Source organism: Kitasatospora sp. NPDC056446 (assembly GCF_042796115.1).
Classification (GTDB): domain Bacteria; phylum Actinomycetota; class Actinomycetes; order Streptomycetales; family Streptomycetaceae; genus Kitasatospora.
Genome location: NZ_JBHTRF010000007.1, coordinates 112,020 through 200,631 on the forward strand (window position 1 = coordinate 112,020; position 88,612 = coordinate 200,631).

The window sequence follows — 88,612 nt, forward strand, 5'->3', positions numbered from 1 at the left end:
GCCCCCCGCTACACCCGCCTCACCGCCTCCGACCAGGCCGTCACCTACCGGTACGAGAGCACCCGGCCCGCCGGCGGCTGGACCAACGCCGCCCTGCCCAAGCTGTGGCAGGTCCCGCTCGCCGGCGGCGCCCCGCAGCGCCTGTCCTGCAACCGCGGCGGCCAGTACGACGCCGCCGCCGACCAGGGCACCCGGGTCCTGTGGCTCGACGCCACCACCGGCCCCACCCGTCTGTCAACTGTGCCGCTGGTGACGGGTGTTCCGGGCCACCGCCTCAGGCGTCCTCGGCGTCGAGCAGGGCCAGGACCTCGCGCACGGCCACCCGTCCGGCCATCCGGAACGAGTACTCGCGCGATTCCATGTCGTGCACGTGGGTGTGGCGCACCACCACCGCCAGCGCCACCGCCCGCCCCGGCGCCAGCTCGGCCAGTTCCTCGCGCATCCCCTCGGCCAGCGCCGCGTGGTAGTCCGCCAGCTTCCGCGGGGTCGGGCTGCCGGTCACCGTGGCGTCCGGGGCCACCTCCAGGCGCAGGCCCTCATCCCCGGGCTCGAAGTCCGCGACGACGAACGCGACATCGCCCGGACCGGTCGTCTGGCGGACGTAGCGGGCCCGCACCCCGCGCACCGGGCGGGGCGGGAAGGGTGCCGCCGGTCCCCCGGCCACCGGGTGCCCCGCCATCAGGAGTACTCGATCTCCACCGAGGTGACCGCCACGTCCTGCACAGGGCGGTCGTCCTCGGTGGGGGTGGTGGCGATCGCGTCGACCACGGCCTTGGACGCCGCGTCGGCGACCTGGCCGAAGATGGTGTGCCGGCGGTTGAGGTGGGCCGGGGTGCCGACCGTGATGAAGAACTGCGAACCGTTCGTGCCCGGGCCGGAGTTGGCCATGGCCAGCAGGTACGGCTTGGTGAAGAACAGCTCCGGGTGGAACTCGTCCGCGAAGGCGTAGCCCGGGCCGCCGGTGCCGGTGCCGGTCGGGTCGCCGCCCTGGATCATGAAGCCCGCGATCACCCGGTGGAACAGCGTGCCGTCGTAGTACGGGCCGCTGCCCGGCTCGCCGGTACGCGGGTCGGTGTACTCCCGGGTGCCCTCGGCGAGTTCCGTGAAGTTGCGGACCGTCTTCGGCGCGTGGAACGGGAACAGTTCCAGGCGGATCGGGCCCGCCGTGGTGTGCAGGGTGGCGAAGCGGGCAGTGGCCACGGACGGCTCCTCGGGTGCGGCTGGTGCGGTGGTATTGGTGCGGTGGTGTTGGTGCGCTGATCAGGAAGATCGGCTACGGCATCCTGGCACAGCCCGGGGGTTCGCGGACGGACCGGGTGGAAGGATCCCCTACGGGAATGCTCGGGATGGAACGTCCGCGAGGACACGGCGGAGAGGCAGGGAGTGGCCATGGTGGTCGGCGCGGTGCTGATCGGCGTACTGGTAGTGGTCCTGGTCGGATGCGGGTGCGTGGTGTGGTCCGACCGGGGCGGGCCGCCCTGGGCGCGCACGGTCGGGAACCTCACGGTCCGCGCCGGGGACGCGCTGCGCGGCTACTACCGGCGCAACCGGCGCGGCGGCTGACACCGGGGCACGGCGGACGACACCGGGGCGCGGCGGGCGGCGAACGGCCCCGGGCGGTGGCGCCCCCGGCTGCCCGCCGTCGGCTGCCGTCGGCTGCCCGTCGCCCCTGACGGAGGGCCGGATAGGGTGTCGCGGATGAGCTTCCATCTCGTCGTCGGACACGGGCCCGCCGGGGCCGCCACCGCCCGTCTGCTCGCCGGGCAGGGGCACGAGGTCCGGGTCGCCACCCGCTCCGGAGGCACCGGCCACCGGCCCGTCGAGGGCGTCCGGCACCTCGCCCTCGACGCGAGCGACCCCGCCGCCCTGGCCCGGGCCGCCCGCGGCGCCGTCGCGATCCACGGCTGCGCCGCGCCGCCGCTGCACCGGTGGGCCGCGCTCTGGCCCGCCCTGGCGGCCTCGCTGTGCGCGGCGGCCGAGGAGAGCGGCGCGGTGCTGGTCATGCTCGGCAACCTGTACGGCTACGGGCCGCTGCCGGACCCTCGGCGTCCGCTCACCGAGGACCTGCCGCTCGCCGCGACCGGCCCCAAGGGGCGGGTCCGGGCGGCGGCCTGGGAGCAGGCGCGGGCGCTGCACGAGGCCGGGCGGATCCGGGCCGTGGAGGTGCGCGCCTCGGACTTCTTCGGCCCAGGCGTCACCGAGGGCGGCCATCTGGCCGCGCGGGTGCTGCCGAAGCTGCTCAAGGGCCGCCCGGTCGCCGCCCTCGGCGACCCGGACGCCCCGCACAGCTGGACCTACCTGCCGGACGTGGCACGGGCGTTGGCCGAGGTCGCGGGCGAGGAGCGGGCCTGGGGCCGGGCCTGGCACGTGCCCACCGCCCCCGCCGCTTCGGTGCGGACGATGGTCGGGCTGCTGGCCGCCGAGGCCGGCACCGCCCCGGTCGCGGTGCGCCGGCTGTCCCCCGTCCTGCTGGGCGCGGCCGGGCTGTTCTCCCCGCTGCTGCGCGAACTGCGGGAGACGCGCTACCAGTTCGACCGGCCGTTCACCGTGGACGCCTCCGCGTACGAGGCGCGCTTCGCGGTGCGGGCGACCCCGCTGGAGGAGCAGGTCACGGCGACGGTCGCGTGGTGGCGCGAGCGGCTGCCGTCCTGACGGGGTCGGTGCGCGAGCGGCTGCCGTCCGGTCGGCCCGCCGCCCGGCCGGTCGTCCGTCCCGCCGGTCGGCCGGCCGGCCGGTATCCCCGCGGGGTCCTAGAAAACTCGGATAGCGGGGGCCGCCGGTGTGCTGACAGGCTGAAGGCGGTCGGCCGTGGACCGACCGGCAGTCAACCCGTGGCGCCCGGCGCGTGGGCGCACCGACGCGCCGACCGTGCGCCGCGGGTGATCGGGGGCGGGGGCGGGTGCCGGGCAGTGGCGCCCGCCCCCGGCTTTTCGGCCACGACTTGTCCGCGTCCAGCCATATGTTCGTTCGTCCACCGACCCCGGGCCCCGGCTTCCCTAGCATTCCGTCCGTGGTCAAACGACGCGATATCGAGCGCGAAGTCCTCGGATCGATCGGTGAGTTGACGGCCTCCCGGCTGCCGACGGCCGAACTGTTCCGCGAGCTGCACACCCTGCTGGCGGGCCCGCTCGGCTTCGACGGCGGCTGCTGGCACGGCACGGACCCGGTCACCGGGTTCCCCACGTCCACCGTCGCCGACGGGCTCGACCCCGCGCACTTCGAACTGGCCGTCCGCCTGGAGCTCCAGGGCGAGGACGCGACCACCTTCGACGCCATCCGCACCTCGGGCCACCGGGTGCAGACCGTCGACCGCGCCACCGACGGCCACCCCGAACGCAGCATCCGCTTCCGCGAGTTGCTCCACCCCTGCGGCTACGGCGACGAACTTCGGATCAACTTCGACCTCGGCGGCGGCCGTTGGGGCAGCGCCGCGTTCATGCGCGAGGACGCCCGGGGCCGCTACGACCCGTCCGCCCTGCGCCTGGCCGAACGCGTCGCCTCCCCCATCGGCGCCGCCCTGCGCGCGGCCCGACTCGCCTCCCTGCGCACGGCCCGCCCCGCCCGGCCCGTCCACGCCCCGGCGGTCGCCATCCTCGACACCCGGGGCCGGCTGCGCTCCGCCGACGCCGCCGCCCACGACCTGATCGCACGGATGGCCGAACCCATCACCCGCACCGGCGGCGTGCCCAGCGGCTTCCTCACCGTCACCCGCCAGGCCGCCCGCGCCGGCGCCCCCGCCGAAGTCCGGATCTGCACCCCGGACGGCCAGTGGCTCACCCTGCACGCCACCCCGCTGGACGGCCCCGGCGACACCGTCGCCGTCGTCGCCTCCCCGGCCTCCCCCGTTCAGCGCCTGCCGCTGGCGATCCTCGCCCACGGCCTGTCCCCGCGCGAACAACAGGTCGCCCTGCACGCGGTACGCGGCGCCAGCACCAAGGACATCGCCGCCCGGCTGCACCTGACCGTGCCCACCGTCCAGCAGCACGTCACCGCGATCCTCGGCAAGACCGGCGTCGGCACCCGCCGCGAACTGGTCGCCCTCCTGATGTCCGACCACCTCCCCACCCTGGCCCTCCCCCCGGCATGACAGGGGTGCCCCGCACGGCCACAACCCGTGCGGGGCACCCCGTTTTGGTTCAGCCGGCCGGGAACTCCCCGCCCTTGACCCCGGCCAGGAACGAAGACCAGGCCTCGGCCCCGAACAGCAGGGCCGGCCCGCCCGGGTCCTTCGAGTCCCGGACAGCCATCCCGCGCAATACCGACGGCCGAACCTCCACGCACTCGTTCGCCTGGGCGCTGTAGCTGCTCTTTCGCCACGGAACGTTGCCGATGTTCGATGCGAGCATGCCCCACCCTCCGATGACCGGTAGCGGCACAGCTACCGCCGCGCCCGAACATTCCTGCCGAGACCTGTTCTACCCGCCCGCGAGCTCGCCAGCCTTCACGCCACCGACGAAGGCCGCCCAAGCCTCAGCGGTGAACCGGAGGGCGGGCCCGTCCGGGTCCTTCGAGTCCCGCACCGGCACAACACCGGTCACACCGCTGGCCATCTCCACACATTCGCTCTGCGCGCCAGAGAACGAGGACTTCCGCCACTCGAGCCCTTCGGTGCCATACGGCGAGAACTCGCTCACAATCCCTGGACCTTCTCACTCGCGATGCGCTCGATGAGCGCGATCGATTCACTGTGGGGAAGCGACTCCGCCAGCGCACGGCGGAACAGATTGGTGTACTTGAAGACTTCGTCCGGCTCCTCAAGGTACAGAGTGCTGAGAAGGCTGTCGACGTACACCACATCCGTCTCAGAGGTCTCCGGAAAGCCGAGGATCGTGACCGGCCCGAAGAGCGCCGCGTGAACCTCCGATGCCTCAGGAAGAATCTGGACATTGATGCTGGGACGCTCGGCAGAGGCCACCAGGGAGCGAAGTTGCTCACGCATGACCGCCGAGCCACCGACCTGATGCCTCAGCGCAGACTCGGAGATCACGGCCCAAACCCGCAACGGCAGGTCCCTCGTGAGGACTGAGCGACGCTCCTGGCGAACCTTCGTCAGGGTCTCGATCTGGTCGGGCGTCGCATCCTCTATCTGCGCCCTCACAACCGCTCTGGTGTAGTCCTCGGTCTGCAGGATCCCTGGCACCAGGAGAGTTTGGATGCTGTACATGTCCGACGCATCGGACTCCAGCGCAATGTAGTCGGCATAGTGCGGCGACAGGGTGTCCGAGTAGCGGTCCCACCACCCACGAAGACGACCCTCGCGTGACAGGACCTCCAAACGGCCTCTGACCTCCGGGTCCGTCACTCCGTACAAGTCGAGCAACAGCCTGAGGTCCACCAGCCGAATCCCGGACTGAGCGGCCTCGATGCGGCTGATCTTGCTCTCAGCGCATGCCAGATGCCGCGCCGACTGGGCCATCGTCTGGTTCGCCCCGGTCCGCAGCTCCTTGAGCGTCCGAGCCAAACGGCGCTGACGCACTGTCGGATTCCTGTTCGTAGGCACAGCCGCGATCTCCCCTCTCCTGTGATCTGCCAGTCTGCCCCCACCCCACCTTCGGCAACAATCTTGCCCGGCTTCCAAAGTGAAGACTTGCAACATAGAAGCTTCCAGGAGCATGCTACTCACCGTAGTTCGCCACTCCACTTAAAGTGATCATGGCGGGCTCGCCACCGGGCATTCCCATGCCTGCTTCAGCCGTCTTCACCCCGCACACCCCGGAGGTGGCTCCGCCATGCCTGAAACCGACTCCCCCTCCCCCTCGCCCTCCCCCGCCCCCAGCGCGAAGGCCTGGCAGCTGCCCCGGCGCCGGACCTCGCCCGGTGTCGCCCGGCGGCGGCTCCGGGACTTCCTCGCCCCCTTCCCCGTCGGCGAACTCCTCCTCCCGACGGGCCAGTTGCTTGTCAGCGAGCTGGTCACCAACGCCGTCCGGCACACCCGCGTCCCGCGCGACCGGCTGATCGGCGTCCACTTCCGCCTCACCCCGGACGGCACGCTCCGCATCGAGGTGCACGACGCCGACAGCGAGAAGCCCGTGCTGCGCGACACCCCCGCTCCCGTCTCCGCCGACAGCGGCCGGGGGCTGCTCCTGGTCGACGCGCTGGCCCGGAGCTGGGGCTGCTCCCCGCGCGCCGGCGGGATCGGCAAGTTCGTCTGGTGCCACATCACCCCCGAGGAGGACGCCGCGTGACCGCCACCCCCGTCCTGGCCGAGATCACCGGCGTCATGGCGCCCACCCTCTTCCCCGGCCTCGACGTGGCGCTGCCCGTCCTGTGGGAGCACGTCCGCGACCTCCCGATCCGCGAGGCCCACCGGGACTTCATCCGGATCTGCATCGGCCCCGGCGGCGGCCAGGGCGTCGCCCGCTGCCTCGCCCGGGGCGGCAGTTGGAGCACCACCCTCTACGTCGGCGGCATGACCGACTGGACCGCCCACCCGATCACCATCACCACCCACCAACACTGAACTCCCCGCCCCCGCCCGGCGCGAAGGCCAGGCGGAGACGGGGAGTCCGGGGTGCGGGGTGCGGGGTGCAGGGTGCGGGCCCGCTGCTACTCGGCCCGCCAGTGGACGAAGCGGGGCGGCTGCTCGCCCCAGGTGACGACGGCGCCGACCGGACTCGGACTGATCCCGCCCGAGAGCAGCCCGTGCAGGAACTCGGCCATCCCCATGTCGTAGACCAGGGGCGCGCCGCCGTTGCGGCCGAGGACGAGGACCGGCCAGGCGTCGGGGTCGTCGCCGACCGTCAGCCAGCCGAGGGTGTCGGCGGTGCAGGAGCCGCCCCAGGCGACGATCTGCTCGGCGGAGCGCACCGCCTCGGTCGGCTCGCCGTCCTCCTCGAACAGCCAACGCGCCTCCTCCGTCATGCCGCGCATGCCGGGCTGCGGCGCGCCCGCCGGCATCAGCTCGTCGGGGGCGAACACGGTGAGGGAACGGTCGATCTCCCCCTGCCCGTACCGCGCGACGAACTCGGCGTAGTCGCGCGGGAACCTAAAGCCCCACGCCGACCCGGCGGCCGCCCAGTCGCCGGACTCACCGCCCCCTTCGGACGGGGGCATGAGGTCCAGCAACCTGTCGATGTCGAATTCGCGTGCCATTGCTCTCTCTCGCTGGAGCCTGGAGTTGTGCCAGGTATCGGTTTCGGAGCCACAGAGCGAGTTCGGAACGGCCTCGGCCTTCGCATGCCTGCGACTGATCGCCCTTCCCATAGCCGACCGCCTCCCCACCCTCGCTCTACTCCCGGCGCAGCGGAGGCAGGGCGAGCCCTCTCATTCGGTCGAGAAGTCGCTCCACGACCGGACGCCCGAAGCGACGTCGAAGACCTCGGACAGCGTCGAGAAGAATGCGGCATCACCGTTCCCGACCCAGAAGTACCGCTTCTCCGGCGACTCGTCGTCCCACACCATGAAGATCCCCACCGTGCCGTCGCCGTTCACCGAGAGCGGTGCCAACACGGTGTCCTCCGTGAGCCCCTCGTCGATGTGGACGTCGATGCTGGTGACGATGTCTAGGAAGTGGAGCGCCCGCGAGAGGGTGTCCCCGGACGGCCAGTCCCGCCACCCCAGGAGGGGCATTCCGGAACTGAAGTTGTCCATTCCGTCGGAGAACTCCAGGAATTCTCGGTAGCCCGGCTCGATCGGTTGCCGCATCCACTCCTCAAGCTCCGGGATCCGGCTCGCGTCGACCGGTGACCGCAGCCCTGGAGGCGACGCCAGGCGGGACTCAGGGTCCAACCGGTGGTCATTGGCCCTCGCCGCCACAAGCCTTTCGATCCACTCATGCACCTCGTACCAACCTCATCGTTCCCGTACCGCGTTATGGACCGGCCTGTGCCCTGCCCTGGAGCACCTGCGCCTGACACAGCGGGGACAGTAGTCACTGGACATGACCGCAGCAGCTTCGCCAGCCCCTGTCCCGTGCACGCATCCAGCGCCTCTGCGCTCCAGCCCTATCTCGGATCGGGAACCCAGTCCCTTCCGTCTGCGGATGCAAGCAGTTCGGACATCGGATCCGACACCTCTCGGAGAAGGAATTCGGCCATCCCTGTGTCCGTTCGCGCCCAGGCGCGAGCAGCTGTCCGGCCCCGGTACCAGACGACCACGGGCCACCGGTCAGGATTTGGATTCCCTGTCAGCCAGAAGCATCGGTCCCCGTTGTGGTTCGCGCCCCACTCCAGCAGTCCACCAGGATCCGGGAACATCGGATAGGGAAAATTACCCGGATACTTCGACCGCATCTCGTTGAACGCCGGACCGGTATCCAGCTTCGTTCGCGCGACCACGCGAACGAAGCCACCAGGAGCCCACCCGGTCGCACCGGGAGCCAGCGGCGAATGGATCCACAACTCACCACCGACGGCACCGCGACCGAATACTCCGATCAACCCCCTGTAGTCGGCCGGAAATACGACTCCGCTCTCCTGTGCCGAATCCCACCAGGGAATTCTGTGGCCGGCGTCGACATTCGGAACATCAAGGAGACCCGCAAGGGTCGCCACCGCACTTTCCATTTCCGGCCTTCAATCGCTCACGAGCGTTCGGAATCCACACCCGGCCGACTACCTCCCATCCTCGCCCTGACTCGGCGCAGCGGGGGTGGCCCCTTGTCCGGCGGATGGGTGTCAGCCGCCCGGACAAGGTGCCGCTTCAGCTCCTGGGCCCGCCGGTGAGCGGGTCGAGCCTGTCGCGCGACCTCTGCCGCTCCAGCCGCCAGTGGACGAACCGGGGAGACTCGCAGCCCCAGGCATCGGTGATGCCGATGGGACACGGGTCGATCCCCGCCGTGAGCATCCCGTGGAGGAACTCGGCCATCCCCATGTCGTAGACCAGGGGCGCGCCGCCGTTGCAGCCGAGGACCAGGACCGGCCAGGCGTCGGGGTCGTCGCCGACCGTCAGCCAGCACAGGGTGTCGGCGGTGGAGGAGCCTCCCCAGGCGACGATCTGCTCGGCGGAGCGCACCGACTCGGTCGGCTCGCCGTCCTCCTCGAACAGCCGGCGCGCCTCCTCCGTCATATCGCGCATGCCGGGCTGCGGCGCGTCCGCCGGCATCAGCTCGTCGGGGGCGAGCACCGAGACGCAGTCCTCGATCCCTCCTTGCCCGTACCGGGTGATGAACTCGGTGTAGTCGCGCGGGAACCGGAAGCCCCACGCCGACCCGGCGGCCGCCCAGTCGCCGGACTCACCGCCCCCTTCGGACGGGGGCATGAGGTCCAGCAGCCTGTCGATCCGTTCAGTCAAGGGTGGACTGCCAGAGTTCCGGGTTGAGCGTTTGGTCGATCAGTTCCTCCGCGTCGGGGAAGTCCCCGTCCAGGACCGCTGCGAGGAATTCGGCCATGCCGCCGTCGAACCGGCTCATCTCGTCTCCGCCGTAGTGCCAGACCACGACCGGCCACCGGTCGGGGTCCGGTCCGGCCATGTGCCAGCAGAAGTAGTCCGCCGAGGTGTTGTTGCCCCAGCCGAGCAGGCCTCCCGGGGTCGGGAACGGCTCGTAGGGGCGCCCGACCTCGGGGTACCACGTGTACCACTGTTCGAGCATCTCGCCCAGGTCCTGGTTGAAGCTGTGCATGTCGTCGAAGCGCTGCCCACTCGGCTCGCCGGGGTCGAACGAAGGAGTCACCACGACGAGGTCGCCGAAGAACCGAACAGGACCGTACCGATCGACGAGTTCGCGGTAGTCGGACGGAAGCCCGACACCGAACCGCTCGACTGCTCCGCTCCACGGAACGTCAAGGGGAGGACGGCCGGGGTCGCCCATGATCTCCCCAAGACGGCTGATCGAACCTGACATCTCCGAGACCTTCCTAGTCACCGAGCTGAACCATATTGCCGTTGGGCCCCTGCTTTTCGTTCGGCACATACCTGATGTCCCAAGTGCCCCGGCGCCCGTCCGCATACTGGCCGATGGCGATCATGTAGAACCCCTTCGGGATCTTGCTCGACGGTGAGCTGTAGTAGGGACTGACCGTGTAGTTGACGATCTGCTTGTCCAGCAGGGCTGCGTCGACAACGTCCACCTCGAATCCCCGCATCGCGCCCTTGGTCGTATTCACGCCGACCTGGAAGCAGGGAGCGAGGTTTCGAGCCACGCCCCGGCCCCCGACCTCCCGCGCGATGAGGTGGCATCGGGCAAGCGGAGTTCTCTTACCGAGACTCCATCCCTCGTTCTTCACGGTCGTCTCGGCTTCTGTCCATCCGGTGATGTCTCCTTGTGCACCCGTTCCCCTCTTCCGGTTCGGCTTGCCCACGAGGCACGCTTCAGCCATGGTCGGGCGCTTCACGCCGGGGCTTCCGGTGACGTCTTCCATGGCGCCGTACATGATCCATCCGGTTCCGCCGCCGGGCCTGACGTCGTCGGTGTCGGAGCCCGCCGGGCGGTGGTTCAGGCAGCTGTCCGGATTGTTGTTCCTGGTGACCGACGGGTTGTTGGGGATGATGGCTGGCTGGGGGCCGGAGGCGGCAGCGACGACGGTCGGGGTGACGTTCTGCTGGACCGTCAGCATCGCCGAGAGGCTGGCGGAGCTGTAGGACGCGGCAATGACGTTGAGGGACTGGTGGGGGTCCGGCGGGGTCCAGTCGAGCTGGGGCGCGGGGCGCTCGACGGCGGGCTTGGTCTTGTCGAACAGGGGCTTGGGCGGTGCCGGGCGGAAGACCGCGGGGCGCACGGGTGACACGGGCCGGCGGCAGGTGTTGCAACCGCCGCCCGACGAGGAGTGGCCTCCCCGTCCGCTGGGCCTCGGGTCCTCGGCGGCGGGCCGGCCGGTCGGGCTCTCGGTGGAGTAGGGGGAGGAGTCGTTGGGGGTGGGCCGCGATCGGTGCCGGACCTCCGACTGGATCTGGTAGTACTCGCTGCGGTCGTAGGTGCCGTCCGCCGAAGCGCTGTAGTACCCGACGTAGCCCACCGGGTTGGTGTAGGCGTCGGTGTAGCGGTTCATGGTCGGGGCGTTGCCGGTGTAGGAGTTGACCTGGTTGGCGTACGACTGGGAGATCTTGGGCTTGCCCGGGGCCGGGGCCGTCTCCGTCCGGGACTGTGAGCCCTGGCCGGCCTGGATGCGGGCCGTGCCGCGTTCGAGGTCGACGCCGCTCCTGTTGGGCCCTGCGGGACGCTCGATGACCGTGGTGGATCGGCCGCCTCCTGCGCTGCCGGGGCCGACGCCTCCGCCGCCACCGCCGCCACCCGCCTGTGCGACCTTTTCGTGCCCCGTGGGGTCGATGCCGTTCAGGGGGCTGCCGTTGGCGTAGGCGTAGCGGTTGGCCTGGGCGGAGGAGCTGGGGTTGAGCTGCCAGCTGTCGCGGCTGGTGAAGCCTCCGGTGCCGGGGCGGTACCAGCGGGCGGCCATGTTGACGTCGCCGGTGGCGGGGTCGGTCCAGCCGCTCTGGTAGCCGAGGCTGGTCCCGGTGCCGCTGGTGGCGGTGGGCTTGCCGAAGGGGTCGTAGGTGGTGGTGCCGGTGACGGTGGTGCCGTTGTTGTCGAGGGTGGCGGTGACGTCGGTGTGCTGGTCGGTGCGCAGGCGCACGCTGCTGGTGGTGTTGGTGGCGCCGAGGAGGTTGCCGGCGCCGTCGCGGGCGTAGGCCCAGGTGCCGTCGTTGGTGAGGTCGTCGGAGCCGCCGTCGTAGGTGAAGCGGGCGGCGTTGCGGCTGGTGACGCGGTCGAGGCCGTCGTAGGTGTAGGTGGTGGTGCCTTCGGTGATCAGGCGGCCGAAGGCGTCGAAGGCGAGGGTGTCCTGCGTGGTGCCGGTGGTGACGGCGGCCGTGGTGCCGCGCGCGGTGTAGCGGTAGGTGCTGGTGCCGTCGGACACGAGGCGGTTGCGCTCGTCGTAGGTGGCGGTGGCGGTGCCGTTGCCGGTGCGGTTCCCGGCGGCGTCCCAGGTGTAGGGGGTGGTGGTGCCGTCGACGGTCCAGGAGGTGAGGCGGTCGGCCTGGTCGTAGCCGTAGCGGTTGTCCTTGACGGGGTCGGTGGCGGCGCCGCTGACGGTCTTGCGGGTGAGGCGGTTGTCGAGGTCGTACTCGTAGGCGGTGCCGGAGATCACGGCGGCGGCCGGGTTCCCGGAGAGCACCTGGTCACTACTGACGCGGCCGAGGCCGTCGTAGCCCAGGCGCCGCTCGGAGACGGACTTGTCCTTGCTGGTGTCGACGGGGTCGGCCTGGATGTACCACTGCCTGCTGGGGCGGCCGTCGCCGTCGTAGCCGTACCAGTTCTTCATGTTGAGCTTGGGGTTGTTGATCCAGTCGAGCTGGCCGTCGGCCTTGTAGCCGAACACGGTCAGGCCGGTGTCCTTGTCCCGGCGCCGGGTGACGCGCCCGTCGGCGTCGTACTCCCAGGTCTGGGCGGCGGCCGTGAGGTCGGCGCCGGCCGCGACGGGCAGGCCGCGGTCGTTGTACGCGTACTGCTGGCCGTTCAGGGCCGAGGAGTTGTGCCGGATCAGGTGGCCGGCCTTGTCGTAGGCCAGTTCGCGGTCGGTGGTGCCGGCTTCGGCGCCGGTGCCGCTCTCGCGGACGAGGCGGCCGAGCGGGTCGTAGCTGCTGGTGCGTACGACGCCGCCGGGTTCGGTGCTGCGGACGGCCTGGGCGGCCGTGTCGTAGGCGGTGGTCCAGGTGCGGTCGGCGGCGTCGGGGTGGGCGGTGGTGGCGGGCTCGACGGTGGATTCGGGCAGGCCCCAGGTGTTGAAGGTGTAGACGGTGGTGTTGCCCTTGCCGTCGGTCAGGCGGGTGCGGTTGCCGGTGGCGTCGTAGCCGAAGGTGGTGGTGATGCTCTGTCCGGCGGCGACCGGTTCGGTGAGCTTGACCGGGCGGCCGAGCACGTCGTAGGCGGTGCTGGTGACGGCGCCGGTGGCCGGGCTGGTGCTGGTGAGGACCTGCCCTTCCAGGTCGTAGGTGGCGGTGGTGGTGCGCAGGACGGTGCCGGCCGGGTCGAGGTTGTCGGTGGCGGCGGTGTTGCCGAGGGCGTCGTAGCGGGTGCGCGTGGATTCGCCGAGGGGGGCGGTGGCGCGCACGGTGCGGCCGAGGCCGTCGTACTCGGCCTTGCTGACGCGTCCGACGGGGTCGGTGCTGGTGACGATCTGGCCGGCGGTGTTGAAGGTGGCCTTGCTGGTGTTGCCGGCCGGGGTGGTGAGGGCGGTGAGGTTGCCGGCGTCGTCCCAGGTGGACTTGCTGGTGAGGTTCTGGAGGGTGGGCTGGCGTTCGACGACGGTCGCGGTGAGGGTGCGGCCGAGCTGGTCGTAGGTGGCTTCGCTGCGGGCGCCGAGCGGGTCGGTGCCGGAGAGCTGGAGGCCGTTGGGGGTCCAGGTGGCGGCCCAGGTGGGCGGGCTGTCGTCCACGGGGGGCTGGAGGCCGCCCGGGGAGTTGGGGTCGACGCGCTGGTTCTGGTGGCTCATGCGGTCGTAGCCGAAGGTGGTGCGGCGTCCGGCCGGGTCGGTGGTGGCGGTGACCCGGGAGAGCTTGTCGTACTCGATGCGGCTGACGGGGTTGAGCGCGGTGGTGGCGCCGGGCGGGGTGTAGGAGGGCAGGCGGGCCTCGGTGATGCGGCCGAGCGCGTCGACGGTGGTCCTGGCGACCTGGCCGAGCGGGTCCTTGGTGGAGACGGCATCGCCGAAGGCGTTGTAGCCGGTGGTGGTGGTCGGGCGGACGGTGGTGGCGGGCGCTCCCGCGCTCTCGGCGGCGACGGGCGGCGCGGTGGTGGAGGTCTGGCGGCCGAGGACGTCGTACTGGAAGGTCACGGTGTAGGCGGCCGGGTCGGCGCCGGGGGCGTTGCCGTTGGGCGAGGTGGTGGCGGTGACCAGGCCGCGCTGGTCGTAGCCGAAGGTGCTGACGGCGACCTGGCCGCCGGCGGAGGAGGCGAGCTGGCTGCGGGTCAGGCGGCCGGCGGTGTCGTAGGTGAGGGTCTGGACGCTGTTCTCGGTGTCGCTGATCTTGAGGGTGCTGGTGGTGACGCGGTCGTCGGCGTCGTAGCCGACGGTGCTGACGCGGTTGAGGCCGGCCGGGTCGAGGACGGTCTGGGTGACGCGTCCGGAGGGGTCGACGGTGCGCGTGGTGGTGGTGCGTCCGCCGCCGGTGGTCTGCTTGGTCAGGTGTCCGGCGCCGTCGTACTCGTCGGCTTCCAGGACGATCGGGTGGGTGGTGCCGTCGGCCTGGGTGACGTCCTGGGCGGTGGCGGTGGCGGGCAGGCCGTCGTCGAAGTAGGTGTAGCCGGTGACGGCGCCCATCGCGTCGGTGCGGGAGGCCAGGCGGCCGGCCGGGTCGTAGGCGCGGGATTCGACGGTCAGGTCGCGCACGCCCTTGCCGTCGCCGTTCCAGCCCTTGACGACGGTGGTCGCGGGCTGGCTGCGCGGGGTGTAGGTGAAGGTGGTGACCTGGCCGAGCGCGTCGGTGACGGAGGTGCGGCGGCTGAGCGCGTCGTACTCGTAGCGGGTGACGCCGCCCATCGCGTCGGTGTCGCTCTGCACCCGCCCGGCGGTGTCGTAGGTGGTGGAGGCGGTGCGGGTGCCGTCGGCTCCGGCGGTGTCGGCGGTGGTGGATCCGGTGGGGCGGCCGTCCGGGTCGAAGGTGACGGTGGTCCTGGTCTGGTGGGTGTCGCCGGTGACGGCGTCGGTGACCTTCGGGCCGGTCTGGGCGCTCTGGCGGCCGAGTTCGTCGTATTCGTAGGTGGTGGTGACGCCGGCGGGCTGGGCGTCGGAGGTCTCGGTGGTCCAGGTCTTGCGGCCGGCCGCGTTGTAGCCGTGGGTGAGGGTGAGTCCGCTGGGCGCGGTGGTGCGGGCCAGGTCGCCGCTGGAGTAGTAGGCGTAGGTGGTGACGGCGCCGCCGGCGGTGGTCTCGCTGGCGAGCAGGCCGGCGGGGGTGGTGCCGCCGCTGTAGGCGGGTTCGGTGCCGGTGGTGTAGCTGGTGCGGGTGGTGCGGCCGTCGGGGCGGGTGGTGGATTCGGGCAGGCCGAGGGCGTTGTAGGCGACGGTGGTGCGGTAGGTGGTGTCGCCGGGCCCGGCGGAGCGGGCGTCGCGGGTCTCGGCGGGCTTGTCGTTGCGCGGGTCGCGCGGGTTGTCCTTGTTGAGGAAGTAGCTGGTGTAGGAGGTCCAGCAGGAGTTGGTGTCGCGGCAGGTGGTCAGGGAGACGGTGTTGCCGCGGGCGTCCTGGCCGCTGACGGTGGAGTGGCCGTTGGGGTCGGTGACGGTGTGGACGAAGCCGCCGGTGTCGTAGGTGTAGCTGGTGGTGTTGCCGGCTTCGTCGGTGCGGGAGATGAGGCGGTTGCCGCGGGTGGCGTCGTGGATGTCGGTGCTGGTGTTGCCGGCCGGGTCGGTGAGGGTGACGCGGGCGGCGAGTTCGGTGGCCGAGGACGCGGACCGCGCCTGGTAGTGGGCGGCGACGCGTTCGGCGCTCAACGGGTGCTGGTAGATCGCGACTTCGTCGATCTGGCCGGTCAGCCAGGACCAGCCGCCGTTGCCGGCGGGCCAGTTGCCGACGTAGCCGCCGCCGAGGGTGAGCCGGTCCATGTCGAGGTGGTTGACGCCGCCGGCGCCGGTGCCGACCAGGACGCCGTCCAGGTAGAGGGACTGGCTGCCCTGGGAGGCGCTGAGCACCACGTGGTGCCAGGAGCCGTCGGTGACGGCGTTGGCGGTGGTGATCGGACTTCCGTTGATGCCGTAGAACAGGCCGCGCAGCTTGCCGTCCGAGCCGACGTACAGGTCGGGCACGGTGTTGCCGCTGGTGTTGTTGGCCTGGTTGAGGAGGATGCCGGCGCCGCCGGTGCGGAACCAGAGCTCGGCGGCGAGCTCGGTCTGTCCGCGCACGATCTGGGCGGGCAGTTCGATGGCGGAGGTGTTGGTGCCGTTGAACTCGGCGGCGCGGTTGTCGCCGGGGCCGAACACGCCGGTGGTGCCGGGCTTGACGGCGGAGCCGTAGGTGCCGTTGCCCTTGATCGCGGCGACCTCGCTGGCGGCGGTGGTGCCGCCGGTCTCGTCCAGGCGCCAGTAGCCGCCGGGCGAGTCGGCGACGACGGAGCCGCGGTAGCCGGTGCCCTGGCCGCCGACCTGGGCGCTGCGGGCGCGGTAGTGGGCGACGACGTCGGCGGCGCCGAGCGGGTGCTGGTAGACGGCGACTTCGTCGATGGTGCCGGTGAAGTGGCTGATGTCGTTGCCGGGGGCGCCGGGCCAGAAGCGGGCGATGCCGGCGCCGATGTAGGTGTGGGCGTTCTGCTGGTGGTCGACGCTGCCGTTCTGGACGCCGACGACCTGGCCGTCGAGGTAGACGGTCTGGACGGTGCCCTGGACGGAGAACACGGCATGGTGCCAGGTGCCGTCGGTGACGGCGTTCGCGGAGGCGACGGTGGTGTCGGCGGTGCCGTAGAAGCGGCTTCGCAGTTTGCCGTCGGAGCCGACGTACATCACCGGGGTCCAGGTGCCGCCGACGCCCGCCGGGTCGTCGATGGCGCGGCTCTGGTCGCCGAGCAGGACGCCGGGGGTGGTGGTGTTGAACCAGAGTTCGACGGCGAGTTCGGTCTTGGCGTGCAGGACGTCCTGCGGGATCTCGATCTGGGACTTGGCGGAGCCGTCGAAGCGGGCGGCGGTGTCGTCGGTGGGGGCGAAGACGCCGGGGGCCTTCTTGGCGACGCCGTCGCCGTAGGTGCCGGCCAGGCCGTTGCCGACCTCGCTGGCGGCGGTGGCGCCGTCGCGCTCGCCCAGGCGCCAGTAGGCGGCGGGGCCGGAGGCCTTGACGGCGTTGCTGTAGAGGAAGGAGCCGCCGCTGTAGGTGGGTTCGGAGACCTTCCAGTCGCCGCCGGCGGCGTCGGTGACCTTGGTGACGCGTTCGGTGGTGGCGTCGTAGGCGACCTGGGCACTGGTGCGGCCGGAGGGCAGCGTGGTCTTGGTGAGCTGGGCGCTGCCGGTGCGCAGGGCGTAGTGGTCGGCGACGGTCTGCTCGGTGAGCGGGTAGTCGTAGACCGCGGCTTCGTCGATCTGTCCGGTGAACCAGGACCAGCCGCCGTTGCTGGCGGGCCAGTTACCCGCCCAGTTGCCGGTGTAGCCGCCGCCGAGGTAGGCGCGGTCCATGTTGAGGTGGTCGATGCCGCCGGGGGTGGTGCCGACCAGGGCGCCGTCGAGGAACATGGCGGTGTTGTCGCCGGCGCCGGCGAGCACGACGTGGTGCCAGGCGTTGTCGTTGACGTCCTTGGTGGAGGTCACCGGGGCATTGGGGCTGTTGAACTTGCCGCGCAGCTTGTTGTCGGTGCCGACGTACAGGGCCGGGACGACGTTGTACGGGGCCTCGCCCATGGCGCGGTTCTGCATGCTCAGGATGACGCCGGCCGAGGCGGTGCGGAACCACAGTTCGACGCTGCGGTTCACGGACGAGCTGATCGAGCGGTTGGGCAGTTCGATGTAGGAGGTGGAGCGGCCGTTGAGGGTGACGGCCTGGCTGCCGCTGCCGGCGAGGGCGCCGTCGGCGCCCCAGGTGACGTCCCGGGCTTCGGCCGGGGAGCGGTCGCTGACCTGGGCGTCGTTGGTGAGGGAGCTGCCGTCGGCCTGGCCGAGGCGCCAGTAGCCGGAGGGGCCGGCGTCGCGCACGGCGGTGCGGTAGCGCGAGCCGGTGCCGTAGTCGTAGGCGGTGCAGCCGGTGGGGGCGGCGAGGGCGACGCCGGGCGGGCAGACCTTGGTGAGGCGGTCGCCGTCGTACTGGTAGGACCAGCCGCCGGTGGAGCCGGTGGCGGCCACGGCGGTGACGTGCTTCCCGGTCCAGCCGAGGTTCAGGGAGCGGCCGGAGGCGGTGTCCTTGACCTGGACGAGGGTGCCGGAGGCGTAGACCAGGTCCTGGGTGTGGCCGGCGGTGTCGGTGACGCGGGTGAGGCGGCCGTCGGCGCCGAAGGTGTGGACCTTGCCGGCGCGGTCGGTGAGGGTCCAGCCGCCGCCGTCGGTCTTGCGCAGCTCGGCGGCCATGCCGCCGCCGGGCACGTAGGCGTTCTTGCCCGGGTCCCAGCCGAAGCGGGCGCGTGAGCCGTTGGCGGCGGTGAGCAGCACGTTGCCGGGCAGGGCGAGCCAGTTGCTGGTCTCGACCTGGATGCGCATGTCCCAGGGGGTGGACCAGCCGGCGCCGAAGGCTCCGTCGGTGCGCGGGTCGAGGGAGTTGTAGCTGCGGGTGACGGAGAGTTCGGGGCCGACGACGGGCAGGGCGGCGTCGGTGGCGGCGGTGGTGTAGTTGCCGGCCGAGGTGTTGACGCTGCGTCCCGCGTCGCCCGAGGCGGTGAACTGGTTGGGCTGGGGCAGGACGGTGCGGATGTAGGACGCCTGGGTCTTCGGGCTGGAGTCCGCGCCGTCGCCGACCTCCGCGTACCAGGCGTACTGCTCGTTCCAGGTCAGCCATCCCGCGGGTACGACGAAGTTCGACGGCTGGTGCCAGGAGGACTGGTGGCAGTCCACGCGCGCGTCCCCGCCGACGACCCGGCAGACCTCGAACCGGTAGTCCACGTTCGGGACCGGCGCGCGGTCGGGGTCGACGCCTTCGGCGGTGAGGGTCGGCTGGAGCTGGTAGACGACCGTGCCCGACGGCGGGGCGAGGCGGGTCATGTGCGGGGGGACGTTGACGGAGGAGATCTGGATGTTGATCGGCTCTACGTAGGCGTCGACCCAGAAGTTGCTGACCTGGAACTGGTCCATGGTGAAGCGGACGGTGTACGCGCCCTGCGGGAGGGTGCGGATGTGCGCGTCGACCACGGCGCTGCCGCCCGGGGGGACGTCGCCCGGCATCGCCGTCCAGGCGATGTTGGTGCCGTAGTTGGTGATGTTGTTGCCCCACTGGTCGTACAGCAGGTAGGACATCTTGTAGTTGTTGGTGGGGGTCCAGGTGTCCATGCCGCGGTTCCACACGCGCAGGCGGACGATGCCCTCCTGGGTGGCGGTCACCGGCTGCTGGAGGCCCCAGAGTTCGTAGTCGGCGCCGTAGCGGGACCAGGTGACGTCCAGGTACGGCTGGCCGCCGCCGTTGTTGGCGCTGCCGAACTGCTTCCAGGAGTAGTTGTCCCAGACGTCGGTCTTGATGGCCAGGCCGTAGTTCGCGGTCCAGTGGTGGGTCCAGGAGTTGACCAGGTTGCGGCCGTCGGCGCCGAGGTCGATGGTCTCCCAGGCCTCCGGGCAGGCCCAGGCGCTGTTGGCGTTGGGGCGCCAGCCGTGCGCGAAGGACGGCGCGGCGAGGGCGGGGCCGGTGGAGGGGGCGTTGGAGCCGCGCACGCCGCCGGGCGACCACCAGGAGGTGACCTGGTGGATGCTGACGGTGCGCGGGGTGCAGCTGTAGGACCAGGCGTTGTACAGGCCCAGGCGGGCGCTGAGGATGGTGGCGTTGCTGAGGGAGTCCTCGATGCCGGTGAACTTGATGAACGACGAGGCCTGGTGCTTGCCGCCGTCGTTGGTGCCGGTCTTGAGGACGGTGTCGCCGGAGAAGTCCTGGTTGTAGTTGGTGTAGGCGTAGGTGCTCTCCACGGCCTTCACGGAGGAGATCTGCGGGTCGACCTTGACCGGGTAGACGCGCTCGGGGGCGTGCAGCCAGGCCTCGTCGAGCTTCACCTTGAGGGCCTGGCCGCCGGCGGGCAGCGGGACCAGCTCGTAGGTGACGCCGCCGGTGATGACGCCTTCCTCGGTGTTGGGCGAGAAGTTGGAGTCCTGCATCCAGCCGGCGGGCATGCGGCCGCGCAGGGTGCCGGCGGCGTCGGTGAAGTGCACGGAGCCGTCGGCGTCGAGGGAGGCGGTGACGCCCTCCAGGCGCAGCGGGAAGACCCATTCGGTGGGCGCGGTGGCGTCCTTGAGGACGAGGTTCTCCTTGAAGGAGGAGTTCCCGGCGAGGATCGTCAGGTCGGCCTTGGGGCGGGCCTCGGGGTAGGTGACGGTGCTGCCCTGGGCGGTGCCCTGGACGGGGGCGGCGTCCTGGAGGGTGTAGCCGGCGGACATGCCGTCGGCGAGCTGGAGCTTGACGAGCGGGTCGGCGTCGGCGGTGAGGCCGAGCTTGACCTGCTGTTCGGAGGAGGTGGTGGTCCAGCCGTTCCGGACGGGGGCGGCGCGCCCGGCGGTGGCGGTGCCGTCCGGGACCAGGGTGGTGTCGATGGCGGCCCAGGAGCCGTCGGCTCGCCGGAAGTTGACGGGCTCGGGGTAGCTGCGGGTGGTGAAGGTCCCGTCGGCGTTCTGGAAGGTCCGTTGCTGCGCGGTGCGCTTCTCGGGGAGTTCCTTGCTGGCGGCCGGGTCGAAGCTCTTGGCCGGGTCGACCTTTCCGGCGGGCTTGTCGGCGGGCTTGTCCCCGAGCTTGGCGTCGGTGGCGGGCAGCTGGGTGCTCTGCGGGGGGATGACGTCCTGGGCGGGCGCGGCGGGCTTGTCCTCGGGCAGTTCGCCGGGGGCGGGGGCCGCGCCGGGGCGGCCGGAGCCGTCGTTCGCGCTGGTGGCGGCGGTGGTGGCGTCGTGGCCGCGGCCGTCGGCGCTGCCCTGCTGCTGCTTGGGGCGCGGGCCGGGGTCGGGGGGCGCGGCGTCGGCCGCTTGGCGCAGGACGGACTCGGCGAAGGCCGACCCTTCGACTGTGCCGAGGACGACCATGGTCATGGCCAGCAGGATTGCCAGGGAACGGCGCAGCACGAGGGAACCCACCAGACGGTCAAATGAAGACAAATGAAACGGCAGCAGATATATCTGATGGTCAGTAGGCAGATAAAGAGACATTTGCTTTCTTGTGACCAAGATCACCGAACTATGGGCCGAAAAACACGCCCCGCAGGGAACCGCTCACCACAGGTGACGAAAGCACCCCCGATCCCGCCCCGCTACGCTCGGCCGTACCGGATCTCCAGCGGGAAGGCGGGGCGTACGCATGCTCGGGTACGACGCGGACGGGTTCGTGCGGGACGGGAAGGCCCATCGGCTGGTGGCCGGCGCGGTGCACTACTTCCGCGTCCACCCCGGCCTGTGGGAGGACCGGCTGCGCCGGGTGCGCGCCCTGGGGGTGAACACGGTGGACACCTACGTGCCGTGGAACTTCCACGAACTGCCCGGCGGCCGGGTCGACTTCACCGGCCCCCGGGACCTGGGCCGGTTCGTGCGCCTGGCCGGGGACCTGGGGCTGGACGTGGTCCTGCGCCCCGGCCCGTACATCTGCGCGGAGTGGGACTTCGGCGGCCTGCCCGCCCGGCTGCTGGCGGTGGACGGGCTGCGGCTGCGCTGCGCGGACCCGGCGTACCTGGCCGAGGTCGACGGCTGGTTCGACGCGGTGGTACCCGAGCTGCTGCCGCTGCTGGCGAGCCGGGGCGGCCCGGTGGTGGCGGTGCAGGTGGAGAACGAGTACGGCAGCTACGGCGACGACACCGCGTACCTGGAGCACCTGCGCGACGGGCTGGTGCGGCGCGGCGTGGACTGCCTGCTGTTCACCACCGACGGCGCCCACGACACCATGCAGCAGGGCGGCGGGCTGCCCGGGCTGCTGGCCACCGCGACCTTCGGCTCGCGCGCCCCCGAGCGCCTGGCGGTGCTGCGCCGCCACCAGGGCGAGGGGCCGCTGACCGCCATGGAGTTCTGGATCGGCTGGTTCGACCAGTGGGGGCTGCCCCACCACGTGCGCGACGCGAAGGAGACCGCCGCCTCGCTGGACGAGCTGCTCGCCACCGGCGCCTCCGTCAGCCTCTACATGGCGCACGGCGGCACCAACTTCGGCCTGTGGGCGGGCGCCAACCACTTCGGCGCGCACCCGCTGGACTCCGGCTACGAGCCGACCGTCACCAGCTACGACTACGACGCGCCGATCGGCGAGGCCGGCGAGCTGACCGCGAAGTTCCACGCCCTGCGCGAGGTCATCGGCCGCTACCTGCCGCTGCCGGACGGCGAGTTGCCCGCCGACCCGCCCCGGGTGGCGCCGCAGCGGTTGGAGCTCGCGGACGGGCGGGCCGCGCTGCTGGAGAACCTGGACGCGCTGTCGCAGCCGGTCGACCGGGCCGCGCCGCTGCCCATGGAGCAGCTCGGGCAGGACCGAGGCCTGATCCACTACCGCACCCGGGTGCCCGGCCCGCGCCCCGAACTGCCGCTGCGCATCGACGGGTTGGCCGACCGGGCGCAGGTGTTCGCGGACGGCCGCCCGCTCGGCGTACTGGAGCGCAACTCCCCCGGCGCGACCCTGGCGCTGGCCGCCGGGGAGGACGGCGTCACGCTGGACATCCTGGTCGAGGCGCTGGGCCGGGTGAACTACGGCCCGCAGATGGACGACCGCAAGGGCATCACCCGCGGTGTCTCGCACGGCGGCCAGCGGCTGTTCGGCTGGCGGATCCGGCCGCTGCCGCTCACCGACCTGTCCGCGCTGCGCTTCACCCTGGGCACCATGGGCACCGCGGCCCTGGACGGGGAGCCGGTGTTCCACCGCTTCACCGCCGAACTGCCCTCCCCCGCCGACGCGTTCGTCGCCCTGCCCGGCTGGGGCCGCGGACTGCTGTGGCTCAACGGCTTCCTGCTCGGCCGCTACTGCGCCGCCGGGCCCCAGCGCACCCTCTACGCCCCCGGTCCGCTGTGGCGGGCGGGCGGCAACGAGCTGGTCGTGCTGGAGCTCGAACGGCACGGCGGGGCGGTGGAGTTGCGCGACGCCCCGGACCTCGGGCCGACCACGGCGGCGCCGAGTTCCGAGTACTGACGCCGGGGGCCGCCGTACGGACGCCGGGCCCCGTGTACGGACGCTGCCCGGGCCGTACGGCGGGTCACCGCGCCCCGGTCAGTCCCACCAGAACGACCACTGGTGCATGCCCACCAGCCCTTCCGCGTACGCGGTGAGGCTGCCGGCGCCCTGGAAGACCAGGTCGGGGCAGAAAGCGGTGTGCTCGGCGGCCAGCGGGAGCGCCTCGGCGAGCGTGGCGGGCGGCACCGGGACGCTCAACTCCAGGGTGTCGAAGCCGGCTTCGACCACCTGCGCGCCGAAGCGGCGCTCCCAGTCGGCGAGCACGGCGGCGACCTTGGCGATGTCGTTCTCGTGGTTCACCGGGCCGCCCCACCCGCACGCGGCCAGGGCCTCGGCGCCGCTGCCGGCCCGGACCAGGCCGATCCGGACGTGCTTGACGGACTGCAGGACGTCGGCCAGGCCCCGCGCCTCGACGCCGGCCGCGCCCTCGGGGACGGTGGCGGCGGGTGCCCGGCCGGGCCAGGTGCGGCCGTAGGGGGCGAGGGTCTCGTCCTCGTCCTCCCCGTCCGCCTCCCCGTCCCCGTCGTCCCCGTCGTTCCCGTCCTCGTCGTTCCCGTCCTCGTCGTTCCCGTCCCCGTCCTCGTCCTCGTCCGCGCCGTTCATCGCCCACCAGGTGCGCAGCAGGGCGGCCGGGTCGTACAGGTCGACGGTGGAGGCCTCGTTGGGGTACAGCTCGCCGGACAGCCAGGGCCGGTAGTCCTCGTCCGCGTCGCTGTGCAGCGGGCTGAGCAGCAGCGGCCACAGTCCGCTCTGCGGGTGGGCGCGGTGCAGCCGCGCCCAGAGGCCGGCGGGGGTGGGGCCGTCGCTGACCCACAGCAGTGGCTGCTGCCCGTCGTCGTCCCCGCCGGCCAGGCGGCCGGGCGGGAGGGGGAAGGGCAGGTCGGCGAGGGCGGTGGCGAGGTCCGGGGGCTGCGTCATGGGGCCCACCGTAGGAGCCGGCACTGACACAGCCGGCCCTGGCAGCCGGCATGACAGGGGCCCCGACGAGGGATCCGGCCGGGCGCCGGTCAGGCCCAGGGCAGCTGCGAGCGCGTGCGCCAGTACGCCTGCGCCGGCTCGGCCATGGCGTCGAGGGCGGCGAGGTCCTGCGGGTCAGGGTGGACCCGGGCCGCCGTCAGGTTGGAGGCGAGCTGGTCGAGGGTGGCGGCGCCGGACAGGACGATGTCGGCCCAGGGCTGGGCGGCCGCGGCGGCCAGGGCGAGGGCGTCGGGGCCGGTGCCGGTGCGGGCGGCGAGGGCGCGCAGGGCGGCGGTGTCCGGGCCGGTGGCGTTGCGGCCGGCCAGGCGGCCGTTGGCCATGCCTTCCTTGACCACGACGAGCCAACCGGCGGCGTGGGCCTCGGCGAGGGCGGGGGCGGCGGAGGTCTCCAGCAGGTTCCAGGTGGCCTGGACGGCGGTGAACAGGGGCCGGCCGTCCACGGTGACGGCGAGGGCTTCGCGGATGGTGTCGCCCTGGGCGGGGCCGCTGGTGGACAGGCCCACCCGGACGCCCTCGGCGGCGAGGGCGGCGAGGCGTTCGTGCAGGGCGGGGTCGGTGAGGGCGGGGCTGCCGGGGACGACGGAGTGCACGAGGTAGACGTCCAGGTGCTCGCCGAGCAGGGCGCGGGTCTCGCGGATCTGCCGGTCGAACACCGCCGTCGAGTGCTCCTTGACCTCGTGCGCGCCGACCCCGGTGGTCTGCCAGTCCGCCGTGTAGGTGTAGCCCCACTTGCTGCCGACCGTCACCTCGGCGGCGGCCTCGGGGTGTTCGGTGAGCCACTGGGCGAGGAACTCCTCGGCGCGCCCGTAGGAGCGGGCGGTGTCGAGGTAGCGCACCCCGGCGGCGTAGGCGGCGTCCAGCAGGTCGTGGGTGCGTCGGCGCAGGGCGTCGACGGTGCGTTCGGCGGGCAGGTCCGTGTCGCGCCCGAGGGTGATGTAGCCGGGCCGGCCGACGGCGGCGGTGCCCAGTCCCAGCCGCGCGGGCTGCGGGCGGGCGGGCGCTGCGGTGGGGTCGGCGGGGTCGGTCGGCATGGTGCGGTCTCCTCGGGCGCGACGGTTCTCACCTGGGACTTTAACCGGGCGCCGTCAGTTCGCGGCGAGGGTGGCCCGGATCCAGGGGGCGTAGGCGGGCACGTCGCTGTACAGGCCGGGGCCGGCGGCGCACGGCACGCCGGGGGCGCCGGGGCCGGAGGTGGCGCCGACGAGTTCCCAGCGTCCGCCGCGTCCGCGCTGGACCTGCGGGCCGCCGGAGTCGCCGAAGCAGGCCATGGCCTGCGGGATCCGGCTGAGTGTGCACAGCCGGGTGGGGCCGGCCCAGCCGGGGGCGCAGTCGGCCTCGGCGCCGATCCGGGTGGGCAGTTCCTGGAGGCGGTCGGGGAAGACCATCTGCCGCAGGTCGGGGGTGTCGACGACGGTGCCGAAGCCGAGCAACCGGGTGGGGGTGCCGGCCGGGCCGCGGCGGTCGGCGATGCGGACGGGCTGCTGGGCGACCGGGCGGTCCAGCCGGATCAGGGCGAGGTCGTCGTGGTTGGGCCGGGTGCCGTCGCCGAAGCCGAAGTCGGGGTGGACCACGACCCGGTCGATGGCGCGGACGGTGCCGCCGGTGGTGCGGTGGGCGCTGCCGACGCGCACGGTGCCCTTGAGCTGGACGCCGCCCGTGACGCAGTGGGCGGCGGTCAGCACCCACTGCGGGTCGATCAGCGAGGCGCCGCAGGTGCCGTCGGCGAGTTGTTCGGCGCTCAGCGGGACGGTGGCCATGAAGGGGTAGCGCTCGGTGGCGTCGTGGCCGTTCACGATGGCCGAGGCGCTGCCGGTCATGACGGTGGCGCCGAGGGCGCCGGCCAGGGCGGTGACGGCGGCGGTGCGGGCGACGCGGCCGCGGGCCGGCCGTCCCGCGGTCGTACGGCCGGTGGTCTCGCCGGTGGTCGTGCTGCCGGTCGTGCGGGTGGCCTTGCTGCCGGACTCGCGGGTGGCCTTGCGGAACTTCACTGGTGACGGCCTTTCGGGTCGTTCGGTGCGGATACGACCAGTCAATCCGGGGGCGGCCCGCCGGGACATCCGGCCAGCGGGCCGCCCTGACCTGGGGGTATCCCCCGCACCCGGCGGCGGGCTACCAGGTGCCCCGCACGGTCTCCCCCGGCACGGTCTCCCCCGGCCGGACGGCGGGCATGGCCTGCCCCGGCCGCGACCCGGGTACGGCGGCGTGTCCGGGGACGGTGACGCGGTCGTTCCCGGGCAGGCCCGGGGACGAGGTCCGCACCGACTGGACCGGGGCGGCGATCGGCGCCCCGGCCGGACGGGCGGCCCGCACCGGCGCGGGGGCCGGGGCGACGGCCTGGTCCAGGCGCAGCACGAAGTTGACGTAGTCCATCGGCTTGCCCGGCCAGTGGCAGTCGTTGCTGGTGAGCAACTGGCTGCGGACGCCGTCGCGTTCGGTGAGCGGCCCGGGGGTGGTGCGCAGGTTCGGCTGCCAGCTGCGCCCCCACAGGTGGTGTTCCAGGGAGAGGGTCCAGCTCTCCTCGTCCATCTCCAGCGTCGCGCCGACCCGTCCGGGCAGCATCCGCAGGCCGTAGGCGCCGCGTACGACCGCCCGCTGGTCGAAGTCGGCGCTGCGGCCGACCACCGTGATCCGCCATGCGCCGTGAAATCTGAGCATGTCCGCCTCCTGACGCCGCGGCGCCCCCTCCGTCCGACGGCGCCCCGCCCACGTCTACGGCCCCGGACGGCCCGCGGGCTCAACGGGCCCCTGTGCGTCGCGCGCCACGTTCGGGGAGCCGGGGGGACGGCCGTCCCCTGCCGTCCCCGCCCGGGGCGGTGCGAGGATGCGGGGCATGTACCAGTACCTGACGGTCCGCTCGGACGAGCGCCACGGCGGGAGCGTGCGGGCCGGCGCGCTGGTGGCGTACCTGGACTCGGTGCCCGGCCTCCGGCGGACCGACGCCGCGTCCTACCGGGCCCGCGAGGACCGTCCCTGGCTGGATGTGACCCTCGCCGCGTGCGGCGGCACCGGCGGGTACGCCGTCTTCGCGGGCCGGGTGCCGGAGCGGGTCGACGTGGTGGAGCTGGTCTGGTCCTCGGCCGACGGTGCGCCGGCCCACGCCGCCGCGCGGGCCGTGGCGGCGGGGATCGCCGACCTGCTCGGCTGGGAGGTGGTCGACCCCGACAGCGACGAGGTCCTGTACGTGGGGTCGGCCGTCGCCGGAGCGGCGGAGGAGTCCGGCGGCCCGCTCCCCCGCTGACGTCGGCGGGGTGCGGCGCGGGAGGTCGGCGGGGTCGACTTCCCGCGCCGCACCCCGACCCCGCGCCGGCCGGCCAGCTCCCGCCCGGCGCCCGGTCAGCGCCGGACGGCGGCCAGGGAGCGCAGCTGGACGTGGACGGTGGCGGGTTCGGTGCCGGTGAGGGCGGCGACCTCGGCGGCGGACAGGTCGAGGACCAGGTGCAGCAGCAGGACGTCCTGCTGGGTGGCGGTGAGGTGGGCGACCGGCCCGAACGGCCGCGGGCCGGCCAGGGCGCGGACGCGCCGGCGTACCGCCTGCCAGGCGCAGGCGACCGGGCTGGCGGTGGCCAGGGCGTCGAGCCAGTGCCCGCCGAGTTCCTCGAAGGCGTCGCGGACGGCGAGCGGCGCGTCGGCGGCGGGCAGGAGCAGGGCGGCGTAGTCCAGGTAGTGGCGCAGGTGGAGGTCGTGCAGCGCCCACAGGCCCAGGGCGGGTCCGGGGGCGGCCGGTCGGCGTGGTGGTGTCGGCATGGTGGTGTCCCGGGGTGGCGCGGGTGGGTGCTGGTCCGCGGCCGGGGCGCGGGTGGCGCGCCCCGGCCGCGGACCCGGTCACACGGGCACCGGCGGGTTGCCGTCGGTGCCCTGGTAGCCGGGGCCCTCGTCCCGTTCGGCGGCCAGGCTGTTGCGCAGGGTCACCCAGAGCCGGAACAGGATGTCCGTCGAGGTGCCGGCGCTGGAGGACTGCATGGCCCGGGCGAACTCGCTCTGGAAGGTGCGCGAGTTGACCGGTACGGGGTTGCGGGTGTTGTTCGTCCGGTCCCAGGCCGCCGCCCACTGGGCGCGGCGGGCCTCTCTGACCCCGCAGACCTCCATGTAGGCGAGGAAGACGGGTTTGCGCAGCGGGGCCTCGCCCTTGAGGACCAGGGCGAGGGTGCTGGAGGGCAGGCGTCTGCCCCGGTCGCGGGCCCGGCGGTCCAGTTCCCGCAGGGACGGCCAGTCGGCCTTGCGGCGCATCTCGTGCATCGCCAGGCGCAAGTCGGCGAAGGAGTCGACCTGTTGGGGGTCGACCCGTCGGGGCGGGCGCAGCCGTCGGGCCCCCGAGGGGCTGGGGACGTGGTTCCAGTAGTTGGCCTGGACCCACTTGCGCCGGGCGGTCTTGAGGTCGCCGCCGCATTCGCGGGTGACGGCTTCGACGACCCTCCAGCTCGGTACGGAGCAGCCGGCGGCGGCGCGTTGCAGGGTGGTGGGGTGGTAGTTGGTCAGGATGGCGAGCTGACGGTAGGTCAGCCCGGCGTGGTCGCGCTGTTCGCGCAGCCACAGGGCGAGTCGTCCCAGCGCCGTGCCGGGCGCCTCGACCGGGTTCTCCTGGCGTCCCATCGCGGGCGGTCGCTCTTCCTAGGCCCGCCCCCGTCGGATCCTGAGGGCCAACAGGCAGCCGCCCGTGGCGAGTTCGAGTGCGGCTCCGGCCGACATGCCGGTCGCCACCAGGGCGGCGGCCAGGGCGACCGTCAGGACGACCACGACGACGACCACGGCCGTCTCGCCGACCGCGAGCGGCCCGGGCGTGAGGGGCCCGGCCGTCAGCGCGCCGGGCGTGAGCGGTCCGGGCACGGGACGCCCGGACGGGCGCGACCCGGTCGGGCGCGGCGGGACCGGGTCGGGGGCCGCGCAGTGGATGCGGGCGCGGGCACGCTTGTTTCGCTTCCTCGTCATCGAGGAACCTCCTATATCACTGTCCACTCCAACAGACGGGCAGTTGTGCGGTTGGCGTCGCACTGTGTGCCCGGTGGCATCACACTCTGTCAGGCGTATGGGTGAATCCCAATCGGTTCGGTGAACATCGTGCGGATTGATGCGCCGAAGTCCCGGTCTCCGCCCGCAATCTTGCAAAAGCCTTAGCAGGAAAGCCCAGTTCAGCGAAGGGAAACCGCCTTTTGATGCGGCTTTGTGCAGCACGCCCTTGTAAGCCGTCCTGGCTGGATGTGACGATTTGAAGCGGCGTCACCCGGACCCACGGGTCCGGAACCCGGGGGCGCTGTTCACTCCAACAATCTCGGGAACATCGGCAGCGGGCCGTGTTGGCGCATGGGCCCGTCCGAACAGCAGAGACCGCCCGGCCCCAGCGGCCCGAGCGGTCTCTCTGCGTTCGGCGGGCGTGCGAAATCCCGCAGGACCGGCCCGACCCCGGCGGCCGGGGCGGCCCCTGCACTCACTCCCACCCGGCCAGCAGCTCTTCGAAGCGGGCGGCGGCCGCCGCCGGGTCCGGCGTTTCGAGGACCAGGACCTGCTCGTTCGTGCCCATCTCGCCGGACCAGACGAAGTAGTCGCCGGACGGGCCCATCGCGATGCACGCCGGGGCGGTCCTGGCCCCGGGCTCCCAGCAGCGCGCACTGCTGCTCAGGTGCAGGGAGGCGTGGCTGGTGAACGGGTGCAGCCGTCGCAGCGTGGTGGCGTGGACGGCGGCGGTCAGCACGGAGAGATTGGGGGGCGGCCAGGTGTGGTCGTTGTCGACGCTCTCGTCGAAGCTCCGGGCGCCCTCGATCTGCCAGTCCCAGGACTGCTGTAGCTCGTTGTCCACCCGATCATCTTCCCTTGGCCGGGACGGTTCGGGAAGGCCCGCCGGCCCGGCCGCCGCTGGCCTGGACGGTGTGGCGGGCGGCGGGTCGTGCCCCGGAAGCGGTGCAGGATGGGGGCCGACCGCCCGTGCCGATCGGAAGAAGCTCTCGTGGTCGACCCCGCACTCAAGGCCGCTCTGCGCCGCCAACGTGCCCCCCACCCCAGACGGCAAAGCTCACCGCCACCCACCAACTCCACCTTGCCCCGCCCCGCGAGCACGACTCCCCACCCGAACCCGCCGAGAGCACCAACCCCCAACTCCCCCACCCCAGAAGGCAAGGGCACTCCACGGCGGCCTGGACCGCGCTGCGCAGGAAGTCGGCGGAGCCGACTTCCTGCGCAGCGCTCGGGGTTCAGGTGTGTTTCGCCGCGTGGGTGCGGCAGCGGGTGAGGGCGTACTTGATGCGGGTGTCGGGGCTGGGGGTGGTGGCGAGGAGTTCGCCGGCGGAGACGAGCGCGGTCCAGTAGGCGGCGGGGTCTCCGGTGCGGGGCATGGGCTGGGCGGCGACGAGGGAGAGGTAGGCGGCGGTGAGGTTGCCGGTGGTGAACCAGCGGTCCAGGCCGTGCCGGTGACCGGGCCGGATGCCGCCCATGGCGTCGACGGCGGTCAGGAACTGGGCGACGACCGCGAGTTCGGTGGGCGTGAGGTCCTTGGGCACGTCGAACACACCGAGCGCTTCGAGGAGTTCACCGGTGTCCGTCTCGGAGTTCGGGCGGGGATCGGCCAGCAACGCGTCATGGCAGTCGGCCAGACGACGGGCCGCATCGGCAAGCGGGACGCCCAGGGCCAGACAGACGGCGCGGGCGGACGGCAGCGGACGGCGACTGCGACGCGCGAGCAAGGCATAGGCGGCGGCAGGGGTGTGGCCCCGAGCCAGGGCATGCCGGGCGAGCGCGGTCAAGGAAGGCTGCTGCATGGGGAATCGATCTCTCAAGCGGCGGTGGGGTAGGAGGGTGCGACGAGGGCCCAGACGAACTTGCCGATCCCACCGGAACGGGGGCAGCAGCCCCAGCGCTCCGCCAGGGCATCGACCAGGAACATCCCGCGCCCACACTCGTCATCAGGAGCGGAGGACCGCACCGAGGGCCGCCCCGACCCGGCATCGTGCACCTCGATCCGCAACCGGTCACGGACCAGCGAGAAGCGCACCTCGATGAGCCGGTCGTCGGGAGCGTCACCGTGCCGGACGGCATTGGCGAAGAGTTCGCCGAGCAGCAGTTCGGCGGTGTCGCGGTACCGCTCCCCGGAGGGCAGTCCGGCGAGGTAGGCGCGCAGCAGCGTGCGGGCCAACGGCGTGCAGTCCGTACGGGAGTCCAGCCGGGCCGCGAACATACGGGGGCGGCAGCAGGTCTTGAGCATGGCAGTGAACCTCAAGGAAGGATTGTTTGCGAAGGGAGCGCGCCATGCCCGCCTGGTCCAATGTCATCCAGCGCCCAGGCCGTGTGACTTGGGGCACCACAAGAAGGACCCGCCTGCGGTTCGGGTGACGTTCTCCCGCCCGCCGCCGACACCCTCCAGGTGCCGTCGGTAGCAGCCCCTCGGGACTCCGCATCCAGACATGGACGCCTCCAAAGGGTTGCGCTGTGCTTTCGGAAAATCACCGGGCGTAGCCATAGTGACGCGATGCCCACTACGATTGCCAGCGTCTTACCCTTGACAGCAATGTCGTGTGAAGGAGCTGAAGGATCATGACTGAAGCCGGTGTTGACGCCCAGGCATCACCACAGGCTCGCTTCGGCCAGGAACTTCGCAGGTCACGACGCGCAAGGCGTTGGTCACAGACCGAGGCCGCCAGGCACCTGGGGTACTCGGGTGCGCACATCTCATATGTCGAGAACGGGAAGCGCTCCCCAACACGACCCTTGGCTGTTAAGGCCGATGAAGTGTTCGGATCAGGCCAACGCTTCTACGAGTTGTGGCGGCGATTCAGCCGGGCCGCGCTCCTCGAGGGATTCGCCGAGTTCGCTGACGCCGAGGCCCGGTGCCGACGGCTGCGAACAGTCGGCCTGATCATCGTTCCCGGCCTCTTGCAGACCCCCGCGTACGCAAGGGCGCTTGCACAAGCAGCTGTGAGACGGGGTGCGATCACCCAACACGAAGCCGATGAGCGCACCGACTATCTGGCCCTGCGCCAGGAGATCCTTAGGCAGAAGAACCCTCCGGCGCTTCACGTGGTGCTTGAGGAGGGAGTCTTGCTGCGCCCCGTCGGTGGCCCTCAGGTCATGGCCGAGCAGCTGCGGCACCTCGAAGACTTGTCCTGGCGTCCGAACATCACGATCCAGATCGCCCCGTTCACCATGGGAGAGAACCTCTCCTTTACACTGCCGGTGGTTCTGTTGACCCTCCCGGACCACACAGTCGTCGGGTACGCGGAATCGACAGCGCGAGGCCATCTTGAGCGGTCACGCGCAACGGTTGCGGGATGGGAAAGTGACTACGATCAGCTTCTGGTGGAGGCGCTGCCGAAGGCCGCATCCCAGGAGAAGATCCGCAAGGCCCGAAAGGAATTACGATCATGACCGACCGTACAGACCTGTCCAGCGCCTCCTGGATCAAGTCCTCGTACTCCAACAACGGCGGCGACTGCGTCGAGGTCACTGCCGACATCCCAGGCCTGACTCCCGTCCGCGACTCCAAGGACCCGCAGGGCCCCGCCCTGCTCTTCCCGGCCAAGGCCTGGCTGTCGTTCGTCACCGCCGTCCGCTCCGGCGAGTTCGGCGACGTCTGACGCACCGTACGCCCTGCCCGAGACCCCACCGCCCGCAGAGGGGCAGTGGGGTTCTCCTGCTGCTACTTTCGGGCTTTGAGGCACCGGATGGGTCCGGCCGCCGTCGTGCGGGCCGGTTCCGGCCGGCCTCGCAACCGGTGTGGAGGTCCCGACAGTGGAGGTGGCAGACCGTGCCCAGGCGTGACTACCAGGACGACCCGAACGCCCCCGAGGCGAACTCGCTCGTCCCGGCCGCGTCCGTCATCGTGGTCGACCGTGCGGGCCGCGTCCTGCTCCAGCGCCGTACCGACAACGGGATGTGGGCCCTGCCCGGCGGCAGGATGGACATCGGCGAATCCATCGCCGGATGCGGCATCCGCGAGACCCGCGAGGAGACCGGCATCGACATCGAGATCACCGGAATCGTCGGCACCTACACCGACCCCCGCCACGTCTTCGCCTACGACGACGGCGAAGTCCGCCAGGAATTCTCCGTCTGCCTCCTCGCACGACCCGTCGGCGGGACACTGCGGGCCTCCGACGAATCCCACGAAGTCGCCTGGTTCACCCCGACCGAATCGGACCACCTGCCCATGGTGCCCAGCATCCGCAAACGACTCACCGACTGGCGCTCCGGAACGATCCCCGCCGTACGCTGACACCGCATCAACGGAACCCTGCCCCGCCACCGCATGCCCCTGTTCGGCGTCCACCACACCGCGTGGGAAGTCGGCGGGACCGACTTCCCGCGCGCGGACTCAGGCCGTTTGCGCACCCGATGACGTTGCCGACCGCCCCGAGCGGGGCATGACGCTGCAAGGGAGGCTATCCATGGAATGGAAGGTGTTCGGGCGTCGGCAGGCGTACGGGAGCCCGTGGGTCGAGCTCTGGCTCGACGATGTCGAGATCCCCGGCACCGGCCGGATCGACCATCACGTCGTCCGCTACCCGCGCGCCTCGACCACCGCCGTCGTCACCGACGAGGCCGGCGACTTCCTCCTCCTCTACCGGCACCGGTTCATCACCGGCCGCTGGGGCTGGGAGGTACCGGCCGGATGGGCCGAGCCCGGCGAGGACCCGGCGGCGGCCATCGCCCGCGAGGTCGAGGAGGAGACCGGCTGGCGTCCCGGCCGGGTCGAGCCGTTGACCGAGTACGACGCCATGGCCGGCATCAGCGACGCCCACTTCCGCGCCTACCACGTCACCGGCTGCACCCGGACCGGCGAACCCGAGGACGTGTCCGAGGCGACCCGCGTGGAATGGGTACCGGAACCGAAGTAGTCCGGCGGCTGACCAACGGCGAGGTCGCGGACGGACCGTCGCACACCGCCCTGTCCTACTACCTCGGCCCGCACCGACTCACGCGACGCCCCTGACCGGAGGAACCGGCATCGCGATCGAGGCCGAACTCAAAGCAGTCGTCCGCGACCCCGAAGACGTCCGAAGTCGGTGGAGCCGACTTCCTGCGCGCGGACTCAGGCCGCTGCCCGCCCGCTGACGTTGCCGACCACCCCGAGGAGAATCAGAAGCGGGGCTTCCTCGAACACGATCCGGGAACACCGGCCACGCGGGCAGGTACGTACGACCACCTCCAGGTCGAGGCGATGTCCCGGGCAGTGAGCATCGAGTTCGTTCGAGACGTACGGAAGGACTTCGGCCATGGATGATCTGCCCAGCGCCACGTGGCGCAAGAGCTCCTACAGCAATGGGCAAGGCGGGTGTGTCGAGGTCGATGACTCGCGCCCCGGAACGGTGCGCGACTCCAAGGACCCTCAGGGCCCCGCGCTCGTCTTCCCGGCAGGCACATGGCAGTCGTTCGTGACGGCCGTCCGCTCCGGGGAGTTCGGCGACGTCTGACGCACCATGCTCACTGCCCGAGACCCCACTGCCCACAGACGGGCAGTGGGGGTCTCCTGCCACCTGTTTCGGGCATCGAGGCGGCGGATGGGCTCGGCCGTCGTCATGCGGGCCGTACCGATAGCGGGATGTGGGCCCTGCCCGGCGGCAGAATGGGCATCGGCGAATCACTCGCCGGTCAGGGTTCGAACACACCCGGTCCATCGCGATCACCACCGTCCGCCTCGCCAGGGCCCAGCTCGGCCAGGGCGATCCGGAGCCCGCAGTCGCCACGGCGATGTCCGTCCCGGCCGAGGTCTCCGCTCACCCCCGCATCAAGCGGATGCCGGCGGCCTTCAGTAGCAACCTGCATGAGCGGGCGCCCGGCAGCACATCGGACCGGACCTGGACCACGTACACCCACGACCTCTGGAGAGCCACCGCGTGACCGTCGAACTACGCCACCACACCGCCCTGGCCCCCGAAGCCCGCCGCGACCTGCTCGACGTGTACGCCGACGTGCGCGCCCCGCTCCTGCACCTGCCGAACTACCGCGCCGACGTGTTCGCCGAGCGCCTCGACCGGCACGCCGCCGAACCCGGCTTCGCACTCGTCCTCGGCTACGACGGCGACCTGCCCATCGGCTACGCCTACGGCAACACCGTCACGGCCGACGACCGGTACTGGAAGCGCATGACCGACCCGCTCCCCGACGGATTCACCGACACCCCGGTCCTGGTCATCAAGGAGATCGGCGTCCGCACCCCGTGGCGCGGGACCGGAGCCGCCCGCCGCATCCACGACGCGCTGCTGACCGGCCGCACCGAGGACCGCGTCTCGCTGATGGTGAACCCGCTCGCCGGGGACGGAAAGGTCCAGCACCTCTACGAGACCTGGGACTACCAGGCATTCAACGCCCAACAGCCCACACCCGACTCGCCCCGGCTGACCGCGATGATCCGCCCGACCCGCTGAACCGCGCTCCCCTCCGGGTTCTCCCCTCCACGGTGGCACCGCGCGGGCACCGGGCGGGGGGGACCTGCTCACCCCTCACGCGCGGCTCGCCCCCCAGCCGGGTCGGCCACATCATGCGCAGGAAGTCGGCGACACCGACTTCCTGCGCGTGAACCCCGGCCGTTGCCCGCCCGATGACGGTGCCGACCACCCGAGCAGGACCATGGTTGGCCACGAGGAGACTCAGAAACGGGCTGATCCGGGAACACTGGCCGCATGAGCAGGTACGTACCGAGCAACAGCGCCGGGAAGTCCCGGCCGACGCCGCTCCACTCGGTGTCCGTCGCGGGAGTGGTGGTGCGCGGGGACGGCCGGGCGCTGGCGATCCGCCGGGCCGACAACGGGACCTGGGAGCCGCCGGGCGGGGTGCTGGAGGTCGCGGAGTCCGTCGAGGACGGCGTGCGTCGCGAGGTCTACGAGGAGACCGGGGTCAAGGCCCGCGTGGAGCGGCTGACCGGCGTCTACAAGAACGTGAGCCGGGGGATCGTCGCCCTCGTCTTCCGCTGCCGGCCGGAGGGCGGGGCGGGGCGGCTCTCGGACGAGTCGGTCGAAGTCGCCTGGCTCACCCCCGCCGAGGTCTCCGAACACATGGCCGAGGTCTATGCCGTACGGGTCCTGGACGCGCTTCGGGACGAGACCGCACCGAGTATCAGGACCCATGACGGTCGACACCTGCTGTGACAAGGCGGAGCCCCCGGCAGCGGAGGGGCGGGCACCGTCATACCCGGGTACTACGGGGGGACTTGGCACCCCGGTACGACGGATTGCGCCCCGCCTCGCCCGTAGCGTCACCCCTGTCGACACCGAGCACGGAACGGACGAGGGGGAACAGCGATGGGCAGGCGAGGACGGGCCGTGGCGGCGGTGCTGCTGGCCGCGACGGCGGTGCTGGGCGCGGTCGGCGGGCCGGGGGCGGGGGCGGCGGTGGCGGCGCCGGGTGAGGGCGCCGGGCAGCGGGCCAGGGCCTGGCTGCCGCAGCCCACCGGGCCGTACCCGGTCGGTACGACGTCCCTTCAGCTCACGGACGACCGCCGGGACGACCCCTGGCAGCCCGGGCAGCACCGCAGGCTGATGATCAGCTTCTGGTACCCGACCACCCGGCCCGCCACCGGCGGCGACCGCGCGCCATACATGGTCCCCGCCGCCGGCGACCACTTCGGCAGTGCCGGGAGCGCCGGCCAGACCGACCACGGCTTCGAGCCCGGCCGCACCGACTGGGCGGGCGTCCGCACCCACGCCCGCGCCGACGCGCCCGCCCTCCCCGGCGGCAAACGGCCCGTCGTGCTGTACTCGGCGGGCTTCGGCGACCCCCGCACCTGGGGCACCGGCCTGGTGGAGGACCTCGCCTCGCGCGGCTACACCGTCGTCACCGTCGACCACACCTACGACGCCTCCGAGGTCGCCTTCCCCGACGGGGGCCTCGCCTCCTCCGTCCTTCCCGAGCAGTTCTCCCGGCCCGGCCTCGACGTCGGCGCCCTCCTGCGCAAGATCCTCCAGGCCCGGGTCGACGACACCCGCTTCGTCCTGGACCGGCTCGCCGGACTGGGCGACGACAGGCAGCTGCCGGCGGGCCTCGCCGCCTCCCTGGACCTCGACCGGATCGGCATGGTCGGCCACTCCGGGGGCGGCTCCACGGCCCTCCAGGCCATGCACGACGACCCGCGGATCGCCGCCGGGATCAACATGGACGGCCAGCTGCACTTCCCCGGCCCCGACGGCACCGGCGTCTTCCTGACCGGCGTCGCCCAGGACGGCCTGGACCGGCCGTTCCTGCTGATGGGCACCGGCAGCGAGGACTCCGGCAGCTACCACGGGCAGCCCGGCTGGGACGCCCTGTGGCAGCACAGTGCCGGCTGGCACGCCGACGTCACCCTCACCGGCTCCCGCCACGGCTCCTACACCGACGCCCAGTCCCTGCTGCCCCAGCTCGCCCGCCAGGGCGCGATCAGCGGGGAGAAGCTGACCGAGGACGTCGGCGGCGTCCGCCCGGACCGGGCGGTGCGGGCCACCCGCTCGTACGTCGCCTCGTTCTTCGACCGCTGGCTGCGCGGCCATGACGACCACCTCCTGGACGGGCCCTCGCCGCGCTTCCCCGAGATGGTCTACGAGCGGTAGGACCGCCGGAGCGGGCCCGGCCTCCCTGGTCCCCCGGACCGCCCTGCGCGGGAAGTCGGCCGGACCGACTTCCCGCGCACGAACCCGGCCGCAGTACCGCTCGTTCCCGAAGCCGCCGCCCGGAGCTCAGTCCTGGCTGCGGGCCAGCAGGGCGGCCGAGTCCGGGTCGCCGACGAAGGTCGCCACCGCTCCCTTGACCACGGTCAGCGCGGCCGGCAGGGCGGCCACCGCCGCCGCCTTGAGCGCGCCGAGCGACGCCAGGTCGAACCTGTCGGCCAGCAGCAGCCCGAGGAACGCCACGGCGTAGGTGGCGACGGTGCGCTCGACCAGGTCGATGATGAACTTCCGCATGGTCAGGACTCCTTCGGGGTGGGGGTGACGGGTGCACGGTCGCGGGCGCCCGGGTGCGGGGCGGCCGTCCGGGGTCGAAGGGCATGCGTGGTCGAAGGGCTTGCTTGGTCGAAGGGCTTGCGTGGTCGGGGAGTTGCCGTCCTGGTGTACACGTTCTCGGCGCCGGATCCGACGACGTTCCCCGCCTCGCTGACCGCGATGGCCGCGACGGCCGCCGGGCCCGGCGCGGGGGCGCACGGCCGACCGTCTACTCTTGCGCGGTGACCGAGGCATTGATGAACCGCTACCGAAGCGCCGTGCAACCGCTGTTGGAGCCGGGCGAGCACCTGCTGGACGTGGCGACGGCGGTCCCGGTGTCCGGGGCGCGCGGGAGCGGGGGCACGCCGGGGGCGCTGATCGGCGCCAGGCTGGCGCGGATCGGCTCCGTTTCGGGCGGGTCGGGCAGCATCGCGCAGGGCTTCGCGGCCACGGCGGGCAGGTCGGGGGCCGGACAGCTGGCCGTCACCGACCGCCGGGCCCTGTTCCTGCACTCGGTGGACGTCCGCAAGCCGGGCCGGATGATGTGGCACGCCCCCCGGCACCTGGTCCTGCGGGTCGAGCGGCGCCCGAGGCTGCAGGCGATGGCGAGGTTCCGGCTGCACTTCGCGGACGGCTCGGCGGTGGCACTGCTCACCATGCGGCGCCGCACCGTCGAGGCCCTGGCCGACCACCTCGGACGCTGAGCCCCGGCCCACCGGCCGACGCGTGCGGACGCGGGGGCACCGGGCGCGGGGGCGCCGGGTGCGGGGGCGCCGGGTACGGGCGGACGCGGCGAGGCCGTCGGCGGTGGCGCCCGCCTCCGGTCAGCCCCGGGGCTCCCGCAGGGCGGCGTCGCCGGCGGCGGGCTCCCAGGTGAGCGGGGAGTAGCCGGGCACCCACAGGCAGGCGCGGCCGTCGGCGGGGAGCCGGCGGCCGCGCGGTTCAGCCGCTCAGCTCTGGGGGCGACGGCCGTGGTTGGCTCTGTGCTTGGCCCGGGCCCTCTTCTTGCGGCGGCGCTTCGACGACATGGCCACTCCTCTCGCTACCGGACTCCCCCGGCCTTCCACCGTTCCACACCCGGCCCGCCCCGGCCCGTCGAGCGGGCCCGCGAGCGGCCGGGGGCCGGGGCCCGGCGCCGTACGCCCGGGCCCGGCGCCGTACGCCCGGGCCTCAGGCGCGGTCCGCCAGGGCGGCGCGCCAGGCGGGGCTGTCGACGTAGTGGTTGTCGAAGCGCTCGGACGAGGCGGCGATCGCCGCCGGCGGGGTCTCGCCGCGCATGACGCTGCCCAGCAGGCGCAGGTAGTCGAAGCGCTCCATGCCGGGGGTGAACACGAACAGGACGTCGGCCTCGGAGCCCGGCGCGGCGGCGAAGGCGTGCGGGGTGTGCGGGGGCACGGCCAGGAAGTCGCCCGCGCCCAGGACGGTGACCTCCTCGCCGACCAGCACCTCCAGCGAGCCGCTGATCACGAAGAACAGTTCCCAGGCCCGGGTGTGGAAGTGCGAGGGGGCTCCGGCGGCGCCCGCGGAGAAGGCGGAGCGGTAGACGGTGAAGCCGCCCGCCCCGGCGTCCGTCTCGGCGAGCAGGGTCATGGTGGCGCTCGGGTCGGCGCAGGTCTCGGCCTCGGCGCGGCGGGCCAGCACGGGGACGGGGGCCAGGACGGGGGCGGTGGCGGTGGACTCGGTGTTCTTCGTCGTCGTCATGTGACCAGGCTATGGGCGGAAAGACCCATGGGACTGAGCCAATCAGCTCCCGTTTTCATGGGTCAATTCTGCCCGGTGGACCGGTCCCCCGCCCGCCCCGTGTCCTGTCAGTCGGGGAGGTCCCGCCGGCCGGCCCGGAGCCCCGGCCCCGCACCCGGTGGTTCGCCAACGCCCTTCTAGGGTGGGCGACATGAAGACCGCATCGGTGCTCACCGCCGCCCTCGCCCTGTCCGCGGCCGTCCTCACCCCTGCCGCCGCGACGCCCACCGCCGGGGCCGCGCCCGCCGCCCCGACAGCCGCCTCCGCAACCGCCGCCGACCCCGCGTCCGCCGACCCGACCGCCGCCGACCCGCTGGAGCGCTACCGCCGCCAGCCGCTCGCCTGGACCGCCTGCCAGGACCCGCAACTCGCCGCCGCCGGGGCCCGGTGCGCCTCCCTGACCGTCCCGCTGGACTACCGCGAGCCCCGGGGCCGCACCCTCTCCCTCGCCGTCTCCCGGATCGAGGCCGCCGACCCGGCCCGGCGCCGGGGCATCCTGCAGACCAACCCCGGCGGCCCCGGCAGCCGGGGGCTGGCCATGCCCGCCGCGCTGCGGGAACGGCTGGCGCCCGGGTCGGCCGCCGCGTACGACCTCATCGGCATGGACCCGCGCGGGGTCGGCGCGAGCGGCGGCCTCGACTGCGGCCTCACCAGGGGCAGTTGGCTTCGCTCGGTGGACCCGGGACGGGCCGGCTTCGACCGGGCCTGGGCCCTGGCCGAGGCCGACGCCCACGCCTGCCAGGCCAAGTACCCGGACCTGCTGCCCCACCTGACCACCCGCAACACCGCCCGCGACGTCGACCTGCTGCGCGCCGCCCTCGGCGAGACCCGGACCTCCTTCTTCGGGCAGTCCTACGGCGCGCTGCTGGGCGCCGTGTACGCGCAGCTGTACCCGGGCCGCGTCGACCGCCTGGTCCTCGACAGCGCCCCCGACCCGGCCCGCTACGGCATCCGGATGTTCCAGGACATGGGCGGCGCCAACGAGCGCGCCCTGGACGGCTTCGCCGCCTGGGCCGCCCCGCGCGACGCCGCGTACGGCCTGGGCGCGACCCCGGCGGCCGTGCGGACCACCGTCGAGGGCCTGGTCCGCCGCGCGCAGGCGGCGCCGATCGCCGTCGACGGTTTCCTCCTCGACGGCGCCGTGCTGCCGTTCCTGCTCGCCGTCTGCCAGGGCGACGACCGCGACAGCGCCGACTACGCGGACGTGCTGCGCGGCCTCCTGGACGCCGCCGACGGCAAGCCGGTCCAGGCGGGCCCGCTCCTGCACGAGCTGCTGACCACCCTCCTGGCCCCCGACCCGGCGGGCGGCGCCGACCTCGCGGCCGCGATCGGCATCCTGTGCGACGACGTCGCGATGCCGCGCTCGCCGCAGTGGTACCGCGACGCCGTGGAACGCGCCCGCCCCGCCCAGCCGGTGTTCGGCCCGGTCTACAACGGCCCCACCCCGTGCGCCTCCTGGGACCGGGCCCCGCTGGAGCCGCCCGTGGAGGTGCGCACCGCCGTCCCCGCCCTGCAGCTCCAGGCGACCGGCGACACCCACGCCGTCTACCAGGGCGCGCTGGCCCTGCACGCCCGGATGCCCGCCTCCCGCCTGGTCACCGTCCCCGGCCGCGCCCACGGCCTCTACCTGGCCGCCTACAGCACCTGCGCCGACCGGGCCGTCGACACCTACCTGTCGGACGGCACCCTGCCCCCCGCGGACACCACCTGCTGACCCGGCGTCAGGGGCGGCCCCCCGGCACCGCGCCGGGAGGCCGCCCCGCCTTCCCCGCCTTCCCCGCCTTCCCCGCCTTCCCCGCCTTCCCCGCCTTCCCCGTCTGCGCCTTCTCCTGGCCCGGGCCGGCCGCCTCCCGCAGGAACGCCTCGAAGGCCTCCACCGCCGGGGGCACCCGCTGCCCGCGCCGGGTCACGGTGTACACGTGCCGTACGGGGGTGTCGTCCGGGTGCAGCGGGACGAGGGCGATGTCGGGGCGGGCGGCGCGGGCGGCCAGGGACGGGATCAGGGTGGGGCCCAACCCGGCCGCGACCAGGCCGAGTTTGGCGGTCCAGGCGCCGACCGCGTACTCGATCCGGGGCTGGAAGCCGCTGCGCAGGCAGGCCGCGAGGAGGGTGGACTCGGTGGTGCGGCGGGCCGCGATCCAGGGCTCGTCGGCGAGTTCGGCCAGTCGCAGGCGGCGGCGCCTGGCGAGGCGGTGGCCGCGCGGGAGTGCGACCAGTACCGGGTCCTCCAGCAGCAGGCGGAAGTCGAACTGCTCCTTCTCGTCGGCGAATTCGGTATAGGAGGCGACCAGGGCGAGGTCGACGGCCCGTTCGGCGAGCAGGTCCAGCAGGTGCGCCGCCAGCCCTTCGGTGAGGCTGATCGCCACGCCCGGGTGCGCGGCGCGGAAGGCGGCGAGCGCGCCGGGGACGAGGGCGGCGTTGGCGCTGTCGAAGGCGCCGACCCGCAGCTGCCCGGCGGCGAGGCCGGTGAGCGCGGCCAGGTCGCGCCGGGTGGTGTCGAGGCGTTCCAGCATCGCCTCGGCGTGCGGCAGCAGGGCGCTGCCGTGCTCGGTGAGCCGCACCCCACGGGCCAGCCGGTCGAACAAGGGCGTGCCCAACTCTCCTTCCAGGGTGGCGATCTGGCGGGAGATCGCGGACTGGGTGAAGCCCAGTCGCTCCCCGGCGGCGGTGAAGGATCCGAGGTGGGCGACGGTGCGGAAGACGTCCAGCCAAGCCATGTCCATCACGCATGACTACCATGCCGGACATTCGCTTGTCGCCTGGCTCGGGGCTGCCTAGCGTGAGGGCCATGAAGAAGATCGCTTTCCTGGGGCTGGGCCGGATGGGCCTGCCGATGGCCCGCCGCCTCGCCGCCGCCGGCTACCCGCTGACCGTCTGGAACCGCTCCCCCGGCCGCGCCGGCGGCCTGACCGAGGCCGCAACCCCCGCGCAGGCCGTACGGGGTGCGGACGTCGTCGTCACCATGCTGTCCGACCCGGCGGCCGTCGCCGAGGTGGCCGGGCGGTTCACGGCGGAGCTGGCGCCGGGCACGCTGTGGATCGACATGTCCTCGATCGGCCCGGCCGCCACCGCCGGGCTGCGCGCCGGACTCCCGGACGGCGTGGCCCTGGTGGACGCCCCGGTGGTCGGCAGCGTCGGCCCGGCGGCGACCGGCGGCCTCACCGTCTTCGCGGGCGGCAAGGACGCGGACCTGGACCGCGCGCAGCCCGTCCTGGAGCACCTGGGCCGGGTGCGGCGCTGCGGCGGCCCGGGTACGGGCGCGGCGCTGAAGGTGGTGGTGATCGGCGCGATCGTGGCCTCGGTGACGGTGGTCGGCGAGGTGCTGGCGGTGGCCGAGGAGTCGGGCCTGCCGCAGGACCTGGTCCGGGAGGTGCTGGCGGCCGGGCCGCTCGCGGGGGTGGTGGCCCGGGCGCACAGCACCGACTCGGACTTCCCGGTCCGTCTGGCCGCCAAGGACCTCGCCCTGGCCGGCGGCGGACGGGTCCTGTCTGCGGCCCGCGAGGACCTGCTGGCGGACCCGTCGATCGCCGAGCAGGACCTGTCGGCGGTGGTCGGCGCCCTGCGGCGGCACTGACGGCGGCGCCCCGCCCGGACCTGAACCGGCGTCGACCGGCGTCAACCGCACGCGCCCGGAATCGCCCGATCGGGGAAGGGTTCGCGGCGCGCGCCCGCCGGGACGTAGCGTCGTCGCGGCACGTGGTGGCGGGCCCTGGGGAGGGGTGGCGGCGGTGCGGGGTGTGCGGGCGGTGGCCGTGGTGGCGGCTGTGCTGGTGCTGGCGGCGGCGGGGTGCGCGGGCACGCCGTCGCAGGGCGGGGCGGCCGCGCCGCCGGGGCGCGGCGACGACCGGCCGACGGCCCTGGTGTACCGGGGTCCGGCGGCCTGCGACGGGTGCGCGGAGGCCGCGGGGGCGATGCTGGAGCACGGCGGCTTCGCGGTGCGCTACGTGGGGCCGCGCGAGCGGGTGCGGTTCGGCCCGGCCGCGCTGGCCGGGGTGGCGCTGTACGTGCAGCCGGGCGGCACCAACGGGCAGGAGGTGGGCACCGCGTGGGGCCTGCTGGGGCGCGAGCCCGGCTTCTCCCCCGAGCTGGTGCGGGCGTACGTGCGCGGCGGCGGGCGGTACCTGGGCCTGTGCATGGGCGGCTACCTGGCCGGCGACCCGGGCTTCGACCTCCTGCCGGGCGACTCCGGGCAGTACATCCGCTCCCGGGGCGCGAGCATCACCGACGAGCGCGACCGGCTGGTGGACGTCGTCTGGCGCGGCCGCCCGCAGCGGATGTACTTCCAGGACGGCCCGTACTTCGACGTCGACGGCCCGGCCGTGGACGTCCTCGCCCGCTACTCCAACGACCGCCCGGCCGCCGTGGTCGCCCCGTACGGCGCGGGACGGGTGGCGGTCAGCGGACCGCACCCGGAGGCCCCGGCGGACTGGTACGACGACTACGGCCTGCCGGACGAGTCGCGGACCGGCCTCGCCCTGGGCCAGGACCTGCTGCACACCCTGATGGCCCCGGCGACGCCCGCGCCCACGGCCACGCCCACCCCCACGGCCACGACGGCCCCGGCGGCCCCCACGGCCGCAACGGCCCCGACGGGCCGTTAGCGGCGCGCCCCGGCCCGGCGGCGGCGCAGGACCAGCACGGCCAGGCCGGCGCCGAGGGCGACGGCCCACAGCGGCCAGGTCGGGAAGCCGCCGCCGCCCGACGAGGCCGGTGCCGAGTGCGAGGGCTCTCCGGGGGCGGGGGCAGCCGAGGCGGGGGCGTCCTGGGCCGGGTTCCCGTTCGGCGTGCCGTCGCTCGGGTCGGCGCCCAGCCTCACGGTGACGATGTCGTTGCGGGGGTTGTGGTCCCAGTCGGTCACCGCGGAGGCGTGGCCGCGCTCGTAGGTGCTCGTCCGGTTCTGCAGGGAGACCTCGGCGGCCGGGCCCTGGGCGGGGTCGTCCAGTTCGAGTGCGAAGTCGAAGGACTGCTCCCCGCCGACCTTGCCCACCCTGGACATGTCGACGCGGCAGGTCCAGCCGCCGCCCAGGACCTGGACGGCGTCGTTCGCCATGTCGTAGCAGCCCGTGGGCGGCACGGGCAGGCGGACGCCGGCGGGCAGCACGACGCGCACGGCCTCGCCCTGGTCGAGTTGGTGGTAGGCGTTGTCGGCCGGGCCGTTGTTGCGCACCCCGACCCGCAGGGTGCCGCTGCGGCCGTCGCCCTGCGGGGTCCACCGGCCGAGGGCCGCGTGGTCCGTGCCGAGCCCGACCGCGAACCTCATCGTGAACGAGTAGTACGGGCCCGCCGGGAGCGTCACGTTCGGCCCGCCCGGATCGGTGACCGGCACCTCGGGCGTGCCGAGGGTCAGCCGGGCGCCCTTGCCGGGCTTGAGGTCGTACTGCTGCCGCATGAGGCCGTCGCCCTCCCGGTTGGCGAGGACCCGGTACTCGACCAGCGGTTCGTACTCGGTACTGCCCGCCTTGAACGGGACCGGGTCCAGCTTGACGGTCTCGCCGGGTGCGATCGGGCTGTCGATCGTGCAGATCATCCCGAGCACGCCGGGTGTCAGGTCGGTACCCGCGCGCGGTTCGCCCTGCTCGCAGTTGCCGAACGAGCCGGCCGGCTTCAGACCCTTGCCGACGGTGATCTCCAGGACCACGCGCTGGGCGGGCTGTTCGCCCTTGTTGGTGATCTCCAGCCCCCGGCCGGCGACGCCGCCGGGCTCGACCGTGACGGGGTCGAACGACGCGACCGGGGTCAGGGCGGGGCCCCCGACGTAGACATCGACGTCGGTGCTGACCTCCTTCACGTCGGTGCCGGTCACCGTGATGTGCAGAACCCCCTTGGCCCCGGCCGCGGCATCCTTGGCCACGGTCAGCCTGGGGAACCCGGCAAGGCCGGCAGTGCCGTTGACCGTCTGCTGTTCGCAGCGGTACACCGTGTCGGCCGCCGGGCAGCCGACGGCCAGGTCGGCGACCCCCGCCAGGTCGCGGGTGTCGTAGGCGACCTCCAGGCCCTGCGGTTGCCCCGGGCCGCTCTTCCGGAGGGACAGGTCCAGGCCGGCCGTTCCCTGGGAGTCCGGGGCCGTGTCGAGCGACACGGCCGAGGGGCCCTCGAAGGAGAGGTCGGTCCCGCCGTCCGCCGCCGCGACGGGCAGCCCGGCGACCCCGGTCAGCGCGAGGGCGAGGGTGAGGGCGGCGGCGGCCCCGAGGGGGCGCACCAGGCGGGTCAGGGCCACTGCTCTCCTTGGGTCGCGGGGCGATCGCCGAACACCCTATCGATCCCGCCGGGCCCCGTCGCCGGGCGGCGAACTGACCGCCCGTCGGGCGTGCTCGGCCCCTGCCGCCACCTGCCCCGGCGCCTCGTCGTGACGATGCCCGTGTCGCGCCCCGGTCGCGGAGTGTTCGGGGACTGCGGGACCGTCCACGAGAGGGACGTGAACGCCGCCCGGAACACAGCCAAGGCCGCAGGACTTGCGGTCTCGGCCTGTGGAGCGCAGACAAGACCGGGACTCGTCCCGGCAGCGCGCGGTGAAGCAGGAACCCACCCGGACGCCGCGTGTTCCACGCGCAGCGTGGAGGGAATCACCGGTGTTCAGGCCGGTTGAGGATGTCAACGCCAGAACTGCCACCAGTGGTGGGGGCGGAAGTAGTGCGGGTACTGCGGGGCGGTCTGCGGGAAGTCCCGCGCCCCGGGAGGCTTCGGGGTGGAGGACTGCGAGGCGGAGGGCTGCGAGCGGAGGAACTGCGGGCGGTAGGGCTGCGCACCGGGGAGCGGTGGCCGGGTCGGCGGCCGCAGCGCCTGGCCTGCGGCGGCCTGCTGCACCCGGCGCTCCTTGGCCTGGTCCGCCGCCGCCTTCGCGATCCTCATGGACTCCTTCAGCGCGCGGGTCATGTCGTCCCGTCGCCGCTGCTGGTCCCGTTCCTCCTGCTGCCGCTGCTGTTCGCGGCGCATCCGCTCCTGCTGTTCGCGGAGTTGCTGCTGCTGTTGTTGCTGGTGGAGCATCTGCTGCTGTTGCTGCCGCAGCCGGTCGGCCCCGAAGTTGCTGTTCATGATCCACCTCGCTCCGGCCGGCCTCGCCGTTCGGGCGGCGGGGCCGGCAGCGCCTGGCCCCTCTTCCGGCATACACCCGATGACGGCTCCCCGGATAGCCCCTTCCCCTGGCCCCTTCCCCGCCCGGGCGGCCCGGTGGTCCCTCGACGGTGACCGGCCGGTCTCACTCCGTCGCTCTCCCGGCCCGAACTGACCGTCAGTCGAACGTGTCCCCGCCTCCGGCTGTGCCGGGGACGGGGACGGGAACGGGAACGGTACGGGGACGGGGACGGGGACGGGGACGGGCGCCGGACGGGCGCCGGACGGGCGCCGGACAGGTCAGTCGTGGGAGAAGGTGATCTTCGGCAGCACCCGGTCCAGCCAGGCCGGGGTGTGCCAGGCGGCGCGGCCGGTCAGGCGCAGCAGGACGGGGAGCAGGACGAGCCGGACCAGGGCCGCGTCGAGCAGGACGGCGGTGCCCAGCACGATGCCCATCTCCTTGGGCGGCAGCGGGCCGGACAGGGCGAAGGTGAAGAAGACGGCGACCATGACGCCGGCGGCGGCGAAGACGACCCGGCCGGAGTGGGCGAGGGCGCCGGTCATGGCGGCGCGGGGGTCGCCGGTGCGTTCGTAGTGCTCCTTGGCGGAGGCGAGGAGGAAGACGGTGTAGTCCATCGCGATGGCGAAGATCATCGCGAAGAAGAACACCGGTGCCCAGCCGTCCAGGAAGCCCTGCGGGGTGAAGCCGAGCAGGCCGGCGCCGTGGCCGTCCTGGAAGACCAGGCGGGCGACGCCGAAGGCGGCTCCGGTGGAGAGCAGGCTGGCGGCGGTGCCGAGGGCGGCGATCAGCGGGGCGCGCAGGGCGCCGAGGAGGAGCAGGAAGCCGAGGGCCATGACCACGCCGATGACCAGCGGGGTCTTCTGGGTGAGCAGGTGTTGCAGGTCGAGGTTCTCGACGGCGGCGCCGCCGACCAGGGTGTCGGCGGGCAGGTCGGCGCGCAGGGCGTGGACGGTGCGGGAGAGGTCGGGGTCGGAGGGGTCGACGGTGGGGACGGCCTGGATCATCGACCAGGCGGAGCCGTCGACGGCGGCCTGGGCGGGCATGGCGGCGGCGATGCCGGGGGTGGCGGCGACCCGGGCGGCGGTCTCGGCGGCGTGGTCGGTGGGGGTGAGGATCTGCAGGGTGCCGGGGGCGCCGGGGCCGAAGGCCTGCTGGACGGCGGTGTAGCCGGCGCGGGCGCTGGCGTCGCCGGGCAGGACGGCGATGGAGGGCATCGCGGTGCGCAGTCCGATGACGGGGGCGGCGAGGGCGATCAGTGCGGCGAGGGCGAGGGCGCCGTAGCGCAGCGGGTGCTTCCAGAGGCGTTCGCCCCAGGCGGCGAAGCGTGGTGAGTGGTGGGGGGCGGTCTTGGCCCAGGGCAGGGCGAGGGCGTCGACGCGGTGGCCGAGCCGGCCGAGGACGGCGGGCAGCAGGGTGAGGGTGGCGGCGAGGACGAAGAGGACGGCGAGCATGATGCCGCCGGCCATGGAGCGGAACGCCGGGGAGGGGACGAGCATCACGGCGGAGAGGCTGACCAGGACGGTGGCGCCGGAGAGCAGGACGGCCTTGCCGGCGGTGTCCATGGTCTCGGCGACGGCGCGCAGGCTGTCGGCGCGCGGGCTGTCCGCGCGCGGGTCGTCGGCGCCCGGTCCACCGGCGCGCGTGCTGTCGGCGTGCTGTCCGGCGCGCGGGTCGCGGGTGCGGCGGGCGCTGCGGAAGCGGACGACGAGGAACAGCGCGTAGTCGATGCCCAGGGCGAGGGCGAACATCATGGCGAAGTTCATCGCCCAGACGGAGACCGGGAAGAGGTGGCTGATCAGGACGAGTGAGCCGGCCGAGGCGGCGAGGCCGGCCATGGTGAGCAGCAGGGGCAGGCCGGCGGCGACGAGTGAGCCGAAGGCGAGGACGAGGATGGCGAGGGTGACCGGCCAGGACATGAACTCGGACTTCATCATGGCGTCGTGGTTGGCCTTGTTGAAGTCGCTCCACAGGACGGAGGCGCCGGTGGCGTGGACGCTGATGCCGTCGGTGGAGAGGGCGTTGAGCGGGCCCTTGAGGTCGTCGGCGGCGCGGACCATGTCGTCGGGTGAGGCGGCGGCGCCGGCGAGCAGGACGGCGGTGCGGCCGTCGGGGCTGATGGTGGCGCCGGGCTGGGGCGGGACGACGGTGGACACGCGCGGGTCGGCGGCGGCGAGGTCGCCCGCCCTGGTGATGACCTGCCGGACGGCGGGGTCGTCGACGGGCCGGTCGGCGGTGACGACGATCTGGAGGGCGGAGGAGGCGTTGCCGGCGAAGTGCTGTTCGGCGATCTGGCGGACCTTGACCGACGGGGAGCCGTCGGCCTGCCAGCCGGCGCCGGACAGGGCGGTGGTGACCTGGGGGGCGAAGGCGCCCAGTCCGATGACGACGAGCAGCCAGCCGGCCAGGACGGCCTTGACGTGGCGGGCCGACCAGACCCCGAGGCGGCCGAGCGGTCCGGGCCGGGCGGTTGCGGCGGCGCCCGCGGTTCCGGCCGTGGCGGCCGGGGCGGTGGTGCCGGGTTCCGGTGGGGCGGGGGGCCGTGCGGGGGTGGGGACGGGGCGGTTCACGTGGTGCTCCGTTCTCGGACGGCCGGGGTCCGGCGCCCGAAAAAATACGGGTGGGGGTATCTCGACGTGCGACAACGACACCCGTCCCGTCTTCATTCCACCGCGCCCGAAGACCCTCCGGCGGCCCCCGCCGGGGCGGCGGCCTACGCCCGGTGGGGCTGGTTGAAGCGGAGCATGTTGCCCGAGGGGTCGCGGAAGGCGCAGTCCCGGACGCCGTAGGGCTGGTCCATGGGCTCCTGGAGGACCTCGGCGCCGGCGGCGCGGATGCGCTCGAAGGTGGCGTCGCAGTCGTCGGTGCGGAAGATGACGCCGCGCAGCAGGCCCTTGGCGAGGAGTTCGGCGGCGGCCTGGCGGTCGTCCTCGGAGGCGTGCGGGTCGGCCAGCGGGGGCTCCAGGACGATCTCGACGCCGGGCTGGTCGGGCGAGCCGACGGTGACCCAGCGCATGCCTTCGAAGCCCACGTCGTTGCGCACCTCGAAGCCGAGGACGTCGCGGTAGAAGGCGAGGGCCCTGTCGTGGTCGTCAACGGCGATGAAGCACTGGGCGAGTTCGATGGTCATGGCGGTCACGCTACGGGAGCGGCGGGAGCGCCGGGTCCGGCGTCGCCCTTCTCAGCGACCGGCGCCCGGGCCCGGGTGCCGGGCCGGGCGGGTGCGGATCTTGGCGATGCAGGCGGGGATCGCGGCGCCGTCGCCGTGGTCGCGGGCCCGGTAGGCGCTGGGGCTCTCGCCGACGAGTTCGGTGAAGCGGCTGCTGAAGGAGCCCAGCGAGGTGCAGCCGACGGCCATGCACACGTCGGTGACGCTCAGGTCCCCGCGCCGCAGCAGGGCCTTGGCCCGTTCGATCCGGCGGGTCATCAGGTAGTTGTACGGGGTCTCGCCGTAGGCGGCGCGGAAGCTGCGCGAGAAGTGGCCGGAGGACATCAGCGCGGTGCGGGCGAGCGCGGGCACGTCCAGGGGCTGCGCGTAGTCGCGGTCCATCCGGTCGCGGGCGTGGCGCAGCCGGACGAGGTCGGCGAGGGGGACCCGGGTCCGGCGGGGTGCGGTCGCCCGGGCGGCGCCGGGCTCTGGGGAGGACACACCGGCCACCGTACCGACCGCCGGTGACAGGGCGGCCTTCCCCCGTCCGGCGCGGCCCGTTGGCGCCCGTGCCGCCGGGCCGACCACCCTGGGGGGACGGTCGGGTACGAGGGACGGTCGGTACGAGGGACGGCGGAGAGGGCGGGCGGCGGGTGGAGAGCAAGGGCACCGACCCGCGCGTGCCCGGCAACCGGGCGGTGGTGCTGGGCGTGCTGGCGGCCACCGTCGTGGTGCTGCTGGCGCAGGCGGCCAGCGGCACCAACGCCCGGCTGGTGCTGCTGCTGGTGTTCCTGCCCGCGCTGCTGGCGGGGCGGGGCACGGTCGCGCAGACCGTGGCCGCCTCGGCGTGGGTGACGGGCGTGGTGGTGGTCAGCACGGTGCTGTTCCCGCCGGCGGACCTGGAGGCCCGGGTGGGCACCCTGGTGACGGTGCTCGGTGCCGAGGCGGCGGTGATCGGCCTGTGCGTGCGGCGGGTGCGGCGCGAGCGGCAGCTGTCCCGGATGCGCCAGAGCGCGGTGGCGCTGCAGCGCCAGTTGCTGCGCCCGCTGCCGGTGACCACGGCGGACGTGCGGCTGGACGGGCTGTACCGGCCGGTGGAGGAGGACGCGCTGGTCGGCGGCGACCTGTACGACATCGCCGAGACCCCGCACGGCACCCGGGTGCTGGTGGGCGACGTGCAGGGCAAGGGGCTGCCGGCGATCGGGACGGGCTTCGCGGTGCTGAGCGCCTTCCGGGAGGCGGCGTTCCGGGAGCCGGAGCTGACCGCCGTGGCGGACGCCCTGGAGGCGGCGGTGGAGCGGCACAACGCGTACGCGGTGCAGAGCGGCGAGCAGGAGCGTTTCGTCACCGCGACCGTGCTGGCCCTGGGCGGCCCCGGAACCCCCGCCGCCGAAGACGGGGCCGCAGACGCAGCCGAGGACGGAACCACCGACGAGAGGGCCGGGGCCGAGGTGTCGGCCGTCAACTGCGGCCACCTCTCCCCGTACCTGCTGCGCGCCGGCGGCCGGGTGGAGTCCGTCGCGCTGCCCGCCGGCCTCCCGCTGGGCCTGGCGTCGCTGGCGGAGCTGACCGGCGGGGCGCAGCCGCGTACCGTGCGGCGTTTCTTGCTGCCCGAGGGCGGGGTGCTGGTGCTGCTGACCGACGGGATCACCGAGGCGCAGGACGCCTCGGGCGCGTTCTACCCGGTCGAGCGGGGTCTGGCCGAGCTGGCGGCCGTTCCCGCCGAGGCGCTGCCGGTGGCCCTGGACGGGCGGGCCCGGAGCTGGAGCGGGGGGCGCAGCCGGGACGACGTCACGGTGCTGGCGCTGCGCCGGGCCTCGTAACGCGAGGCAGGCCCCGGTCAGCCGGGGGTGCCGTGCATGCGGGCGGTGAGGTCGTCCGGGGAGACCAGCGGGTCGGGGTAGTCGAGGGGTTCGGGGCTGGTCCAGGGGCGGTGGACGGTGCGGCCGGGCAGGTGGGCGAGTTCGGGGATCCAGTGGCGGACGTAGGCGCCGTCGGGGTCGTAGCGCTCGGCCTGGCGCAGGGGGTTGAGGACGCGGTTGGGGCGGGTGTCGTTGCCGGTGCCGGCGATCCACTGCCAGTTGAGCTGGTTGTTGGCGAGGTCGCCGTCGACGAGGAGGTGGAGGAAGTGGGCGGCGCCGGGGCGCCAGTCGTGGCGCAGGGTCTTGGTGAGGAAGGAGGCGGTGATCAGGCGGGCGCGGTTGTGCATCCAGCCTTCGTGGGCGAGTTGGCGCATGCCCGCGTCGACGATGGGGTAGCCGGTGCGGCCTTCGCGCCAGGCCCGCAGTTCCTGGTCGTCCCGGTGCCAGTGGACATCACGGGGCCGGTAGTCGGCGTGGGCGGCGTCGGGGCGGGCGGCGAGGACCTGGTGGTGGAAGTCGCGCCAGGCGAGCTGGCGGACCAGGGCGTCGGCGCCGGGCCCGCCCAGGGCGGCGGCCCGGTGGGCGAGTTCGCCGGCGGACAGGCAGCCGAAGTGCAGGTAGGGCGAGAGGCGGGAGGTGGCGTCGGCGGCGAGGTCGTCGTGCAGGCGGTCGTAGTCGCCGGGGTGCCAGGCGCGCAGGCGCTGCCGGGCGGCGCGTTCACCGCCGGGCGGCAGGCCCGGGGAGGTGCCGGCGGGGGCGGTGGGCAGGGGGTCGCCGGCCGGGCCGTCGGGGGTGGCGAGGGTGCGCGGGGCGGGCAGGACGGGGCGGTGCGGGGCCTGCTGCCAGACGCGCAGGTACGGGGTGAAGACGGCGTAGTGGTCGCGGGCGGCGGGGGTGAGGGCGCCGGCGGGGACGACGGTGAGCCCGTCGTGCAGGTGCAGCCGCTCCCCCAGGGCGCGGCGCAGCGCGGCTTCGCGGCGGGTGGCGAAGGCGGAGACGCCGGCGGCGGTGTGGACGGTGTCGGCGCCGCATTCGGCGGCGAGGCGGGCGGTCTGTTCGGCGGGGTCGCCGTGGCGCAGGACCAGGCGGGAGCCGGCCGCGCGCAGGGCCCGGTCGAGGTCGGCGAGGCTGTCGGCGAGGAAGGCCTGCCGGTTGGGGGCGGCGAATCCGGCGGCGTGCACGGCGGGGTCGAGGACGAACAGCGGGACGACCTGGTCGGCGCGGGTGCGGGCGGCGTGCAGGGCGGGGTTGTCGTGCAGGCGCAGGTCCTGGGTGAACAGGACGACGGCGGTGCGCAGCGGGGCCTTGGGCATGGGGTGACTATGGCGGGGGGCCGTGGGGCGCCGCCACCGCCGCGCCGCGCGGGCGGGGCCGGGCGTCGGTGCGGGGGCGGTGCGGGCGCGGGTCCGGCGTCAATCCGGGTACACGTCGCCGCGGGTGCGGCGTCGACCCCGGTACGGCCGGTGACCGGGCCCCGGTACGGCCGGTGACCGGGCCCCGGTACGGCCGGTGGCCGGGCCCCGGTGCGACCGGTGACCTGGCCCGACCCCCCGGCTGCGGGTGGCGGCCGCGGCGATCTAGGGTGCTGGCATGATCCCCACACCGATATCCGACTCCGCGCCGGCTGCCGAGCCCGACGCGATATCCGACCCCCGCGAGGCGCTGCGGGTGCTGATGGCGGGCAATGCCCGGTTCGTCGGGGGCAGCCCGGAGCACCCCAACCAGGACGCCGGGCGGCGCGCGGCGCTGGCTCCGGCGCAGCGGCCGTTCGCGGTGCTGTTCGGCTGTTCGGACTCCCGGCTGGCCGCCGAGATCATCTTCGACCAGGGCCTGGGCGACCTGTTCGTGGTGCGTACCGCCGGGCACGTGACCGGCGCGGAGGCGCTGGGCAGCATCGAGTACGGGGTGAGCGTGCTGGAGTGCCCGCTGGTGGTCGTGCTGGGGCACGACTCCTGCGGTGCGGTGGCGGCGGCGCTGGACTCCCTGGAGCAGGGCAAGCTGCCGGGCGGCTTCGTGCGGGACGTGGTGGAGCGGGTGACCCCGAGCGTGCTGTCGGCCAAGGCGGCGGGCATCGAGGACCGGGACGCGATCGTCGACGAGCACATCCGCCAGACCGTGGACCTGCTGGTGGAGCGGTCGCAGGCGCTCTCCGCGAGGATCGCCGACGGCACGGTGGCCGTGGTGGGCCTGTCGTACCGGCTGCGGGACGGCCAGGCCCGTCAGGTCGCCGCCCGGGGGCCGGTGGGCTGAGCCCGGGAGCCGGTGGGCTGAGCGCGGGGGCTGCCGTCCCCGGGGAGCCGGTCGGGCCGCACGGGCCCGGCCGGGCCCGTGCGCGGCGGCAGCGGGCGGGACGCGGGAACCGCGGGAACTGGATGTCCGATCGCCGCCAGCGCCCCCGTACGGGCGGGGGCAGAGTCGGTGTCCGTCAGCGGTTTCCCCGCGTTCCCCCTCTCCCCTCTCCCAAGGACGGCCGTCCCGTGCACAAGGTCACCGACCTCAAGGTCCTGTATTTCGGCACCCCGGTGGTGCTGATCGGTTCGCGCAACGAGGACGGCAGTGCCAACCTCGCGCCGATGTCCTCGGCGTGGTGGCTGGGGCAGTCCTGCGTGCTGGGGCTGGGCAACGGCTCGCAGACCGCCGTGAACCTGCGGCGCGAGGGCGAGTGCGTGCTCAACCTGCCCTCCTCGGCGCAAGTCGACGCGGTGGACGCGCTCGCGCTGCTGACGGCCAACCCGCATGTCAGCGAACTCCGGCGCGGGCAGGGCTACCGCCACGAGCGGGGCAAGTTCGCCGCGGCCGGGATGACCGAGCTGCCCGGCGAGCTGGTGCGGGCGCCGCGCGCGGCGGAGTGCCCGGTGCAGTTGGAGTGCCGGGTGGTGGCCGCGACGCCGCTGGCGGGCAACGAGCGGTGCACGGCCTTCGAGGTGAGCGTGGTGCGCGCGCACGTCGAGGAGGGGCTGATCGTGCCCGGCACCGACCACTACGTCGACCCGGTCGGCTGGGACCCGCTGATCATGAAGTTCTGCGAGTTCTTCGGCGGCGGGCAGCGGCTGTCGCCGTCCCGGCTGGCCGAGGGCTGGCGGATGCCCGGGCGCCTGCCCGCGGCCGCGCCCGCCGGGTGACGGGCCGACGGCCGTAGGGCTCGCGGCAGCTCAGGGCAGCTCGCGGCAGCTCAGGGGGCGATGGTCTCCCCGCAGGAGTCGCACACCCGGGTCGCCGGCAGTTGCAGGAAGCAGCGCGGACAGATGGCCGGCGGGCGGGCCTCGGCGGCGGCGGCCGCCTTGCGGTCCACCGAGGCGCGCAGCCGCGGGGCCAGGGCGGGGGTGCCGCCGTTGGCGGGCAGCTCGGCGCCGAAGTGCCGGTAGCAGGCCAGGCGGGCGGCGGCGGCGTGCTGTTCGCGGTCCATCTCGGCGGCCACCGGCGGCTGTCCGGCCACCGCCAGCACCTCCTGGTAGCCGGCGCCGACCTTGCCGTCGGCGGCGTGCACCACCAGTGCCGTCAGCGGCGGGTCGCCGCGCCGGTGCGCTTCGAGGATCACCAGGGACAGCACCTTGCCGATCCAGTGCCGCTGGTTGATCCGGGTGCGCACCCCGGAGGCCTCCTGGACGGCCTCCGCCAGGTCCGCGTAGCTGACCACCGCGTGGTAGCGGCCCGCCACCTCCGTCAGGGCCGGGTAGGCCGCTCTGGTCCACACGATGTGCGCCTGGGAGGCGCTGACCGCCGAACCGTCCGCCACCCGCCAGTAGCTGTTCTGCTGCTCTGCCATCCGCCCGCCCCTGTCCGCGTCGCGGTGCCGTCCCCGGCCCGCCGTGAGCGAGGCTACCCCGCTGGGCGGAGCCGCGGGCGCGCGGGGCGGGCGCCGGGCGCGCCCCGGGCGGGTCTCCGGGGCGGGTCCCGGACGGGTGGGACCGGGCCCGGGGGTTGACTTCAAGTCCTGTTGAAGTTGTCGAATGGTGCCCGACCGCAGCCGTACGGGCACCATCCGCGGTCGATGCCCCCGCCCGTACGGAATCCGTGCCCGGGGCCGGGGCCGCCCTCTTCCTGATCGTGCCGTGGGCGGCCCCGGCCTCCGGGTCCGTCCGCGGACCGCGGGCCGGGCGGCGGGCGCGTCAGGCGCCGGTCTCGGCGAGGGTGTGGGCGACGAGGGCGTTGGCGTGGCCGTGGCCGAGGCCGTGGTCGGCCTTGAGCCAGGCGACGAGTTCCATGTGCCTGGTGAGCGGGGAGGCGCGGATGAGGTCCTTCCACTCCTCGACCGGGCGGCCGTACTTCTTCTCGATGGACGGGAAGTAGGCGGCGGGGCCCTTCACGGGGGTCGCGGTCATGGTGGTGGTTCCTCTCGGGAAAGCCCGGAAAGCCCGGAAAGCCCGGACGGGCGAAGAGCGAAGCGGTGCGTTCACGGGGTAGGACCGTCAACGCACCGCGAACTCATCGCCCTTCAGGAGTGATCCGCGTCACACCGGGTGGCGTCACACCCCGGCCGGGGCCCGGCGCCGGCCGCGCCCGGCCCGGCGGCCCGTGGGCGGGGTGGGGTCGGCGTTCCACGCGGCGACGGGGTTGCCGAGCCAGCGGGTGGCGCCGGGGACGTTCTCGCCGCGCATGACCAGGGAGGCCGGTCCGACCGTGGTGTTCGCCCCGAGGGTGGAGTTGAGCAGGACGACGGAGTGCGGGCCGGTGGTGGAGCCGGCGCCGAGGTGGACGGGGCCCAGCCGCATGACGCGGTCGTGGAAGAGGTGGGTCTGCAGGACGGTGCCGCGGTTGACGCTGGCCCCGGCCCCGACGGTGACGAGGTCGCTCTCGGGCAGCCAGTGGGTCTCGCACCACACGCCGCGCCCGATCCGGGCGCCGAGGCTGCGCAGCCACACGTTCAGGTACGGGGTGCCGGTGATGGTGTGGCCGCCGAAGGGCATGGCGAGTTCCTCGACGAAGGTGTCGTAGAGCTCGTTGCGCCACACGAAGGAGGACCACAGCGGGTGCTCGGCGACCCGGAAGCGTCCGACCAGCAGCCACTTGGCGGCGGTGGTGACGGCGCAGGCGGTGGCGGCGGCGGCGATCAGGACCAGGCCGGCGGCGGCCAGGGCGGTGCCCAGCCCGTAGTCGTCGCGCAGTTCCTGGAGGGTCGCGAGGACGAGGTCGCCGAGCAGGGCGGCCAGGACGACGGGCAGCAGCCGGCAGACCTCGACGCCGGCGCGGGCCCACATCAGGCGCCGGGGCGGGTTGTAGGTGCGGCCCTCGGTGCCGGCGTCGGCGACCCGGGGCAGGGCGAAGGCGGGGCGGCCGAGCCAGGAGGAGCCGTCGGGGGCGTGCGCGGGGGTGTCGGACAGGACGCCGACGAGGGAGTTGTCGGGCAGCCGGCGGCCGGGGCCGACGATGCCGGAGTTGCCGACGAAGGAGCGGCGCCCGATGTGCGAGGGGCCCAGGTGGAGCCAGCCGCCGCGCAGTTCGTAGGGGGCGATGAGGGTGTCGTCGGCGAGGAAGGCGCCGTCGTCGACGCGCATCAGTCCGGGCAGGGCCAGGACGGTGGAGGCTTCGACGCGCCGGCCGACGCGGGCGCCGAGCAGGCGCAGCCACACCGGGGTGAAGAGGCTGGCGTAGAAGGGGAAGAGGGTGCGCCGGGCGGTGTCGCTGAGGCGGGTGACGGCCCAGGCGCAGAAGGCGGTGCGGCCGCCGGCCGGGTGGAAGCCGGGGCGCAGCGGCAGGGAGAGCAGCCGGACGAGCAGGGCTATGAGCGCGGCGTGGCAGAACAGGGTGAGGGCGGCCAGCGGGATGGTGGCGGGCAGGAGCTTGAGGAGGGCGGAGGCCAGGGAGGTGTCGGTGTCGATCATCGGGTAGACGATGAACAGCGCGGGCAGCGCGGCGATGATCGGGACGAGGCCCAGGACGGCGAAGCCGATGCCGTAGGCGAGGTTCCAGGCGCGGGAGGCGCGGGCGTCGGTGGCGGGCCAGTCGGCGAGGGGTTCGGTGGAGGGGCGGGCCGGGGAGCCGTGCCAGTGTTCGCCGGGCGGGACGGTGCCGGTGACGCAGGAGCCGGGGGCGATCTCGGCGCGGGCGCCGACGCGGGCGCCGGGCATGAGGGTGGCGCGGTGGCCGACGCGGGCGCCGTCGCCGATCTCGATGTGGCCCAGGTGCAGGGTGTCGCCGTCGAGCCACCAGCCGGCCAGGTCGGCTTCGGGTTCGACGGAGCTGTGGGCGCCGAGGCGGGCGAGGCCGGTGACGGGGGGCAGGGTGTGCAGGTGGACGCCGGGGCCGACGCGGCAGCCCAGGGCGCGGGCGTAGCGCACGGCCCAGGGGGTGCCGGCGAGGGCGGCGGTGCCGAACATGGCGGTGTAGCGTTCGGCGGCCCACAGCCGCAGGTGGACGTGGCCGCCGCGGGGGTGGCTGCCGGGGCGGATGCCGGCGGTGAGGAGGCGGGCGCCGGTGGCGGCGAGCAGGGTGCGGCCGGGGGCGCTGTAGAGCAGGACGAGGCCGGCGCCGACGGGCCACCAGGAGCTGTGCGGGGCCCAGGCGAGGTGCTTGCCGGTGAGGTTGTCGAGGGCGACGAGGACGAGGATCCAGCGCAGTCCGGCGAGCGAGAACATGCCGAGGAGCAGCAGGGTCTGCCACAGGCCGGCGCTGCGCGGGGTGCGGCGTACGGTGCGCCGGTCGGCGGCGGGGGCGGTGGCCCCGGGCGCGGTGCCGGGGGCGGTGTCGAGGGAGTCCAGGTAGGCGGCGAGGTCGCCGAGGACGGGGTGGGCGTACAGGTCGGCGACGGAGACGCCGCTGTGACGGGTGCGCAGTTCGGAGACGAGGCGGGCGGCGGTGAGGCTGGAGCCGCCGAGGGCGAAGAAGTCGTCGCCGGGGCCGGGGGCGGTGCCGAGCAGGCGTTCCCAGTGGCCGGCGAGCCGGCCGGCGGTGCCGTCCAGGGGCCGGGCGGGGCCGGCGGCGGTGCCGGTGGTGGGCAGCGGCCAGGGCAGGGCGTTGCGGTCGACCTTGCCGGAGGTGCGGGTGGGCAGGGAGTCGACGAGCGCGAGGACGGGCACCAGGGCGGCGGGCAGGCGTTCGGTGAGCCGGCGGCGGGCGTCGGCGAGGTCGGGGGCGGTGCCGGGGTCGGCGACGAGGTAGCCGACGAGCAGGTCGGCGCCGGCCGGGGTCTTGCGGACGGCGGCGGCCGCGGCGCGGATGCCGGGCAGGGCCTGGAGGGCGGCGTCGATCTCGCCGAGTTCGATGCGCCGGCCGCCGAGTTTGATCTGGTCGTCGGCGCGGCCGAGGAAGACCAGGCCTTCGGGGTCGTTGCGGACCAGGTCGCCGCTGCGGTAGACGCGGGGGGAGGCGAGGGCGGGGTGGGCGCTGAACTTCTCGGCGTCCTTGGCGGGGTCGAGGTAGCGGGCGGTGCCGACGCCGGTGATGAGCAGTTCGCCGGTCTCGTACCAGGGGACGGGGTTGCCGGCCTGGTCGACGACGGCGATCTCCCAGCCGTCGAGGGGGGCGCCGATGCGCACGGGCTGTCCGGGCAGCATGCGGGCGGCGGTGGCGACGACGGTGGTCTCGGTGGGGCCGTAGGTGTTCCAGAACTCGCGGCCGCCGACGGCGATGCGGTCGACGAGTTCGGCGGGGCAGGCCTCGCCGCCGACGATGATCAGGCGCACGCCGTCCAGGCATTCCTGCGGCCACAGGGCGAGCAGGGTGGGGACGGTGGAGATGGCGGTGATGCGCCGTTCGACGAGCCAGGGGCCGAGGTCGGTGCCGGCCTTGACCAGGGAGCGGGGGGCGGGGACCAGGCAGGCGCCGTGGCGCCAGGCCAGCCACATCTCCTCGCAGGAGGCGTCGAAGGCGACGGAGAGGCCGGCCAGGACGCGGTCGCCGGGGCCCAGCGGCCGTTCGGGCAGGAAGATACGGGCTTCGGCGTCGACGAAGGCGGCGGCGCTGCGGTGGGTGACGGCCACGCCCTTGGGGCGGCCGGTGGTGCCGGAGGTGAAGATGATCCAGGCGTCGTCGGCCGGGGCGGGCCAGGCGGGGCGGCCGGAGGGCCGGGCGGCGGGGCCGGGGTCCAGGCGGCGGCCGGCGCCGATGATCGCGCAGACGGCGGCGTCCTGCCAGATCATCCCGGCGCGTTCGTCGGGGTCGTCGGCGTCCACGGGCACGTAGGCGGCGCCGCAGCGCAGGACGGCGAGGATGGCGACGTAGAGGTCGGCGGTGCCGGAGGGGATGCGCACGCCGACCCGGTCGCCGCGGCCGATGCCGTGCCCGGCCAGCTGCCCGGCGAGGGTGTCGACCTCGTGCAGCAGGGCGCGGTAGCCGAGGACGCTGTCGCCGGTGTCGAGCGCGGGTGCGTCGGGGTGCGCGTCGGCGGTGGCGGCGATGATGTCGAGCAGGCTGCGGGGGTCGGCCGGGCGGGCCGCGGGCCAGGCCGCCCAGGGGCCCGGGTGCGGGCGGTACAGCGTGCCTGGGCCGGCCGTCTCGTGGCGTGCGTCCATGGGTGCTTTGTCCTCGGCTCCGGGTCGTGGGGGGCGCGTGCGGGCGGTGTCGGGTGACGGGAGGTGACACTGGGGTCACCGGTGGGCGCGCCCACTCACCATGACTCCGCTGGGAGTCCGCTGGATGCAGCGAAGGTGCGGTCAAAGGAAATTCTCATCATCTATGCCGCACAAGGGCGGCAGCGGAAGATTCGAATGTCATTTCGGCGCTTTTCAGGGGTTTTCGCTGGTGAAGGCTAATCGCCGAACAGTGGAAGGGCGTGACGGGAGGAACAAGAGTGATGAACACCATGGCGACCGGCACGGTACCGGTAGTGAGGGTGCCGCTACCGAATCGGGGGGTTTTGGTCGGATCATCGGTCTGTTCATACGATTCACACGTCCGTGTGGGAGCCTTCCGCCACCACCACGGCGGGCCCCTCCTGTGAACGGGCTGTGGAACGACCCGTACGACACCGCCGACGGCGGCACCGGCGGGCGGCCCGATGGCCGGGAATCGCCCCCGCTCGTCTGGTACGCGGCCTACGGATCCAACCTCGACGCCGCCCGCCTCGCCTGCTACCTGCGCGGCGGTCGCCCGGACGGCGGGGCGCACGAGCACCCCGGCTGCCGCGACCCGCGCCCCCCGCGCCGCACGGCGGCCGCCGTCCTGCCCGGCACCCTGTACTTCGCCGGGCGGTCGCTCACCTGGGGCGGCGGCTCCGCCTTCTACGACCCGGACCGGCCCGGCGACGTCCCCTTCCGCGCCTACCTGCTGACGGCCGGGCAGTTCAGCGACATCGCCGCCCAGGAGATGCGCCGCTCCCCCGGCACCGACCTCGACCTCACCCGGGTGCTCGCCGACGGACGCGCCGAACTCGGCCCGGGCCGCTACGAGACACTGCTGCGCCTCGGCACGCTCGACGGGCACCCGCTGCTCACCTTCACCGCCCCCGGCGGCCTGGCCGGCGCCGAACCGAACGCCCCCTCGGCCGCCTACCTGCGCACCCTGGGCAGGGGCCTGGCCGAGTCCCACGGCTGGGGGCCCTGGCGCGCCGCCGGCTACCTCGCCACCCGCCCCGGCGCGGCCGGGCACTGGACGCCGGGGGCGGTGGCGGCGCTGCTGGAGTGAGCGGGGGCGGGTGGGGGCGGGCCGACTTCCCGCTCCGCAGCCGGGGGCCGTCGGTACGTATCCGAAGCCTGTTCGAGTGAAGCGCCGTGCCGCAGGTGGAGGCGCGGCCGGGGGCCGGGAACCGATGACCGGGAGCCACCGGGCACCGCCGGGTGGCGGGCCTGCCGGGCTCCGGAATCGCCCCCTTCTCGAACCCAGCAAACGGGAGTCCCCCATGCGTATGCGTTCCGGACCGCGCGCGGCCCTCGTGGTCACCGCCGGCGTCCTCGCCCTGTCCTTCACCGGCCTGTCGACGGCCTCGGCCTCCCCCGGCCTGGTCGTGCAGGAGAAGGGCCTCCAGCAGAAGGCGGTCGAGGACCCGGCGCCCGGCCAGTGCCAGCAGGGCCTCGGCTCCGGCACCACGATCGCCAACTACACCATCGGCCCCCTGCTGGTCTTCTCCGACGGCAACTGCCAGACCCAGTCCGGCCCCCCGGTGCAGCCGGGCGAGATCCGGCCGGGCGCGAACGTCGGCAGCTTCAAGGCCGTGAACTGACCCCTGCCCAGGCGAAGGAGCGGGGAGTCGGCCCGGCCGACTCCCCGCTCCTTCCGCGCGCCCCGGGCGGCGGTCAGCGCGACTCGGCGGGCCGGGTGGTCAGCGCGGCTCGGGGCGCGGGCGGGTGAACCAGTAGGCCAGCAGCAGGTTGGGCACCCAGCACAGCCAGGCGATCACCGTGTAGGACGTCCGGAAGTCCAGCTGCGCCCCCTTGGCCACCACCAGCATCAGCCGCAGGGTGACGGCGGCGAAGGTGAGCGCGAAGCTGCGGATCATCCAGCGGCGGTGGTCCTCCACCCGGCGGCGCAGGATCATCCGCAGCCCGGTGCCGCCGGTCACCAGCCAGGCCACGCCCAGGCAGGCGAAGCCGATCCGGGCCACCACGCCCCCGTAGGCGACCGGCGCCAGCAGCAGCGCCCCCACCCCGCCGACCAGGCACCCCAGCAGGTAGACCACGCCGATCCGGCGGTGCCACTGCGGCCAACGCCGGCGCAGCCGCTCCGAGAACTGCCAGGGCCCGGCCGCCAGAGCGATGGACGCGCCCGATATGTGGACCGCCAGGGGCAGTTCGTGTGCCAGGTAGGTGGCGCGCTGCTCGGTGAAGAACGTCGCCGGGTCGAGGCCGACGTACCTCGCGGAGAGCAGGGCGATCAACGTGGACAGCACCGTCATGATGGCCCAACCGGCCCGAGTGATGCGCATGCCCCGAGTGTCGGACCCGGCACCCCGACCCGGCATCGGGGTCATCCCCGGGAAAAACCCCGAGAGAACCCCCATATTTCCTTGCGGCACAAGGGAATTGGGGCACTTTCAGATTACCGGCGATTCCACCATGGGGGTATCCCCCCACATGGCCCTGGGGCGAACCACAGCGAGCCTCCGGGCCCGGGTCCGGACGGCCGGCTTCGTCCACCGGTCACATTCCTCCGCCGCGACGGGTCAGAGCGGTGAAAGCACCGGAAACCCGAAGGGAAGACGACGATGGAAGCACGTTCGATCACCGCGCAGGTGCCGATGGGGCCGCGGCTGCTCCAGGACCCGCAGGAACTCGTGCCCGAGCTGGCGGAGGTGTCGGCGGCGCTGTTCAAGGCCACCGGCAACCGCTCGGTACCGCGGACCACGGTGAGCCTGGTCCAGCTGCGCGCCGGCCAGATCGTCGGCAGCACCTACCTGACCGTCCTGCACACCGGCTTCCTGCGCAAGGCCGGGGAATCGGAGGAACGGATCACGGCGGTGGCGTCCTGGCAGGACGCGCCGTACTTCACCGGTGCCGAGCGTGCCGCGCTCGCCCTGGTGGAGGCCGTGCTCCGGCCGTCCGCGCACGGCGAGCGGGTGTCCGACGAGCTGTACGCCCAGGCCGCCGAGCACTACGACGACAGGGCGCTCATGACCTTGACCATCGCCATCGGGCAGGTCAGCTTCTTCATCCCCATCGCCCTCATCGCCAAGCCGGTCCCCGGACGGTCGTTCACCGACCCGTGGGTCTGAGGCCGGCCGGGTAGGGCACGAACATGCGGGGCCGCACCGGCAGTGCTGCCGGTGCGGCCCCGCATGCCGCCGCTCAGCAGGCCCGCTGGCCGTGGAGGAGGAGCGGGAGGGAACGGTTGGCCAATGCCTCCGTGATCCGGGCAAGTTGGGCGGGGGACGTGTGGTGGGGCAGGTCGGGGACGGGGACGAAGCGGGCGCCCAGCAGGCCGCTCCTGTGCCGGGGCGGGACGGCCAGGCGGGTGTCGTCGCGCACGGTACCGCCGTCGAAGACCAGGTTGAGGCGCTCCAGGTAGCGGTCGGCGGGGGTGAAGTCGACCGCCAGGTACTCGGCGAGGCGCAGGTGCAGGCCCGTCTCGGCGTGCAGGTGCCGGGCGGCGGCCAGGTGCGGCGGCTCGTTGGGGCGGGCGGAGCCGCCCGGCAGGATCATGCCGTCCATGTAGTCCGGGTCGACCAACAGGACGTCACCGCGCAGGTTGCGCACCAGGACCAGGCAGCCGAGCCGGCACACCGGCGGCTTGGCCAGGAGGCGCGGGTCGCGCGTCGGGAGCTTGGGGGTCACTTCTCCCCCGGCCGCTTGTGGACCTCGAACGCCCGCCAGGCGCTGTAGGCGTCACCGAAGAAGGTGAACTTCTTCAACTCCCCGGTGGGCCGGCGCAGCCACACACCGGCGATCTCGTTACGGACCACGTAGCAACGGATCGCGCGGTCGAAGCGCACGCCGTAGCCGTCGAAGCGGGGGGACTCGTCATGGGGCATGGGGATGGCACTCTCTGCGATCGGAGTTTCACGTTCTGTGCACATGATGGCGCGGCCTCCCCTACGATCGGAAGCAGCCTGCGACTTGCCCTTCGGTGCGCCGGAAGTTGAGGACTGCCATGAACAAGAAGACGATCGACCCGGAATCCAGCCCCTGGGCGCCCTTCGCGATCCAACTCCGCAACTCACGAGAGGCCAAGGGTCTCCGCCAGGAGGACCTGGCCCCCCTCCTCAAGTGCTCCCCTTCGCACCTCTCCTACGTCGAACTTGCGCACCGGCCCCCGGGTCGCGAGCTCGCCGAACTCGCCGACATCGCCCTCGACACGGGCGGCACCCTCCTGCTGATGTGGCTTCAGCTGAGGAGCGCCGCGATCCTGGAGGGCTTCCCGGAACTCTCCCGCTACGAGGCCCTTGCCGAACAGATCAGGATCTTCGAGGCCAGCCACGTCACCGGGCTGCTACAGACCCGGGCCTACGCCACCGCGCTCCAAATGGGCTACGTCCGCCAGGGCAATGCATCCCGGGAACTGGCCGAGGAACGCATCGAATTCAGGCTTGCCCGCCAGAAGATCCTGGAACGGACCGCTCCTCCGCTCCTCCACGTGGTGCTGGACGAGGCCTGCATCCGGAGGTTCATCGGCGGACGGGATGTCATGATCGAACAGTTGCTTCACCTTGAGGAGTTGGCGACTCGGCCCCAGGTCGTCATCCAAGTGGCACCGTTCGCTATGGGCGAGAACCTGCCGTTTACGCACATGACGTGTCTCCTCACCATGCCGAACCGCAAGGTCCTCGCCTACGGCGAGGTCGAACAGCGCGGCTATATCGACCGCGATACCAAGTCCACCACCGCACTCACCAGGAGCTACGATCGACTCGCGGTCGAGGCCCTCGGCCGGACCGAAACGCTGGCTTTCATCCGTGCGGCAAGAAGGGACCTGGAGTGGATGTCGACCTGACGGACGCTTCCTGGCGGAAGAGTTCGTACAGCGGCGCGAACGGCGGCCAGTGCATCGAGGTCGCCGACGGCTTCACCGACGTCCTCCCGGTACGCGACTCCAAGAACCCCTCCGGGCCGGCCCTCGTCTTCTCCCCCGCCGCCTGGCAGTCCTTCGTCACCGCCGCCCGCACCGGCGAGTTCGGCAACGCCTGAGCTGAGAGGTCGTTCGACAGGTTCCAGGATCGCGTAGCGGCCGGGCCCGAGGATGGGGACACGACGGCACCACCGAGCGGATCCACGACACGCTCCGTGACCGACTGACACCCGGGACTCCGCCGGCGGCTCCACTGCGGCTCCGAGGAACTGCCGGACCGGTCACGCTCGATGAATGCACCCTCTCAAGGCCAAATAATTACCGCCCCACCCGCGATGGTCCACTCGGGAATGACCATCGACAGTCCCGCCGGGCCGCTCTCCCAGGAAAGCATGAGCTCGCTTCCGTCACCCTCCAATTGAACGTCGAACGACACCTCCATGTGCGCCCATACACTGATATTCGGAAGCAGTTCACGTTCATTGAAGTCAATGGGCGAGAAAGGCCAACGGCGGTTCATCGGAACTGCGATGTCGTCCCCGTCTCGAGTCACGTTGGCCAGCTGGATCACCTGCTCCTGAAGCCCCGGCCCCAGATGGTGAAATCCGGCGAAGGTCGGCTGCAAGAGCTCGTGCTTCAGATGCATCCAGCACTTCGACCAGTTGTCACCCGAGAGGAAGTTGTTTCCGGCCACAGCCCGAAGAGTTCCGGTCGTGTCGACGTACGGCGAGGATCGGAATGTCCCGGTAGCCGCTGCGGGAATGCGTCCGTAATTGAGCTCGTAGAGTGCGGTCAATCCGAAGTGGAGGGTGTGGAGGTGACCGTCATGGCACACCAGCCACCCTCCGAACCAGCGCTTCCCCGCCCCGTCCCAGCTTGTCAAGGACGGGTCCCACCAGTAGTCGCTGCTGTTCCACCAGAAACGTCCCCTGTCCTGCGTGTGCGTCGTCGGCTGGTCGCCATGGACGTCGTATGCGCCGGAGGAAGGGCCGGCAGGGCTCTCCGATGGGTACGGCAGGTCACGGGTCCACCGGTCCGGTGCCTTCCGGGCCCCGATGCCCCGCGCCACGGAGCGCAGGTCCCGCAAGGTTTCGTCACTGACCCCTATTTCCTTGGCGGCCCTTTCCCAGAGCGAAGCGATTTCCTGCCGCTCCTTCTCGGTGGGGCGTGCTCGCCGGGCGAGCTCGTCCGCGTTGGCCGTCGCCGCCCGGTTGGCCGCGTCCAGTCCTCTGAGGATTTCGGCAACGTCCTCCGGAATTTCTCGATCCGGGTGCCGACTGCTTGACCTTTCGTCAGGTGCCATCGCTTCATCCTTTCACGCCACCCCCGCCCGTGAGGGAAATGGAATTCCCCCGAAAAGTGACCGGCACGCAGAGTTCATGAGGGACGTTCACGCCGAGTCACAACGATTCCTGGTGGCGGGGTCGGCTCCACTCCTGCGCCACAGCTCAGCACATATAGCCTCTTGTTGTAGATGCTGCCACCGCTGCCCATGGCACGCATGTCGGCAGGGTTGCCGCAACACATCTCTCAGCGGGCTTTCGACAGGGGATTCCCCCCGGCTGTCCGGCTTCGGCTCATGCGGCACGGACTCGGTTCCAGGATCGCTTGGTGGCCGGGCTCAAGGAGTGGGAACGCAACGGCACCGACGAGCGGATCCACGACACGCTCCGTGACCAGCTGCGGGCGAGGCACCGCCTGAGAGGTCGCGCGGGTGCGGGCCCGGTCAACGGCGGGCCAGCACCGCGACCTCCCAGCCGAAGCCGACCACCAGCCGACCGTCCGGCGCCACGGCCACCGCGTAGACCGGCAGCGGGAACAGCAGTTCCGGGCCGGCCTGGCGGCCGGTGGCCAGGTCCCAGACCCGCACGGTCCCGTCGTCGCCGCCGGTGACCGCCACGGCGCGGCCCTCGACCACCGCCGTGGCCACCGCGTTCACGTCACCGGTGTGGCCCGTCAGGGGCTCGCCGACCTGCCGGCCGGTTGCCAGGTCCCAGACCCGCACCCTGCCGTCGCCGCCACCGGTGACCGCGACCGGGCGGCCGTCGACCACCGCCGTCGCCACCGCGTACACAGGGGAGTTGTGGCCGGTCAGCGGCTCACCGACCTGCCGACCCGCGAGCAGGTCCCAGACCCGTACCGTGCCGTCGTCGCCGCCGGTGACCGCCACGAGGCGGCCCTCGACCGCCGTCACCGCCACCGCGTTCACATCGCCGCTGTGGCCCGTCAGGGGCTCGCCGACCTGGCGGCCGGTGACCAGGTCCCAGACCCGCACGTCGTCGAAGCTGCCGGTGACCGCCACCGGGCGGCCGTCGAGCACCGCCGTCGCCACCGCCAGCACCCAGGAGGTGTGGCCGGTCAGCGGCTCGCCGATCTGCTCATGTGTGGCCGGGTCCCAGACCCGCACGGTGTCGTCGTCGCCGCCGCTGACCGCCACGAGGCGGCCCTCGACCGCCGTCACCGCCACCGCGTTCACGTCACCGCTGTGGCCCGTCAGGGGCCCGCCGGCCTGGCGGCCGGTGGCCAGGTCCCAGACCCGCACGGTCTCGTCGTAACCGCCGGTGACCGCCACCGGGCGGCCGTCGACCACTGCCGTCGCCACCGCCGCCACACGGCCGGTGTGGCCGGTGGGCGGCTCACCCGCCACCTGGCCGCCCGGGGCCAGGTCCCACACCCGCACGACCCCGTCCTGGCTGCCGGCGACCACGTGGGGGCGGCCGTCCAGCAGCGCCGTCGTCACCGCCCGCACCTTGTCGTCATGGCCGGTCACCGGCTCGCCGACCCGCCTGCCCGTGGCCGGGTCCCACACCTGGAGCGTCCGGTCCTCCCCCGCGCTGACGATGCGCGGGCGGCCGTCGATCGTCGTCGTGACCACCGACAGCACCCAGCCGTCATGACCGGTGAGAGGCTGGCCGATCTGCCGGCCGGTGGTCAGGTCCCATATCCGCACGGTCTCGTCGTGGCTGCCGGTGACCGCCACCGGGCGGCCGTCGACCACTGCCGTCGCCACCGCCCGCACCGCGTCCTCGTGGCCGGTGAGCGGCTCGCCGATCTGCTCACGCGTGGTCAGGTCCCACACCCGCACCGTCCCGTCGTGGCTGCCGGTGACCGCCACCGGGCGGCCGTCGAGCACCGCCGTCGCCACAGCGCACACAGCGTCCTCGTGGCCCATGAGCGGCTCACCGATCTGCTCGCGGGTGCTCAGGTCCCACACCCGCACCGCCTCGTCGCCGCCGCTGGTGACCGCCACCGGGCGGCCGTCGAGCAGCGTCGTCGCCACCGCCGGCACCGCGGCTCCGTGGCCGGTGAGGGGGCGGCCGGTCTGCTCGCACGTGGTCAGGTCCCACACCCGCACGGTCCGGTCGCCACTGCCGACGAGCGCCACGGGACGGCCGTCGACCACCGCTGTCGCCACCGCGCACGCCTCACCGGTGTGGGCGGCGAGAGGTCGGCCGATCTGCCGGCCGGTGGTCAGGTCCCAGACCCGCACGGCCCGGTCGGTGCCGCCGGTGACCGCGACGGGGCGGCCGTCGAGCACCGCCGTCGCCACCGCCAGCAGCGCGTCGGTGTGACCGGTCGGAATACGGCGCAGGCACCGGTCGAGTTGGGAGCCGGTGGCCCACTCGACGCCCCACCGCGCGGCGGGTTCGCCTGCCACCGGCACCGCGGTGATCCGCGCCGACAGCTCCCGCTCCCCGTAGCGGGCCGCCTCCAGTGCCAGCAGCTGTCGGCGCTCCCCCGCCGTCACCTCACGGGGCAGGCCTGTCGAGACCCGGTACACCGCCGCGGCCAACCGCCCCGCCGGCCCCGGCGCCGCGTCCAGCACCGCCGCCACCGACCCCGGGTCCGCGGTCACCAGGAACCCCGGATCGACCGGCCGGCCGGCGGCCGCCTCGGACCCGTTCACTCAGGCCTCGGTGCGCAGCCGGGTGCGGGTGCGCACCAGGATCCGGCCGAGCATGTTGCGGCCCTTCCCGGTCGTGCCCCGCCCCCAGTAGTGGTCGGTGGTGGTGTCCTCGACGATCTCCTCCTCGCCGGTGGACAGCAGGACGGCGCGGATGTCCTCGTGCGTACGGAACTTGGCGGCCACGGCGCGGCGCATCACGTCGTCCTTGACGCGCTCCCAGTCCCGGCGCAGCGGCCTTGCCGGGTCGCGGCCCAGTTCGGCGGCGCGCAGCGGTGTGCGGGCGCGGCGGATGAGGTCGGCGTGGCGGGTTCCGGTGAACTTCTGTGCCTGGTAGTAGTGTTCGGAGGTCGGCCAGAGGTGGCCGTCGAGTTCCAGGGCGTGTGCGGAGAAGTTGGAGAAGCAGCCGTAGGGGACTTCGTCGGCGCCGTAGAAGTAGATGGTCATCCGGGCCTCGGTGGCAGTGGCGGGGGTCCGCACGGTGCCAGGCGTGGTGTCGTGCCCGCAACCGTTTTTCGCCCGAACTGGTGCGCCGGCGGGCCGGGGCGGGTCAGTCGGCGGCGGGCAGGGCGGGGCGTTCCCGGCGGATCCACTGGCCGGCGGTGCGGCGGGGCGGGCGGACGACGACGCGGCCGAAGCTCTTCTTGCCGACGATTTCCACGCGGAGCCTGACCGGGGTGGCGGGGTCGTCGGGCTGCCGGTCGCGGACTTTGGTGAAGTGCAGGGTGAGGCCGTCGGTGTCGACGTGGATGCCCGGCCTGGTGATCAGTGTCAGGGTCTTGCCCTGCATGTCGAGGTCGATCAGCAGGGTGTCCTCGGTGATCACCGCCTGGGTGAAGTCGAGCGTCACGTCGCACCATTCCAGGGCGAGTTCGAGGCGGCGCGGCACCACCCAGCGTCCGGCGCGCTTGACGGTGCTCCACTTCTCGTCGAGCCGCAGGAGGTCCTTGGCCTGCGCGGCGGCGCCGCCGCCGAAGAGGGCGACGGGCGGCAGGTCGACGGTGAGCTCGGCGAGTTCGGCGACCGTGCGCGCGGACAGGGCGGCTTCCAGGCGCTCGTCCAGTTCCTCGGAGGTCAGCCGGCCGTCGCCCGCCGCGACCCGCAGCTGTTCGGCGACCCGGTCGCGGTCCGTGTGGGAGGCCCGCAGGGCGGGCTTCGCGCTGCGGCCGGAGTGGTTCCCGGTGGGCGAGATCTCTCCCGGCATGCGTCCTGTCCTGGGCTTGGCGGCGGTCTTCGCGCGGCGCGGTCGGCGGCGTCGGCGGGAGCCCACGCTATATCGCGATATGTGTTCCCGCCAACGTCGTTCGGCGCACGGGGCGGGCAGGACGGCGGTCGTGGCCCCGCCGTCCTGCCCGCCCCGCTGTCGGTCAGCGGCAGAACTCGGCCTCGGCGAGGCGGCGTTCGCCGTCGGCCCAGTCGGCGTTGGTGTTGAACACGGCCGTGTGCCGGCCGTCGCGGGTGGTGACCGCCACCGTGGAGGAGCCGTGGATGCCGCCGGTGTGGCCCCAGAGGGTGACCCCGCAGGCGAGTGTCACGGAGCCGATGCCCAGGCCGGGGGCGCCGTCGGCGGGGACCATCTCGTCCAGTTCGGCCTGCGGCAGCAGCTTGCCGCGCATCAGGGCGGAGTAGAAGCGGCCGACGTCGGCGGTGGTGGAGATCATCTCTCCGGCCGCTCCGGCCCACGAGGGGTTGAGTTCGGTGGTCTCCAGCGGGGTCTTGGAGCCGCCGAACAGTTTGGAGTAGCCGAGGGCGTGCGGCCGGGGCAGGCCGGCGGCGGTGCCGGGCAGGGTGGTGGCGGACAGGCCGAGGGGCCGGATGATCCGCTGTTCGATCTCCTCGCCGTAGGGGCGGCCGGTGACCTTGGCGATGACCATCCCGGCCAGCAGGTAGTCGGTGTTGGAGTACTGGGGCTTCTCGCCGGGGTCGAACAGCCTGGGGTGGGAGACCGCGAGGCGGACCAGGTCCTCGGGCCGGTAGGTGTCGTAGCGGTGGGCCATGAAGTCCGGGGAGGCGAGCAGCCGGATCATCTGCGGATCGTCGTCGTAGGAGTACAACCCGCTGGTGTGATTGAGCAGTTGGCGGATGGTGATCCCCGGGCGGTGGATCCCGTCGTCCGGCACGGTGCCGGGCAGCCACCGCTCCACGGTGTCGTCGAGGCCGAGCCGGCCCTCGGCCTGGAGCTGGAGGACCACGGTGGCGGTGAAGGTCTTGGTCACGCTGCCGATCCGGAAGCGCTCGCGGGGCGAGCGGGGCCGTCCGGTGGCGGTGTCGGCGACCCCGACGGCCGCCGACCAGGTGTCGCCGTCCTCCCGGACGCCGGCGATCGTCCCGGGCAGGTCCTCGGCGCGGATCATGTCCGCCATCGCGGTCCGGGTCGCCGCGTGTCTGCCGCCGTGCCCGCGGCTGTCGTCGTCACCGCTGCGGGTGTCGGCCGCCGCGGCCGGTGCCGCCGTTCCCGCCGTCACTGTTCCCGCCGTCACCGCGGCGGCTACCGCTGCCGCACCGAACCCGCGCCGAAGCACTCCTTGCCGAGCCATACCGACCTCCACGGTCCGAATCGCCCGTCCCCCGCTCCTGACCGGACCAACGGCCGGGTCACCGGCGGGAGTTCCCGTGCGAACGGGGCAGTCGGGGCCGGTCGTCGGAAGTCCGCCAGGGGGCCGTCAGGAGGCCGTCAGGAGGCCTTCGGCAGCCGGATCACCGCCGAGCCGCGCACCAGGTCCACGCCGGTGCGGTTCGGCGGGGCGCCGTCCTCGTCGTCGTCGCGCAGCATCAACGCGGACTGGCGTTCCTTGAGTTCGTGCTGCTTGCCCGCCGAGAAGCTGGCATGCAGCTGCTCGAAGCCGGTGGCGGAGATCTGGCCCTGCCGGGCGCTGGTCCGCCAGGGCAGCAGTCCGGCCCGGCCGGCCCGCAGCAGCACCTGGTCGACCACCGCGAGCGCGGTGAGCAGCAGGACGAGCCCGGGCAGCGTCACGAAGATGAGGAACCCCATGCGGCCAGTATCACCGCCCGCCCGGCCGACCGGCCAGGGGGGCGGGGAAAGCGGGCCCGAGGAGCCCGGGTCCGGCGGTCCGAGTAGCCTCGCCCCGTGACGGATCAAGAGGATCAGGAGCAGTACGCCCGGTACCGGGAGGACTCGAAGGTGCTGGCGGTGATCGGCGAGCAGGTCGACGCCCAGCTCGGCCGGGTCACGGTGCGGCTGCCCAGGGCCGTGGCGCAGGCCGCGGTGGACGCCTGGGAGCGTGACGAGTCGGGTGAGCTCGGCGAGGAGACCCATGAGCAGTACGCGTTGCGGGACGATGCCGGCTACCTGGCACTGATCGGCCTGGTGGTATCGGACAAGGGCCGGTGGGAGGGCGAGGAGGTCGTCGTCGACCTGCCCGTCTCCTACGCGGGGGCGGCCGCCCAGGCCGCCGTGGAGCACCGGTCGCCGTGACGGCCGGTGCTCCCGACTGACCGGCCGGCCGGTCGCCCCCCTGGCGGCCGGCCTCCGGGCCCCGCCGGCCGCCGGGGCTACTCCTCGACGCGCAGGACGATCTTCCCCTGGAGGTGCCCCCGTTCGGCGTGGGCGTGGGCGGCGGCGGCCTCCCGCAGGGGGAAGACGCTGTCGATGCCGACCTCGACCCGTCCGGTGTCGACGAGGGCGGCCAGTTCGGCGAGGTCCGTGCCGCTCGAACGCACCTGCCAGGGCTTCTCGTTGAGGAGGATCCCGAGTTCGGCGGCCCGTTCCCGGTGGTAGTCGCCCAGGAAGACGGGGGCGATCCGGCCGCCGCGCCGTACGGTGGGCAGCAGCCGGTGGGCTTCGGGGCCGCCGACGGTGTCGACCAGCAGGTCCACGTCGCGGACGACGTCCCCGGCGGGCGTGCGGGTGTAGTCGACGAACCGGTCGGCGCCCAGGCCCAGCAGGAACCCCTGGTGGCGGCCGGAGGCCACGGCGATCACTTCCTTCGCTCCGGCGATCCGCAGGAGTTGGACCGCGAAGTGGCCGACGCCGCCGGCCGCGCCGTTGACCAGGACGGTGCCGTCGACGCGGCCGGCCAGGTGGCGGAAGGCGATCTGGTAGGCGGTGAGCCCGGCCATCGGCACGGCGGCGGCCTCCACGGGCCCGAGGCCGGCGGGCCGGCGGGCCAGGTCGGCGGCGGGCGAGAGCGCGTACTCGGCGTAACCGGAGGCGCGGCCGGGGAAGTTGACCAGGCCGAGCACCTCGTCGCCGGGCTGCCACTGGGTGACGCCGGGGCCGAGCTCGGTGACGATGCCGGAGATGTCGCTGCCGAGGATGAGCGGGGGCGTCCAGTTCGGCCGGACTTCGACGGGGAAGTTCACGAAGCCGCGTCGCGCGTACCAGTCGGGCGGGTTGACGCCCGCGGCCTGGACGCGTACCAGGACCTCGCCCGGCCCGGGTTCGGGGCGGGTCACCTCCTCGTGGACCAGTTCCTCCGGTTCGCCGAACGCGTGCAGTCGGACGGCTCGCATGGTTGCCATATCCGTGTTCCTCCCCGAATCCCGTGGCGGAGTGCCCCGCGATAGAATCCGGAGCACTGCTCCGGAAATGTAACCGGAGCAGTGCTCCGTCTGTCAATGGTGAGGTGCCGCATGCCCGTCGAGCCGTCCCCAGCCGCGCCCCGCGCCCCGCGCGCCGACGGGCAGCGCAACCGCGACCGCCTCCTCGAAGTGGCGGCGGAGGTCGTCGCGGAACAGGGCGTCCAGGCCTCCCTGCGGGACGTCGCCCGGCGGGCCGGCGTCGGCCTCGGCACGCTCTACCGGCACTTCCCCAACCGGGACGCCCTGCTGGAGGCCCTGCTGCACCGGCGCTTCACCCACCTCGCCGGACGGGCGGACGCACTCGCCGCCGAGGCCCCGCCCGAGCGCGCGCTGACCGACTGGCTGTACGAGTTCACCCTCGGCGCGGGCGCCTACCAGGGCCTGCCGAGCGCCCTGATGGCCACGCTGCGCGATCCGCAGTCGCCCCTGCACGCCTCCTGTCTGACGATGCGTCAGGCCGGGGGCCGCCTCCTGGCCGCGGCCCAGGAGACCGGGGCGGTCCGGCCCGACGTGGCCGCCCTCGACCTGTTCGCGCTGGTCAACGCCCTCAGCTGGATCACCGACCAGGCCCCCTCGCTCGCCGAGCGCCGCGAGCACCTGTTCCGCCTGGTCATGGACGGGCTGCGGCCGGAGAAGGCCGAGGGCGGGCCGGCCAAGAAGGTCTAGCTGCGGGTGAAGGTGCCCAGGCCCTCGTGGTCGAGCTGCTCGACCACCGCCTTGGCGGCCCGGCCGTCGGCGCCCACGGTGAACGTGACGCCGGAGAGGCCGACCGCGTTCTCGCCCCGGGTCCGGAAGGCGAACACGTCGCCGGCGTAGTGCTGGAGCGGGAACTGGAGGCCGCCCGGGCCCAGGCTCATCACCAGCCCGCCGCCGTTGCCGGTGCCGACGGTCAGCGGCCCGTAGTAGCCGTTGGCGTACGTGCCCACGTAGGCGGCGTCGGGCTTGGCGGGGGCGGCGCCGGCCGGGGGCTTGGTGTAGTCGGTCGGCGAGACGGGGCTCTGCGCGGCGGCGGGGACGACCTTGCCCAGGAAACCGAGCCAGTCGACGGTCTCGTGGCCCTCCTGGGCGAGGTCGAAGAACTCCTCGGCCACCGCCTCCGGCAGCCCGGTGGGCTGCCCGTTGGTCAGCACGACGATGCCCAGCCGCTCCGAGGGCAGCAGGGTGACGGTGGTGGCGGCGCCCAGGTCGAAGCCGCCGGAGTGGTTGAGGCGCAGCCGGCCGCGGTTGTCGCGTCCGACGTTCCAGCCGAGGCCGTACTGGGCGGGGTTGCCGGCGGGTGCGGCCGGTGTGCCGGAGAGGATGTGCGGGAGCCAGGTCTCGCCGAGGGCGGCCGGGTCGACGACCTGCCGGCCCTCGTAGCTGCCGCCGGCGAGTTGCAGGCGCATCCAGTGGGTGAGGTCCTGGGCGGTGGAGCTGACGCCGCCGGCCGGGGACTGCGGGTCGGCGTTCTCGGTGGTGCTGACCTGCCAGCCGGTGCCGTCGGCGGTGCGCACGTGCGGCAGGGCCTTGTTCGCCGCGTTGTCGTAGGCGGAGCGCAGAGAACTGGTGGCGGTCATGCCGAGGGGCTTGTAGAGGGTGTCGGCGGCGAGGTTCTCCCAGGAGGAGCCCTTGGCCCTGGCGACGGCGACGGCGGCTTCCGTCAGGCCGTAGTTGGTGTAGGCGTAGGAGGCGCGGAAGGGGGCGAGGGGCTGGTCGCGCAGGTGCTGGAGGATGTAGTCGCGCGGGTAGCCGAGGTCCTGGAGGAGGTCCCCGGCGTGGTCGGGCAGGCCGCTGCGGTGGGAGAAGAGGTCGGCGAGGGTGACGTGGCCGCCGACCCAGGGGTCGGCGAGGGCGAAGCCCGGGTCGTGGGCGGTGACCGGGTCGTCCCAGGTGACGGCCTTGCCGCCGACGGCCGCGGCGACCACGGTGGAGGAGATCGGCTTGGAGACGGAGGCGAGCTGGAAGACGGTGTCCGGGGTGACGGTGTCCGGCTTGCCGAGCTCGCGGACGCCGTAGCCCTTGGCGTGGACGACCTTGTCGTCGTGGACGACGGCGAGGGCGAGGCCGGGCACGCCGGTCCTGCGCATGGCGTCCTGGACGTAGGCGTCGATCCGGTCGACGGCGGCGGCCACCTGCTGGTCGGTCAGCTGGGGCGGCGGCTGCTTCGGGGGCGCGGTGGCCGGGGCGGAGGAGGCGGAGGACTGGCCGGGGGCGGCCTGGGGGTCGGTGGCGGCGGCGGAGGTGCACCCGGCGAGCAGCAGGCCGGCCAGCAGGGGCGCGGCGGCGTTGCGTCCCCGCCGGGCGGCGGTCCGGCGGGCTGCGCCGTGGCGGTGCATCTGGGTCCTCCTCGTCCGGGCGGTACGGCCGTGCCGCCTCATCGCGTGAGTATTCGGCGGGCCGGGACGGGCCACCCGGGTGGCGCGCACCGGGCCGGGCGCAATCCACCCGTCCGGCGGCGGGGGCGGTGCGGATCGGGCTTGACCCTGACGCTGCGTCAGGGTCGCAGGCTTGGCGTATGAGCGAGAACACGAGCACGAGCACGAACGAGAGCACGAGCGCGGGCGAGAACACGAACGCGGGCGAGAGCACGAGCGCGGGCGTGGACCCGGGCACCGGCACCCCGCCCGCCGTCCCGGTCGGGGGCTTCCAGGAGGTCGACGGCCGCCGCCTGTACGTCCACCGCTGCGGCGACGACGGGCCGGCCGTGGTGTTCCTGCCGGGCGCCAGCGCCATCGGCCTGGACTACTACGGCGTCCAGCGGGAGATCGCGGAGTTCGCCACCGCCGTGGTGTACGACCGCGCCGGCACCGGCTTCAGCGACGACGCCGCGCTGCCGCGCACCGCCGCCGAGGTCGCGACCGAGCTGCACGGACTGCTGCACGCCCTGGGCCTGCCCGGGCCGTACGTCCTGGCGCCGCACTCCCTCGGCGGCGCCTACGCGCACCGCTTCGCGCAGCTGTACCCGCGGGAGGTGGCCGGGCTGGTGTGGCTGGACGCCTTCCACCGCGACTGGGACGACTTCATGCCCCCCGGGTTGAGCCTGGCCGCGACCACGGCGATGTCGCCCACCGAGGAGCAGCTGCGCCAGTCGCTGCCGGGGATCCGGCAGATGGCCGCCGAACTGCTGGTGGACTACCCGCCGGACGTGCGGGACGCGGTGGTCGAGTACCACGTGAGCGAGCGGTGGATCCACGCGGGCATCGCCGAGCGGGCGTCGATGCCCGCTCTGGCCGTCGAGTTGAAGGAGGGGGCGGACCTGCCGGACGTGCCGGCGGTCGCGCTGACCGCGCTGGGCGTCGACCCGGGCCAGGCGGCGCTGATGTCGGCGGAGGAGCTGCGGGCGATGCAGGACGGCGAGACGAGGCTGTACGCGGCCATGGTGGGCAGGCTCTCGCACGGGGAGCAGCGGGTGCTGCCGGACGTGGGGCACAGTCAGCTGTGCTTCGAGCGGGCGGACGCGGTGGTGCGGGCGGTCCGGGACGTCGTGGCGTGGTCGGCGGGCGCCTAGACTCGGATGCCTGGTTCGTACGGCCGGGTCGGGTCGGGCGGTCGGGAAGTCCGGAGGCGGGTGCGGTGCTCACGATCGGTCAGCTCGCGGCGACGGCCGGTGTCACCGTACGGACCGTGCGCCACTACCACCAGGTCGGGCTGCTGCCGGAGCCGGTGCGGGACGGTTCCGGGTACCGGCGCTACGACGCGCAGGCGGCGGTGGACCTGATCCGGATCAGGACGCTGGCGGACGCGGGGGTTCCGCTGGCGCGGATCGACGCGCTGCTGCGGGCGCGGCCGGAGGAGTTCGCGGCGGCGGTGGCGGAGATCGACGCCGGGCTGCGGCGCAGGATCGCGGAGCTGGCCGAACACCGGCTGCGGATCGCCGACCTGGCGAGCGGTGAGCGGCTGGTGCTGCCGCCGGAGGTGGTGGCGATCCTGGACCGGATGCGGGCGCTGGGGGTGAGCGAGCGGGCGGTGCTGGTGGAGCGGGACACCTGGATCCTGTTGCGGGCGCTGGACCCGGAGGCGATGCGGCGGGGGGTGGCGGCCAAGAACGCGAGCTTCGACGACCCGGAGACGGTGCGGCTGTTCCTGGTCTGCGACCGGTCGATGGACTGGGATCCGCACGATCCCCGGGTGGACGCGCTGATCGAGGAGCTGGACGCGTGGGAGGTCGCCCACGGGCGGGACAGCAGCGAGCCGGGGAACCTGGGGGTGGTCTTCGCCCGGATCGCGGAGTCCTCGCCGGCGTGGCAGCGGATCCTCCCGGTCCTCGCCCACCGTGCCCTCCGGCGCCGCACGGGCGGGCCGGGCGGGCCGGGCGGGCCGGGCTGAGCACAGTGCCCCGGTGTCCGGTGCCCCGGTGCCGTCCGGGTCAGTTGGCGAGGGTGAAGTCGCCGCCGAGGGGCGCGGCGATCCTGTCCACGCCGGTGAGCGCGGTGGGCGCGGTCACCGGGGTGCCGCTGTCGCTGGTGGTGCCGTCGCCGAGCTGGCCGGAGCCGTTGGCTCCCCAGGAGCGGACGGTGTTGTCGCCGAGCAGGGCGACGGTGTGCTCCCGGCCGCCGGCGACCAGCCGGACGCCGGTCAGGCCCGGGACCGGGACGGGGGTGGTCCGGAAGACGGTGGTGCCGTCGCCGAGCTGCCCGGAGCCGTTGGCGCCCCAGGCCCGGAGGCCGCCGCCGTCGACCACGGCGATGCTGTGGTTGGCTCCGGCCACCAGCCGGGAGATCCCGCCGGACCAGGTGCCGTGGGTGTCGACCGGGGTGTAGCGGTTGATGGTGGTGTTGTCGCCGAGCTGGCCGGTGGCGTTGTGGCCCCAGGCCTTCACGGTGGTGCTCCTGCCCGGGGTGCCGAGCAGGGCGAGGTTGTGGTTCGCCCCGGCGGCGATCCCGGTGGCCCCGGTCAGGCCGGCGACCGGGGCGGGCAGGTTGCGGCCGGCCGATGTCCCGTCGCCGAGCTGGCCGTTGACGTTGTGGCCCCAGGTCCAGACGGTGCCGTCCTCGCGCAGCGCCAGGCTGTGGTCGAGCCCGGCGGCGATCGCGACCACCTTGTCGAGGCCCTCGACCCGTACCGGCACGCTGCTGTCGGTGTTGGTGCCGTTGCCGAGCTGGCCGTGCCGGTTGCGGCCCCAGGCGACCACCGTCCGGTCGTCGAGCAGGGCCAGGCTGTGCGCGCCGCCGGCGGCGATGTCGGTGGCACTGCTGAGGTTGACGACCTGGCCGGGCGCGTTGTGGCCGAACACCGAGCCGTCGCCGAGCTGGCCGGAGCCGTTGGCGCCCCAGGACTGGACCGTGCGGTCGGTCAGCAGGGCCAGGCCGTGGCCGGTGACGGGGCCGGAGCCGCCGGCGGCGATCTTCACCACCTCGGCGCCGGTCAGGCCGAGCACGCTGGTGGCGGTGGTCCGGAAGTCGGTCCAGGTGCCGTCGCCGAGCTGGCCGGCGCGGTTGTTGCCCCAGGCCTTCAGACGCTTCTCTGCCATGCGACGCCGCCTTCGAAGTCGTTTTGACGATCTGTCAGTTCATCGTGCCGACCGGCGGGACGGCCGGCGGGCCTCGCGATCATGGCGGACGCTACCGGGCTTGCGGCGGCGCAGCGGGATGTCGCGGTTAGTCGTACCGGCGCGCGGGGCGACGGGGGCTGACGTCCTTTCGGACAACCGCCCGGACCGTCCGACGGCCGTCGGCCGGTCACCGACCGGCCGCCGCCCCGGGAGGCGGCGGGGCCGCCCGTACGGCGGCCACCGATTCCGGCCACCCCGAACAGTCGTGCCGTTGTGTGCACGACAGGTCACGCCTAGTGTCGATGGCCGCCGTGCGTGGGGAAGCGCACGGCGGCGGGCCGCCGGCCGGCCACGGATGAACCCGTCCGCCGACAGGCGCCGTTGAGCGGATCGGGGCGCACACCGCGCCCCGATCCGCTGCGCGACCGCTGGAGGACCCCGTGACCGTCGCCCCCCGTTCCGTCCGGACGACCGGCCTGCTGATCGCCGCCGGGCTGATCACCGCCGTCGGCCTCGCCACCGCCGCCACCGCCGCCCCGGCGACCGGGGCCTCGAAGGGGTCCGCCGCCCTGCCGGCGCCCGCGCCCACCGTCAACGGCAACTTCACCCTCTGCTCGGGCCCGAACTACGCGTCCTTCGTGGTCTTCGAGAAGCGCAACTCGGCGACCCGGATCGTCGCGCCCAACACCTGCCTCAGCCTCACCCTGACCGGCCAGAGCAGCGAGAAGATCACCCTGTGGGGCGTCCGCCCCGACGGCAAGGAGTTCAAGATCGCCACCGACACCTTCGACGACGCCGTCGGCGAGCGCATCAAGACCCTGGGCACCCCCGACGAGAACGACTGGACCACGTTCTGACGGTCCCCCACCCCGACCGCCCCACCGCTCCCGCAGAAAGGCCCCCGCCCCGGGGGAACCAGAGGTCCGTGCGCGAAGTCATGTCCGGTGTGAACAGTGAAGCCCCCCGCACCGAGCCCCCGACTCCCCCGCCGCCGCGGCTGAACCGCAGGAGACTGCTGCTCAGCGGTGCCGGGGGCCTCGGCGCGCTCGCGGTGTCCGGCGGCATCGGCTGGTGGGCGCGCCGGGAGGGCTCGCGCGGGCCCCGGCTGTGGAGCTCGGACGGGCCGGGCGGGCGGGTCGTGCTGCCCGCCGGGGCACAGCAGGGGCTGTTCGTCTCGGGATACGACGGCACGGTGCGGTCGCTCGATCCGGCCACCGGTGCGGTGCGCTGGAGCCGGCCGGTGCGGGCGGCGGCGGCCGTCGACGGGCTGGGCGACTGGCAGCTGGCGAACTCGGGCGGGTGGCGGGTGGCGGCGGGGGACGGCGTGGTGTGCGCGGTCTCCACGAGCCATCTGCAGGCCTTCGACGCGGTGTCGGGCGACCCGCGGTGGGAGGTGCCGCTGCCGGACTGGGACGAGTCGGCGTTCGAGCAGGGCCCGGTGGTCGGCGGCGGCGGTGTGTTCGCGGTCCACGGGTCCTCGCTGCGCTGCCACGCGGCGGCCGACGGCGCGCTGCGCTGGAGCGGGGACCCGGGCACCTCGGGCGTGCCGGCGCTGGCCGGGGACACCCTGTACGCGGCCGGGCAGCACGGCGGTGTGCTGGCGTTCGACGCGGGCAGCGGTGAGCGGCGCTGGTCGCAGGACGCCGTCGGCAGGGTCACCGTGCCCCCGGTCGTGTCCGGGGGCGTCGTCCATGTGCTGCACAACGGTACGGGGGTGGGTTCCGCGGCCGTGTTCGCGCTGGACGCGGCCACCGGGCGGGTGCTGTGGCAGCGCGGGCGGCTGCCGGTGGCGGGTTCGCTGTCGGTGGCCGACGGGTCGGTGTGCCTGCTCGGCGGGGACCGGCTGATGGCACTGGACGCGGCCGGCGGCGACACCCGCTGGACGGCCGAGGTGCCGGTGGGCCTGGGGCGCGGGATCAGTTCGATGACCGCCGCGGACGGCGGCGTGTACGTGGGGACGAACGACGAGCGGCTGCTCGCGTTCGACCCGGGGACGGGCCGGCCGCGCTGGCGGGACGAGCCGCGGCGGCTGGAGGAGGGCACCGAGTACGCCCGGGTGTCCCTGGCGGCCGCCGGTTCGGCCGTGTTCCGGGGCAGCCGCACCGGGCTGCACGCGCTGGGGGCGCTCCCCTCGGCGTGAGGCGCCCGGGGCGCCGACCGGTCGGGGCCCTGACCCGTCGCGTTCCCCGCGCGGCCCTCGCTCCCCCGGGCGGCGGACCCCCTTGCTAGGATCCGCCGCCGGACGAGTGGATCAAGGAGAGCAGCGGTGGAGCAGGACCGGGTGGAGCTGGCGTACGCGCCGACGGCCGAGGACTTCCGCGAGGCCCTGGCCGCCCAGGCCCGGCACACCGTGCTCGGCCGGCTGGTGCGGGTCGCGGCATGGGTGCCGGCCGGGATCTGCGCGCTCGGCAGCGCACTGAAGGCGGCGGACGGCCAGGCGGGCGCGACGGACGCGGTGCTGCTCGCCGCCCTGGTGGCACTCGCCGTGCTCCTGCCGCGCTACCAGGCCTTCTCGGCGCAGCGGCGGGCGGCCCGGCGCGGCGGCGAGTACCGCGCGGTGGTGGACGGCTCCGGGGTGAGCGTCACCGGCGCGCGCGGCACCCGCGTCCTGCCCTGGGCGCGGGTGCCGCGCTTCCTGGAGACGGAGCGCCTGTTCGTGGTGCTGAACCGCAGCGGGAACTGCTTCCTCGTGCTGCCCAAGCGCGGCACCCCCTCCCCCGACGCGCTGCGCGAGCTGATCGCCCGGCACGCGGCACCGGTGGTACCGGGCGTGCCCGCCGCGCGGGCGGCGGGTCCGGCGGGCGGCTCGAAGTAGCGCGCGACCCTCTCCGGGCGGCGCGCGCGGCGCCCGGCCCGGCGCCCGCCCGGCGGCGGGCGGTGACGCCCCGTCAACGCGGCCGGTTCCTCCGTTCGGGTGAGGGCGGGTGCGGAGCGCACCTCGTCCGGGCCCCGACCGGGCACCACGGCGGCGCCACGGCGCCCCCCGGGCTCCCCATAATCGCGTGGTGATCACATCCTGTGACGAAGCGATCGGCCGACTGCGGTCCGCACCCGGACTCTCGATCTGCCCCCGCCCCCTGCTCGTGCTGCCGCTGCTGCGCACCGGCTGCCTCACGGCGGTGCTCGGCGTCGAAGCCCCGGACGCGGGCTGGGCGGACGAGTTCGGCACCGCCTTCCACACCCTGGAGGCCGCCACCGGCACGCGCGACCACACCGCCACCGGCCCCGGCGTCGACGAGGTGCTGCGCCGCCTGCGCGACGGCGCCCGCCCCTGGCCCGGCGGGGACCTGGCCCTGCTGTCGTACGTGACGGTGCAGCCCCGCTGGCGCACCGCGCTGGAGGCGCTCGGCACCCGGCTGCTGGAGCCTCCCCACCAGCCGTCCCTGCCGGTCATGGGCGACAAGATCGCCCAACGCGCCTGGCTGCGCTCGCTGGGGGCCGCGACACCGCCCGACGCGGTCGTCGACACCCTCGACCACCGCGCCCTGGCCCGCCGCTTCGGCGAGCGCTACGTCGTCCAGACCCCGCGGGGCTCCGGCGGACACGGCACCCACCTCGTCACCCGCGAGGAGGACCTGCCCCGCGCCGGCACGACCGGCCAGGGCACGCACGGCCCGGCGGCGCAGGAGACCGGCCCCTGGCTGGTCAGCGGCTACGTCGAGGGCACCCCGGTCAACGTCCACGGCCTGGTATCGGCCGACGGCACGGTCCGCGTCCTGCGCCCCTCCGTCCAACTGACCCGGGTCGAGGGCGTCGGCGCCGCCTTCGGCGCCTACTCCGGCTGCGACTTCGGCGCCCCCGCCCTGCTGGCACCCCGTGCCCTGGAGCGCGCCACCGGCCTGACCCGGCAGATCGGCGCCGCCCTCGCCCGCCTCGGCTACCGGGGCCTGTTCGGCGCCGACTTCGTCCTCGACGACGGGGACCGGGCCCTGCTGCTCGAACTCAACTGCCGCATGCAGGGCTCGACCTGGCTGCTGGGCGAGCTCGAACTCGCCGAACACGCCCTGCCCGCCGCACTGCGCCACCTCCTCGAACGCCACGGCCACCCCACCGGCGGCGAGCCCCGCACCGACCCGGCCGGCGCCGCCCAGCTGGTGGTCCGGCACACCGGCTCCCCGGCCCGTGTGCGCACCGCGCCGACCGGCGGCCTGCACCGGCTCAAGGACGGGCTGCTCCAACGCTGCGGCGCCGGATTCGGCCTGCTGGAATGCGGACCCGACGACGTCGCCCTGCTCCAACTCCCCTCCCCGGGAACACTGCTGCACCCGGGCGTACCGCTCGCCCGGATCGTCGCCCGCCACCCGCTGACCACCCCCGACGGCACCGCGCTCACCCCGTACGCCCGGCAGCTGGTCGACGCCCTGCGCACCGGCTTCACCCTGGAGCCGGCGCGCCCCGCCGACCCCGCCGAGACGGCAGGGGCAGCCGAGGCGGCCCGTACGGCAGGGGCGGCCCTGCCGTGCTGAACCCGCCGACCCCGCCGCCGTTCCCGCTGTACGTGCGCACCGCGCTGCCCGCCGACCTGGAGCGGCTGGCCGCACTGCGGGCCGGCGCCGCCGCCTGGATCGCCCGCACCCACGGCTCCCCCCAGTGGTCGGCCCCCTACGACGCCGAACACGGCCTGGCCCTGATCGCCCGGGGCGTCACGGCGGTGGCCGCCCTGGAGCCCGACGGCGCCGTCATCGCCACCGTCACGCTCCGCCCCACCGTCCGCAGCCGGCTCTGGACCCCCGAGGAACTCGCCCGCCCCGCCCGCTACTTCAGCCGCTTCACGGTCGACCGCGAACACGCCGGACGGGGCATCGGCGCCCGCCTGGGCGACTGGGCGCGGTGGCGGACCGCCCTGGCCGGCGCCCAGGTGCTGCGCGCCAACGCCCGCAGCGACAACACCGCCCTGCACGCCTACTACCGCGCCCACGGCTGGCGCTGGGTGCGCACCGTCCCCGGCAGCCTCAGCGGCGCCCTGTTCGAACGGCCCGCGAGCCCCGTACGGCCCCCGGAGGTCCACGAGACCGGCCACCGGCCGCTGCCGCCCTGACCCGGACCCCGGCCGCCCCCGGACGGCTGACCCGCCCGGCGCAGCGGGCGGGCCGGGAGCAGGCCGGGGACGGACGGACGTGCTAGCAATGAGCGCAGGGGCGGGGTTCACGGGAAATCCCCAGCACGCACGCACTCGAAGCCGGAGACCGCCTTGTCCCACCACCTCAGCGGACCGAACCTGCGCTCACCCGACGGTGACGCGCGCCTGGACCTGACCGACCTGTTCGCCTTCGCCTCGCCGGAGCCGGGCCGGACCGTGCTGATCATGAACGTCAACCCGGTCGCGCCGACCGGCGGGCAGGCCTTCCACCCGCAGGCGGTGTACCGGATCAACGTCGACACCGACGGCGACAACCGGGCCGACCTCGCGTTCAGCTTCACCTTCTCCGAGCCGGACGGGGACGGCGCGCAGCGCATGACGGTGCGCCGGGCCACCGGCGAGGGGGCGCGCGGGCACGAGGCGACGGGCGAGCCGCTGGCCTCCGACGCCCCGGTGAGCTTCACGGGGAGCCCGGCGGTGGTGGAGGCGGGCCCGTACCGGGTGAGCGCGGGGCTGCGCAGCGACCCGTTCTTCGCCGACCTGGACGGCATCGTCAAGGACTTCCAGTGGACGGGGGTGGACTGGGGCGCGGACAAGAACGTGTTCGGGATCGTGCTGGAGGCGCCGGAGGCCGAGTTCGGCGACGCCCCGCAGATCGGGGTGTGGGCGCGGGTGAGCGTGCGCAAGGACGGCCGGCTGGTGTCGGTGGACCGGGGCGCGCACCCGTCGCTGACGGCGTACTTCAACGAGGAGGACGTCAAGGACGCGTACAACGCCGGGGAGCCGGCCGAGGACTGGCAGACGTACCGCGAGCCGTGGACGGCCAAGCTGCAGCACTTCGGCAAGTACACGACGGACGCCGCCGAGGCGCAGCTGCGGGTGGTGCTGCCGGACGTGCTGCGCTACGACCGCACCCGCCCGGCGGGCTACCCGAACGGGCGGGCGCTGACCGATGACGTGACCTCGGCGCGGCTGTCGATGCTGACCGACGGCGCGGTGCCCACGGACCACATCGGCCCGCACACCGACCTGCTGCCCGCCTTCCCGTACCTGGGCCACCCGCACTGAGCCGGGCGGGCCCGGGGCGCCCGCGCGCGGGAAGTCGGACGGGCCGACTTCCCGTGCGCGGCGGGCCGGGGCGCGGCGCGCCCTTAGGGTGGCGGGCATGGCTCTTCCCGTCGAACTGGTGGTCTTCGACTGTGACGGCGTGCTGCTCGACAGCGAGCGGCCGGCGGTGCGGGTGGACGCGCGTGTGCTGGAGGCGGTGGGGTGGCCGCTGTCGGAGGAGGAGATCGTCGAGCGCTTCCTCGGCCGTTCGCACGCCTTCATGACCGCCGAGATCGAGGCGCACACGGGCGTGCCGCTGGAACCCGGCTGGGACCGGCGCTTCCAGCACCTCTACGACGAGGCGTTCGCCGCGCTCGCCCCGGTGGAGGGGGTGGTGGCGGCGCTGGCCGAGCTGGAGCGGGCCGGGACGGCGGACTGCGTGGCCTCCTCCAGCAGTCACGCCCGGCTGCGGTCGACGCTCGGGCGCACCGGCCTGCTGCCGCGTTTCGCCGGACGGGTCTTCAGCTCGCAGGACGTGGAGCACGGCAAGCCCGCCCCCGACCTGTTCCTGCACGCGGCCGCGACGATGGGCGTCGCGCCGGCCGCCTGCCTGGTGGTCGAGGACAGCAAGTACGGCATCGCGGCGGCCCGGGCGGCCGGCATGCGCTCGCTGGGCTTCCACGGCGGCCTCACCCCCGAGCACTGGCTGGCCGGCCCGGGCACCCGCACCTTCGCCGACATGCGCGAGCTGCCCGCCCTGGTCGCCGGGGCCGTCGACCTGCCCCTGCCCTGACGGGGCGGTGAACGGGATCGCCGCCCCGGGCCGTTGGGGGAGGTGGAGGAGTCGGGGCGGTGTGGTGACAGGAGGCGAAGGCGTGGCGGGCGACCCCATGGTCATCGAGCGGGTGCAGCGGTTGGCGCGGGACGCGGACCGGGACCTCGCCCCCGTCTACGGGCCCGTGCCGCCGAGGCCGGAGGCGGAGTCGCCGTGGCCGGGGCCCGAGTCGCCGTGGCGCCGGCCGCTGGACGCCATGGGCACGGTGCTGGTGCCCCCGGAGGCCCGGCCGACACCCGTCGCGCCCGCCCCGCCCGCCCCGCAGGCACCGGCCCCGGCACCGGCACCGGCACAGGCCCCCGCACCCGCACCCGCACCCGTGGCGCTCCCCCAGGCCCCGGCAGCGGCCCCCGCCCCGCCACCCGCACCCGTGGCGCTCCCGCCGCAGGCACCGGCCGCTGCCGTACTCCCCCAGGCCCCGGCGCCCGTCGCGCTCCCGCCGCAGGCCCCGGCGCTGTCGCCGGCCCTGCTCGTGGGCGTACCGGCCGCGCTGCCCCTGCTGCCCGTACAGCCGGCGGAACCCCTGCCGCCCGCCCAGCCCGTCCAGCCCGTCCCGCTCGGGCAGCCCGCCCAGCCGGCGCTGCCCGCGCACGCGGCGGCCGGGTCCGCCGCGCGGCGCGGCATGCGCGGGCTCGGCAGCGGACTCGGCAGCGGGCTCGGCCTGGGCCGGGGCGAGCGGGAGCGGGAGCGGCTGGAGGCCGTCATCCGCACGCCGCTGCACCGCTCCTACCGGATCGCGGTCATCGGCCTCAAGGGCGGTGTGGGCAAGACCTCCGCGACGCTGGCGCTGGGGTCCGTCCTCGCCGAGACGCGGTCCGACAAGGTGATCGCCGTCGACGCGAACCCGGACACCGGCACCCTGAGCCGGCGGGTCCGCCGGGAGACCTCGGCCACCGTCCAGGACCTGCTGGCCGCCGCGCCCTCGATCACCGGCTACATGGACATCCGCCGCTTCACCTCGCTGACCCCCGAGGGGCTGGAGGTGCTGGCCAACGACCCGGACCCGGCGGTCGCCACCAGCTTCGGCGGCGAGGAGTACCGGCAGCTGGTCGACCTGCTGGCCCGCCAGTACCCGATCGTCCTCAGCGACTGCGGCACCGGCCTGCTGCACGGCTCCATGGCCGCCGTGCTCGACCTCGCCGACCAGCTGGTCATCGCCGCCACCACCAGCATCGACGGTGCCAGCGGCGCCGGCGCCACCCTGGAGTGGCTGTACGCGAACGGGTACGGGGCGCTGGCGCAGCGCAGCGTGACGCTGATCTCGGGCGTGCGCAGCACGGGCCGGGTGGTGAAGGCGGAGAACCTGGTGGCGCACTTCGAGAGCCTGTGCCGGGCGGCCGTGGTCCTGCCCTTCGACGAACACCTGGCCCTGGGCGGGACGTTCGAGCCCACCAGGCTGCGTCAGCGGACCCGCCGCGCCTACCTGGAACTCGCCGCCCTGGTCGCCGAGGGCATGGGTTCCTGAGGCACCGCCCGCCCCGGCCGCCCGGGCCGTCGGGGCGGGAACCGGGGCCGGGAGGTCAGACCTGCCAGCGGCCGGGGCGCCAGGTGCGGCGGCGGCCGGCCGTGCAGACCAGGGCGGTGCCGGTGACCAGGGCCACGCCGGTGAGGACGGCGAGCGCCGTCACGACCGCCTGGCGGCCGGCGTCGTCCGGTGGCGGCGGCCGCAGTGCGGTCGCCACCGGGGCCGGCAGGGCGGCCGGCGCGGCGGCGGCCGGGGCCGGGGCGCCGACGGCGGCCGCCGGGTCGACCGTGCCGTAGCCGAGGCGGGGGTCCGGCAGGGCGGTGCCGGGGTGGTAGGCGGTCGAGGTCAGCCGGTCCTTCAGCTGGGCCGGGGCGAGGTCCGGCCGGTAGCCGAGGACCAGGGCGGCGGTGCCGGCCACCTCGGCGGCGGCGAAGCTGGGCCCCGAGCCGGTGAAGTAGCCCTTGCCGCCCGGTCCGACGCTCATCATCGCGGCCCCCGGGGCCACCAGGTCGACCCTTCCGGCGCCGCCGCCCGTACCGCCCGTACCGCCCGCGACCTGGCCGAGCGAGGCGGCCTGGCCGGTCCCGCCGGAGCCGCCCGCGCCGCCGGCATCGGAACCGCCGCCGGGCGGGGCGCCGTTGGGCCCCAGGTCGGAGACCGTCAGGACCCCTGCGGGGGCCGGGACCGCCGCCGATCCGTTCTGGTCGGGACCGGCCGGGGCGACCACCAGGGCGCCCTTGGAGTCGGCGTAGCGGACCGCGCCGGCCACGTCCGCGTCGCCGCCCGGCAGGGGCAGGGCCACCGCGATCACCCGGGCCCCGCCGTCGGCCGCGTCCCGGACGCCCTTGGCCAGCAGGGCCGCAGTGGTGTTCCCGGCGTCGTCGGTGACCGCCACGGCGAGGATCCGCGCCTCGGGGGCGATGCCCGCGAAGCCGACGCCGTCGCGGTGGCGGGCCGCGATCAGCCCGGCGAGGAAGGTGCCGTGGCCGACGCAGTCGCGGGTGGAGGCGCCGGTGCCGAACTCGCGCGGCCCCGGCGTCAGGCGCTCGCCCAGCACGCCGGAGGACGGGTCGACCCCGGAGCCGACGACGGCGACGGTCACCCCGGCGCCGCGGCCGAGCTGCCAGGCGGTCTCGGGGCGCAGGAAGGTCTGCGCCCACGGCATCCGGTCGGTCTCCTTCTCGGAGGGCTTCACACAGCCCTCGGTCCGGTCCGCCGTCCGGATCTGCGCGATCACGGGCAGCGCCCCGGGGTCCGTGCCGCCGGAGGGGCCCGCCCCGGGGCGCACCGCGCCCGCCGTCGCACCCGCCGTCGCACCCGTCGCACCCGTCGCACCCGTCGCCGGGCCGGTGGCGGGCACGCCCGGGGACGCGGCCGGCAGGCCGGGCACGGCCAGGGCGGGCGCGGCGGGCACCAGCAGCGCGCCGCAGCACAGCGCGGCGGCCAGCGCCGGGCCGGGCGCGGCGGCCCGCGGCCGGGCGGCGACGGGGGGGCGGGGCCCGCCGCCCCGCCCACCCCGCGCCCCCGGGGGAGCGGGGGGGTGTGCAGCGGCCGCACCCGGGCCAGGGCCCCCA

General features: G+C 74.0%; 83 protein-coding genes. 39 read left to right on the top strand and 44 right to left on the bottom strand.

Annotated features, from left to right (window positions below; all coding sequences use genetic code 11):
- Positions 1-678 precede the first annotated feature (678 nt).
- The gene (locus tag ACFQ6N_RS07115) at positions 679-1,200 is read right to left on the bottom strand and encodes a peptidylprolyl isomerase (RefSeq protein WP_380647562.1); all 522 of its coding nucleotides are present in this window, start codon (positions 1,198-1,200) and stop codon (positions 679-681) included.
- 189 nt (positions 1,201-1,389) lie between these two features.
- Here ACFQ6N_RS07115 and ACFQ6N_RS07120 point away from each other — a divergent pair, with 189 nt between their 5' ends.
- The 3 genes from ACFQ6N_RS07120 to ACFQ6N_RS07130 all read left to right on the top strand — a co-directional run bounded on the left by ACFQ6N_RS07120 (position 1,390) and on the right by ACFQ6N_RS07130 (position 4,087).
- Positions 1,390-1,563: a hypothetical protein gene (locus ACFQ6N_RS07120; protein WP_380647461.1), complete on the top strand. Its 174-nt coding sequence runs from the start codon at positions 1,390-1,392 to the stop codon at positions 1,561-1,563.
- A gap of 135 nt (positions 1,564-1,698) precedes the next feature.
- A complete protein-coding gene (locus ACFQ6N_RS07125; RefSeq protein ID WP_380647462.1) occupies positions 1,699-2,652 on the top strand; it encodes an NAD-dependent epimerase/dehydratase family protein in 954 nt (317 codons plus the stop codon).
- Between the two features lie 358 nt (positions 2,653-3,010).
- Positions 3,011-4,087, top strand: coding sequence for a LuxR C-terminal-related transcriptional regulator (locus tag ACFQ6N_RS07130; RefSeq protein ID WP_380647463.1), 1,077 nt, complete (start codon positions 3,011-3,013; stop codon positions 4,085-4,087).
- A gap of 49 nt (positions 4,088-4,136) precedes the next feature.
- On the opposite strand, the gene ACFQ6N_RS07135 is transcribed toward ACFQ6N_RS07130, so the two are convergent.
- The 3 genes from ACFQ6N_RS07135 to ACFQ6N_RS07145 form a co-directional block, all read right to left on the bottom strand.
- Positions 4,137-4,346: a DUF397 domain-containing protein gene (locus ACFQ6N_RS07135; protein WP_380647464.1), complete on the bottom strand. Its 210-nt coding sequence runs from the start codon at positions 4,344-4,346 to the stop codon at positions 4,137-4,139.
- Between the two features lie 69 nt (positions 4,347-4,415).
- Complete coding sequence (locus ACFQ6N_RS07140; protein ID WP_380647465.1) at positions 4,416-4,634, bottom strand: DUF397 domain-containing protein; 219 nt, start codon at positions 4,632-4,634, stop codon at positions 4,416-4,418.
- Positions 4,631-5,476 (bottom strand): DUF5753 domain-containing protein, encoded by an 846-nt coding sequence (locus ACFQ6N_RS07145; RefSeq protein ID WP_380647466.1) that lies wholly within the window; start codon positions 5,474-5,476, stop codon positions 4,631-4,633. The genes ACFQ6N_RS07140 and ACFQ6N_RS07145 overlap by 4 nt, the downstream gene beginning before the upstream one ends.
- 253 nt (positions 5,477-5,729) lie before the next feature.
- Between ACFQ6N_RS07145 and ACFQ6N_RS07150 the strand changes: the two genes are divergently transcribed.
- Both ACFQ6N_RS07150 and ACFQ6N_RS07155 read left to right on the top strand, forming a co-directional pair.
- On the top strand, positions 5,730-6,185 hold the full coding sequence (locus tag ACFQ6N_RS07150; RefSeq protein WP_380647467.1) for an ATP-binding protein: 456 nt from the start codon (positions 5,730-5,732) through the stop codon (positions 6,183-6,185).
- Positions 6,182-6,460 carry a hypothetical protein gene (locus ACFQ6N_RS07155; RefSeq protein WP_380647468.1) on the top strand — a complete coding sequence of 93 codons (279 nt, stop codon included), beginning with the start codon at positions 6,182-6,184 and terminating at the stop codon, positions 6,458-6,460. The genes ACFQ6N_RS07150 and ACFQ6N_RS07155 overlap by 4 nt, the downstream gene beginning before the upstream one ends.
- An 86-nt stretch (positions 6,461-6,546) precedes the next feature.
- Here ACFQ6N_RS07155 and ACFQ6N_RS07160 read toward each other — a convergent pair whose 3' ends face one another.
- From ACFQ6N_RS07160 to ACFQ6N_RS07180, 5 genes are all read right to left on the bottom strand, one after another.
- The gene (locus ACFQ6N_RS07160) at positions 6,547-7,092 is read right to left on the bottom strand and encodes an SMI1/KNR4 family protein (protein WP_380647469.1); all 546 of its coding nucleotides are present in this window, start codon (positions 7,090-7,092) and stop codon (positions 6,547-6,549) included.
- Between the two features lie 171 nt (positions 7,093-7,263).
- The gene (locus tag ACFQ6N_RS07165; RefSeq protein WP_380647470.1) at positions 7,264-7,779 is read right to left on the bottom strand and encodes a hypothetical protein; all 516 of its coding nucleotides are present in this window, start codon (positions 7,777-7,779) and stop codon (positions 7,264-7,266) included.
- 861 nt (positions 7,780-8,640) lie between these two features.
- Complete coding sequence (locus ACFQ6N_RS07170; protein ID WP_380647472.1) at positions 8,641-9,231, bottom strand: SMI1/KNR4 family protein; 591 nt, start codon at positions 9,229-9,231, stop codon at positions 8,641-8,643.
- The gene (locus tag ACFQ6N_RS07175; protein WP_380647473.1) at positions 9,224-9,781 is read right to left on the bottom strand and encodes an SMI1/KNR4 family protein; all 558 of its coding nucleotides are present in this window, start codon (positions 9,779-9,781) and stop codon (positions 9,224-9,226) included. Before ACFQ6N_RS07175 ends, ACFQ6N_RS07170 begins: the two co-directional genes overlap by 8 nt.
- 13 nt (positions 9,782-9,794) lie before the next feature.
- Positions 9,795-20,546 carry a LamG-like jellyroll fold domain-containing protein gene (locus ACFQ6N_RS07180; RefSeq protein WP_380647474.1) on the bottom strand — a complete coding sequence of 3,584 codons (10,752 nt, stop codon included), beginning with the start codon at positions 20,544-20,546 and terminating at the stop codon, positions 9,795-9,797.
- Between the two features lie 265 nt (positions 20,547-20,811).
- On the opposite strand from ACFQ6N_RS07180, the gene ACFQ6N_RS07185 reads away from it, so the two are divergent.
- Positions 20,812-22,611: a beta-galactosidase family protein gene (locus ACFQ6N_RS07185; protein WP_380647475.1), complete on the top strand. Its 1,800-nt coding sequence runs from the start codon at positions 20,812-20,814 to the stop codon at positions 22,609-22,611.
- A gap of 78 nt (positions 22,612-22,689) precedes the next feature.
- On the opposite strand, the gene ACFQ6N_RS07190 is transcribed toward ACFQ6N_RS07185, so the two are convergent.
- The 4 genes from ACFQ6N_RS07190 to ACFQ6N_RS07205 form a co-directional block, all read right to left on the bottom strand.
- On the bottom strand, positions 22,690-23,571 hold the full coding sequence (locus ACFQ6N_RS07190; protein WP_380647476.1) for a DUF4253 domain-containing protein: 882 nt from the start codon (positions 23,569-23,571) through the stop codon (positions 22,690-22,692).
- An 89-nt stretch (positions 23,572-23,660) separates the two neighbouring features.
- Positions 23,661-24,662 carry an aldo/keto reductase gene (locus tag ACFQ6N_RS07195; protein WP_380647477.1) on the bottom strand — a complete coding sequence of 334 codons (1,002 nt, stop codon included), beginning with the start codon at positions 24,660-24,662 and terminating at the stop codon, positions 23,661-23,663.
- 54 nt (positions 24,663-24,716) lie between these two features.
- Complete coding sequence (locus ACFQ6N_RS07200) at positions 24,717-25,475, bottom strand: S1 family peptidase (RefSeq protein ID WP_380647563.1); 759 nt, start codon at positions 25,473-25,475, stop codon at positions 24,717-24,719.
- A 265-nt stretch (positions 25,476-25,740) separates the two neighbouring features.
- Complete coding sequence (locus ACFQ6N_RS07205; protein WP_380647478.1) at positions 25,741-26,286, bottom strand: hypothetical protein; 546 nt, start codon at positions 26,284-26,286, stop codon at positions 25,741-25,743.
- A gap of 175 nt (positions 26,287-26,461) precedes the next feature.
- Between ACFQ6N_RS07205 and ACFQ6N_RS07210 the strand changes: the two genes are divergently transcribed.
- Positions 26,462-26,869: a hypothetical protein gene (locus ACFQ6N_RS07210; RefSeq protein ID WP_380647479.1), complete on the top strand. Its 408-nt coding sequence runs from the start codon at positions 26,462-26,464 to the stop codon at positions 26,867-26,869.
- A 95-nt stretch (positions 26,870-26,964) separates the two neighbouring features.
- On the opposite strand, the gene ACFQ6N_RS07215 is transcribed toward ACFQ6N_RS07210, so the two are convergent.
- The 6 genes from ACFQ6N_RS07215 to ACFQ6N_RS07240 form a co-directional block, all read right to left on the bottom strand.
- Positions 26,965-27,375, bottom strand: coding sequence for a sigma factor-like helix-turn-helix DNA-binding protein (locus ACFQ6N_RS07215; RefSeq protein WP_380647480.1), 411 nt, complete (start codon positions 27,373-27,375; stop codon positions 26,965-26,967).
- Positions 27,376-27,453: 78 nt separating this feature from the next.
- Positions 27,454-28,221 (bottom strand): helix-turn-helix domain-containing protein, encoded by a 768-nt coding sequence (locus tag ACFQ6N_RS07220; RefSeq protein ID WP_380647481.1) that lies wholly within the window; start codon positions 28,219-28,221, stop codon positions 27,454-27,456.
- A gap of 18 nt (positions 28,222-28,239) precedes the next feature.
- Positions 28,240-28,557, bottom strand: coding sequence for a hypothetical protein (locus ACFQ6N_RS07225; RefSeq protein WP_380647482.1), 318 nt, complete (start codon positions 28,555-28,557; stop codon positions 28,240-28,242).
- A 496-nt stretch (positions 28,558-29,053) separates the two neighbouring features.
- Complete coding sequence (locus tag ACFQ6N_RS07230; RefSeq protein WP_380647483.1) at positions 29,054-29,422, bottom strand: DUF6193 family natural product biosynthesis protein; 369 nt, start codon at positions 29,420-29,422, stop codon at positions 29,054-29,056.
- 391 nt (positions 29,423-29,813) lie between these two features.
- The gene (locus ACFQ6N_RS07235) at positions 29,814-30,377 is read right to left on the bottom strand and encodes a hypothetical protein (protein ID WP_380647484.1); all 564 of its coding nucleotides are present in this window, start codon (positions 30,375-30,377) and stop codon (positions 29,814-29,816) included.
- Between the two features lie 14 nt (positions 30,378-30,391).
- Positions 30,392-30,835 (bottom strand): ATP-binding protein, encoded by a 444-nt coding sequence (locus ACFQ6N_RS07240; protein WP_380647485.1) that lies wholly within the window; start codon positions 30,833-30,835, stop codon positions 30,392-30,394.
- 314 nt (positions 30,836-31,149) lie between these two features.
- On the opposite strand from ACFQ6N_RS07240, the gene ACFQ6N_RS07245 reads away from it, so the two are divergent.
- The 8 genes from ACFQ6N_RS07245 to ACFQ6N_RS07280 all read left to right on the top strand — a co-directional run bounded on the left by ACFQ6N_RS07245 (position 31,150) and on the right by ACFQ6N_RS07280 (position 37,133).
- Positions 31,150-31,980 (top strand): Scr1 family TA system antitoxin-like transcriptional regulator, encoded by an 831-nt coding sequence (locus ACFQ6N_RS07245; protein WP_380647486.1) that lies wholly within the window; start codon positions 31,150-31,152, stop codon positions 31,978-31,980.
- Positions 31,977-32,189, top strand: coding sequence for a DUF397 domain-containing protein (locus tag ACFQ6N_RS07250; RefSeq protein WP_380647487.1), 213 nt, complete (start codon positions 31,977-31,979; stop codon positions 32,187-32,189). Before ACFQ6N_RS07245 ends, ACFQ6N_RS07250 begins: the two co-directional genes overlap by 4 nt.
- A 170-nt stretch (positions 32,190-32,359) precedes the next feature.
- Positions 32,360-32,827: an NUDIX hydrolase gene (locus tag ACFQ6N_RS07255; RefSeq protein ID WP_380647488.1), complete on the top strand. Its 468-nt coding sequence runs from the start codon at positions 32,360-32,362 to the stop codon at positions 32,825-32,827.
- 172 nt (positions 32,828-32,999) lie between these two features.
- Complete coding sequence (locus ACFQ6N_RS07260) at positions 33,000-33,449, top strand: NUDIX hydrolase (RefSeq protein WP_380647489.1); 450 nt, start codon at positions 33,000-33,002, stop codon at positions 33,447-33,449.
- Between the two features lie 378 nt (positions 33,450-33,827).
- Positions 33,828-34,025: a DUF397 domain-containing protein gene (locus tag ACFQ6N_RS07265; RefSeq protein ID WP_380647490.1), complete on the top strand. Its 198-nt coding sequence runs from the start codon at positions 33,828-33,830 to the stop codon at positions 34,023-34,025.
- A 423-nt stretch (positions 34,026-34,448) separates the two neighbouring features.
- Positions 34,449-34,979, top strand: a complete 531-nt coding sequence (locus ACFQ6N_RS07270; RefSeq protein WP_380647491.1) for a GNAT family N-acetyltransferase — start codon at positions 34,449-34,451, stop codon at positions 34,977-34,979.
- Positions 34,980-35,234: 255 nt separating this feature from the next.
- Complete coding sequence (locus ACFQ6N_RS07275) at positions 35,235-35,699, top strand: NUDIX hydrolase (protein ID WP_380647492.1); 465 nt, start codon at positions 35,235-35,237, stop codon at positions 35,697-35,699.
- Positions 35,700-35,852: 153 nt separating this feature from the next.
- Entirely contained in the window at positions 35,853-37,133 is a 1,281-nt protein-coding gene (locus ACFQ6N_RS07280; protein ID WP_380647493.1) for an alpha/beta hydrolase family protein, read from the top strand.
- 126 nt (positions 37,134-37,259) lie between these two features.
- On the opposite strand, the gene ACFQ6N_RS07285 is transcribed toward ACFQ6N_RS07280, so the two are convergent.
- Positions 37,260-37,484: a holin gene (locus tag ACFQ6N_RS07285; RefSeq protein WP_380647494.1), complete on the bottom strand. Its 225-nt coding sequence runs from the start codon at positions 37,482-37,484 to the stop codon at positions 37,260-37,262.
- A 260-nt stretch (positions 37,485-37,744) separates the two neighbouring features.
- Between ACFQ6N_RS07285 and ACFQ6N_RS07290 the strand changes: the two genes are divergently transcribed.
- Positions 37,745-38,206, top strand: coding sequence for a hypothetical protein (locus tag ACFQ6N_RS07290; protein WP_380647495.1), 462 nt, complete (start codon positions 37,745-37,747; stop codon positions 38,204-38,206).
- 466 nt (positions 38,207-38,672) lie between these two features.
- Here ACFQ6N_RS07290 and ACFQ6N_RS07295 read toward each other — a convergent pair whose 3' ends face one another.
- Positions 38,673-39,203, bottom strand: coding sequence for a cupin domain-containing protein (locus tag ACFQ6N_RS07295; protein WP_380647496.1), 531 nt, complete (start codon positions 39,201-39,203; stop codon positions 38,673-38,675).
- A gap of 190 nt (positions 39,204-39,393) precedes the next feature.
- Here ACFQ6N_RS07295 and ACFQ6N_RS07300 point away from each other — a divergent pair, with 190 nt between their 5' ends.
- The gene (locus tag ACFQ6N_RS07300) at positions 39,394-40,956 is read left to right on the top strand and encodes an alpha/beta fold hydrolase (RefSeq protein ID WP_380647497.1); all 1,563 of its coding nucleotides are present in this window, start codon (positions 39,394-39,396) and stop codon (positions 40,954-40,956) included.
- Positions 40,957-40,963: 7 nt separating this feature from the next.
- Here the strand turns inward: ACFQ6N_RS07300 and ACFQ6N_RS07305 are convergent, their stop codons facing one another.
- Complete coding sequence (locus ACFQ6N_RS07305; protein WP_380647499.1) at positions 40,964-41,965, bottom strand: LysR family transcriptional regulator; 1,002 nt, start codon at positions 41,963-41,965, stop codon at positions 40,964-40,966.
- 65 nt (positions 41,966-42,030) lie between these two features.
- Here ACFQ6N_RS07305 and ACFQ6N_RS07310 point away from each other — a divergent pair, with 65 nt between their 5' ends.
- Together ACFQ6N_RS07310 and ACFQ6N_RS07315 are read left to right on the top strand one after the other, a co-directional pair.
- Positions 42,031-42,816, top strand: coding sequence for an NAD(P)-dependent oxidoreductase (locus ACFQ6N_RS07310; protein ID WP_380647501.1), 786 nt, complete (start codon positions 42,031-42,033; stop codon positions 42,814-42,816).
- A gap of 154 nt (positions 42,817-42,970) precedes the next feature.
- A complete protein-coding gene (locus ACFQ6N_RS07315) occupies positions 42,971-43,843 on the top strand; it encodes a hypothetical protein (protein ID WP_380647502.1) in 873 nt (290 codons plus the stop codon).
- Here ACFQ6N_RS07315 and ACFQ6N_RS07320 read toward each other — a convergent pair.
- The 5 genes from ACFQ6N_RS07320 to ACFQ6N_RS07340 all read right to left on the bottom strand — a co-directional run bounded on the left by ACFQ6N_RS07320 (position 43,840) and on the right by ACFQ6N_RS07340 (position 49,861).
- Positions 43,840-45,459: a hypothetical protein gene (locus tag ACFQ6N_RS07320; protein ID WP_380647503.1), complete on the bottom strand. Its 1,620-nt coding sequence runs from the start codon at positions 45,457-45,459 to the stop codon at positions 43,840-43,842. The genes ACFQ6N_RS07315 and ACFQ6N_RS07320 overlap by 4 nt on opposite strands.
- 374 nt (positions 45,460-45,833) lie before the next feature.
- A complete protein-coding gene (locus ACFQ6N_RS07325; protein ID WP_380647504.1) occupies positions 45,834-46,274 on the bottom strand; it encodes a hypothetical protein in 441 nt (146 codons plus the stop codon).
- 318 nt (positions 46,275-46,592) lie between these two features.
- A complete protein-coding gene (locus tag ACFQ6N_RS07330) occupies positions 46,593-48,881 on the bottom strand; it encodes an MMPL family transporter (protein ID WP_380647505.1) in 2,289 nt (762 codons plus the stop codon).
- Between the two features lie 143 nt (positions 48,882-49,024).
- Positions 49,025-49,441 carry a VOC family protein gene (locus ACFQ6N_RS07335; RefSeq protein WP_380647506.1) on the bottom strand — a complete coding sequence of 139 codons (417 nt, stop codon included), beginning with the start codon at positions 49,439-49,441 and terminating at the stop codon, positions 49,025-49,027.
- A 51-nt stretch (positions 49,442-49,492) separates the two neighbouring features.
- A complete protein-coding gene (locus ACFQ6N_RS07340; protein ID WP_380647564.1) occupies positions 49,493-49,861 on the bottom strand; it encodes a helix-turn-helix transcriptional regulator in 369 nt (122 codons plus the stop codon).
- A 251-nt stretch (positions 49,862-50,112) separates the two neighbouring features.
- Between ACFQ6N_RS07340 and ACFQ6N_RS07345 the strand changes: the two genes are divergently transcribed.
- Positions 50,113-51,282 (top strand): PP2C family protein-serine/threonine phosphatase, encoded by a 1,170-nt coding sequence (locus ACFQ6N_RS07345; RefSeq protein WP_380647507.1) that lies wholly within the window; start codon positions 50,113-50,115, stop codon positions 51,280-51,282.
- 17 nt (positions 51,283-51,299) lie between these two features.
- Here ACFQ6N_RS07345 and ACFQ6N_RS07350 read toward each other — a convergent pair whose 3' ends face one another.
- Entirely contained in the window at positions 51,300-52,619 is a 1,320-nt protein-coding gene (locus ACFQ6N_RS07350) for a cryptochrome/photolyase family protein (RefSeq protein ID WP_380647565.1), read from the bottom strand.
- A 292-nt stretch (positions 52,620-52,911) separates the two neighbouring features.
- Here ACFQ6N_RS07350 and ACFQ6N_RS07355 point away from each other — a divergent pair, with 292 nt between their 5' ends.
- Positions 52,912-53,571 carry a carbonic anhydrase gene (locus ACFQ6N_RS07355; protein ID WP_380647508.1) on the top strand — a complete coding sequence of 220 codons (660 nt, stop codon included), beginning with the start codon at positions 52,912-52,914 and terminating at the stop codon, positions 53,569-53,571.
- A 227-nt stretch (positions 53,572-53,798) separates the two neighbouring features.
- Positions 53,799-54,443 carry a flavin reductase family protein gene (locus ACFQ6N_RS07360; RefSeq protein ID WP_380647510.1) on the top strand — a complete coding sequence of 215 codons (645 nt, stop codon included), beginning with the start codon at positions 53,799-53,801 and terminating at the stop codon, positions 54,441-54,443.
- A 50-nt stretch (positions 54,444-54,493) separates the two neighbouring features.
- Here ACFQ6N_RS07360 and ACFQ6N_RS07365 read toward each other — a convergent pair whose 3' ends face one another.
- The 3 genes from ACFQ6N_RS07365 to ACFQ6N_RS07375 all read right to left on the bottom strand — a co-directional run bounded on the left by ACFQ6N_RS07365 (position 54,494) and on the right by ACFQ6N_RS07375 (position 59,771).
- Positions 54,494-55,087, bottom strand: a complete 594-nt coding sequence (locus tag ACFQ6N_RS07365) for a hypothetical protein (RefSeq protein ID WP_380647512.1) — start codon at positions 55,085-55,087, stop codon at positions 54,494-54,496.
- A gap of 343 nt (positions 55,088-55,430) precedes the next feature.
- Complete coding sequence (locus ACFQ6N_RS07370; protein WP_380647514.1) at positions 55,431-55,643, bottom strand: DUF4287 domain-containing protein; 213 nt, start codon at positions 55,641-55,643, stop codon at positions 55,431-55,433.
- A 144-nt stretch (positions 55,644-55,787) separates the two neighbouring features.
- Positions 55,788-59,771, bottom strand: a complete 3,984-nt coding sequence (locus ACFQ6N_RS07375; protein WP_380647515.1) for a Pls/PosA family non-ribosomal peptide synthetase — start codon at positions 59,769-59,771, stop codon at positions 55,788-55,790.
- Positions 59,772-60,204: 433 nt separating this feature from the next.
- Between ACFQ6N_RS07375 and ACFQ6N_RS07380 the strand changes: the two genes are divergently transcribed.
- Both ACFQ6N_RS07380 and ACFQ6N_RS07385 read left to right on the top strand, forming a co-directional pair.
- Complete coding sequence (locus ACFQ6N_RS07380; protein ID WP_380647566.1) at positions 60,205-60,882, top strand: histone deacetylase; 678 nt, start codon at positions 60,205-60,207, stop codon at positions 60,880-60,882.
- A gap of 214 nt (positions 60,883-61,096) precedes the next feature.
- Entirely contained in the window at positions 61,097-61,417 is a 321-nt protein-coding gene (locus ACFQ6N_RS07385; protein WP_380647516.1) for a hypothetical protein, read from the top strand.
- Between the two features lie 99 nt (positions 61,418-61,516).
- Here ACFQ6N_RS07385 and ACFQ6N_RS07390 read toward each other — a convergent pair whose 3' ends face one another.
- A complete protein-coding gene (locus ACFQ6N_RS07390) occupies positions 61,517-62,119 on the bottom strand; it encodes a DUF2306 domain-containing protein (RefSeq protein WP_380647518.1) in 603 nt (200 codons plus the stop codon).
- A 279-nt stretch (positions 62,120-62,398) separates the two neighbouring features.
- On the opposite strand from ACFQ6N_RS07390, the gene ACFQ6N_RS07395 reads away from it, so the two are divergent.
- Positions 62,399-62,905, top strand: a complete 507-nt coding sequence (locus ACFQ6N_RS07395) for a carboxymuconolactone decarboxylase family protein (RefSeq protein WP_380647520.1) — start codon at positions 62,399-62,401, stop codon at positions 62,903-62,905.
- Positions 62,906-62,978: 73 nt separating this feature from the next.
- Here the strand turns inward: ACFQ6N_RS07395 and ACFQ6N_RS07400 are convergent, their stop codons facing one another.
- Both ACFQ6N_RS07400 and ACFQ6N_RS07405 read right to left on the bottom strand, forming a co-directional pair.
- The gene (locus tag ACFQ6N_RS07400) at positions 62,979-63,464 is read right to left on the bottom strand and encodes an NUDIX domain-containing protein (RefSeq protein WP_380647522.1); all 486 of its coding nucleotides are present in this window, start codon (positions 63,462-63,464) and stop codon (positions 62,979-62,981) included.
- Positions 63,461-63,661 (bottom strand): hypothetical protein, encoded by a 201-nt coding sequence (locus tag ACFQ6N_RS07405; protein ID WP_380647524.1) that lies wholly within the window; start codon positions 63,659-63,661, stop codon positions 63,461-63,463. Before ACFQ6N_RS07405 ends, ACFQ6N_RS07400 begins: the two co-directional genes overlap by 4 nt.
- A 119-nt stretch (positions 63,662-63,780) precedes the next feature.
- On the opposite strand from ACFQ6N_RS07405, the gene ACFQ6N_RS07410 reads away from it, so the two are divergent.
- Together ACFQ6N_RS07410 and ACFQ6N_RS07415 are read left to right on the top strand one after the other, a co-directional pair.
- A complete protein-coding gene (locus ACFQ6N_RS07410) occupies positions 63,781-64,620 on the top strand; it encodes a helix-turn-helix domain-containing protein (RefSeq protein ID WP_380647526.1) in 840 nt (279 codons plus the stop codon).
- A complete protein-coding gene (locus ACFQ6N_RS07415; protein WP_380647527.1) occupies positions 64,605-64,814 on the top strand; it encodes a DUF397 domain-containing protein in 210 nt (69 codons plus the stop codon). Before ACFQ6N_RS07410 ends, ACFQ6N_RS07415 begins: the two co-directional genes overlap by 16 nt.
- 185 nt (positions 64,815-64,999) lie before the next feature.
- Here the strand turns inward: ACFQ6N_RS07415 and ACFQ6N_RS07420 are convergent, their stop codons facing one another.
- The 6 genes from ACFQ6N_RS07420 to ACFQ6N_RS07445 form a co-directional block, all read right to left on the bottom strand.
- Positions 65,000-65,998, bottom strand: coding sequence for a hypothetical protein (locus ACFQ6N_RS07420; RefSeq protein ID WP_380647529.1), 999 nt, complete (start codon positions 65,996-65,998; stop codon positions 65,000-65,002).
- Positions 65,999-66,421: 423 nt separating this feature from the next.
- The gene (locus ACFQ6N_RS07425) at positions 66,422-68,602 is read right to left on the bottom strand and encodes a WD40 repeat domain-containing protein (RefSeq protein WP_380647530.1); all 2,181 of its coding nucleotides are present in this window, start codon (positions 68,600-68,602) and stop codon (positions 66,422-66,424) included.
- The gene (locus ACFQ6N_RS07430; RefSeq protein WP_380647531.1) at positions 68,603-69,079 is read right to left on the bottom strand and encodes an NADAR family protein; all 477 of its coding nucleotides are present in this window, start codon (positions 69,077-69,079) and stop codon (positions 68,603-68,605) included.
- Between the two features lie 70 nt (positions 69,080-69,149).
- Positions 69,150-69,803 carry a DUF1707 domain-containing protein gene (locus tag ACFQ6N_RS07435; RefSeq protein WP_380647533.1) on the bottom strand — a complete coding sequence of 218 codons (654 nt, stop codon included), beginning with the start codon at positions 69,801-69,803 and terminating at the stop codon, positions 69,150-69,152.
- Positions 69,804-69,966: 163 nt separating this feature from the next.
- Positions 69,967-71,064 (bottom strand): serine hydrolase domain-containing protein, encoded by a 1,098-nt coding sequence (locus ACFQ6N_RS07440; protein ID WP_380647535.1) that lies wholly within the window; start codon positions 71,062-71,064, stop codon positions 69,967-69,969.
- A 209-nt stretch (positions 71,065-71,273) separates the two neighbouring features.
- Positions 71,274-71,591, bottom strand: a complete 318-nt coding sequence (locus ACFQ6N_RS07445; RefSeq protein ID WP_380647537.1) for a DUF6191 domain-containing protein — start codon at positions 71,589-71,591, stop codon at positions 71,274-71,276.
- A 96-nt stretch (positions 71,592-71,687) separates the two neighbouring features.
- Here ACFQ6N_RS07445 and ACFQ6N_RS07450 point away from each other — a divergent pair, with 96 nt between their 5' ends.
- Positions 71,688-72,035 carry a hypothetical protein gene (locus ACFQ6N_RS07450; protein WP_380647539.1) on the top strand — a complete coding sequence of 116 codons (348 nt, stop codon included), beginning with the start codon at positions 71,688-71,690 and terminating at the stop codon, positions 72,033-72,035.
- A gap of 77 nt (positions 72,036-72,112) precedes the next feature.
- On the opposite strand, the gene ACFQ6N_RS07455 is transcribed toward ACFQ6N_RS07450, so the two are convergent.
- Positions 72,113-73,081: an NADP-dependent oxidoreductase gene (locus tag ACFQ6N_RS07455; RefSeq protein ID WP_380647540.1), complete on the bottom strand. Its 969-nt coding sequence runs from the start codon at positions 73,079-73,081 to the stop codon at positions 72,113-72,115.
- 111 nt (positions 73,082-73,192) lie between these two features.
- On the opposite strand from ACFQ6N_RS07455, the gene ACFQ6N_RS07460 reads away from it, so the two are divergent.
- Positions 73,193-73,807, top strand: coding sequence for a TetR/AcrR family transcriptional regulator (locus ACFQ6N_RS07460; protein ID WP_380647541.1), 615 nt, complete (start codon positions 73,193-73,195; stop codon positions 73,805-73,807).
- On the opposite strand, the gene ACFQ6N_RS07465 is transcribed toward ACFQ6N_RS07460, so the two are convergent.
- On the bottom strand, positions 73,804-75,456 hold the full coding sequence (locus ACFQ6N_RS07465; RefSeq protein ID WP_380647542.1) for a serine hydrolase: 1,653 nt from the start codon (positions 75,454-75,456) through the stop codon (positions 73,804-73,806). The genes ACFQ6N_RS07460 and ACFQ6N_RS07465 overlap by 4 nt on opposite strands.
- 179 nt (positions 75,457-75,635) lie before the next feature.
- On the opposite strand from ACFQ6N_RS07465, the gene ACFQ6N_RS07470 reads away from it, so the two are divergent.
- Complete coding sequence (locus tag ACFQ6N_RS07470) at positions 75,636-76,628, top strand: alpha/beta fold hydrolase (protein WP_380647544.1); 993 nt, start codon at positions 75,636-75,638, stop codon at positions 76,626-76,628.
- Between the two features lie 65 nt (positions 76,629-76,693).
- Complete coding sequence (locus tag ACFQ6N_RS07475) at positions 76,694-77,446, top strand: MerR family transcriptional regulator (protein ID WP_380647545.1); 753 nt, start codon at positions 76,694-76,696, stop codon at positions 77,444-77,446.
- A 40-nt stretch (positions 77,447-77,486) separates the two neighbouring features.
- Here ACFQ6N_RS07475 and ACFQ6N_RS07480 read toward each other — a convergent pair whose 3' ends face one another.
- Positions 77,487-78,590, bottom strand: coding sequence for an RCC1 domain-containing protein (locus ACFQ6N_RS07480; RefSeq protein WP_380647546.1), 1,104 nt, complete (start codon positions 78,588-78,590; stop codon positions 77,487-77,489).
- A 461-nt stretch (positions 78,591-79,051) separates the two neighbouring features.
- Here ACFQ6N_RS07480 and ACFQ6N_RS07485 point away from each other — a divergent pair, with 461 nt between their 5' ends.
- The 8 genes from ACFQ6N_RS07485 (at position 79,052) to ACFQ6N_RS07520 (ending at position 87,038) form a co-directional block, all read left to right on the top strand.
- Positions 79,052-79,468 (top strand): hypothetical protein, encoded by a 417-nt coding sequence (locus ACFQ6N_RS07485; protein ID WP_380647547.1) that lies wholly within the window; start codon positions 79,052-79,054, stop codon positions 79,466-79,468.
- Between the two features lie 89 nt (positions 79,469-79,557).
- Positions 79,558-80,751: a PQQ-binding-like beta-propeller repeat protein gene (locus tag ACFQ6N_RS07490; RefSeq protein WP_380647548.1), complete on the top strand. Its 1,194-nt coding sequence runs from the start codon at positions 79,558-79,560 to the stop codon at positions 80,749-80,751.
- 126 nt (positions 80,752-80,877) lie between these two features.
- Complete coding sequence (locus tag ACFQ6N_RS07495) at positions 80,878-81,426, top strand: YcxB family protein (protein ID WP_380647549.1); 549 nt, start codon at positions 80,878-80,880, stop codon at positions 81,424-81,426.
- 190 nt (positions 81,427-81,616) lie between these two features.
- Entirely contained in the window at positions 81,617-83,077 is a 1,461-nt protein-coding gene (locus ACFQ6N_RS07500) for an ATP-grasp domain-containing protein (protein WP_380647551.1), read from the top strand.
- Positions 83,071-83,649, top strand: a complete 579-nt coding sequence (locus ACFQ6N_RS07505) for a GNAT family N-acetyltransferase (protein WP_380647552.1) — start codon at positions 83,071-83,073, stop codon at positions 83,647-83,649. Before ACFQ6N_RS07500 ends, ACFQ6N_RS07505 begins: the two co-directional genes overlap by 7 nt.
- A 153-nt stretch (positions 83,650-83,802) precedes the next feature.
- Entirely contained in the window at positions 83,803-84,759 is a 957-nt protein-coding gene (locus ACFQ6N_RS07510; protein WP_380647553.1) for a DUF4331 family protein, read from the top strand.
- Positions 84,760-84,856: 97 nt separating this feature from the next.
- Positions 84,857-85,531 (top strand): HAD family hydrolase, encoded by a 675-nt coding sequence (locus ACFQ6N_RS07515; RefSeq protein WP_380647554.1) that lies wholly within the window; start codon positions 84,857-84,859, stop codon positions 85,529-85,531.
- A gap of 82 nt (positions 85,532-85,613) precedes the next feature.
- On the top strand, positions 85,614-87,038 hold the full coding sequence (locus ACFQ6N_RS07520) for a MinD/ParA family protein (RefSeq protein WP_380647556.1): 1,425 nt from the start codon (positions 85,614-85,616) through the stop codon (positions 87,036-87,038).
- 55 nt (positions 87,039-87,093) lie between these two features.
- Here the strand turns inward: ACFQ6N_RS07520 and ACFQ6N_RS07525 are convergent.
- Positions 87,094-88,612 (bottom strand): S8 family serine peptidase (locus ACFQ6N_RS07525; protein WP_380647558.1); only part of this gene is annotated, 1,519 nt, incomplete at its 5' end.

What these genes read in the sequence shown, in the direction of transcription:
- ACFQ6N_RS07120 (WP_380647461.1), top strand. Translation starts at nt 1,390, where the DNA reads ATGGTGGTCGGCGCGGTGCTGATCGGCGTACTGGTAGTGGTCCTGGTC.
- ACFQ6N_RS07125 (WP_380647462.1), top strand. Translation starts at nt 1,699, where the DNA reads ATGAGCTTCCATCTCGTCGTCGGACACGGGCCCGCCGGGGCCGCCACC.
- ACFQ6N_RS07135 (WP_380647464.1), bottom strand. Translation starts at nt 4,346, where the DNA reads ATGCTCGCATCGAACATCGGCAACGTTCCGTGGCGAAAGAGCAGCTAC.
- ACFQ6N_RS07150 (WP_380647467.1), top strand. Translation starts at nt 5,730, where the DNA reads ATGCCTGAAACCGACTCCCCCTCCCCCTCGCCCTCCCCCGCCCCCAGC.
- ACFQ6N_RS07160 (WP_380647469.1), bottom strand. Translation starts at nt 7,092, where the DNA reads ATGGCACGCGAATTCGACATCGACAGGTTGCTGGACCTCATGCCCCCG.
- ACFQ6N_RS07175 (WP_380647473.1), bottom strand. Translation starts at nt 9,781, where the DNA reads ATGTCAGGTTCGATCAGCCGTCTTGGGGAGATCATGGGCGACCCCGGC.
- ACFQ6N_RS07180 (WP_380647474.1), bottom strand. Translation starts at nt 20,546, where the DNA reads ATGACCATGGTCGTCCTCGGCACAGTCGAAGGGTCGGCCTTCGCCGAG.
- ACFQ6N_RS07185 (WP_380647475.1), top strand. Translation starts at nt 20,812, where the DNA reads ATGCTCGGGTACGACGCGGACGGGTTCGTGCGGGACGGGAAGGCCCAT.
- ACFQ6N_RS07190 (WP_380647476.1), bottom strand. Translation starts at nt 23,571, where the DNA reads ATGACGCAGCCCCCGGACCTCGCCACCGCCCTCGCCGACCTGCCCTTC.
- ACFQ6N_RS07195 (WP_380647477.1), bottom strand. Translation starts at nt 24,662, where the DNA reads ATGCCGACCGACCCCGCCGACCCCACCGCAGCGCCCGCCCGCCCGCAG.
- ACFQ6N_RS07205 (WP_380647478.1), bottom strand. Translation starts at nt 26,286, where the DNA reads ATGCTCAGATTTCACGGCGCATGGCGGATCACGGTGGTCGGCCGCAGC.
- ACFQ6N_RS07210 (WP_380647479.1), top strand. Translation starts at nt 26,462, where the DNA reads ATGTACCAGTACCTGACGGTCCGCTCGGACGAGCGCCACGGCGGGAGC.
- ACFQ6N_RS07215 (WP_380647480.1), bottom strand. Translation starts at nt 27,375, where the DNA reads ATGCCGACACCACCACGCCGACCGGCCGCCCCCGGACCCGCCCTGGGC.
- ACFQ6N_RS07220 (WP_380647481.1), bottom strand. Translation starts at nt 28,221, where the DNA reads ATGGGACGCCAGGAGAACCCGGTCGAGGCGCCCGGCACGGCGCTGGGA.
- ACFQ6N_RS07225 (WP_380647482.1), bottom strand. Translation starts at nt 28,557, where the DNA reads ATGACGAGGAAGCGAAACAAGCGTGCCCGCGCCCGCATCCACTGCGCG.
- ACFQ6N_RS07235 (WP_380647484.1), bottom strand. Translation starts at nt 30,377, where the DNA reads ATGCAGCAGCCTTCCTTGACCGCGCTCGCCCGGCATGCCCTGGCTCGG.
- ACFQ6N_RS07245 (WP_380647486.1), top strand. Translation starts at nt 31,150, where the DNA reads ATGACTGAAGCCGGTGTTGACGCCCAGGCATCACCACAGGCTCGCTTC.
- ACFQ6N_RS07250 (WP_380647487.1), top strand. Translation starts at nt 31,977, where the DNA reads ATGACCGACCGTACAGACCTGTCCAGCGCCTCCTGGATCAAGTCCTCG.
- ACFQ6N_RS07260 (WP_380647489.1), top strand. Translation starts at nt 33,000, where the DNA reads ATGGAATGGAAGGTGTTCGGGCGTCGGCAGGCGTACGGGAGCCCGTGG.
- ACFQ6N_RS07265 (WP_380647490.1), top strand. Translation starts at nt 33,828, where the DNA reads ATGGATGATCTGCCCAGCGCCACGTGGCGCAAGAGCTCCTACAGCAAT.
- ACFQ6N_RS07275 (WP_380647492.1), top strand. Translation starts at nt 35,235, where the DNA reads ATGAGCAGGTACGTACCGAGCAACAGCGCCGGGAAGTCCCGGCCGACG.
- ACFQ6N_RS07280 (WP_380647493.1), top strand. Translation starts at nt 35,853, where the DNA reads ATGGGCAGGCGAGGACGGGCCGTGGCGGCGGTGCTGCTGGCCGCGACG.
- ACFQ6N_RS07285 (WP_380647494.1), bottom strand. Translation starts at nt 37,484, where the DNA reads ATGCGGAAGTTCATCATCGACCTGGTCGAGCGCACCGTCGCCACCTAC.
- ACFQ6N_RS07295 (WP_380647496.1), bottom strand. Translation starts at nt 39,203, where the DNA reads ATGACGACGACGAAGAACACCGAGTCCACCGCCACCGCCCCCGTCCTG.
- ACFQ6N_RS07300 (WP_380647497.1), top strand. Translation starts at nt 39,394, where the DNA reads ATGAAGACCGCATCGGTGCTCACCGCCGCCCTCGCCCTGTCCGCGGCC.
- ACFQ6N_RS07305 (WP_380647499.1), bottom strand. Translation starts at nt 41,965, where the DNA reads ATGGACATGGCTTGGCTGGACGTCTTCCGCACCGTCGCCCACCTCGGA.
- ACFQ6N_RS07310 (WP_380647501.1), top strand. Translation starts at nt 42,031, where the DNA reads ATGAAGAAGATCGCTTTCCTGGGGCTGGGCCGGATGGGCCTGCCGATG.
- ACFQ6N_RS07325 (WP_380647504.1), bottom strand. Translation starts at nt 46,274, where the DNA reads ATGAACAGCAACTTCGGGGCCGACCGGCTGCGGCAGCAACAGCAGCAG.
- ACFQ6N_RS07335 (WP_380647506.1), bottom strand. Translation starts at nt 49,441, where the DNA reads ATGACCATCGAACTCGCCCAGTGCTTCATCGCCGTTGACGACCACGAC.
- ACFQ6N_RS07340 (WP_380647564.1), bottom strand. Translation starts at nt 49,861, where the DNA reads ATGGACCGCGACTACGCGCAGCCCCTGGACGTGCCCGCGCTCGCCCGC.
- ACFQ6N_RS07355 (WP_380647508.1), top strand. Translation starts at nt 52,912, where the DNA reads ATGATCCCCACACCGATATCCGACTCCGCGCCGGCTGCCGAGCCCGAC.
- ACFQ6N_RS07365 (WP_380647512.1), bottom strand. Translation starts at nt 55,087, where the DNA reads ATGGCAGAGCAGCAGAACAGCTACTGGCGGGTGGCGGACGGTTCGGCG.
- ACFQ6N_RS07370 (WP_380647514.1), bottom strand. Translation starts at nt 55,643, where the DNA reads ATGACCGCGACCCCCGTGAAGGGCCCCGCCGCCTACTTCCCGTCCATC.
- ACFQ6N_RS07375 (WP_380647515.1), bottom strand. Translation starts at nt 59,771, where the DNA reads ATGGACGCACGCCACGAGACGGCCGGCCCAGGCACGCTGTACCGCCCG.
- ACFQ6N_RS07385 (WP_380647516.1), top strand. Translation starts at nt 61,097, where the DNA reads ATGCGTATGCGTTCCGGACCGCGCGCGGCCCTCGTGGTCACCGCCGGC.
- ACFQ6N_RS07390 (WP_380647518.1), bottom strand. Translation starts at nt 62,119, where the DNA reads ATGCGCATCACTCGGGCCGGTTGGGCCATCATGACGGTGCTGTCCACG.
- ACFQ6N_RS07395 (WP_380647520.1), top strand. Translation starts at nt 62,399, where the DNA reads ATGGAAGCACGTTCGATCACCGCGCAGGTGCCGATGGGGCCGCGGCTG.
- ACFQ6N_RS07405 (WP_380647524.1), bottom strand. Translation starts at nt 63,661, where the DNA reads ATGCCCCATGACGAGTCCCCCCGCTTCGACGGCTACGGCGTGCGCTTC.
- ACFQ6N_RS07410 (WP_380647526.1), top strand. Translation starts at nt 63,781, where the DNA reads ATGAACAAGAAGACGATCGACCCGGAATCCAGCCCCTGGGCGCCCTTC.
- ACFQ6N_RS07420 (WP_380647529.1), bottom strand. Translation starts at nt 65,998, where the DNA reads ATGGCACCTGACGAAAGGTCAAGCAGTCGGCACCCGGATCGAGAAATT.
- ACFQ6N_RS07435 (WP_380647533.1), bottom strand. Translation starts at nt 69,803, where the DNA reads ATGCCGGGAGAGATCTCGCCCACCGGGAACCACTCCGGCCGCAGCGCG.
- ACFQ6N_RS07445 (WP_380647537.1), bottom strand. Translation starts at nt 71,591, where the DNA reads ATGGGGTTCCTCATCTTCGTGACGCTGCCCGGGCTCGTCCTGCTGCTC.
- ACFQ6N_RS07455 (WP_380647540.1), bottom strand. Translation starts at nt 73,081, where the DNA reads ATGGCAACCATGCGAGCCGTCCGACTGCACGCGTTCGGCGAACCGGAG.
- ACFQ6N_RS07460 (WP_380647541.1), top strand. Translation starts at nt 73,193, where the DNA reads ATGCCCGTCGAGCCGTCCCCAGCCGCGCCCCGCGCCCCGCGCGCCGAC.
- ACFQ6N_RS07465 (WP_380647542.1), bottom strand. Translation starts at nt 75,456, where the DNA reads ATGCACCGCCACGGCGCAGCCCGCCGGACCGCCGCCCGGCGGGGACGC.
- ACFQ6N_RS07470 (WP_380647544.1), top strand. Translation starts at nt 75,636, where the DNA reads ATGAGCGAGAACACGAGCACGAGCACGAACGAGAGCACGAGCGCGGGC.
- ACFQ6N_RS07480 (WP_380647546.1), bottom strand. Translation starts at nt 78,590, where the DNA reads ATGGCAGAGAAGCGTCTGAAGGCCTGGGGCAACAACCGCGCCGGCCAG.
- ACFQ6N_RS07515 (WP_380647554.1), top strand. Translation starts at nt 84,857, where the DNA reads ATGGCTCTTCCCGTCGAACTGGTGGTCTTCGACTGTGACGGCGTGCTG.